The sequence below is a fragment of the Planktotalea sp. genome, assembly GCF_050633725.1.
Classification (GTDB): Bacteria; Pseudomonadota; Alphaproteobacteria; order Rhodobacterales; family Rhodobacteraceae; genus Planktotalea.
Genome location: NZ_JBOEHB010000007.1, coordinates 56,511 through 138,251, shown reverse-complemented (window position 1 = coordinate 138,251; position 81,741 = coordinate 56,511). Strand labels below are relative to the sequence as shown.

Below are 81,741 nucleotides of genomic sequence, written 5' to 3'. Positions count from 1 at the left end.
GCGCGCGCGATGCACAGACGTTGTTGCTGACCACCCGACAAGCCCGTTCCAGGGGCCTGCAAACGGTCCTTAACCTCGTCCCAAATCGCCGCGCTGCGCAGGGATTTTTCAACGATCTCGTCCAGATCAGCTTTGGAGCGTGCAAGCCCGTGAATACGCGGGCCATAAGCAACATTATCAAAGATCGACTTTGGGAACGGGTTGGGCTTTTGAAACACCATGCCCACCTTGGCGCGAAGCTGCACAGGATCAACGCGGCGATCATAGATGTCTTCGCCGTCAATCAGGATGTCCCCTTCGACGCGGCAAATATCAATCGTATCGTTCATTCGGTTCAGGCAACGCAGGAACGTTGATTTACCGCAGCCCGAGGGGCCGATAAACGCCGTTACGGTCTTGTCTTCAATCGCAACGTCTACGTCTTTGATCGCGTGATTGTCGCCGTAGTAAACCTGCACGCCTTTGGCCGAGATTTTTGTGTTATCCATCGTCGTATCTTTCATAATGTCAGCCCCTACCAGCGGCGCTCAAAGCGGCGGCGCAGGATGACCGCAATCGTGTTCATGCTGATCAGGAAGACCAGCAGGATAATAATGCCGCCCCAAGCGCGTTCATAAAACGCAGGGTCAGCGCGTTTGGCCCATTCATAGATTTGCGCAGGCATCGCCGAGTTGGGATCAAGCAAGCCGCTGGCCACGCTGTCAGGCGCGTTGCTGGCGATAAAGCCGATCATACCAATCAACAGCAATGGCGCGGTTTCACCCAAAGCCTGCGCAAGTCCAATAATTGTGCCAGTCAAAATGCCGGGCGCAGCAAGCGGCAGCACATGGTGGAACACCGATTGCATCTTGGACGCGCCAACCCCCAGCGCCGCATCTCGGATGCTGGGCGGGACAGATTTCAGCGAGGCACGGGTTGAGATGATGATCGTCGGTAGCGTCATCAGCGTTAAGACCAAGCCACCAACCAGCGGCGCGGATTGTGGCAGGTGCATATAATTGATGAACACCGCCAGCCCCAGAATACCGAANNGGCAGGTGCATATAGTTGATGAAGACCGCAAGGCCGAGGATACCAAACACGATAGAAGGAACTGCAGCGAGATTGGAAATGTTCACCTCGATAATATCGGTGATCCAGTTCTTTGGCGCAAATTCCTCAAGATAGATCGACGCGGCCACACCAATGGGCAAAGCAAGCGCAAGAACCACCAACATCATAAACAGGCTGCCCATCATCGACACGCCGATACCCGCCGCTTCAGGGCGCGCATCAGAAGCGTCCGCACCGATGATAAAGCCAAGGTTAAAGCGTTTCTCGATCACACCAGCACTGACCAACGCGTCCACCAGATCAAGCTGAGCGGCGTTGATGGATTTGTCATCGGCGATGCTTTCGCGGCTAACGCGCCCTTTGAGATAGCCATCAACGCGGGAATTGGCGAGGAAGGTAAACTCAACCGTTTTGCCGATCTGCGACATATCATTGATCACAAGATCGCGCACAGTCGCGGCTGCGCTTTTGGACAAGAGCGCAGCTTGTTTTTTGCCTTTCAGGTCCGTTTCGATCCCGTTGGACGTAACGGCGTCTTCCATTGCCTGCTTGAGCAGCGGCGCATAGCCGAAGGTGGACACTTTCTTGATCTTTTCCAGATCGCGGGTACCCTTTTTATCGAGCTTGGCTTCAAGCAAAGGCACGTTCAGCGTCACAAAGGTTTGCTGGAACGCTCCAACTCCGTTGCCGATGATTGTCACCAGCAAAAGCACAAGCACCGCCAAACCAGCGCCAATTGCAGCGATTCCGTAAAAGCGAAAGCGGGTCTCGGCTGCGTTGCGCTTTTTGGTGCGCGCATCGAGCGTGAGCAGGGAAGTTTTAGCGTTATCTGTCATTCGTATTGCTCACGATATTTGCGCACGATGTAGAGTGCAAAGATGTTAAGGCCCAGCGTCAGGATGAACAGCGACAGGCCAAGGGCAAAGGCCACCAGCGTCTCTGGGCTGGCGAAATCACCATCCCCTGTAAGTTGGCTGACGATACGTGTGGTGATCGTCGTCATCGCCTCGAGCGGGTTCAGCGAAAACTTGGCAATCGCCCCTGCCCCAAGCACCACGATCATCGTCTCGCCAATGGCGCGGGACGCGGCAAGCAAGATTGCACCGACAATGCCGGGCAGCGCGGCTGGGATCACCACTTGGCGAATGGTTTCCGATTGCGTCGCGCCGAGGCCCAGAGAGCCATCGCGCATGCTTTGTGGCACAGCGTTGATAATATCATCCGAGAGCGATGAAACAAACGGGATCAACATGATCCCCATCACAACACCTGCGGTCAAAACCGCTGTTGCACCGCTCATCCATTCAACGCCGAGATATCCGTTACTGCCAAAGGTGCGCAGCAACATAGGGCCGACGGTGAGCAAGGCAAAGAGACCGTAAACAATCGTCGGAATACCTGCGAGAATTTCCAGCAACGGCTTGGCAAAGCCGCGCGTTTTTGGCCCGGCATATTCGCTGAGGTAAATCGCAGCGAAAAGACCAATGGGCACAGCCACCAGCAGCGCGATGATAGAGATATAGATCGTGCCCCAAAGCAGCGGCAGGATCGAAAGCTCACTGTCTCCACGGAAATTCGGCGCCCATGTGGTGCCAAAGAAGAAGTCGGTCCAGCTATGCAGCCCAAAGAAATTGCGCGTCTCGAACAGCATCGACAAAACGATACCAACAGTCGTGAGAATTGCGAGCGATGCGGCCGTCATCAACAGCGCGAGAACAACCCGCTCCACCGCGTTGCGGGCGCGAAAGTCTGGCGAGATTTTCGACAGACCGAAGAGGAAGCCAAACGCTGAAATCGCAAGAACAACAATCATGCGCCAGAAATAGCCCGTTGTATCAGCGGCGCGGTAGGTCTGCGCAGCCTTCAACACCTCTGGTGCAACATCATTGCCCAAAGCAACGCCAACGCCGCCCAAGGTTTCGCGCACATTTGGCAAGGCTGATGTTGCCTCTGCCTCGCTAAGAACGCCCTGCTCTACCGCAACGGACAAACCGTCCGAGATACGGCGCACATCGCTCATCACCAACGTGACAGAGCCTTCGTCGGGCATCAGTTCAGCCGGGATCAATTTAACCGCGCTTCCTTCAATGAATGAAGGCTGCGCAAGCATCCAGATCACCAGAATCAACAAGGCGGGAACCAGCGTCAACAGAGCCACAAAGCTTCCGTAGTACTTTGGAAGCGAGTGCAACTTGCGAGCATCCCCGCCAGCGCTTTGCAAGGCGCGTATGCGTCCAACCGCAACACCAATAACCGCTAATACCAGCACGATTGCTGTAAGCCAAAAAGCGGACATAAGAACTCCGATCGAAACGTAAGTTTGGGGTCGTCAAAAATCTGGCGCGGTGATCCTCACAAGACCACCGCGCCAAACAAGCTTTACATGTTTGCGCCGAGAACCGCTTCGTCCGCAACCGCTTCTTGTGTTTTTTCCAATTCAGGATCAGCAACAAGACCGTACTCGGCCAAAGGACCGTCTGGGCCTGCGATTTCTTCTGCTACGAAGAACTCAGCAAAGTCTTTGAGACCCGGAACAACGCCAATGTGTGCCTTCTTCACGTAGAAGTAGAGCGGGCGCGACACAGGGTATTCACCTGTTGAAATGCTCTCTGTGGAAGGAACAACGCCGGACATTGTCGCAACTTGCAGCTTGTCAGTGTTGTTCTCATAGAAGGCGAGACCAAAGACGCCGATACCGTCTTTGTTGCTCTCGATGCGCGCGAGCGTTTCTGTGTAATCGCCGTCGATGTCGACAGACACACCATCTGTGCGCAAGGAAATGCAGGCTTTCTCAGCCGCTTTATGCTTGGCTTTGTCGGTGTCGCCCGTTGCCATGCCAAGGAACGCATCAAATGCGCCTGTAGCTTCACAGCCAGCGAGGATCACTTTGTCTTCGAACACTTCGCGTGTGCCGTGCTTTGTGCCTGGGATGAAGGCTTGCAAGGGCTGCGCGGGAAGCTCTGCGTTGACATCGTTCCATGTCTTGTTGGGGTTTGCCACCAACGCGCCGTCAACAAGGACTTTGTCGCTAAGGGCCAAGAACCAATCAGAGGGTGTGTAGGCGAAGTCGTTGCCACCTTTTTCGGATGCAAAAACGATGCCGTCATAGCCGATGCGAACCTCAATGATGTCTGTCACGCCTGCGTCTGCGCAAGCTTTGACTTCTTTGTCCTTAATCTTGCGCGATGCGTTTGCGATGTCGATCGTGTTCTCGCCCACGCCTTCACAGAACCGCTTGAGACCTGCGGAAGAGCCGCCAGATTCAACAACAGGTGTTGGGAAATCGAAGTTTTCACCGAAAGCTTCTGCCACGATTGATGCGTATGGCAGAACTGTGGAAGAGCCAGCAACCTGAACCTGATCACGCGCAACGGCAGCTGTTGCAAGGGCGCTCATCGCGAGCGTGGATACTGTAAGTTTTACGAAGGACATATCTGTCTCCTAGTTTCATCTCGTAGGCGTTGACTACGGCGCTTGAGACAAGCTTTTGTGACAGAATTGTAAAAGTTATATGACAGCGCATTTTTAAGCGCGATTACTTGGCGGAAACACGCGCTTCAATTGGCAAAATTACTGTAAATTCAGAGCCTTGACCCTGTTCGCTTTTGATTTCCAAACGACCACGATGACGGTTGATTATGTGCTTCACAATCGCGAGGCCAAGGCCCGTGCCGCCCATTTCACGACTTCTGTGACTATCGATTCTATAGAACCGCTCGGTCAGGCGCGGAATATGTACAGGATCAAAACCCGCGCCATTGTCACGGATGATCACCCGAATGCCATCGCTGCGCAGGCGCGGCTCAAAGGCAGGCGCTTGCAGGATCACCACGACGCTGACACCCTCGCCGCCATATTTCAGGGCGTTTTCTATCAGATTGGTAAAGACCTGACGCAGCTGATCGCCGTCTGCGCGCAATTTGCTTTGCGTGTCATCAAGGCTGAACTTTAGATCGGCTTTGCTGTTCGCCGCCAAACTGCCCATCGCGTCCTCGACTGACGAGAGCAACGCATCAAGGCGTACCAATTCTGTCGGGCGAGACCGTCTTTGACCTTCGAGCCGGGAAAGTGACAACAGATCATCGACCAAACGGTTCATCCGCTCTGTTTCAGCAGCCATGATGCCAAGAAACCGCTCGCTCGCGGCGCGATCATCCTTGGCCGGGCCTTGCAAGGTTTCGATAAATCCAAGCACTGCCGTCAAGGGCGTGCGCAACTCATGGCTCACGTTGGCAACAAAATCGCTGCGCAGCTCCTCGGTCTTCTCGATGTCCGTGATATCAATCAAAGTCACCAGAACCCCTTGGAAGTCCTCATGAACAAAGGCGGCGTGGACGCGAAAAGTCGTATCGCTTGTGCCATCATTGCCCAAATAACGCGCTGTTTGATCGGTATGCAGCGCCGCGCAATTTTCAATGGCTTCAATGACCGCAGGTTGGCGTAGCGCATTGATATAGTGTCGCCCCGCGAGCCCATCGCCCAAAACCTTTTTAACCAAGGCGTTGGATGCCAAAATGCGTTCTTTTTGATCCACGAAGAGCGCAGGCATCGGTAGGGCTTCGACGAAGGATTCTATTTGCAAACGGGGCATCGGATCAAACCGCGGTTGCGGCCTGTACCGCTTGCGTAAAGACCTGGTTCAGCGCCGCGCTATCCTCTAGGCCAACGGAAACCCGAAAGAACCCTTCGCTCATGCCAAGCGCTTCGCGTGCGTCTGGTGTTAAGGCTCTATGCGAAGAACTGGCCGCATGAGACAGCGTTGTTCCAACATCGCCCAGAGTTGGCGCAAAGGCGATACCTTCGGCAGCGCGCGCCAAAGCGTTGGCAGCGGCGCGGCCACCTTCTACTTCAAAGCTGACCATATTGCAGCCCTGCCCGCCAAGCAGCGTTGCTGCGCGCTGATGATCAGGGTGATCCGCGCGATTTGGATAGAGCACGCGTTTCACACCGTCCAACCCGGCCAGATGGTCCGCAAGCGCGAGCGCATTGCTTTGCGCACGCTCGAAGCGTAGATCAAACGTTGCAAGCCCACGCTCAGCCAACCAGCAGTCAAACGGGCTGGCGGTCATGCCTGTTGTGACAGAAAAATCATAGATTTTCTTTTGCACGGCAGGGTCTTTGGCGGCGACATAACCCAATGTGACGTCAGAATGGCCAGCAAGTAGCTTGGTCACAGAGTGAATAACAATGTCAGCGCCCTGCGCAAAAGGCTTATAAGCGCGCGGCGTCGTGAAGGTATTATCCACGATCAACAAGATGCCCCGATCTGCGCAAAGGCGCGCGATGCCGTCCATATCCGCAACGCGCAAAGTAGGGTTTGAGACGACCTCGACAAGAACCGCTTTTGTGTTCGCTTTGATCGCTTTTTCAAAAGCGGCCGCATCGGTTGGATCGGCAAGTGAGGTTTCAATGCCAAAACGCGGCAAGTCCTCTTTCATCAAACGCAAGGAGCGCCCGTAAAGCTGATCGCCGCCGATGATATGATCACCCGCGCTGAGCGTGCCCATCAACGCCGCTGTCACTGCGCCCATGCCAGAGCCCGTCACGATGCCCCCTGTGATCCCTTCAAGCGCATCTATGCGCTGCGCCAGAACCGTCGCATTCGGATGCCCTTCACGCGCATAAGTATACCCCTGCGCGCGCCCTTCATATTGCGCGTCCAGCTCGTCAGGTGTGCTGGATGCAAAGGCAACCGCAGTGCTGAGCGGGGTCACAATGGGTCTGCTCAGGCTGTCGGGCATGCCCACAGGGCGGATCAATGTTTCTTTGGAATTACGCATCGCGCATTTCTCCGATTGGGCCAGTCACGTAGTGTGTGCTGGAAAATGTCAGGCTCAGTGAAAAGAAAACGTCATCTGGCATCAAAGGCACAAGAGAGCGTTTAAGGTCGTTAAGTAACGCTTTCATGAACGTCTCATCGCGATGCGCTTTGGGAAGCAATCCGATCTCGATCAGCACATGATTATGATGCGTCACCTCGCAAGGATAGGCACGTCCTTTGCATTCTCCAGACCCCGCATCGTGACTTTGGATGATCTGCTCGATACGGGCCAAGATGCGCGCGGCGTCCAAATTCAAAGTGCTGGAATACTTCAATTCCGCATGTGGCATTCAGAGAGCTTTCAGATCCGCGCGAAACCGGCGCATGTTGTCTTGGTAATGCAGCGCAGAGGCTTTGAGGCCTGCAATGCCTTGATCATCCATTTGACGCACGACTTTCCCCGGTGCGCCCATCACGAGCGATCCATCGGGAATGACTTTGCCCTCAGTGATCAATGCGCCTGCGCCGATCAAGCAGTTCTTGCCGATCTTGGCCCCGTTCAGAACCGTCGCACCCATGCCGATCAGAGAATTTTCGCCAATTGTGCAGCCATGCAGCATGACCTTGTGACCAATCGTGCAACCCGCAGCAATCGTCAGCGGATAGCCAATATCGGTGTGCATCACAGTGTTTTCCTGCACATTGGTGCCAGCCCCGATATGAATCACTTCGTTGTCACCGCGTAGCGTAGAGCCGAACCAGATCGATGCGCCCGCCTCCATCACAACATTGCCAATGACATTCGCATCCGGCGCAATCCATGTGTTTTCGTCAATCTGCGGTGTCAGATCACCTAGGGTGTAAAGCGTCATGATATGTCCTCGAATTGGCTCTGAAGTTCGCGCACATGCTCGTTCAAATCCGGTTGTTGCGAGCGGCGCAGGCGCGTTGCTGTTATGATTGTTTTTAGCTGCTCTTCTGTGGCATCCAGATCATCATTGACCAGCACAAAGTCATAGCCATCCCAATGAGAAATCTCATCCCAGCTTTTGGACATACGGCGCGCGATGACTTCTTCGCTATCTTGCGCACGGCTGACGAGGCGGCGATGCAGCTCGGTGATGGACGGCGGCAGCAGGAAGATCGACAAAGTGTGCTGCCCTAGCACCGAATTGCGGATTTGCTGAGCGCCCTGCCAGTCAATGTCAAACAGAACGTCCTGCCCTGCGTTTATGGCGTCTTCAACCGGCCCCTTGGGCGAGCCGTAGAAGTTGCCGAAGACATGGGCATGTTCGAGCATTTCGCTCTCGCTAACGGCGCTTTTGAAATCGGCTTCTTGGATGAAATTGTAGTCTTGCCCGTCCACTTCGCCAGCGCGCGGTGCGCGCGTGGTTGATGACACAGAAAACCGGATGGAGTCGTCCCATTTGCGCAAACGCCCTGCAAGCGTGGATTTACCAGCGCCCGAGGGCGAGGAAAGGATGATCAAAAGGCCCCGACGATCTACACTCATTTGTCGTTACTCCACATTCTGCACTTGTTCACGCATTTGATCGATCAGCACTTTCAGCGCGAGACCAATTTCCGTCAGCTTCGCGTTCTGCGCCTTTGAGCAAAGCGTATTGGCTTCGCGATTGAATTCCTGGCACAGAAAGTCGAGCTTGCGCCCAACAGGCGCGCCGCTCGTCAGTAGATCACGCGCCGCGCTTATATGAGCATGAAGGCGGTCGATTTCTTCGGTAACGTCGGATTTCACCGCAAGGACCGCAATTTCTTGCGCAAGGCGCGCTTCGTCCATCTCTGCGCGACTGTCCATGACCCGCGCGATCGCCGCTTGAAAGTTGCTGCGCATCTCTGCGGCGCGATCCCCAAGCAAACCCTGCGCGGAAGTGGTCAGCGTTTCAATCTCGTCAAGCTGGCGGCTCAGCACGGCATGTAGCGAAGCGCCTTCTGCCGCGCGCATTTCGTTGAAACTTGCCAGCAACGGCGCGATGTCTGCGCGCAGCGCATTGAGCAAGTCTTCACTGGCTTCGCGGTTTTGAGGCGCGTCCATGACGCCGCGAAAGTTCATCACATCACTGGCGCTTGCGGGTGTCAGATTAACCCCCGTCGCCCCTGCCCGCTCCTCAATCTGGCTGATCGCCTCAAGAATGCGCGAGAGCGCTACTTCATTGATCTCGATGCCAGTGTCCCCCGCCTCGCGTGCGATACGAAGGTTCAGAGAAATAGAGCCACGCGCAGCGCTGGCACCGACTTGTTTGCGCAATTCAGCTTCCATCGCGCCCAGCCATTCGGGCATGCGAATACGCAGATCAAAGCCTTTGCCATTGACCGAGCGCAACTCCCAGCTCCAGGAAAACCCATCTGCACCGCCTGTGCGCGCGGCAAAGCCTGTCATGGATGTGAGCATGCGTCTCTCTCTTTTGTTGTTTGATGGGTGCACCTAAGCCAAATGCGCGCGGGCGTGCAAGTTTAAGAGCGCTCAAACTCAGCCCTCTTTACACGAGCGGTTAACCAATCCTGCACAATTGTCTCAATTTTTCACTTAACTTACGCTATTAATCCCTCAGTAACCTTCGTTCATTTATGTTTAACCAAGATGCAAGTCTTCAGCCCCCAAAGGCAGAGCCGCATCTTAACGCAGTAAAAGGTAGTTGATCGCGTGAAAACAGATAGCCCCCGTCCGGTCCGCAATGGCGACAGCAGTGACAACAGCAATGTGATTTCTTTGGATCGGCGCCTGCATGACACTGCGCCCAACAGTTTCAAAGCCTGCCGCGATCTAAACACCTACTGGGACGCCTTGCGCGGCGTGCGCATGATGCCCGCTCGGAGCGAATTTGACCCGCGCGGGATCGAGCAAACGCTGGCCTGCACTTTTATCGCAGAAAAAGTTGCGCCAAGCGTTGCGCGCGTTCGCGTTGCGGGTTCTGTCATGAATGACGCGCTCGGCATGGACGTACGTGGAATGCCAATCACAGCGTTCTTTGATCCGATGTCACGCGATAGCCTGTCCGAAGCGACACGTGATCTATTTACAAGCCCTGCGATGGTGACCATCGAACTCAGCGCGCGGCGCGGTTTTGGACGCAAGCCCCTGCGCGCGCGAATGGTCCTGCTGCCCTTGAGCGACGAGCAGGGCCACGTCACGAGATTGGTCGGATGTCTGGATGTGCTTGGCGGGCTCGACAAAGCACCGCGCAGGTTCAAAATCACGTCCATTCATCGCACGGAAATCAGCGGTGAAGAGCCAATTCCAACAGGTCCGCACGTACCGTTTTCCCCGAAAGTCATCGAAAAGCCTGCACGTGAATTTGCGTTTTGCGAGGCACCGGTTTCGTTTCGCTCAAAGCGGCGCGCCCCCTCGCAAGAGGCAAAGACGACAGAGCAAGCCGCGCGCTCTGGCCTTAGACTTGTGGTAAGTAACGCGTAAGCAAAGCGCCACGCTCGGCGCAATCAATGTGGTTTGCGCTATCCAAGCGCAATCACGACCCACCAAATAAAAACGCCCCGCGTAAGCGAGGCGTTTTTTCGTTTGTCATTTAAGCCCGGTTAGCCAGCTTTTGCCTGCGCCGAGGTGCGCCGCGCTGACAATTCTTCTGCAACCAAGAAGGCCAACTCAAGCGATTGGCTGGCGTTCAAGCGCGGATCACATGCGGTGTGATAGCGATCAGACAAATCCTCATCACTCACCGCGCGCACGCCGCCTGTGCATTCTGTCACATCCTGACCCGTCATTTCAAAATGCACACCGCCCGGGATCGTGCCTTCGGCGCTATGAACACCAAAGAAGTCGCGCACTTCGCGCAACACGCTTTCGAATGGACGGGTTTTGTAGCCAGAGGCAGACTTGATCGTGTTGCCGTGCATCGGATCACAGGTCCACAGAACTTCTGCACCTTCTTCCTGAACCGCTTTGATCAACCGTGGCAGATGTTCACCCACATTGCCTGCACCAAAACGTGCGATCAGGGTCAAACGGCCCTGCTCGTTCTCTGGGTTCAGTTTGTTCATCAAAACCTTAAGATCATCAGCGGTGGTTGTAGGACCACATTTCAAACCGATCGGGTTTTGGACACCGCGTGCAAACTCGACATGCGCGCCATCCGGCTGACGTGTCCGATCGCCAATCCAGATCATATGACCAGACCCAGCGAGCCACTTGCCAGAAGTGCTATCAAGACGCGTCAACGCCTCTTCATATTCCAGCAAAAGCGATTCATGAGAGGTGAAGAAATCCACTGTCTTTAGCGACGGCTCTTGATCGCTATCAAGGCCTGCGGCTTTCATGAAATCAAGTGCATCGCCGATGCGGTTGGCAAGTTCACGATATTCTGCCGCCTGCTCACCAGCTGTAAAGCCAAGCGTCCAAGCATGGACTTGATGCACGTCGGCATAGCCGCCTGTCGAAAACGCGCGCAAAAGGTTCAGTGTTGCAGCCGCTTGCGTGTAGGCTTGCAGCATCTTTTTGGGATCTGGAATGCGGGCCTCTGGCGTGAAGGCCAGCTCATTGATGATGTCGCCGCGGTAGCTGGGCAGCTCCACGCCATCAACTGTCTCTGTATTTGCAGAGCGCGGTTTAGCGAATTGACCTGCCATGCGGCCAACTTTGACGACGGGCACTTTCGCGCCATAGGTCAGAACCATCGCCATTTGCAGCATCACTTTGAATGTGTCGCGAATCCCGTCAGCACTGAACTGCTCAAAGCTTTCGGCGCAATCGCCGCCCTGAAGCAAAAACGCATCGCCGCGCGCGGCTGCGCCAAGCTGCGCCTTCAACGTGCGCACTTCGCCTGCAAACACTAAAGGTGGATAAGCAGAGAGCTGCGCTTCAGCAGCGGCCAGAGCCGCCGCATCCGTATAATCCGGCATTTGGACCCGTGGCTTGTTGCGCCAGTCCGATTTCTGCCAATCGCTCATCTGTCTTCTCCTGAGAAACTATAGTATGAATTTGTTATATACGTCGCTGTTAGCGCTATGACCAGCGGCTTATCGAAGACGCCGTATTGACGTTTTCAACGCGATGCGCTCAAGGTGAATTGAGTGATCCATTCTTGTTGAATCACACGTTGCCACAAAACCAAACTGGTACCGCGCAAATCGCGCATTTCAGGATCTCGTCAATGATTTCAGATGATGTCAAAATAAGCGTCGAAACCGACAGCACCAAACCACGCAAGTTCGTGTTTGTGTTGCTAAACGACTTTACGCTTTTGTGCTTTTCTGCGGCGCTTGAAGGCCTGCGCATCGCGAACCGTTTGGCAGGTAAACCCCTTTATTGCTGGAGCGTTATTGGTGAGGGCGGCGACTCTGTAGTTTGCTCTGCGGGAACCGAATTCAAACTCGACAGCGATCTTGTGGAGTTACAACGCGACGACACGGTGCTTTTGTGCGGCGGCGTCGATATTCAACACGCGACCACCAAGAAACTGCTCAACTGGATGCGCCGTGAATCAAGACGCGGCCTGATCATGGGCGGTCTGTGCACGGCATCTTACTGCATGGCAAAGGCTGGCATGTTGGACGGTAAACGCGCGACCATTCATTGGGAAAATCAGGATAGCTTTCTCGAAGAATTCGATGAAGTCGAGCTAACCAAATCGGTTTTTGTGGTTGACGGCAACCGCTTGACCACGGCGGGTGGCACGTCTTCGATTGACCTTATGCTCAAACTTATCGCGGATGATCACGGCGAAGAACTGGCGAACGCAGTTGCTGATCAGTTGATCTATTCTTCGATCCGCACAGATCAGGACACCCAACGCCTTTCAGTGCCGACACGCATCGGTGTGCGCCATCCGAAACTGTCTACTGTGATCCAGATGATGGAGAACAACATCGAAGAGCCGATCAGCCCGTCGATTCTTGCCAAAGATGTTGGTATGTCCACGCGCCAGCTAGAGCGCTTGTTCCGTCGTTATCTGAACCGCTCGCCCAAGCGCTATTATATGGAGCTGCGGCTGCAAAAGGCGCGCAATCTGCTGATGCAGACAGATATGAGTGTGATCAATGTGGCATTGGCGTGCGGTTTCGCGTCACCGTCGCATTTTTCCAAATGCTACCGCGCACATTATGACACGACACCATACCGCGAACGCGGATCGCAAGCAGCGCGGTTGTCGATTTGAGTTTGCTTTTTATTCTCGTTCAGGTTCGAAGAGCCTCTGAATTACGAGCTCCACGAATTCGGGATCTCTTGCGAAAGCCAACGAAAAGCCGCCAATCACAATCAGTATAAATCCCAGAAATGACCCAAGGAAAATCCAGAGTACAAAACGCACAAGCGCAGGGTCACGTATTGCTACTATTCCGAACAAGAACTTTAATAAAACAGCGTGCTTTTTGAATGGTGACAGGTCGACGGGGGCTTTTGCGGGCAATTTCTTTTGTGGTTCATCTTCTTGAGGAGGCATTGGCAGCACCTATTGGTCTATTTGCCTTCATTGGGCAAAGAAGCACCTCCAAGAGTCGAGCTTTGTTTCAGTTTCATCGTAAATCGTGATGAAGGCTGGGCGATACGCAAAAAGTTCCCCTCTTGTGCTGCTTTTGTCCAGCATTATCAAAAAAAGCTGAACACTGTAACATTTTAGCTTTCAGCCCATTAAGCAGACTTATCCACAAGCCTTCACAGAAATTACAGCTTTAGTTTGCAATTGTTCGAATACTGATAGTTTTGAAAATTCTCATTCCATAAATGCTAATTCTTGCTGATTCTGTTAAGCGCGCCATTGCCAACGGACAGAAACCAAATTGAACCATCTGGCGCTTCGCGGATGTCGCGGACGCGTTCGGTTGTTTTGGATTTGATCTGCTCGGCCTCGCGCAAAGGGGAGCCTGTCAGGCGCGCGATGTAGTCGAATTTCAGACTGCCGACAAAATGGTGTCCGCGCCATTCGCGAAACAGCTTGCCTGAATAAATCAAATATCCCGAAGGCGCGATGGACGGGTCCCAATAGTGCTCGGGTTGTTTCAGGCCGGCTTTCGCCGTTCCCACTCCGATCTTGCGCCCGGAGTAATGTGTGCCATAGGAAATGGTCGGCCAGCCGTAATTCGCGCCCTTTTGAATGCGGTTTATTTCATCGCCCCCGCGCGCGCCGTGTTCATTTGCCCAAAGTTGGCCCTGTAGATCAAGCGTTAGCCCTTGGGGGTTTCGATGGCCATAAGACCAAATTTCCGGGCGGTGATTGTCCTTGCCAACAAACGGATTGTCACGCGGAACGGCACCGTTTTTGGCGATGCGAATGATGGTTCCATTGTGTGTATTGGTGTTCTGGGCTTGCTCTCGCTCGCCGCGATCCCCGATGCTGGCAAACAGCGTACCATCGCGGGCTTCAACAAGGCGCGAGCCGAAATGATGAGGGCCGCTTGATCCTGTTTGCATTTCAAAAATTGGTGTGACTTCGCTCAGCGCCGCGCGCGCTGGATCAAAGCGTGCGCGTAGGATTGCCGTGCCTGAACCCCGCCCTTGAGGTTTGGCATAGGTCAGGAATATCAACCCAGATGCCTTGAAATCGCGCGGCACGAGAATGTCGAGCAAACCGCCCTGCCCGTCCTCAGCGATTTCGGGCAAGCCTTTCACCTTTTTGCGCGATGCGCCCGAAAGCCAGATGAGAGCGCCGCCGCGCTCGCTCACCAACACACCATTGCCTGCAAATCCAATGGCCCAAGGCGCATCGAACCCGCTGGCCAGCGTTTCGAATTTGTATCTTGGCGCTGCGCTCAGCGAAGGCGCGCAAAGCGAGCCTGCAAGCGATGAAAGAACCAAAGCACGCCGTGTCATCTGCATCTCGTCGCCTCCTTTGTCGTCGATCTTATCCGAGATATGGCGCGTGGAGGCGAAAAAAAGGCCAGACAAAGGAAGCTGTGCAAAACAGCGATTTCTTTCGGCGCCGTAATGTCAGGGCTTTTCAAACGATCAATGCCCGAATAGGGTCCAATGTTAATTCGCCGCACAGCACCCCACTTTTCGTGGCACGCTAGGAGAGCGAAATCAGACAAGCGCGCTAAGACGCTTTAAAAGAAACGGGGGACTTCATGTGATCAGGGTTGAAAACCTGCACAAGCACTTTGGCGGCTTTCATGCTGTTGACGGTGCGACGCTAGAAATTGCCGAAGGATCAATCACCGGGCTAGTTGGCCCCAATGGCGCAGGTAAAACCACGCTGTTTAATGTGATTGCGGGCGTGTTGAAGCCGACCTCAGGGCGCGTATTTATGGCCGGTGAAGACATCACCGGACTGCCACCGCACGAGCTGTTTCACAAAGGCTTGCTGCGTACGTTCCAAATCGCGCATGAATTTTCCTCAATGAGCTGCCGCGAGAACCTGATGATGGTGCCAGGTGGCCAATCGGGTGAAACCCTTTGGAATACATGGTTCGGGCGCAAGCGCATCGCAAATGAAGAACGCGCACTTGCTGCAAAGGCTGATGAAGTTCTGGACTTCCTCACCATTTCGCATCTGACCGAAGAAAAAGCAGGCAATCTCTCTGGCGGTCAAAAGAAGCTCTTGGAGCTTGGGCGCACAATGATGGTTGATGCACGGATCGTCTTTCTTGATGAGGTTGGTGCGGGTGTGAACCGCACGCTTTTGAATACGATCGGTGATGCGATTGTGCGCTTGAACCAAGAGCGGGGCTATACGTTCTGCATGATCGAGCACGATATGGATTTCATTGGCCGTCTTTGCGATCCGGTCATTGTTATGGCCGAAGGCAAAGAGCTCGCGACAGGCACGATTGATGAAATCAAGGCCAATGAGCAAGTGATTGAGGCCTATCTCGGAACGGGCCTAAAGAATAAGGAAACTGCCTAATGACTGAGCCGTTTCTCATTGGCGATAACATGACCGGCGGCTATGGCAGCGGCGCTGATATTTTGCATAGTTGCACCTTGGCGGTTGAAAAAGGTGAAATTGCTGTAATTGTCGGGCCAAATGGCGCAGGTAAGTCAACAGCGATGAAAGCTGTCTTTGGCATGTTGAACCTGAACAAAGGCGGTGTGCGTCTGGACGGCGAAGACATCACCAAACTGACGCCGCAAGCGCGGGTTAGCAAAGGTATGGGATTTGTGCCCCAAACGTCGAACATTTTCACCTCGCTCACAGTTGAAGAAAATCTCGAAATGGGTGCCTTTATCCGCAAGGACGATTTCAGCGATACCATGGCGCAGGTCTATGACCTATTCCCGATCCTGAAGGAAAAGCGCAATCAAGCGGCTGGCGAGCTATCAGGCGGTCAACGTCAACAAGTCGCTGTCGGGCGCGCTTTGATGACCCAGCCGCGGGTCTTGATGCTAGACGAGCCGACAGCTGGTGTTTCCCCGATTGTTATGGACGAGCTCTTTGATCGCATAATCGAAGTCGCACGCACGGGTATTTCCATTTTGATGGTTGAGCAAAACGCCCGTCAAGCGCTTGAAATTGCAGACAAAGGATATGTTTTGGTGCAGGGGCGCAATGCCTTTACAGATACTGGAAAAGCACTTTTGGACAATCCCGAAGTGCGCAGAAGTTTCTTGGGGGGATGAGGATGCGTATCTTCTACTCCGCGCTGCTTGCGCTGGCTCTTGTCCCTCTTGGCCTTGCGGCGCAACAAGAGACCTTCGTTCAGCCTGAAAAGCTAACGATTGAAACCGCGCCCGTATCTCAAAGTTTCACCTTCGAGTGTCGTTTTACGACAGAGTGTTATGAAGCAGAGCCCTGTGCAGACACAGAGTTCACACCCAGCCTTGAAGCACGCGCGGGTGGGCTAACAGAGGACGACACAGTTGTTGAGGCGAAACTCGTCTCGGATGCGGGGGATGCGGTCCTGCTTGGCGTGCGCTCTGGCGGAACACTGTCGCTGTCAGGTGGCACGTTTGAAGCACGCCAACTGCTTACCATCGCGAAAGACGGCGCCGCGCGCTATTCGCTTCACTATGCCGACGGCCCTATGGCCATTAGTTATTTGGGGGTCTGCAAATGATCGACTTTCTAAACGCTCTTGTTGCGCTTTCAAATTTTGTGATCGTGCCGGCAATTGCCTATGGTAGCCAACTTGCGCTGGGCGCGCTGGGCGTCACGCTGATCTACAGCATCTTGCGGTTTTCCAACTTTGCCCATGGTGACACCATGGCAACGGGCGCGATGTTCACGATCTTTATCACTTGGTGGATGCAATCGGCTGGTATCAATCTTGGACCACTGCCGACGGCGCTTCTTGCGCTGCCGTTTGGTATTTTGGGATGTATGGCGCTGCTATTGCTCACGGACCGACTGGTCTATCGCTTTTACCGTGAACAAAAAGCCAAGCCCGTGATCCTGGTTATTGCCTCTATGGGGGTGATGTTCATTATGAACGGGCTTGTGCGCTTTGCGATCGGGCCTGGCGAGCAACGCTTTGCAGATGGGGAACGCTTCATCATAAAAGCACGCGCGTTTAAAGAAATGACCGGCCTGCGCGAAGGGCTGTCCATCAAAACCTCGCAAGGCATCACAGTCATCACTGCGGTTATCGTTGTGGCTCTGCTCTTTTGGTTTCTTAACCGCACGCGCACGGGTAAATCCATGCGCGCTTATTCGGATAACGAAGATCTCGCCCTTCTGTCAGGCATCAACCCAGAGCGCGTTGTGATGTATACTTGGCTGATTGTTGCCGCGCTCGCTACGATCGCGGGTGTGCTCTATGGCTTAGACAAAAGCTTTAAGCCCTTCACCTATTTCCAATTGCTCCTGCCGATCTTTGCCTCGGCCATCGTTGGTGGTCTTGGCAGCCCGATTGGCGCAATCGCAGGCGGTTTTGTGATCGCGTTCTCCGAGATCACTATCACTTACGCATGGAAAAAAATGTTGGTCTATTTGTTGCCAGAAAGCCTTGAGCCCTCAAGCCTCGTGCAGCTCTTAAGCACTGATTACAAATTCGCCGTGTCCTTCGCGATTTTGTTGGTTGTTTTGCTCTTCAAGCCTACGGGCCTCTTTGCGGGGAAATCAGTATGACGTTGCCTTTGAAAAACGTTGCGCTATTCGCGATTATGATCGGTTTGCTGGTCTTCACTGGCTTGAATGAAAGCTGGAACTCGGCGCTTGGACTGATCAATTATTGCCTCATTTCGGCGATCATCGCGCTGGGCGTTAATTTACAATGGGGCTACGCAGGCCTCTTCAATGTGGGTGTGATGGGCTTTGTCGCGCTTGGTGGTTTGTCTGCAGTTCTGATCTCGCATGCACCTGTGGACGAAGCTTGGAAAGCTGGCGGATTTGGCGTCATCATTGCGCTTTTGACAGGAGCGGCGACGATTGTCTTGGCGGTATTGATTGTGAAACGAAAGCCCCATAGTCGGCTGCGCACTTTCGCGATTTTGGCTGTGCTTATCGGTGGCTTTATGCTGTTTCGTGCGCTGTTTGATCCCTCAACGCTTGCCATTGAAAAGGTCGATCCAGCGGCGACGGGTTTTCTTGGCGGGTTGGGCCTGCCGATCATCCTCTCATGGCCTGTGGGCGCTCTTTTAGCGGCAGGTGCGGCATGGATAATCGGAAAAACCGCTCTTGGACTGCGCTCGGATTATTTGGCAATCGCCACGCTTGGCATTGCGGAAATCGTGATCGCAATCATTAAGAACGAAGATTGGCTCACGCGCGGTGTGAAGAACGTGCAATCTGGCATGGGCCGTATCGTGCCACGCGAAGTGGACTTGCAAAATGATAGCGGGTTTGTCGAACGCGCCAACGGCTTGGGATTTGATGCAATCGACGCCTCCACCATATTTGTGAAGTTGAATTATACTCTGATCTTCACAGTGGTTCTGGTGCTCTTGCTCATCATGCTACAACTGGCCCTCAAAAGCCCGTGGGGCCGCATGTTGCGCGCCATTCGCGATAATGAGGTCGCGGCAGAAGCGATGGGCAAAGATGTGACTGCCCGCCACTTGCAAGTCTTTATCTTCGGTAGCGCCATCTGCGGCCTTGCTGGCGCAATGATGATCACGCTCGAAGGTCAATTGATCCCTGGCACCTACAATCCATTGCGCTTTACCTTCCTTGTTTGGGTGATGGTGATCGTAGGAGGATCGGGCAACAACATTGGTGCCGTCCTTGGTGGTTTCTTTATTTGGTTCCTGTGGATTCAGGTCGAGCCGCTAGGGCACTGGCTCATGGGCATTGTGACGGCAGGCATGGCGGATAGCAGTGCGCTAAAACACCACTTGCTGGAAAGCGCGGCACATATGCGATTGCTGACAATGGGACTGGTTTTGCTCTTGGTGCTACGGTTTAGCCCGCGCGGCCTTATTCCGGAAAAGTAGGCCAAGCCACAGCTTTGCCAGAAAGAAAAAACGCCGCTCCCCAAGAGCGGCGTTTGCTATTCTAGGTACCCGAAATTCTTCGCAGACGAATTTCCTTATAGCGCGGTCCAGCCACCATCGACAGAGATCGTTGTGCCCGTGATCTGCGCAGCCGCATCAGAGGCAAGGAAAACGGCCGTGCCACCGAGCTGCTCAACCGTGGCAAACTCTTTCGAGGGCTGGCGTGTCAGCAGGACATTCTTCACCACATCTTCACGCGACATATTGTATTCGCGCATGGTGTCAGGAATTTGCGCTTCCACAAGCGGCGTTAGAACATAGCCCGGGCAAATTGCATTGGCTGTAATCGGCTCTTGCGCGGTTTCCAGCGCGACAGTCTTGGTCATGCCCACAACACCGTGTTTCGCCGCCACATACGCCGCTTTAAACGGCGAAGCGGTCAAACCGTGCGCGGAGGCGATGTTGATCACCCTGCCCCAACCGGCAGCGCGCATGAGCGGCAAAGCTGCGGCTGTCGTGTGAAATGCAGAGGACATATTGATCGCAATGATCGCATCCCACTTCTCCATCGGAAACTCATCAATGGGTGCCACATGCTGAATGCCGGCATTGTTGATGAGAATATCGCAGGTGCCTGCCTTTTCGATCAGCGCGCGGCATTGATCGCCCTTTGACATATCCGCCTGAATATAGCGCGCCTCTACACCATGCTCGGCGGCAAGGCTTGCCGCCAATGCGTGATCCTCATCGCTGTCAGTAAAAGAATTCAGAACAACGTTGGCCCCTGCTTTCGCCATTTCATGAGCGATTCCCAAACCGATTCCCGAATTGGATCCCGTGATGACGGCAGTTTTTCCAGTAAGCGACATAAAGCAGATCTTCCTTTGATGAATGCGTAGGTCTTCTGACCCCCTCCATATCATGCTGCGCCTGCAAAATAAGGGGCAAAAGCCAGATTTCGCACCATTGATGCGGGCTGGGAAATCAGTAGATACTGCTGTGTGAAGGCCAAAAAAAACCCCAGCACGAAGCTGGGGTTAAGTTATTGAGGCAGGTTTCATACAGGCAAGAAACCTATCGAGCAGTGAGTTATGTATAAGCCTTAACGCGCTGCTATCCAAGCAAAAAGTTTGATACTTGATTAAAGCCCCATTACGGTTTTTATCCACAGGCTAGGCATTTGAGGGATTGTTTACGAAATGAGATCACTGTTTTTCGCGCAAAGGTTGCGCTCTATCGCCTGTTTATTAACGGTTTTGTCGACACCCGCTCAGCTTGTATCAGAGCCAGCGCATGGCATAGCTATGTATGGTGAACCGGCCCTTCCACCTGATTTTGTGTCGCTCCCTTATGCAAACCCGGATGCCCCCAAGGGCGGACGAATCGTATTTGGCGAAACTGGCAGCTTTGATTCGCTCAATCCGCATATTCGCAAAGGCTCCGTTCCTTGGCAGCTACGCTCCCTCGCATATGAAAGTTTAATGGGCCGCTCTTACGGTGAACCGTTCACTTTGTACGGGCTTTTGGCCGAATCGGTCGATACAGGACCGAATCGCGAGTGGGTCGAATTTACCCTGCGCACGGAGGCAAAATTCTCCGATGGCAGCCCCGTTACCACCGAGGACGTGATTTGGTCTTACGAAACGCTCGGAACGCTCGGCCATCCCCGCTATCGCAGCCTGTGGTCCAAGATAGAAAAGATCGAGGCAACAGGTCCACGCTCTGTTCGCCTTACCTTTAACGAAGACAACCGTGAACTCGCGCTCATTGCGGGGCTTCGCCCAATCCTGAAAAAAGCACAATGGGACGGCAAGGATTTCACAAAGTCCACATTGAACGACATCCCTATCTCTTCCTCACCCTATGTCATTTCAGAATTTGATGCGGGCCGATCAGTTTCCCTGCGCCGCAACCCCGATTATTGGGGCAAAGATGTGCCGTTTCGCCGTGGCACGATGAACCTTGATGAAATCAAGATGGAATACTTCGGCGATGGCTCGGTTATGTTTGAAGCCTTCAAGTCGGGTGAGCTGAATATGATCCGTGAAAACAACGCGGAGAAATGGGAAACCCAATATGGATTTCCGGCGGTGCAAAACGGCGACGTCATCAAGTCTGCGATCCCGCATCAACGGCCAACGGGCATGACCGGCTTTGTGATGAACACCCGCCGCGCTCCGTTCGATGACTGGCGCGTGCGCGATGCACTTATTCATGCGTTTAACTTTGAATTTGTGAACGACACGCTTACGGGCGGACGTCAGCCGCGCATCAGTTCGTATTTTTCCAATTCCGTGCTTGGGATGGAAACAGGTGCCGCCACGGGCAAAGTCGCAGACCTGCTTGCGCCTTACAAAGAGGATCTGCTGCCCGGCGCGATTGAAGGCTATACGTTGCCTGTTTCTGACGGCTCAGCGCGCAATCGCAAAAACATCCGCAAAGCGATGGCCTTGTTGAAAGACGCTGGGTTTAGCGTGCAAGATGGCAAGATGATTGGCCCTGACGGCAAGCCATTGACGTTTGAAGTATTGCTGCGCCAAGGCAATCAAGAAAACCAGTCAATCATGGATATCTATACGCAAGCGCTTGATCGATTGGGCATCAAAGTCAAAATCACCGCCACAGATGACGCGCAATATACTGAGCGCACAGCCAGCTATGATTTTGATATGACCTATTACCGCATTGGTCTCTCGCTTAGCCCCGGAAACGAGCAATTCCTGTATTGGGGCAGCGAAGGCGTCGAAGGTCCAGGACGGCGCAATTGGATGGGTATGAATGTTCCAGCCGCTGAAGCGATGGTTGATGCAATTCTTGCGGCCCGATCCCAAGAAGACTTTATCGCCGCCACTCGGGCGCTGGACCGTATCCTGATCTCTGGGCGGTACTTCATCCCTCTTTATCAATGGCCCTATAGCAATGTAGCGCACGCCAAAGAGCTGACCTTTTCCGAGACCTTGCCGATCTATGGCGACTGGTCGGGGTTCCTGCCTGAAGTCTGGTGGTGGGAAGAAAAATAGCGCTTGAGCACTCAAAGTAACGTTAAAGTAAGGTTCCCGCGACATGCTAAGTGGCATAGCAGCAGCGGGAGCCATTATGAATTGGTCAGATTTATCAGTAGATTGGACGACATTTTTAACAGCCGTGGCTAGGCGGTTTCCGTATTTGGATGCCTCTCTATTTCGCAGGTCCAATACTGATCTTAGCACTTTGGTGCAGGCCGTGGCACAAAGTCATGATTTAACCGAGCATGAAGCGCGAGAAGAACTAGAGGACTTTCTTCTCATCCAAAGCCTTTCGCGGGATATGGCGGAACTGCCCACGCTTGGAACAGCGGCCTAACCGCCGAGGGACGTCACCCAAAGCACGCTGGCATCGTCTTCGCTTAGCGTAATCAAGTTATGTCCCATCGACGCATCGTAATAGGCGCTGTCCCCGCGCCGCATTTCGACAGGTTCATAAAATTCGGTGATGAGGCTGACAACACCTGTCAAAACATACAGGAATTCTTCACCGTCATGGCGCACCCAGCCATCAAATTCGTCAAAACTGCGCGCGCGAATGCGGGCGCGATATGGCAGCATCTTTTTGTTCGTAAGGGTTTCAGCCAACAGCTCGTGTTCATAGGTCACAGTGGCATGGGCCGCGCCCTCGCCAAGCTTTGTAACGGCCATGCGCCCATTAATCTGCTCGCGCTCTGGCGGTGTGAAAAGCTGCGGAACTGAAATTTCCAGCCCCTCAGCGAGCTTTTTAAGCGCGTCATACGTCGGGGACATCTGCCCATTTTCAATCTTTGACAGCGTAGACCGTGCAAGGCCCGCTTGATTTGCGGCGCGCTCTAACGTCCAGCCTTGTGCTTTTCGCAGTTCCCGCACACGGCTCGCAAGATCAACATGCTCGGCAAGTTCGGTGCTTCCGTTTTCGCGCGCAATTCGGATCAGTGATTTTGGGTTATCGCTCATGCAGCGGTGTATAGACAGCGCGCCCCGCGCTTGCAATCTACTCGGCGCATGCGCTACCCAAGCCAGACATGAACACTCACTCCCCAGAGCTTTGCCCCGCCCCGTTTAACCTTGCCGCCTATGTTTTGGCCGCAGGCCAAGACACGCCAAATAAAATAGCGCTAGAGGTCCTAGGCAAAGCAGCACAAAGCTACAGTTACGAGCGCCTGACCCATGCAGTGCGCGGCGTTGCAAGCGGGCTGCGCGAGGCGGGCCTAAAGGCGGGCGACGTCGTTTTACTGCGCCTTGGCAACACGGCGGATTTTCCAATCGCCTATCTTGGAATTATCGCGGCAGGGATGATTGCCGTGCCCACCTCTTCGGCCTTGACCCGCGCAGAGATCACAAAAATGAGCGCCGCAATTTCGCCTGCCGCAATTTTGCAAGACGAGGCCCTTGCAGCGCCAGAAGCTCCTGATTCAAAACAAATTTCACTAGATCAACTGCGTGAATTTTATGCCCTGCCTGCCACACCCTGGCATATGGGCGATCCCGAGCGCCCAGCCTATCTGGTTTTCACCTCTGGCACCTCAGGCACTGCGCGCGCGGTTCTTCATGCGCACCGCGCAATCTGGGCACGCAGAATGATGCATCAGGGATGGTATGGGCTAACCGCGTCCGATCGCTTGCTGCATGCTGGCGCGTTTAACTGGACCTTTACACTTGGCACAGGCCTCATGGATCCATGGACTATGGGCGCAACCGCTTTAATCCCCGAAGATGGCTGCCCTGCCGATCAGTTGCCGAACTTGCTGAAAGAAAACAACGCCACTTTGTTCGCAGCGGCGCCGGGCGTCTATCGCAAGCTATTGCAAAAGCCTATGCCCGCATTGCCAGCATTGCGGCACGGGCTAAGTGCCGGCGAAAAAATGTCCCCTGCGCTACATCAAAGCTGGTTTGAGGCGACAAGAACCCGGGTCTATGAAGCCTTTGGCATGTCCGAATGCTCTACTTTCATATCGTCCTCGCCAGAAAACCCGGTCTCGCCAGAAGCGCTCGGGCGCGCTCAGCAAGGCCGTAAAATCGCGCTTGTTACAGAACAGGGAATCCCCGCCAAGCAAGGAGAAACAGGCATCATCGCGGTTCATCGTTCGGATCAAGGTTTGATGCTTGGCTATTTGAATGAACCTGACTCTACGGCGGAGCGATTTCAGGGGGACTGGTTTCTTACAGGTGATCTAGGTCGCACAGATGAAAGCGGCGCTGTTCATTATGAAGGGCGCAGTGATGATATGATGAATGCGGGTGGATTTCGTGTCTCCCCGCTCGAAATCGAGGCGGTGTTTCAAAAATTACCTGAGGTATCCCAATGCGCTGCGATTGAAGTCACGCTCAAACCGGGCGTTCAGGTCATCGCGCTGTGTTATACCAGCGTTGCTCCAGTGCAAGAAAGCGCATTGAACGCACTGGCAACCCAACAATTGGCGCGATACAAGCAACCCAGAATTTACCACCCTTGCGACACGCTTCCCAGCAGCGCCAACGGCAAACTGCTCCGCCGTGTGCTGCGGTCCCAAATCGAGGCTCACTATGGTCAAGCTTGACATTATTTCTGATCCGATCTGCCCATGGTGCTACATTGGCAAGACTTTACTTGATCGCGCGCTCGAAGCGGAGCCAGAGCATCCCTTCGAAATTGAATGGCATCCGTTCCAGCTCAACCCCGAAATGCCAAGCGAAGGCATGGACCGGCGCGCTTATCTGGAAGGCAAATTCGGCGGCAAGGAACAGGCGGTCAAAGTCTACGGGCAGATCGATCAACATGCGCGCGACGTTGGCCTAGAGCTTGATCTTGGTGCGATACAGCGCACGCCCAATACGATCAATGCGCATCGTTTGATCCATTGGGCGGGCATAGAGCAACGTCAGTCTATGGTGGTCTCCGCTTTGTTTCGCGCGTATTTCAAAGAAGGGCGCGACATCGGTAACAGCGAAGTGTTGGCGGACATTGCGGACAGTTGCGACATGGATGCGGCTTTGGTGCTGCGTCTTTTGGCAACGAACGAAGATTTAGACGGCATTCGCGAAAAAGACGCATCTTTCCGTAAGATGGGCGTAAATTCTGTGCCCACCTTTATCGTTGCAGGAAAACACGCTGTCCCCGGTGCGCAACCTGTTGAGGTTTGGCGTAATGTGATTGGCGATATCCGATCCCAACTCGACGCTGCGGAATGAGCCACTCACGCCTCACCATGGCAATCCTTTCCCTGTTAGCGACATTGATCGCTGCTGGAACCGTGTTTTTCCACTTTGTCGAAGGATGGAGCTATCTTGATAGCTATTTCTTTACCGTCGTAACGCTATCGACAGTGGGATACGGAAACCTTGTACCGGCAACCGCACTTGGAAAGATCGGCACAACCGTGATGATCTTTTCTGGCATTGGTGTCTTTGCGCTGGCAATCCAACATGTGGGTGATAGTGCCCTGCGCCGACGCGTAAGGCGCGTCAAAAAACGCGAAGACAAGCAAGAAAGTAACGACACATGAACCAAAGCATTGCAATGCGCATGGGCAGAGTAGAATTCATAGCCTTTTGCGCGATGCTTTCTGCAACGGTTGCGTTTTCGATTGATTCCATGCTGCCGGGCCTGCCCGAAATCGCAAAAGAGCTTACCCCACAGGACACCAACAAAGCGCAACTGGTCTTAACCAGTTTCGTTCTTGGCATGGGGCTTGGGACATTTATTGTCGGCCCTCTTTCGGATCGATTTGGCCGCAAATTGATCATGCTCATCGGCTCTATTCTTTATTGCATTGCTGCGTTTGTAGCATGGCGCGCGCAATCGCTCGAAATCTTGCTGGGCGCGCGCGTGGTTCAAGGTGTTGGAGCCGCTGGCCCCAGAATTGTGTCCATGGCTGTCGTGCGCGATCTGTTTTCTGGGCGCGAGATGGCAAAAATCATGTCGCTGATCATGATGGTATTTACGCTTGTACCTGCTGTCGGCCCCCTTTTGGGCGCAGGCATTATCGCGATCTCTGACTGGCGCGGAATTTTCGTCGCCTTCATGTGCTTCTCTATCGTGAGTATGCTCTGGATGGGCTTGCGCCTGCCCGAAACTCTGGTGGCCGAAAAACGACGCCCGTTCCAAATAAAAACGCTGGCGGCAACGACGGTAGAGTTCCTCAGCTACAAGCGCTCTCGTGTGTCGATCATTTGCCAAACCTTAATGCTAGGATTGTTGTTTGGACTGCTCTCGACGGTGCATCCGATTTACGATGTTACCTTTGATCGCGCAGAAAGCTTCCCAAGATGGTTCGGCGTTATCTCGTTGCTCGCTGGCACCGCCTCTATGCTGAATGCCGCGTTGGTCGTTCGCGTTGGAATGCGCACGATGATCTTGGTTGCCTTTGCTGTGCAGGTTATTCTTTCGCTGATAATGCTGCTCGTGAGCCTCTGGCATCCTGATGACAGCATCTATTTTCCAATTTTCGTGATTTGGCAAACTTCGGTGTTTTTCCTCGCAGGCTTGACGCTTGGCAATCTCACCGCTCTTGCGATGGAGCCTGTTGGCCACATCGCTGGTCTCGTTGCCTCGATTATGGGGGGGCTTTCAACTGTAATGGCCGCCGCCATTGCCGCGCCGATTGGCCTTATGTTTGTTGGCACGCCCGCCCCGCTTGCAGCTGCTTCAGTTATTATGTGTGCGATCGCGACAGCCGCGATGCTGTGGCTGCGTGCCTATGAGGCGAAAAATAGCCAAACAGAGTGAACCTCATTCCCCTGTAAAATAAACTCGGTTAAGCAGATATCGACCCCATCGCCGCGAAAGGCCCAGTTATGAGCAAGATCAAAGTTGCAAACCCAATCGTAGAAATGGACGGCGATGAAATGACCCGTATCATCTGGGATTTCATCAAGAAAAAACTGATCGAGCCCTATCTCGACATTGATCTGCTTTATTATGATCTGGGCATCGAAGAACGCGATCGCACCAACGATCAGATCACTATTAATGCGGCGGAAAAGACCAAGGAAGTGGGCGTTGCCGTCAAATGCGCGACCATTACACCCGACGAAGCCCGCGTAGAAGAATTCGGCCTCAAAGAAATGTGGAAAAGCCCGAACGGCACGATCCGCAACATTCTCGGCGGCGTAATTTTCCGCCAGCCAATCATTTGCAAAAACGTCCCCCGCCTCGTTCCCGGATGGACCCAGCCTATCGTCGTTGGCCGCCATGCCTTTGGCGATCAATATAAAGCCACGGATATGAAATTCCCCGGCGCAGGCACGTTGACGATGAAATTCGTTGGCGAAGACGGCACCGAGATCGAGCATGAGGTCTACAAAGCCGATAGCGCGGGCGTGTTCATGTCGATGTATAATATCGACAAGTCCATCTACGACTTTGCCCGCGCCTCTTTGAATTATGGTCTCAACCTTGGCTGGCCTGTGTATCTGTCCACGAAAAACACAATCCTCAAACAATATGACGGTCGTTTTCTCGAGATTTTCCAAGAAGTCTATGACGCGGAATTTGCTGAGGCCTTCAAAGAAAAGGGAATCTGGTACGAACACCGCCTGATCGACGATATGGTTGCCTGCGCGATCAAATGGAATGGCGGCTTTGTCTGGGCTTGCAAGAACTACGACGGCGATGTGCAATCCGATGTGGTCGCGCAGGGCTTTGGGTCTCTCGGGATGATGGCGTCGCAATTGATGACACCTGACGGGAAGATCGTTGAATCAGAGGCGGCGCATGGCACTGTAACGCGCCACTACCGCCAGCATCAAAAAGGTGAATCAACGTCGACCAATTCAATCGCATCAATCTATGCGTGGACGGGTGGTCTCAAACATCGCGCAAAACTGGATGGCAATGATGAGCTGATGAACTTTGCAAATACGCTTGAAAAAGTGATCGTTGAAACCGTTGAATCGGGCCACATGACCAAAGATCTCGCCCTGCTGGTCGGGCCAGATCAAGGGTGGTTAACGACCATGGGCTTCCTTGAAAAAATCGACGAAAACCTGAGCGCTGCTTTGGCGCGATAGCTTCGGGCATCCAAATGTGACATGGGCGGCGCAAACCAGCGCCGCCTTTTGCATGTTCGCCCCTAATCAAAGTTCGTAAAGCTGGCCCATTGTTTCCAAAAACGCGCGTGTTTTCTTCGAATTGTGCGGCGTTCACGGCCAAATCCCAAAACTTATCACTTTTTCCTAGACCTTAGGATTGCTCACAACGACTTTACCCGTGGGCAATTTTTTCGAAAGGTACTGGGTATGCTTTATTTATTAGCACTTTTAGGTCTCGCGAGCGGCGCTATGTTTATCGGCTCGACTGGCGATGACGAAATTTACGGCACGGATGATGGCGACGACATTCACGGCGACAGTGGCGATGATTATATTGAAGGCTTACTCGGCGCGGATTCATTGTTCGGCGACGAAGGACAAGACACCATAGACGGCGGCGACGGGAATGACCTCGTGAATGGTGGCGAAGGCAATGATTACCTTATTGGCGGCGCAGGCAGCGATCATATCATCGGTGCAAATGGCGATGACCTGCTCGATGGCGGCGACGGGAATGACATTCTCTGGGCCGGTGCAGGAAATGACGGTGGCCATGCAGGAAGCGGCGATGACACAGTACATGGGCACGAGGGCAATGATGTCTTCCAAGGCGGCAGCGGCTCCGATCTTCTTGAGGGCGGTGACGGCGACGACTTCTTGATGGGCTCCGATTGGGGCCTGACCGATCCCAATGCCTCCGACACTCTTGTGGGCGGCGCGGGCGATGATGCCCTTCTTGGCGGCGATGGCGATGATGAGCTTGATGGCGGCAATGACAGCGATGTGCTCAAGGGTGGATCGGGCAACGATATCATCGAATCTGGCCTTGGCACCGACGATGTGAGCGGCGGCGACGGCAATGATCTAATCACCAATCGCGGCGGCTATGATGAAATTTGGGGCGAAGGCGGCGACGACACCATTGATGCAGGTTTTGAAGGCGGCACTATTTTTGGCGGCCTTGGAGATGACAGCATAACGGGCGCGCATTTTGGCGATGCGGGCCTTGGCAATGACACGCTTGAAGGGCGCGATTATCTCGGCGGCTCTGACACGCTGCTTGGCGGCGAAGGCGATGACGTTATCAATGGACGCTCAAACAGCGCCGACTGGATCGAAGGCGGGAATGGAAACGATACAGTCAACGGCTCTTTCGGTGATGACACCGTTCTGGGCGGTGAAGGCAACGACCACCTCACAGGATTTCGCGATAACGATGAGCTTCGCGGAGGCGGCGGCGATGACAGCCTCTTTGGCGAACATGGAAACGACGTTCTCAGCGGCGGCGCAGGCTCAGACTTTGCGTCAGGCGGCGACGGCAATGACCAATTGGATGGCGGCGACGGTCTCGACAGGCTTGCTGGCGACGCTGGTGCAGACACGCTTGATGGCGGCGCTGGCGCTTCCGACCTTCTTTGGGGCGGCACAGGCAGCGATCTGCTCTTGTCAGGCGAAGACGGCGCTCGTCTGCTCAGCGGCGATGAAGGCGATGACACCCTCGTTGCACAAGACGGCGGCACGCCCGATGTCTATGGCGGCGCAGGCGATGATCATCTGATAAACTTCGACACTGCAGGTCTCTATGGCGGCGCAGGTGAAGACATCTTTTATGTCGCCGCAGATCACGAGCCTGGCCTAAGCTTGTTACACGATATCGATCTCGAAACCGAAACGATTGTAGTCATGCACCCAGATGATCAAACGCCGACGCTTGATGCCATCAGCTACAGCCCCGCAGGGCAATACACTGACATGAACTACACCCATCCAGATGGCTCAGTCGAATTACTCGCACGTTTTCAAGGCTCTAGCTTGACAGATCAGGAATCGCTTCTTCCCGATGTTCAGTTTGTAAAGCTAAGCAACTTTCAGCACCTACAGCTCTAAGTCATTCGGTAATTCTGGGCCTTGCGCAGTTTTGTGCAAGGCCTGTCACGCGCCTCGATTATGAGTGCGCGCATAAAGATCCGCGACAATTCCACTGGCGGTTTTCTCGCAAAGCGCTGGCACAATCGCATGAATCAACGCGGCACCAGCCGCGAGCGCCAAAAGCGCGGAAAACTTCATCGCGAAGGCAAGATGCTCGAAATAGCTCTCATCCACACTACGGGGATGATCCATGAAAAGTCTGTCTAGCATTTGATTTCTCCTGTTGGCTTTCCAACAGACTAAAACAACGCGATGAAGACGATATCCCAAAATCCCACATAAATTCGAGTTGATTGGGAAATATTCCCAAGATAACACTAACAGCATGGAACTTGACGCAATTGATCGCCGCATCCTGAGACAACTTCAAGACAACAGTGACCCCTCGCTTGACACATTAGGCGAAGCGATCGGCCTGTCGCGCAATGCCTGCTGGCGGCGGATTAAAATTCTGACCGAAGCAGGTGTCATCAAAGGCAAAGTTGCGCTCCTTGATGCAGATGCAATCGGCCTGCCCCTTGCGGTGATAATTCAGGTGCGAACGGACAATCACACCAAAGAATGGTCCGCAAAATTTGCGCGAGCCGCCAAGGCGCTGCCGCAAATCCAAAGCGTCTATCGCATGTCGGGTGATCTGGACTATCTGATCCGCGCGCGCGTAAAAGATATGAAAGATTACGACAGGCTCTATCAAAAGCTAACCGCATCTGTTCCACTCGCAGATGTCTCTGCCAGCTTTGTAATGGAAGAGATAAAAGATACGACCGCCCTCCCCCTGTAGGAATGCATTATGCCGAGTCACTATATCGTCCTTCTCTTCGCGGTGCTTTGCGAAACCATCGGAACAGCGGCGCTTCAAGCCAGCGCGCAGTTTACCAAGTTCTGGCCATCGGTTCTGGTCATCATTGCATATGCAATCAGCTTTTATTTTCTCGCGCTTGCACTACGCTCGATCCCCCTTGGCATTGCCTATGCGCTCTGGTCCGCGCTTGGCATCGTCTTCATCGCGGGCATCGGGTATCTGGTGTACGGGCAAAAACTTGACGCGCCCGCACTGCTGGGCCTGAGCATGATCCTCGGCGGCATCGTCATCATCCACCTCTTTTCGAACACCTCAACCCATTAAGGTTAACGCCCCGATTCTTTGGTCTTCAAATATCTCGGGGGAGGATTTGCACAGCAAAGCCGGGGGCAGAGCCCCCAGCCTCGCTCATTAGCCCATAGCGCGCAAACGCTTGATCAGGCTCGACGTGTCCCAGCGTCCGCCACCCAGTTTTTGCACATCCTTATAGAATTGATCGACCAGTGCTGTAACCGGCAGGCTTGCCCCCGTATCGTCAGCTGCATCAAGACAGATGCCCAAGTCCTTGCGCATCCAATCCACTGCGAATCCGTGCTCGAATTCATCGTCAATCATTGTCTCATAGCGGTTCGCCATTTGCCAAGAACCAGCCGCACCTTGGGAGATCACCTCGACAACAGCGCGCCCATCCAAACCGGCTTTTTCCGCAAAGTGCAGCGCCTCGGACAAGCCTTGCACTAGCCCCGCGATTGCAATTTGGTTGCACATCTTGGTCATTTGCCCTGCGCCGCTATCACCAATACGGCGGCACATTTTGGAATAGACAGCCATAATCGGCTCTGCACGTTCATATGCGCCAGCGTCTCCGCCGCACATGATCGAAAGCACGCCATTTTCCGCACCGGCTTGTCCGCCAGAAATCGGCGCATCCACGAAACTGATCTGCGCGCTATCCGCAGCCTGATAAAGCTCACCCGTAACAAGCGCAGAAACCGTCGTGTGGTCCACAAAGACGCTCCCGTCGCTCATACCTGCAAATGCGCCATCCTCACCAAGGCAAACCGAACGCAAATCATCATCGTTGCCCACGCAAGCCATGACAAAATCAGCGCCCAACACCGCCTCGCGCGGTGTCGCAGCACTGGCACCGCCATTGGCCTTGACCCAGTCACTGGCTTTGCTCGCCGTGCGGTTGTAAACTGTGACTTCATGACCCGCTTTTTGGAGATGGCCTGCCATTGGATATCCCATGACTCCAAGTCCCAAGAATGCACATTTCGCCATCGGCTTTTCCCTTCGCTTCAATTACCTTAAACCCTGTGTCGAACCTGTTCAGCAATGACAAGTGGTTTGCAATCTATAAGGCGCCCACGCGCAAGGAGAAGCAAGAGATGGTGTTGATTTTTCGCTGGGCACTGCGCCTAACGGGCGGCGCAATCCTTTTGGCCGTGCTTGCCGTTTTGCTCGCTTATTTTCTCGCCTCACGTTCATTGCCGGATTATACCAAGACGCTCAAAGTTGACGGTGTTTCCGCGCCCGTCGAAATCGTGCGCGATAATGCCAATGTACCTCATATTTTTGGAGCAAGCGACGCTGATGTGTTTTATGGCCTTGGCTATGCACACGCGCAGGATCGTCTGTGGCAAATGACCATGATGCGGCGCACCGCGCAGGGCCGCTTGTCCGAAGTCTTTGGCGCGAGCACCCTTAGTATCGACACTTTGCTGCGCCGTCTTGACCTCTACCGTTTGGCCAGTCTTTCGGTCGCAAGTCAGGACGCGCGCACCACAAGGGCGCTGAATGCCTATGCCGCAGGCGTGAACATGCGTATCTCTGAAATCAACGAAAGTGCACTGGGTCGCGGCGCTCCTGAAATGTTCCTTTTCGGCGCTCCCATTGCCCCTTGGCGCGCAGCGGATTCGCTGGCGGTTACCAAATTGATGTCATTGCAGCTATCAGGGCACCTTAAGGAAGAAGTGTTGCGCGCGCGCACGTCGCTTGTCCTACCAGACGAAAACCGCCTCTCCGACATCTTGCCGAATATTCCGGGAACTGGCGTCGCCGCCTTACCAAAATATTCCAACCTCATCGATGTGCCCCTGCCGCGCTACGCCGCGACACATAGCGCGCCGCGTCATCCGCTTCACCCTGCGCCCGAGCGCGGCCTTGCAGGCGCGTCTAACGCTTGGGCTGCTGCGCCTGCCCGCTCTGCCTCTGGCGGCACTTTGCTGGCAAACGATCCACATCTTGGCTTTTCTGCGCCCGCGATCTGGTATCTCGCACGGTTAGAGCTGGCTGCAGGCGGCGTTATTGGTGGAACAATTCCCGGCATGCCTGTCGTTCTTGCAGGCCGCAGCGCGACAATCGGATGGGGGATCACCTCGTCCTATCTTGATGATCAAGACCTGCTGATAGAGCAACTCAATCCCGATAATCCAGAAGAATACCGAACACCCGACGGTTTCAAACCCTTTGAAACGCGCAAATCCATTATCAACATCAAAGACGCAGAGCCCGTCACCCTGACCCTGCGTTGGAGCGACAATGGCCCTATTCTGACGGGGTCGGATTTCGATCTAAAAGCCATTACGCCAGACGATCACGTTATCGCATTGGCCTGGACGGCACTCAGCGCGCGGGACACGTCGATGAGCGCAGCAATGGGCATAATGCAGGCCGTAGATATCGATAGCGCATTGGTCAGCGCACAGAGCTATATTGCGCCATCGCAAAACCTGACGCTGGTCGATAAGGATAAGATCGCTCTCAAACTCATCGGCGCGATGCCGCAACGTGATGTAAAACACCAAAGCAAGGGGCGTCTTCCAAGTTTCGGTTATATCGCTGAAAATCGCTGGCAAGGCATGTTGCCGAACGAAACCAACCCAGTTTTCATGGACCCAGAGGGAGGCATTCTGGGAAACACCAATAACAAACTGGTCAACCGTCCCTTTCCCGTTCATGTCAGTTATGAATGGGGAGACAGCCAACGCATTCAACGCTGGCAACGTCTGATGCAAAGCCGCCAAGTCCATACGCGCGACAGCTTTATCGAGGCCCAACTCGACACCGTCAGCTTCACAGCTCGCGCCCTGCTTCCACTGATCGGCGCAGATCTATGGTTTACGGGAGAAGCCGCGCAAAGCGGCACCCCAGAGCGCAAACGCCAAATTGCACTGGAATTGCTGGCAAATTGGAACGGCGAAATGAACGAGCATTTGCCGGAACCGCTGATCTATTCTGCTTGGCTACGCGCGTTGCAAGAACGCTTGATCCAGGACGAACTTGGCCCCTTGGCCGTGGAATTCAAACATGTCGAACCTTTGTTTATCGAACGGGTCTATCGCAACGTCGGCGGAGCCTCGGAATGGTGCGACATCCTTCAGTCCTCGCCGAAAGAAACCTGCACAGAGATTGCGCGCCAGTCCTTGGACACTGCGATCCTGTGGCTTGAAGAGAACTATAGCAGCGATCTGGCCTCACTGCGCTGGGGCGATGCGCATCAGGCAACCCATGATCACGCAGTGCTCGGAAGCGTCCCTGTCTTGCGTTATTTTGTCAACATCCGCCAATCCACGTCTGGGGGCGACAACACCCTTATGCGCGGGCGCACGCAAGGGGGCATTGGCAAAGAAGCCTTCCTAAATGTGCACGGCGCAGGCTATCGCGGCGTTTATGACTTTGCCGACCCAGACAGCTCGCTTTTCGTGATTTCAACCGGTCAATCGGGGCACTTGCTCTCGCGTCATTACGATGATCTTGGCGCGCTTTGGCGCCGCGGAGAATACATTCCAATGTCCTTAGACGAAGGGCTTGCTCGCGCGGCCGCGGTCGGCATCACAACGCTCACGCCAAAAGAAAACTAAAGCGCCCAAGCAAAACCACGGCACCAATATCCATTGAGTAAACTCTGAGCCCGCAGCTTAGATGTTTCCTCTCTCCTAAAATATCCCCGCCGGAGGCAAATTCCTTATGAAGGATTTCACAAAAATTCTTGGGAAAGAGTTTTTCCACTCAAAGTGTCTGAAACTGTGCGCGCTGTTTGGCTTTCCAGCGCAGGTCCAGCTCAAACCCGTGCTCGCCTTGACGCTCGGCTTCAACGACAGATCGCTCAAACAACCAAGCGCGCTTTCTGCCGTCCGAATAAGGAAGCACCAGCGTTTCGGTGATCAATTCGCCTTCCAGCGCGTCTTCCACGGCTTGGATAAAATCCTGCACGCCTTCGCCGGTAACAGACGACGTTGCAATGACGTCGTCGTGACGCGCCGCGCGTGCAAGAACTGCGTCTTGATCATCCGCGTCGAGCAGATCAATTTTGTTCCAGACTTCAATCTGTTTTGTATCATCGTCAACGCCAAGCGATGTTAGGATCGCGCGAACGTCAGCGGCCTGCTCTTCTGAGCCTTCATGCGAAATATCGCGCACATGTACGATCAGATCAGCGGCTAAAACCTCTTCCAGTGTCGCGCGGAACGAAGCCACCAATTCAGTCGGAAGATCCGAGATAAAGCCCACCGTATCAGAAAGAATCACATGCGGACCATCAGGCAGTTCCACCGCGCGCATGGTTGGATCCAGCGTGGCAAACAGCATATCTTTGGCAAAGACATCAGCGCCCGTCAGCCGGTTGAAAAGCGTCGACTTGCCCGCATTGGTGTAGCCGACCAATGCAACAATAGGGTACGGAACCTTCGCGCGCGCCTCTCGGTGCAGCGCACGGGTTTTCACCACTTTTGCAAGTTTGCGGCGCAAACGCACCAGTTGATCATCAATCGCGCGTCGATCAGATTCGATCTGCGTCTCACCTGGTCCGCCAACAAAGCCCAGCCCGCCGCGCTGACGCTCAAGGTGGGTCCAAGCGCGCACCAATCGTGTGCGTTGATAGCTCAGCGCAGCCATTTCGACCTGTAGCACACCTTCGCTGGTGCGGGCGCGATCCGAAAAAATCTCAAGGATCAATCCCGTTCGATCCAGCAGCTTAACGCCCCAGGCTTTTTCCAGATTGCGTTGCTGAACTGGCGTCACTGGACCATCGATCAGAACAAGTTCGATCTCATGGGCGCTAAAAAACTGATGTAGCTCTTCAATCTTGCCCTTACCAAACAACATGCCCGAATGCGCTTTTGGCAGGCGCACAACAGTTCCGCCCTGAACCTCAAGTCCCGGCAACGCTTCGGCAAGCGCGATAGCTTCAGCGAGCGCAGGCTCTGGCAAGCGGCGCTCGTTATTGCTTTTGATGTCAGGATGCAGAACCCATGTGCGGGTTACCGACGGCGCATGATCCATCAGTTTGCGTCTTCACCCTCATAAAGAGAGATCGGCTGGCTTGGCATTATGGTTGAAATCGCATGCTTATAGACCAACTGAGACTGCCCGTCGCGGCGCAAGAGAACGCAAAAATTGTCAAACCAAGTGATCACACCTTGCAGCTTCACACCATTGATCAAGAAAACCGTGACCGGAACTTTGGTTTTGCGAACGTGATTTAGGAACGCGTCTTGCAGATTTTGTCTGTCGTTGGCCATTTGGGCATGCCTTTATTCTTGCGAGTTATTTTATCGGGCGCAGCAAAAAAGCCCTGCATTCAGGGCAATCGTTAATCTCAAAAGTATGTCGGCTTGCGTCCAGAGTTGCCAGCGCTTTTTTCGAACGCAGCAAAACTATCTGAATTTGGATTATTTGCGCCACAATCCCGGCGTTAACAGCGCAATGATTGCCAGCGTTTCCAATCGCCCCAATACCGTTGCTGCGGCAAAGCACAGCTTTGCAGCGATTGGTAGATCAGCCAGCAAAATTGGCTCTGTCCCTGCAACGTTCAAGAGCGGCCCAGTGGTTGAGAGCGCGGCGACCGACATGACCAAAGCTTCACTAAAGCTTGCGCCAAGCGCTGTGAGTGCGAGGGTCACAAAGGCCATCGAGAGCGCAAAGAGCATAAAGAACACCCATGCGGTATAGGCCCCTTGCTTGCGAATACGCCGATCGCGAATGCCTTGGCCGCTGACTGATGAGGGGTGAATGAGCTTTTGCATCTCACGCAACCCATTGAGGTAGAGGGTAAAAACCCGAAGCAACTTCACGCCGCCCGCAGTCGTCGCAACGCCCCCGCCCATCAGGGCCAAACCCATCAGGATCATCCCTGGCGTTGCAAGCCCTGACCAACCTTGCGCCGCATCCCACTCCGAGCTGACAAAACCGGTTGTCGTCAAGAAAGACAAAACCGTGAACATACTCCCCCAAAGCGCCTTGATGCCTTGCAGGATATCTTCTTCTTCGTTGACCTCAAACGCGGCGAGCCAATGACGCAGGAACAGAAAGACAGGAATACCAATGATCAACAAAAGTCCGATGCGGAACTCTGCATCTTCATGCAGCGCGCGCGTGCGCCCGGTGATGGTATCGGTTGAAAAGGTCAGTCGCGAAAGTGCGAAAAATAAAAAGAGAAACACAAGGAATTCGGCAGAGATTCCAATTTCGCTTTCCTGCATCCCGCCAATTGCTGAAATCCCGCTTGTCGCCAGCGTCGACATCGCATGCATCAACCCATCAAGCGGCGTGTTACCTGTGATAATCAGGCACAGCCAAAGCGTGGCCGTCAGACCCGTGTAAATCGGGAAAAGCCGCTTGCTTACGCGTAGCAAACGTTGCCCCGGCGAGGCCGCGCGCATGTCCAGATTACGCGCACCGCCCTGCCCCGGCTCTGCGCTCGTGGTGACTTCAAATCCGCCAAGATTGAGCGGTGCAAGGATGGCCGCAGCGGCGATCCACATCAACAGTCCTCCCGCCCATGCAACAATGCCCCGCCACAAATGCAAACTGCTAGGCAGGCGCGAAGGATCATCAAAGAGCGTCGCGCCCGTCGTCGTTATGGATGACACCATTTCAACGTATGCATTGACAAAACTGGTTGTGCGCAGGGCCTCATGAAACGGAATGGCGAGGATAACTGGCAAAATCAAGAACACGCCAAGCAAGGCAAACAGATGATCAAGCGCCGAGTAATGCATCGTGCGGCCCGACATCGCAATTCCGATCAAAGCGCAAACAATAAGCCCCAGCAGCCCCGAGTAGAAGAAACTTCGTGCGACATGAAACGCCTCCTGCGTGAGCGCATGAATTGCGGGAATGAACATCGCAAGACAGGCAAGGATCACGAAGATCAGGAAAACCGGCAGATGAAGAATGCGTTCAAGCATTATTTCGGCTCAGAAGAAATCGATGGAGACTTGAAGCAAGCGCTCCACCTCGGGCACATCAGCACTCATCGCAAAGAGCGCAACAACGTCCCCTTCTTCAATGCGCAACTTACCCGTGGGTTTGTGCAATTTGCCCTCTTTGTTGACAGCGCCAACCAACACGCCTTCTGGAAAATCAATGTCGCGAATGAGTTGACCTGCAAGCGGTGACGTGGACAGAACCTCCGCTTCGATCATCTCTGCTTCGGCGTCACCAATGGAATACACCGCGCGAACACGTCCGTGGCGGATGTGTCTCAGGATCGAGCTAACGGTTGTGGCGCGCGGGTTGATATAGGCGTCAATGCCAAGTGGTCCCATGAGAGGCACCAGCGTTGGATCATTGATCAAAGCAACCGCCATCGGGCAGCCTTCCGCCTTGGCGCGCACAGCTGCAAGCATGTTGGTTTTGTCATCATCCGTCACCGCAAGCACAGCATCTGCGCGGCTGATGTTCGCTTCGGCCAAAAGCGCGCGATCAAGGCCATCGCCATGCAGCACGATTGTGCGCTCCAGAACATCGGCCGCGTGTTCAGCGATCTTGCGGTTCTTTTCAATAACCTTTGCGCGAACACGGTGCGCACGTTTTTCCAACGCTTCGGCCACGGCAAGGCCAACGTTACCGCCGCCAACAAGAACGACGCGGTCCTGCGTTTTATGGCTTTTGCCGAAAATTTCCATCGTACGGCTGACGTCTTCTACATGACAAAACACATAGCATTCATCACCGACAAACAACTGATCCCCCGCCTCTGGCGCAAACAAGGACCCATCACGGCGCACGCCAACAACAATAGAGCGCAGCGTCGAAAATAGATCGGTGAGCTGGCGCAGCGGCGTGTTCACAACCGGGCACGCCTCTTCAATGCTTATCCCTAGAAGTTGCGCTTTCCCGTCCAGAAATGTTTCAGTGTCAAACGCTGACGGCGCAGAAAGGCGCTGCAAAGCGGCATCGGCGACTTCTTTTTCAGGCGAGATCACAACATCAATCGGCATGTGATCACGTCGGTACAAATCAGAGTAAATCGCATCCAGATAAGACTGCGAGCGCAACCGCGCGATTTTGCGCGGGATCGCAAAGACCGAGTGAGCAACTTGGCATGTCACCATGTTCACTTCGTCAGAATGCGTCGCCGCGATAATCATATCCGCGTCGCGCGCGCCTGCACGGTCCAGAATATCTGGATAGCTGGCAAACCCAGCAATGCCCTGCACGTCCAAAGAATCCGTCGCGCGGCGCACAAGATCGGGGTTGCTATCAACCACCGTTACATCGTTGCGCTCACCTGAAAGATGTCGTGCAATTTGCCAGCCCACTTGGCCAGCGCCGCAAATTATGACCTTCATGTTCGGCCTCTGCTGAAATCACGTCCAAAGTGCATGACAGAGTGTTCCCAACGCGTCAATGCCAAGCGATGTCCTCTCCTGCCTTTGCCAAGCGGCCCGACATAGGCCGCTCGCGCACAGGACAGATTGCTCAAACTCTAAGCGACACCTTCATCTTCAACGCGCGCAATGCGCGCTCCGGCTTTGTTGGTGGTCACGACGCCCAAAGACTTGAGCTTGCGGTGCAGCGCTGAACGCTCCATGCCAACGAAGTTTGCAGTGCGTGAAATATTGCCGCCAAAACGGTTGATTTGAGTTAGCAAGTACTCGCGCTCGAACGCCTCACGTGCTTCACGCAAAGGCAAAGTCGCAAGCGAGCTGGACAAAACAACGCGGCCCTCATCATCGCTTGCGTGTTGCTCATTGGGCAATTCGCGCGCTTCGATGACACCGTTGCCATCCCCGAGTATCAAAACGCGCTCAATCAGGTTTTTCAACTGACGCACATTGCCAGGCCAAACCATTGTTTGCATCAAGGCCGCGGCTTCATCTGAAAACTCTCGAACAGTCAAACCTTGAGATTTGTTGCATTCCTCAACAAAATGCGCACTTAAAAGCGGGATATCCTCGCGGCGCTCTTCCAAGGACGGAACCGGGATCGGCACCACGTTCAAACGATGGTACAATTCTTCGCGGAACCTCTCGGCAGCGATTTCAGCCTCCAGATCGCGGCTGGTCGACGAAATGACGCGCAGATCAACGCGCACCTTCTCAGAGCCACCAACCCGCGTGAATTGCTGATCCACCAGCACGCGCAAAATCTTGCTTTGCGTGCCAAGCGGCATATCCGCGACTTCATCAAAATAGATTACACCGCCGCTGGCTTGCTCAAGAAGACCGGGCTGAACGCCTTGATCCTTGCCTTCTTGGCCGAACAACACCTCTTCCATACGATCTGGCTCAACCCCTGCACAATTCACCGTCACAAACGGCGCATCAGAGCGATTGGAATTGGCATGAATATAGCGCGCTGCAACTTCTTTGCCTGATCCTGCGGGACCGCGCAAAAGGACACGGCCATTAGACTTGGTGACTTTATCAAGCTGGCTGATCAACGTGCGGAACGATGCGCTTTCCCCGATCATTTCGGTGCTCGGAGCGTCGCGGCGTTTCAGCGTGATGTTTTCGCGGCGCAAACGCGAGGTCTCCATCGCGCGGCGGATGACCACCATCAACTGATCAATGTTAAATGGCTTTTCGATGAAATCATACGCGCCTTGCTTGATCGCAGCGACGGCAATCTCGACGTTGCCATGTCCTGAAATGATCACGACCGGCACATCGGGATAGTCTTTTTTGACCACCTTCAAAATATCAATCCCGTCCATCGAGCTGTCTTTCAGCCAGATGTCGAGGATCATCAAGGACGGCTGTTCAGACGTCACTTGCGCCATACATTCGTCCGACGTTCCCGCCAGCCGCGTGCTAAAGCCTTCATCTTCCAGAATATCCGAAATCAACTCTCGGATATCGCGCTCATCATCTACAATTAGAATGTCGCCCATCATTCTCTCCACCATTTAAGTCTCTGTGTTTTCAAAGCCGCGCGTTCCCGCGTCATGCAGTGGCAGTCGCACCACAGCCATGCCTCCGGGGCGGCCTTGCCCATTTTTCAGCGGCGCATCGGTCAGAACCAATGTGCCACCATGCTCTTCGATAATCTTTTTCACGATTGGCAAACCAAGCCCGGTGCCCTTGTCGCGTGTCGTTACATAGGGTTCGAACAAGCGGCTTCTGTCTTCTGGCAAGCCAATACCGCTATCCGCAATCGTGATCAGCGCTGTTTGCGCATCTTGTGACATGTCAATCTCGATCTCGTGGACCGCGCCTTGTTCGCCATGTTTCTCAATATAGCTTTCAATCGCTTCACCCGCGTTCTTGATCAGGTTGGTCAGCGCTTGCGAAATCATCGTTGCGTCAAAATCCGCGCTCAAAGCATGATCAGGTAGTGAAACCGAAAACGCGACATCAGGCTGGCCGGCCTCTTGCAAAAGCGCGGCATCGCGCACCAGCTCAACCAGATCACCGCTGCGCCGATCTGGCTCTGGCATACGCGCGAATTTGCTGAACTCATCCACGATACGGCGCAGATCACCCGTTTGGCGAATGATCACGCCCGTCATTTGCTCTAGCTTTTCACCCTCATCACCAAGCTGCGGGGTGAACTTGCGTTTGATGCGTTCAGCAGACAGTTGGATTGGCGTTAAAGGATTCTTGATCTCATGCGCGATGCGGCGTGCAACATCGCCCCAAGCCGCCATACGCTGCGCAGTAACAAGGTCCGTCACATCATCAAAGGCCACAACGTAGCCTTCGAGCGAGCCATCGTCACGCAAGCGCCGCGACATGCGCACAAGAAGGTTCTCGAGTTGTCCGTCGCGGCTTACCTTAACTTCGCTTTGCGCTGTCCCGGATTGACCCGAGCGCAATTTATCCAGAAGCGGGCCGAATTCTGGCACTGCAACGGACAGCGGTACATCATGTTGATCCTTTTGCCAGCCAAGCAAACGCTGCGCTGAGCGGTTCACGAAGGCAACGCGCCCTTCTGGGTCCAAACCAACAACCCCCGACGTGACCGAGCTTAGAACGGAATCGAACATGCGGCGTCGGCGATCAATCTGGCGATTGTTCTCCAAAAGCGTATCGCGTTGTCCCTTTAGCTGGCGGGTCATTTGGTTGAAGTAGCGCCCGAGCATCGCGATCTCGTCATCGCCATCTTCTTCAAGAACCTGCACGTCCAAATTGCCTGCGCCAACCCGTTGAGCCGCGCCCGCCAAGCGGCCAACAGGGCGCGAAAGACGCTCAGCAAACCAAAGGCCAAGCCAAACCGCCGCGAGAATGAGGATGACTGCAAAGCCAATATAGACCAAGCCAAATTCAAACAAACGCCGTCCGCGCTCGCTTTCTTGTTGTTGATAAAACAGTGCTGTTTCTTGGGTTTCATCAAGCAATTGCAAGATCGAGCCATCGACCTGTCGGCTTACATAAAGGTATCTGTTCACGAACCCTTTTAGGTGAACAACGGCTCGGAACTCATTGTTTTTCCAGTCTTGTATGACATGAAGCCCGGTCTTTCTGGCGGTTTCGATCTCGATTGGAGCAAGCTCTTCGAAATCAAACAGGTAAGAGCGCTCACCGCGCGCACGAATTTCGCCTGTTCCGTCAATCAAAAAGGCTTCTCTTAAGCCCCGCTGGATTTGCAACTGACCTTCTCGCAGCACTTCACCTTCACTGATCGACCCAGCAAAGCGAATTTCGCGGCTGCGCAGATCAAGATAGTTTGCCAGCGCTTGGGCATCCTGGATTAGATCGCCGCGGTGTTCGTTTTCATAAGCTTGAGCCGCTGCAAGTGAATTGCCGACAACGCGTTGAACCCTCTGGGAGAACCACGCCTCAAGGCCCATGTTGATTGTAAGGCCTGCAAAGATCGCAACGGTCACAGTTGGAATAAGCGCCATAAGCGCAAACACGCCCGTTAGACGCAAATGCAAACGCGAGCCTGCCGATCGTGCGCGCCGCGCCGCAATCATCTGGGCAACCCGCTGCAAGACCAAGGCCGCAACGACCAAAACATAAACCAAATCGAGCAAAAGAACCAAGCTGAACGCTTGCCCACCCAAACGTTGATCTAAGGGACCAAGCACCAGAAACGTCGCCAGCGCCAAGACTGGGCCAAGCGTGACAACCACAAGGGTTATCGCGTTCTGCACCCGCCGTTGCCGGCGCAGTTGAGACAATCGCACCCACATAGACGTAGGATTGCGCCGCGCCTGTTTCACAGGTGCGGGTGGTGTTACAGGCTGGCTCACGCGCTGCCCTCGATCTTTGGGAGCATTCACGCTCCACCGCCAAATTCTGTGGCTCTCGTTCTGGTCAATCGTCAAGCGATGCCAATGGGCCACGTTTATGTTGCGGTTTTACATCAATTTGCGTTGCCGTGTCACGCGAATATCGAGGTCTGTTATCTTCTTACGCAAGGTATTGCGGTTAATACCTAATAAATCAGCACATTTAGCCTGATTTCCCCCCGTCGCTTCGAGCGAAATTTCTATCAAAGGTTGCTCAAATTCACGCAATATTCGCGCATAGATACCTGCGGGCGGCAAAGAACCGCCGTGCAAATCGAAATATCGACGCAAATGACGTTCGACCGAAGCAGATAGTTTTTCGGTCGTCATTTCTCCAGTCAATACAGGTTCAAGGTCAGGTTGGTTGCCCAAAACCGCCTCAACTTCGGCGCGCGTAATCGCATCTGTGCGCGCATTAAGGCCAAGACGGCGCATCGCGTTTTCCAACTGGCGTACGTTTCCGGGCCAGCGATAGTCATGGATCAATTTCGCCGCTTCGGGGGACAACGCGCGTTTGGGTGCACCATCGGCTTCGGCCTTGGCACTGAAATGCTCGGCAAGCAATTCGATGTCCTCAACACGCTCGCGCAGAGGCGGTACGGACAGCGTTGCTCCGCCAAGTCGGTAATAAAGGTCTTGTCGCAGCTCGCCACTTTCCAGCTTGCTGCTCAAATCCACCAAAGACGTCGTTAAAAAACGCGGGACATGCGTGCCAGGCGCGTCCATCATTCGCACCAAACGCGCTTGGGCCTCTAGATCAATATCGCCGATTTCTTCGATCAGCAGCGTACCGCCTTTGACCCGCGCCAGAATGCGCGCTGGACCTTCGATGTCTTGCAGCTCGGCCGTTGTCACAATCACGAAAGGCAAGGTTCTGCGATCCGAAAAGTCATGGATCGCACGGGCGATTGCCGTTTTCCCTGTACCGGATTCCCCAGTGATCAAAACGGGAATATCCGTATTCATAACACGCGCCATCAACGTATAAAGCGATTGCATTGCAGGGGTTTGACCGACCAAAGGAAGGTCTTCTGTTGTGTTCGCATCCGCAGTCGTCGCCGTCGCTTTCACGCTGCGCGTTTCCAGCGCGCGCGCTGTGCGTTTCATCAAATCGGGCAAATCAAATGGTTTAGGCAGGTAATCATAGGCATCGGCCTCATTGGCCTTGATTGCCGTCATGATCGTATTTTGCGCCGAGATCACAATCACAGGCAGCCCCGGGCGATCCTCATGGATTTTCGGGAGCATTTCCAAGCCATTGCCATCTGGCATCATCACATCGGAAATAACCACATCGCCGCGCCCTTCACCGACCCAACGCATCAATGTCGTGAGTGAAGATGTTGCATGCACTTTACAGCCGGCGCGCGTTAGCGCTTGGGTCAGAACAGTTCGAATTGTGCGATCATCATCCGCGACGAGAATAGTTCCATCCATCAAACATCATCCTTGTTTTCATGGGCATTTGCTGGGGCGACTGGCAAAGAAATCCGAAAAACCGTGCGCCCGGGCGCGGAATCGACTGCAATCCAACCGTCATGATCGGAAATAATTTTCGACACGAGAGCAAGGCCAAGGCCCGTGCCATTCTCGCGACCAGAAACAAACGGATCAAAAACCTCGTCTGCCAATTCAGGTGGCAACCCAGGGCCATCATCGCGAACTTCGATCTGAAGCGGCAACGCTCGCCCGTCGCCACCTGCTCTGCGCAGGCTAAACGAGTGTTCAAAGTAGGTGCGCAGCCAAATCGTGCCGCCTTCCTTGCCCGCAGCTTCCGATGCGTTCTTGAGAAGGTTTAAAACCACCTGCAAAAGCTGATCGCCGTCTGCATGCGCCAGAGGAAGCGAGGGATCGTATTGCTCGATAATCCGCATTTGCGCGCCCACACCAAGCAACGTCGAGCGGCGCGCGCGATCTAGCACATCATGTAAGTTCACAGCGCTCAAGTGCGGCGGACGCAGGTTTCCAAACTGCTCGACCTGCTCAAGCAAAGTCACAATCCGGCGCGATTCCTCGACGATGAGATCGGTAAGTTCCAGATCTTCTGAAGACAGGTTCATCGACAAAAGCTGCGCAGCGCCCGTGATCCCAGCGAGAGGGTTCTTAATTTCGTGCGCGAGCATTTCAGCCATGCCAATCGCCGATTTCGCAGAGGATTTCACTCCGTGGCTTTGCGAGATACGTCCCGCAAGTTCACGCGGTGAAATCATCAAGACCATCATGCCCTCATGCCCGGCCAAGGGCGCAATTTGTAAATTGCACAGCATTGGAGGACGCTCGCCCGTGCCCACATCGACATCGTTCACAAACAACGGAGATGAGTTTTTCCGAGCGCGCTCAAGAGCTTGGTCAATCGCAGCGTCGACAACAAGCTTGTCCCAAATGGGTTTGCCGATCAACGCTTTTGACGAGCTATTAAAGAACCCCTCGCCTGCAGGATTGAGGTTCCAAATATTGTCGTCACTGTCGATCAAAACGCAAGCAACAGGAAGCGACATCCAAATTGTGGATTCTTCAATCATACGGCCAACTCGTTGCTTTCTTGGCTCCCTAGCGCGCGCGGCAATAGGGACATCACGATCTTTGGATCGCGCGTTGTTAAAATCGCTTTGCGCAAAGGAATGGGCGTTTGGGCGTCATCCATATACCACCCCAAATGTTTGCGCGCGACGCGGCCACCGAGCAAATCGCCATAAAAGGACAGCATCGCCGCGTAATGAGATTGCACCATTTCAACCAACTCCAAGCCGGTTGGAACCTTTGGCTCTGGCGTGCCGTGTAGCGCCGCTGCAATCTGCGCCAACACCCAAGGCCGCCCCTGCGCGCCGCGCCCGATCATAACACCGTCTGCCCCACTGTGCGTCAGCGCGGTTTTTGCACTTTGCGCATCTACAATATCGCCATTTGCGACAACCGGGATTTGCACCGCCTCTTTGACCGCCCGAATAGCGCGCCAATCTGCGTGCCCTTTGTAGAACTGGCACCGCGTACGCCCGTGAATCGTAATCATTTTGATGCCTGCGTTTTCCGCGCGCCGCGCAAGCTCGGGGGCATTGAGCAACGCATCATCCCAACCGAGGCGCGTTTTAAGCGTGACAGGCACATCTACAGCCTCGACGACCGCTTCGATCAAGCTTAGCGCATGATCAAGATCTTTCATCAGAGCAGAGCCAGAGTACCCGCTTGTGACTTTCTTGGCAGGGCATCCCATATTAATATCAATAAGTTGCGCGCCGTTTCCAACCGCAAGGCGCGCCGCTTCGCCCATCCAATAGGCTTCGCGCCCGGCAATTTGAACAGAGGTATTCGCCACGCCAAAGCCAAGCTCTGCCTTTTCGCGCACACCAGGCTTTGCCTGCACCATTTCTTGGCTCGCCACCATTTCGCTCACCACAAGACCTGCACCAAAGCTGCCGACCAGATTGCGGAAGGGCAAATCGGTAATGCCCGCCAAAGGTGCCAACAGCACCGGCGGAGCCAACTCAAGTGAACCTATGTGAAGTCTCGACATCATTCCCCTTCTTACTCAGCCTCATTCGCAAGTTTCAATGAAGCGAAGTGTATTTTGCAGGCAAAAGGATCGCATGTGCTTAATTTTTGTGCAAACACTCCTGCGATTGCACCGCACCCACGGCACGGCTAAGGATGCACTATGAAGAAAACCAACCTCTCAGAGATGCGCGTTGGCGCGGTTATCGTCGCCGCAGGGCGCGGGAAACGCGCGGGCGGGGATGTGCCAAAGCAATGGCAATTCCTAGCCGGCAAGCGAGTCGCGAATTGGACTTGCGCGCGCTTCACAGAGCGGCACGACATTGCCGAGATTGTTCTCGTGATCCATCCTGACGATCGCGCATTTGCCTCTGAGATCAAAGATGTGCGCATCGTTCATGGCGGGGAAACCCGCGATCAATCCGTGTTAAAAGGGCTTGAAGCGCTAAACGGCGAAAACACCCATGTGTTAATCCACGACGTTGCGCGGTGCAGCGTGCCAAGCCATGTGATCGACAGTGTCCTATCTGCGCTACGCCATGCAAAAGGGGCAGCGCCTGCCCTGCCCGTTACCGATGCGCTTTGGACGGGCCAAGCAGGGCTCGTTAGCGGCACGCAAGATCGCAGCGCCCTGTTTCGCGCGCAGACCCCGCAAGGATTTGCCCTGAGCGAGATCATCGCAGCCCACCGCGCCCATACAGGCGGCGCAGCGGATGACGTGGAAGTTGCGCGCGCTGCGGGCCTTGACGTGGTGATCACTGAGGGCGATGAGGCTAATCTAAAGATCACCACCCCTTCGGATTTCGCACGCGCCGAAGCGCTATTGGAGCAAAGCATGGATATTCGAGTTGGCAACGGGTTTGACGTTCACGCGTTCGAAGAGGGCGATCATGTGATCCTCTGCGGCGTGCGCGTGGCACATGACAAATCGCTCAAAGGTCACTCTGACGCGGATGTAGGTATGCATGCCGTCACAGACGCCATTTACGGCGCCTTGGCAGACGGCGATATCGGGCAGCATTTCCCACCCTCCGATCCGCAATGGAAAGGCGCGGCAAGTGAAATTTTCTTACGCCATGCCGTGAACCTTGCCCAAGAGCGGGGTTTCTCGATCTCTAACGTCGATTGCACCTTGATCTGCGAGCAGCCCAAGATTGGCCCGCATGCCGCTTCGATGAAAAATGAAATGTCTCGATTGATGAACCTCGATGCATCGCGCGTCTCGATCAAAGCCACGACAAGCGAACGTCTTGGATTTACAGGTCGTGAAGAAGGCATCGCCGCCCTCGCAACAGCTACATTGGTGAAATTATGACTGCGCTTGCCCGCCTGATTGGAACGGTTTTCTACGTTGGCCACCTAAAGCCTGCTCCTGGCACATGGGGCTCGCTCGCGGCCTTGCCCCTTGGCTTTCTAATCTATCAGATCGGCGGATTTTGGCTCTTTGCCCTGTCAATCGTTGTGGGGTTTTTCAAAGGCTGGTGGGCCACTCAGGAAATGACCAAGGGGCGTGACAACCATGATCCGTCAGAGATTGTCATTGATGAAGTCATTGGCCAGTGGATTGCTCTTATTCCTGTCTTTTACGGTGCTTCACTGATGGGCGTGAGCGTCACCTTACTTTGGCCCGGCTGGATCGCCGCATTTTTGCTGTTTCGCGCGTTCGATATTCTCAAGCCTTGGCTCGTTGGTTGGGCCGATCGACGCGACGACGCGCTTGGCGTGATGCTTGACGATGTTATCGCAGGCATCTTTGCCGCGATCTGCGTTGTTGGCCTCGCGGCGCTGTTCCATTTGGTACTGATGTGAACCTCGCCGCGCAAATTCTCGAACGCGCAAAGCGACATCAGGTCATGATAGCCAGCGCGGAAAGCTGCACAGGCGGCATGATCGCAGCCGCTATGACCGATATCGCAGGTAGCTCGGCCGTGTTCGAGCGCGGCTTTGTCACCTACACCAACGCAGCCAAACGCGACATGCTGGACGTCAAAGAAAGCACATTAAACGCACATGGCGCAGTCAGCGAAGAGGTTGCGCGCGAAATGGTCCAAGGTGCTTTGGCCCATTCAAATGCGCAGATTGCGGTCTCTGTGACCGGGATCGCTGGTCCCGGTGGCTCGGACTTCAAACCAGAGGGCCGCGTTTGCTTTGGCCTTCAACATGCAGACCACATCATGAGCGAAACGATAGAATTTGGAGCATTGGGGCGCGAAAACGTGCGAAAAGCGGCCCGCGATCACGCTCTTTCGCTGATTCTTGATCGACTTTCACACTTTGCCTAATTTTTAGCCAATAGCGGCAAATTTATGCGTAAACAACGTGCAGTTTGCAAATTGCACGTATTTGGAGCGCATCAAAACAACATCGCCTCTTTTTCAAGCACGCTGCGCCCGTCACAGAAAGCGGCACAGCTCACTTGATGAAAAGGAGGCCCGCAATGAACGGTGCCGATACAGCATGGATCATCGTCGCAACGGCGCTTGTCCTATTTATGACACTTCCGGGCCTCGCACTCTTTTACGGCGGCCTCGTGCGTGCACGAAATGTGCTCAGCGTCTTTATGCACTGCTATGCAATTGCCTGCTTAATGAGCGTTCTGTGGCTTGCATTCGGCTACTCCATTGCATTTGGCGATGGAAATGCAATCTGGGGCGGCTTGGGTAAATCATTCCTCAATGGCGTTACCGCCGAGAGCCTCGCTGGCACATTGCCTGAAATCCTATTCTTTGCCTTCCAAATGACCTTTGCCATCATCACGCCCGCTCTGATCGTTGGCGCATATGTTGAACGCGTCGGGTTTGGCTTCGTTCTCCTGTTCTCTGCTCTGTGGATGCTTCTGTGCTACGCGCCAGTGGTACATTGGATCTGGGGCGGCGGGTTCCTCTCTGATGGCGGCATCTTTGGCGAAGTTGGCGTGAAAGACTTTGCAGGCGGCATCGTTGTGCACGAAACAGCCGGCCTTGCAGCATTGCTCATCGCTGTCTTTCTTGGCCCACGCAAAAACCAAACCACACCGCCGCATAATCCCGGCTTTGTGATGATCGGCGCAGCGATGCTTTGGGTCGGTTGGTTCGGCTTTAACGGCGGCTCGCAGCTTGCTGCGGACGGCGGCGCGGCGATGGCGCTGACGGTCACTCACATTTCGGCGGCAACAGCATCGCTGACATGGGCGCTTTGGGAAAAGATCAAATTTGGCAAAGCTTCCCTCGTGGGTATCGTGACAGGCACCATTGCGGGTCTCGCCTCTATCACCCCCGCATCCGGTTTTGTTGGTCCAATCGAAGCACTCATCATCGGCGCCATTGCAGGTGTTCTGTGCCAAGAAGCGGTTGTTCTTATCCGCAACCGTCTCAAGATCGACGATACGCTTGATGTCTTTGCGGTGCACGGTGTCGGCGGTATCTTCGGCACAATCATGATTGCTGTCTTCGGCGCTGGCACTTGGACGGCCCAGCTGGGCGGCTTGGCTGTTGTCGGTGTATTCACCTTGGTTGTGACCGTCGCGCTGATCTACATCGTGAAAGCGATCACACCACTGCGCGTTGATCTTGAAACCGAAACAAACGGTCTGGATCTATCGGTCCACGGCGAGCGCGCATACGATATGTCCTCGTAAAAACCTGACAATTTGCAACCTAAAGGCGGGTCGGTACAGACCCGCCTTTTTTATGCGCTAGGCTCTGTCTTCCCACACGGCAACACGCGGGTCCATAATGCGCCGCCAAAGCGGCGGCATCAGCGCAATAACCGCCATCATTGGCAAGCTATAGGGAAGCATTGGCATCTCTTCCTCAATCAGTTGTAGCGAAGGATAAGGACGACTTGGATGGGTATGATGATCCGAGTGCCGCGGTGCGTTCAACATCATCGCCCCGGAAAACCGATGCGGCGTATTCCAGCTGTGGCGCTGCGCGACAGGTTCAGGCTTTCCATTTTCCAACATTTTGCGTCGAAGTCCGTAGTGCTGCACATAATCGCTCAGAAAAATCTGAAGCTGCGCATAAAGCCCGAGTAACGCACAAATCAAAGCCCCCGCCGCGCCGCCAATCGCAAATGCTGCGAGCAATGTCGCGCCACCGCCGAGATAGTAAGAAACGTAGGGATGCAGCCCGCGTGCGCCGCGGCGCGCAGCTTCAGCGCGATACCCTTCGCGATGCGAGCCAATCCACGCGCGCAAAAAGAACCTCCAAAACCCGCGTCCCTTTGGGGCTGAAACCGGGTCTTTGCTCGTGCCCACATGAACATGATGCACCAATGGATGCGCTGACGCGTGATGGCCCATCAAAATTGACATATAAACGGCCTTGCCCAAACGCCGCAAACTGCGCTGCGGGCGATGGATTAACTCATGCGCGTTGGGGTGCCCCACCTGCCCCGCAAACAAAGCAACGGCCAAGAACAGCGCCAGCTTTTCTGCAAGGCCCCTATCGGACCCCACCAGCGCAGCAATCGCCAATCCCAACACAACGAAATGCGCAAAGGCCAAAACTACAGACAAAGGCGTCGCCGCAGGAAACTCTGCATCAACGGGGGCGTTTTGCAAGAACAGCGGGCTCAGACGATCCACACCATAAGCGAAGATCGAAATATAGACCAAGGCAAACCAGCTCCAAACCCCACCGAGCAAACAGCCCATGAGCAAAAGAGCGACCAAAACAAGCGTAACAAAAGAGAATCTCATCATAGGCAACACTTACCTCAGAAAACCCTCAAAGCGATGAAAGAAGCTTCATTTCCCCCGGAAACTCCGGGGAGTCTGCGCATCGCGCAGACGGGGCAGCGCCCCAAACCGCCGCGTTAGCGGCTCATCATGTGTGCGCAGCACGCAATTGGATTACGTTCCAGCCCCATAAAGCGCCTCTGCGCGCGCTTCAAACGCGCGCACAATGCGCTGCATCGCTTCATTAAAGACAACACCGATAATTCCTTGCAAAATCGCGTTTTTAAACTCGAAATCAACAAAGAACTGAACGTCGCACCCGCCCCCTTCAGCATCTGCAAATGCCCAATTTGACTTCATGAACTTGAACGGGCCGTCCAAATATTCGGTATCGATCTTCTTCTCATCCGCGAACAAAACCACGCGGCTGCCAAATTTTTCGCGGAACACTTTGAAAGAGATCATCAAGTCGGCCAACATCACTTCGGATGCACCCTCTGGCGTGCGCGAGCGAATGCGCGCTGCAGAGCACCAAGGCAGGAATTCAGGGTAAAGCGCAACGTCGGCAACAAGATCATACATCTGCTGAGCAGAATACGGCATATGCCGAATTTCAGAATGGGTTGGCATAGCCTTCGATTTCCCGTTATCTCACTTGTGCTGCATGTCCTATGCGAGCGCAAAGAATTCAAGGGGAAGCCATGCCACAGCGTCCATATGTCATTGATCAAATGATCTCGGCCAAATCCATTGCCGCGCGCATTGAAGAGTTGAGCAACGAGATCGAGAAAGAATTTGACGGCACTGACAAGCTCGTCGTTGTTGGGCTGTTGCGTGGTTCTTTTGTTTTTATTGCTGACATTGTGCGCGAATTGGACCTACCTGTCGAAGTCGATTTTCTCGAAGCCTCCTCCTACGGTGACGGCATGGAGAGCAGTCGAGAAGTGCGCATTCTCAAAGACTTACGCGGCGCAATTGAAGGGCGAGATGTCCTTGTTGTAGAAGATATCGTTGACACGGGTCACACACTCAACCACGTCACCAATCTGCTCATGTCGCGCAAACCTGCCAAGTTGAAATCCATTGCCTTGCTCGACAAACCCACTCGGCGCGAAGTGGATTTCAAATCGGACTGGATCGGGTTCCAAATACCCGACGAATTTGTCGTCGGGTATGGCATCGACTTTGCGCAGCGCAATCGCAACCTGCCCTTCATTGGTAAGGTGCGCTTTACCGAAGATGGTTAACCCACGCCACTTCCTGCGCATGGCCACATGGGTGCGCAGACCGCCCTCCGCGAAACGCGTTAAACTGATCCTTGTCGTTGCTTTGATTTGCGCCGCAATCGTTTTGATCGAACGCTATTTCGGCTGGCCCGATGCGCTTACGCCGAATACGATGCGACTAAGCCGCTAACTAAAGCGCGGCGTTTGCTGTTTCGCGAATGCGTACGATCATCGCTGCCAGACCGTTAGAGCGCTGCGCGGACAGATGATCATTCAGCCCAAGGCGGCCAAGCTCGCTCTTGGCATCAATCTGCATCACATCTTTAACCGCCGTGTCGTTATAAAGCATGCGCAGGAGCGCGATGAGGCCGTTGACGATCATTGCATCGCTTTCCCCATCGAACCGAAAAACACCGTTTTCGATGGTAGGATGCAGCCAAACTTGGCTTGCGCAGCCATCCACCTTGGTCGCAGGCACTTTTAGCGCCTCATCAAGTGGCTCCATCGCCTTGCCCTGTTCGATCACATGGCGATAACGATCTTCCCAATCTTCGAGAAATTCGAAATCTTCAACAAGCTCTTCAAAAGCTGCATTCGCCATTTTGTTAACTCCACAGATGCTGTGCGCTTGAGGTAGTCAGCAAATCGCCAAAGGTCCAGTCTACTCTTGGCGCTTTTCAATGGCGACGGGATGGGATAAATCAAACCAGAGCAGAGACGAGGCATCATCATGGCATTTCAACGTACCCTTTTGCTATGCAGCGCATTGGCCCTAGCCGGTTGCGGTGGAGGATTGGCAAATTCTTGGGTAAATCCGGGCAACTGGTTTGGAAATTCAAGATCTGGCCCTGTAGAGGTCCAGCGCACAAACAATCCGCTCATTCCAGCGCGTAGCTTCGCGCGTCGCCCAAAGCCTGTGTACCAAGGTCGACCTGTTGATCAAATCAGCGCGCTGCGCATTGAGCGTCGCCCCGGCGGCGCAATTATCCATGCCGTGGGCGTCACAGATGTGATCGGCTATTACGATTCGCGCCTAGAAGCAGATAATGAGGACGGCCCAGTCAAAGGCGTTCTTAGCTATACGTTGACGGCAGTGCGGCCAGAATCCACCGTCGGCGTTGGTGGTGAAGCAGCCCGCCAAATCAATGTTGCGCGTTTTGTCAGTGACCAGGACCTGCTTGGCGTCAAAACCATCGTTGTTAAAGGCGCACGCAACCAGCGCAGCACGCGGCGTCGTTAATCCACAGCTCATTTATGTGCTTGCTTGGTCTCGGTCGCTTAGACCGGCACCGAAACCACATTGCTGCCCTTAGCAGCAAGGGCAATTTCGCCATTGCACAGCTTGAGCGCATCTTCTCCGAAGACTTCAAAGCGCCAGCCTTTTAGCGCATTTACATCGCGCTCACCCGCAGCAATAGCATCAAGTTCAGACGCCGGAGCAACCAGTTTGGACGCAACGCCAACTGTGCCTGTTTTCGCTTTGAGTAAAACGCGCAACAAGTCAGCCAAAGCTGGATTGACCTGAAGCTTTTGACCAGAACGCTCAGTGCGTGGAAGATCGGCCTCTTTGCAATTCAGGCCCGCTTTCACTGACTTCAGAATGCCTTCGGCAATGTCGCCCTTTCGCGCCTCACGCAGTAACAAACGCGAACGCCCTAGATCTGAATGATCCTTTGGCTTGGTTGCCGCGATCTCGGCCAAAGCGTCATCTTTGAAAACACGCGAACGCGGGATATTTCGCGTCTGCGCATAGTCTTCCCGAAACTCCGCCAACTCGCGCACAATCGCAAGAAAACGCGGATTGTTGTTGCGCGTCTTCACTCGCTTCCAAGCATCCGCCGGCTTAACCGTGTATGTTTCAGGACTGTTGAGGATCTTCATCTCCTCTGCGACCCAATGCGCGCGATTGGCATCTTTGAGCTTTTTCGCCAAGAATTCATAGACTTGGCGCAAGTGGGTTACATCCGCGAGCGCATAGCTTTTCTGCGCATCGCTTAGGGGCCGTCGCGACCAATCGGTAAAGCGTGAAGACTTATCTATCTCTTCTTTGGTGATCTTACGCACCAAAGTGTCATATCCAACCTGTTCACCAAAGCCGCAAACCATTGATGCGACTTGCGTATCAAACAAGGGCGTTGGGATCACACCCGCATCCACTTGGAAAATCTCGATGTCCTGACGGGCCGCATGGAACACTTTGACCACGTTCTCATCGCGAAACAGATCATACAGCGGTTCAAGTGAAAGCCCCTCAACGAGCGGGTCAACAAGACAGCCATTGCTGTCGTCCTTTCCCGGCATCGCAAGCTGAACAAGACAGAGCTTGGAATAATAGGTGCGCTCTCTCAAAAACTCCGTATCAACAGTGACATAAGGATGCTTTCGCGCTTCATTGCAAAAGTCGGCGAGGGCGTCGGTCGTTGTGATCGTGAGCATGTGTATCAGGTGCTTTCGAGAGATGTATAAACCTGCAATACGCGATAAAACCCCCGAAATAAAGCGCCACGATGTTAGCGCCCAAATCTACTTTATAAGTTCTGCGTAAAGCTTTGTAATGCTTCGGGATAAATCCGATGCTCCTCAACCAAAACGCGCGCAGCCAAGGTTTCTGGCGTATCGTCTTTCAGGATCGGCACACGGGCCTGCGCGATGATCGGACCATCATCGAGCTTTGCAGTTGCGACGTGAACGGTGCAGCCCGCTTCTGCATCCCCTGCTTCGATGGCGCGTGCGTGGGTGTTCAGACCTTTGTATTTGGGCAAAAGCGAAGGATGCACGTTCAACATCCGCCCTTCAAAGCGGTCAATAAAATGCGGCGTGAGAACCCGCATGAAACCCGCGAGGCACACAACATCGGCGTTTGCGGCCTCCAGTTTTGCCAACATCGCATCTTCAAAGCCAGCGCGGTCTTGCCCAAAGGGGCGGTGATCGACAACAGCCGTTGGCACACCCAACGCTTGTGCCTTGGCCAATCCGCCTGCATCCGCTTTATTGGACATCACCATGCACGGCGCTGCGGGATGATCCGCGCCCATGCTTTTCAAAAGCGTCACCATGTTTGAGCCGCCACCAGAAATCAGGATAGCGACCTTCAATTTCTGGCCTGTGCTCAAAGGAGAGATCCTGTGTAACGCACCTCGCCGGTGTCGGTGACGCTTCCAAGGCGGGTTACTGTTTCGCCTTCGGAAGCAAGAAGCTCTGCAAGCGCATCGGCGCGATCTGCAGCAACGCTGAGAACCATGCCCTGACCACAGTTAAAGGTCTTGAGCATTTCTGCTTCAGCCATGTTGCCCGTTTCCGCCATCCATTTGAAAACAGGCGGTAAATCCCATGCGTTGAGATCAATTTCGATACCGCAGCCGTCTGGCAAAACGCGCGGGATATTTTCTGTGATGCCACCGCCTGTGATATGGGCCAGCGCGTGAACGCCCCCTGCCCGAACCGCCGCAAGCGCTTGGGTCACATAAAGCCGCGTTGGCGTCAGCAGCGCCGCGCCGAGCGTTCCGTCGCCAAATGGGCAATCGTCATCCCAGCCAAGACCAGACATATCCACCAGCTTGCGCACCAGCGAATACCCGTTCGAATGCACACCATCAGAGGCGAGACCGAGCAAGACATCGCCAACCTGAACATCCGCAGGAAGCTCACTGCCCCGCTCCATCGCGCCAACAGAGAATCCCGCAAGATCAAAGTCACCTGCAGGATACATGCCCGGCATTTCGGCGGTTTCGCCGCCAATCAATGCACAGTTTGAACGCACACAGCCCTCAGCAATGCCTTCAATGATACGCGCGGCGACCTCTGTTTCCAGATGGCCCGTCGCGAAATAATCCAGGAAAAACAAAGGTTCTGCGCCTTGGCAGACCAGATCGTTGACACACATGGCGACCAGATCAATGCCGACCCCATCAACAAGGCCAGTATCAATCGCGATGCGCAGTTTGGTGCCAACACCGTCGGTTGCGCCAACCAAGATCGGATCGCTATATCCTGCGCCCTTCAGATCAAACAGCGCGCCAAAGCCACCAAGACCCGACATTACGCCAGAGCGATTGGTGCGTTTGGCAGCCGGTTTGATCCGCTCAACAAGCGCATTGCCTGCATCGATGTCCACACCTGCATCCGCATAGGTGATGCCGTTTTTGCTGCTTTGCTCGCTCATGGAAATCTCCACCCCGTGGACTACTGTGTTGGCGTTGCGCTGCGATTACCTGAATGGAGCAAAGAGTGCAATCTGCACGCTTGACGCGGATGCGGCATATGCTAATCACGGATGCAAGGTAGGGCCTGTAGCTCAATTGGTTAGAGCAGCGTGCTCATAACGCGTTGGTTGCAGGTTCAAGTCCTGCCGGGCCTACCAAATTGCATATTCTGGCGCAGTGATCTTGTAAAAGCGCGCTCGATATCGCCCTAAGTTTTCCAAAAAGCGCTTTTGTAACAAAACCTTCATAAAGCTGTCGCTTAAGCGTCACGTTTGCCCTTCATACGAGCGATACAAAAGCCGACGCCCCAATTTGGACAGATTGTTCGCCAAAGCTGGCGTTGCGTCGCGGATAGAAACGACACGCTAAACTGATACGAGGTTTTGAAATGACCAACGTTGATACACTGCCAAACACGCCTTTGTTGCCGATCGCTCCAAGGCATCTAAATGATGATAAAGATCAGTCGTATTGCGAAAACGATCACGCATTGGTCGTGATGTTTGGAATTTGCCTGCTGATCTCAATCGGGTTCTGGGTCGCGCTTTTCACGTGGCTGTTTTAAACGATACAGCTAGGCAGAAGCACATTCCTTCTAATCATCACGCGTTTCTCTGCGCCCCTTAAACCCAGTCGCAACAACGAATTTTTCTGAACTGTCAGAACGCGAGCTTGGTGGTTTCATATGGGCAACCTTGGTAAAGTTCTGTTTCAGAACTTTTTGCAAGTCCCCCTCAGCGCCACCTGCCAGAACCTTGGCGACGAATGTGCCCCCCTCAGCCAGAACATCAAAAGCGAAATACGCAGCAGTTTCGCATAGATGCATGATGCGTAAGTGGTCGGTTTGTTTGTGGCCCGAAGACGAAGCTGCCATATCAGACATGACCACGTCTGCTTGCCCGCCAAGCCAACCTTTCACTAACTCATCCGCGCCTTCATCGAGAAAATCCAACACATGGAATTCAGCGCCCGCCATGGTTTCGACCTCTTGCAGGTCAATTCCAAGGAGCGTGCCGACTGCTTTGCCCCGCTTGTCGCCGAGCGCATTGATGCGCGGCACCGCGACCTGGCACCAGCCCCCTGGAGCGCAGCCAAGATCAACAACCCGCGCGCCCGGGACTAAAAAACGATATTTGTCGTCGACTTCCATGATCTTAAACGCCGCGCGGCCACGATACCCTTCTGCCTTGGCGCGTTTGACATATGGATCGTTGAGTTGGCGCTGTAGCCAGAGCGTAGACGACATGCGCCGACCACGTGCGCTTTTGACCTTCACCGTCAAATCCCGCTGTCCACGACCCGAATTATTTTTACCTGTGGGAGTCTTTGCCATCTCACGTCAATCTCTGTCTAGTCGCCACGATTTTCTGCGAAAATCCCGGCCTAAGCACATTTTTCGCAGAAAAATGTGGAACCCAAAATCTTCGCAGAAGATTTTGCAACCTTAATACACACCATCTTCCAAAACACCATCCGCGCTCATCTGCGCATACAGCAAACCTTCGCGCAGCCCCCTGTCAGCAACAGAAAGCTGATCCGTTGGCCAACATCGCAATAAAGCCTGCAAAATCGCAGCACCTGACATGATCAAAGCTTGGCGATCTTGCCCGATGCGTGGATCTTTGCGCCGGCCTGCGGGCCCAAGCTTAAGATACATATGGATAACTTTGTCGATCTGATCCGAACTCATACGCAAGCCGTCTACCTTGTTACGATCATAGCGTTTGAGGCCAAGATGCGAGGCCGCGACTGTTGTGACAGTTCCTGATGTCCCAACAATCTGAAAGCCCTGACGCGTTTGTTCATCTTTATAAGGCGCGAATTCTGACAGATGCTCTTCAAAATACCAACTCATCAAAGCAAATCGCGCCGAATCGTCTTCGACGTCGTTAAATTGATCGCGCAGCGTCGCCACGCCCAAGGGCACCGAAATCCAATCCACCACTTTTGCCGCAGGAAACGGGCTATCTTGGGTATGAAACCCTGCATGCAACCGCATGATTGCCTTGGGTCTTTCGCGCTTGGGCACCGCCGTAAGATCAATCCAAACCAATTCAGTCGATCCGCCCCCGATATCCACAACCAACAACTGCTCTGTCTTGGTCGAAACCAACGGCGCGCATGAAATTACCGCAAGGCGGGCTTCTTCTTCGGGTTTGATTATATCCAATCGCAACCCTGTTTCGCGCGTAATCTGGCGCATAAACCCAGCGCCATTGCCTGCACGGCGACAGGCTTCGGTCGCAACGAGGCGCATGCGCCCGACTTTATGGCGCTTCAGTTTTTGCTGACAGATTCGCAAAGCTTGGATCGTCCGCGCCATTGAGGCACGACTGAGCTTTCCTGTACTCTCAAGCCCTGCCCCCAACTGGACGGACTTTGAAAAGCTATCGACCACATGAAACTGGCTGCCCTTCGGTTGGGCAATCAGCATGCGGCAACTATTCGTTCCCAAATCCAACGCAGCATATAGCGCGGAGGAATCAGGCGGTATCGGCGCGGGGGTCTCGACCGGCGTTAGGCCAACATTAGAGCCAAGTCTCGGGAGCGCGCCCGCACCTTTGGGACGCTTGGGCGCCATACATACGCCCTTTCGATTATCGTGTTGAATTCAGCCTACGCGCGCAGGTTCGTCCTCGCAAGGGGCATGTGCACCGCGCCCTTTCATAAACTCCATGAAAATTATGAGCCTGCGACGCTCTAGCCGTTATTGCTGCAACGCAGCTAAGATGGCGCCATGCAATCGCGTCGCTCTGGCGTATCGTTTTGTCGAAAACAGGCCGCGTTCTCCCGCGCGGGTGCATTACGAAATTGAAGAAGAACAGGTTAGGAATCAGCAATGCCGGACGTAACGATTGTCTATTGGCGCGACATCCCCGCTCAGGTGATCGTCGGAAAAGGGCGCAGAGGCTCCAAACGTCAATTGGAAGAGCGCTTCGAGCAAGCCATCGATCGCGCAGCTATGAAGGTCAATGCCAAAGACGCAGACGCGTACCTTGCTGAATGGCGCAAAGCAGACCCCTACCCGTTGGACGGAAGCCCAGATAACATCGTCGAGGCAGAAGCCCTTCGTTTGGAAGCAGAATACGACAATGAGCGCCTGAAAGCCCTTATTGCAAAGGATGGGTGGGCTTAACCGCCTGCAAACGCACTTGATGGGATTGGGAGATACGATCATGGCACTATTAAACTTCAAAAGAAAAACTGCGCCTGCCGATCAAGGAAGCAACGCCGAGATCGAAGCCTTTCTAAGCGGTTACTCGATCGAAGTCATGCCCCGCACAGCGAGCAAAATTGATGATTTTCGCGCGTACCTGCCCAAAGGAACGCGCGTTTACATCGCCCATATCGAAGGCACGCCGATCGAAGACATGGTCGCGAATGCCGCGCGCATTACCCAGCAGGGCTACGATGTGATGCCGCATTTTCCCGCCCGCATTATCAAAGACGCCGCAACGCTAGGCGATTGGATTGCGCGCTACCAAGGCGAAGCAGGGATTGAACAAGCGCTTTTGCTTGCGGGCGGCGTGGCAACGCCGCACGGCGATTTTGACAGCTCTATGCAGCTTATGGAAACTGGCCTATTCGACAAAGCTGGTTTCAAACGCCTTCACGTTGCGGGTCATCCTGAGGGCAACAAGGACATTGATCCCAATGGCGGCGAACAAAATGTCATGGATGCGCTGCGCTGGAAGCAATCCTTTAGCGAGCGCACAGATGCTCAGATGGCACTTGCCACCCAGTTTGCCTTTGAAGCGAAACCGATCATTGCTTGGGCGGATGCTATCAAAGACGCTGGAATCGATATTCCGATACATATCGGAATCGCAGGCCCTGCCAAGCTTCAAACCCTTATTAAGTTCGCGATTGCTTGCGGCGTTGGCCCATCATTGAAAGTGCTGCAAAAACGCGCGATGGATGTGACCAAGCTGCTGCTGCCATACGAGCCGACAGAGGTTCTCAGCGAACTTGCTGCGCACAAAGCGGCCAACCCCGATTTTAACATCACCAACGTTCACTTCTTCCCCCTTGGCGGCATCAAAACAAACGCCAACTGGGCAATTGAAAATGGCGGCGCCTCTGGGCGTCCTGCCAACGCATCCTAAGGAAAACACAGGCATGACGCGCACCGTTATTGAAAGCAAAACCAAAACCGCCATTATCGGGTTCGATCAGCCATTCTGCGTGATTGGCGAACGGATCAACCCCACGGGCCGCAAAAAACTGGCGGCCGAGCTGGAGATGGACGATTTCTCGACCGTCGAGGCCGACGCGATTGCGCAGGTCATGGCGGGGGCGACGGTGCTGGACATCAATTCGGGCGCGGTGTTTTCCAACAAGATGGCCGAAGACCCGCGCNNGACAACAACTTTGTTGAGCCGACATTGATGCGTCAACTGATTGATGTGGTTCAAGCCGTCACCGATTGTCCTTTGTGCATCGACAGCTCAGTGCCGGGTGCTTTGGAGCAAGGTCTGGCCGCAGCTGAAGGTCGCCCATTGCTCAACTCTGTTACTGGCGAAGAAGAACGGCTGGAGTTGGTTTTGCCGTTGGTTAAGAAGTACAACGTCCCTGTTGTTGCGATTTCTAACGATGACACTGGCATCTCTGAAGACCCTGATGTGCGCTTTGCAGTAGCAAAGAAAATCGTCGAACGCGCTGCGGATTTCGGCATTCCGGCACATGACATTGTTGTGGACCCGCTGGTCATGCCGATTGGCGCGATGGGAACTGCGGGTCTGCAGGTTTTCACTTTGGTACGCCGCTTGCGCGAAGAACTGGGCGTCAACACAACGTGTGGCGCGTCAAACATTTCGTTCGGGCTTCCCAACCGTCACGGCATAAACAACGCATTTCTTCCGATGGCGATGGGTGCTGGCATGACCTCGGCGATTATGAACCCTGTCGCTTTGGCAACCGGGCCGAAGAAAATTGCAGAAAAACGCGCTGAAGTCGAAGCCGCAGGCATCGTGCTGCCCGAAGGTATAGATGACGAGGCCTTTTGCGAGATGTTCGGGATCGGCTCAACCAAACCACGTGCAGGCAAGGAAATGGAAGCGATCCGCGCGGCAAATTTCTTAACGGATAACGACGAAGGTGGCGCAGAATGGATAAGAACGAATAAAGTTGCGCCGAAAGCTGGTCAGGAAAGCCGTGGGCGCGCAGGCCGATCAGGCGGACGACGTCGCCGCGCTTAAAGGGATATTAACCAACCCATGAAAAACCCGTGTTCATGACACGGGTTTTTCGTATAAGTAGCGCTGCGCCATGGCAGGATCAGATATTCGGCGCAAAATCCACTATTGTTCGGCGTTCTGTCAAAAGCATCGAGCAAGAAATCGGACGCGATGCGCTAGAGCTTGAGGTGCGAAAGCGGGGATTTCACATGATAGAAGCTGCAGGCCAGATAATCATTATTTGCACACCCGAGCCTTTGCGGATCATCTGCTAAGAAATCTTTCTGCGAAAGATTTCGCCCGTCTTTTTCTTCTGCGAAGAAAACTTTTCGCAGAACAGTTTACGCCCAAATCCTTCGCAGAAGTATTTGCACACTGCAGCTTAACTTATAAAGACAGCCATGGAGTGTCATGACTCGGCGCAACACCCCTTTTGGTTTACTTGGAAACGGCTTATGCTTGAGCCAAGGCAAACTGGGGGCCCGGCAGATGGCAGATTCGATTGACTACGGACATCTCATGCACAGCGCGATGCGCTCGCTGATAAAAACTGTGCTAATCGACGTCAAAGAACACGGGTTACCGGGCGAGCATCATTTTTTCATCACGTTTGATACCACCCACCCAAACGTAGAAATTGCAGATTGGCTGCGCGAGCGCTACCCGGCTGAAATGACTGTTGTTGTTCAACATTGGTTCGACAATCTAGATATACGCGACGATGGTTTCTCTATCACATTGAACTTCGGTGATGCCCCAGAGCCTCTGAATATCCCTTTTGATTCTTTGAGAACCTTTGTCGATCCGTCAGTCGAATTCGGCCTTCGCTTTGAATCTAACGAAGATGAAGACGAAGACATCGGTCTGCATTCTGTGGATGAGGACGTCGCAGAGCTTGAAATTGAGAGCGAAGACAAGCCCGAGCCAGAAGAGCCACCGCAAAAAGAGGCCGAAGTTGTCTCTTTGGACGCGTTTCGCAAATAAGCGATTTACTGGATTTGCCTGCGCGCTTCTTTCCAATTGATCTGCATGGGTGGTTCGTCCTAAACCGCATGCAATTGTATACCAGCCTGAACATCACAGGAGCATCTTATGTCCACGACACGCACAGAAACTGACAGCTTTGGCCCTCTGGAAGTCCCATCCGAAAAATACTGGGGCGCACAAACGCAGCGTTCATTGATGAACTTCCCAATTGGTTGGGAAAAGCAACCCGTCGCCATTGTGCGCGCGCTTGGCGTCATTAAAAAGGCCTGCGCGATGGCCAACAAAGCCTCTGGCGATCTGGACCCTAAGCTCGCGGACGCCATCATCGAAGCGGCTGGCGAAGTCATTGAGGGCAAGTTCGACGACAACTTCCCGCTGGTTGTTTGGCAGACAGGTTCTGGCACGCAGTCCAACATGAATTCTAACGAGGTCATCGCCAACCGCGCGATTGAAATCCTCGGCGGCGTGATCGGCTCAAAAGACCCGGTCCATCCCAATGATCACTGCAACATGGGTCAGTCCTCCAACGATACTTTCCCAACTGCGATGCACATCGGCGCGGCGATGATGGTGCGCGACACGCTGATGCCAGGTCTCAAGCAGCTTTTGGCGGGGCTTGAAGCCAAGTCCGAAGAGTTCAAAGACATCATCAAGATCGGCCGCACCCATACTCAGGATGCAACGCCGCTCACGCTGGGTCAGGAATTCTCGGGCTACGCACACCAAATTCGCCAAGGCATCGCGCGTATCGAAGCAACCCTGCCTGGTATTTACGAACTCGCACAAGGCGGCACAGCGGTTGGCACGGGTCTCAACACCAAGCACGGCTGGGGCGAAACAGTTGCTGCGAATATGGCAGAAATAACCGAGCTGCCCTTCGTGACAGCGCCGAACAAATTCGAAGCGCTCGCCGCGCATGACGCCATGGTCTTCATGTCGGGCGCTTTGGCGACGGTCGCTGGCTCTTGCTACAAAATCGCGTCCGATATGCGCCTCTTGGGCTCTGGCCCGCGCTCTGGCCTTGGCGAGTTGATCCTGCCTGAGAACGAGCCAGGCTCTTCCATCATGCCGGGCAAAGTTAACCCGACGCAGGCTGAGGCGCTCACACAGGTTGCTGCCCACGTCATGGGCAACGACGCTGCAATCAAATTCGCAGGCTCGCAAGGTCACTTTGAACTCAACGTTTATAACCCAATGATGTCTTATAACCTGTTGCAATCTATGCAGCTTTTGGGCGATGCGGCCTCTTCCTTTACCGAGCGCATGCTGAACGGCACACAAGCCAACGAGCCACGCATCGAAAAACTGATGAAAGAAAGCCTGATGTTGGTTACAGCGCTCGCGCCGACCATTGGCTATGACAACGCGACTAAGGTTGCAAAAACTGCGCACAAAAACGGTACTACTCTCAAAGAAGAAGCAATTGCGCTTGGCTTTGTTGACGAGGAAACCTTCGACGCGGTTGTGCGCCCAGAAGACATGATCGGCCCCAAATAAATGGGCAAGCCGGTCAATCTTAACCGGTTCAGAAAACAAAAAGCGCGGGCGACTGAAAAAGCCCGCGCAGATCAAAATGCTGTGCTGCATGGCCTCCCCAAAGCAGAACGCGACCTCGCAAAATCTCGCGAAGCGCTTGAAACGTCCAAACTCGACAAACTCAAACGCAGCGAAACTCCGTCAGACTAACATCAAATTCTCGCCTCATTTGGCTGACATAAAGGCTCGAACTAATAGTTTCAGAGTATGTCGCATGCCCCAAGTTGAGCAAAAGTTTGAAATCCCACGCGCGCAAATGATTGCGATCCGACAAGCGCGTCGATACCTTAAGAATAACAATGGCTCTCTCGCCCGTGTCTTGAATGCGTATAAAACTGCTGCATCCCAAGGCAATCAGCGTGGATACTTGCCTGAAAAATGATGCAACGCCCGCAAAAACGCAGCCTAACGTTAAAAGGCCATCGCACGTCGGTCTCTCTTGAAGATGCCTTCTGGGATGCCTTTCGCGATATCGCATCCGAAAAAGGGCGTGCAATCAATGATTTAGCGGCGGAAATTGATGCGATTCGCGGCTCGGATTGTGGCCTTGCATCCGCTATAAGGCTCTTTGTGCTGGAGCAGTATCGCCCGCAAACCTAGCGCCCTTCGTGCGTGTTCACTGGCAAAAGAGACAACCGGCGAGCGCTCTTTCAGCACACGAAAATCGCCATCACGCCCTTGGATCAAGCCTCAAAAAGATTCCGTCTTTTGCCCGCACAGTCAGATGTGCAACAGGTTCGGGTGCAGCTCGATCAGTCAAACTTACCCGGTATTTGCGCAAAATCATCGACAGAATCAGGACGCCTTCAATCATCGCAAAGCCAGCACCGGTACATACTCTGCTGCCGCTCGAAAACGGCATATACGCATCCCGCATACAGCTTTTCCCGTTCTCGGTTCCCCACCGCGCAGGATCAAATCCATCAGGATTGTCCCAGAGTCTCTCGTGCCGATGCAAATGCCACGGGCTAAGAACAATTTGACTGCCCGTTTTGATTTCGCGATCCCGAAATCGTTCAGGGCAGGTATTTTGGCGAACCATCATTGGAACCGGTGGATACAGGCGCAACGTTTCGCGAAACACGTCACGAGAGATTTTCAACTTCGACATCGCCGAAAAATCGTTGGCCAATCCCGCCTCAGCCTCAGCAGCAACCTTGTCCTGCCAGTCAGGGAATTGCGCCATTAAATACAGCGCCCAAGCAAGCGCGGATGCGCTGGTTTCATGCCCGGCGAGAAAGAAAATAGCGACCTGATCAACCATTTCCTCGGTTGAGAACCGCTCTCCCGTAACTGGGTCAGCGGTTGTCATGATCTTGGTGGCCAGATCGTTTGGCGCAGTGGCCGCCTCAATCTGCGCCATGCGTTCGGCGGTCAGTTGGGTGATCAATCCACGTATTTTCGCTGCTGCGGCCCTCGTATCAGCGCGAAAGAACCGTGGCATCCATCGCGGCAAGGGAACAAAGGCTGCGATATTCAAGATCGGTTGTGACCGCTGATAGGCCCGAAACTCATGAAAGACTTCCGAGGCAATCTCATGCTCGATCGGAATCGAAAACAGCGTACGGAAAATCACATCAGCAGCAGCGTGGCTGGTGTGTTCTTCGATCTCCACCTCGCTACCTGCAAACCCGTCAAGCCGTGCGAGCGCCGCTTCTGACGCCGCCCAGATCGCAGGAAAGGTCTCGCGAAGCCGTCCTCCTTCAAAGGCGGGATCAATGATACGCCTTTGCCGCTTCCACGTGTCTCCATTGGTTAGAAAGACGCTATTGCCCAGCAAGGGGCGCAAGCCCTCGCTGATCCGTCCACTCTTGGGAAAGTCATCGGGTCGCTCTTTCAGAACCGTTTTTACCAATTCGGGCTGGTTCATCAGGTAAGAGCGGAAAAACGGCGTGCGAAACTCTGCCATCCACGCGCGATACAGCCGAGCAGGCTGAGCCGACAGAATATCTTTGCGAAACAAACGCACATATTGGCGCAATGATACTTTCTCGCCGCGCGATACGGGCTTGGGCGGCAGGTTAGAAACAGTCATGGCGCTGTGCTCACAAAACGATTCACGGGCTTTTCGATCCTGCTCTTTGAAGCCGCGCGCCCTTTGTACCGCCGCGCCAACGTCATTGGGCCTGCGGTGATCTGGAAATAGTCATAATCTTTTGGCGCATCAAACGCGCAAAGATATTGGAAATGCAGGCGAAAGAATCGCCAACGCAATTCCGCCCATCGCTCCTGTGAAAGCGATTGCGTAAACGCGGCAGAGAACACCAGAGGATGCAACTTTGCTTCTGTCGCCACCCCGCTCACGCTGACGGGGTCACATAGGGCAAAGGCGCAGCCATCACCAGGCGCGGTGACATCCACCCAAAACACCTGCTCTTGCTGGGCCATATAGGCCAGATCTGCGCGCAAGCGCCAAGCCTCGGGCAGGAACGAAACCATGGGAACCACCTGCCCCAACGTCAGAAAACTCAGCTCTGGCCCCGCCTCTTGCTCTGCCCTTTGGCGCAGCAGGTCAGCCAAGACAGAGACACCAATATGCGCGCCCGAGGAATGGCCAATCACCAGAACCTCATCCACATCTGAGCGAAGCGCCTCGGCAATTCGTTGCACAAATTCTTGCATGCGCGCCTCAAGCTCTGGCGGATTAGCGCCGCGCGTGCGCGCTGAGTAAGCGTAGTCATGCATTAGATAATAGGCAAAGAACTTGTTGTCCTTGCGCCGAAAGAAATCAAGGATCCCATAGGCCGCAACGCCGCCCAACAGCCAGCCTAGCAAGACGCCGACCCAACCTGACAGAAACGCCTGAACACCCTGCGCAATCACATAGGCCGCGAGCCAGGCAAGCAAGGCCTGCACCAGCAAAAACCCAACAGGATAGAGCGCCGCGATGACCGGCCCCTTACGCAGCTTCATCAGCCGCCACAAAGCCCCAGAGCCTATGTAAATCCAAGCAGTTTGCGCCAAAACCTTATACGTCGAGGCAATGCCCATATTCATGCTCGATTTCACCATATCGGCCCAATAGAGCACCTCGATCTCGCTCTCGACATGCGCGCCATCAATGTCGGCTGATACGTGCCAACCATACGGGCCTTTGCCTTGCTTGGGCTTTAGCCCGATCTCATATCCGGAAATCTGCGCCTGCGCGGCGCTCTCTTTTCGATAAAGCTCTCGATAGCGGCGCGGATGAAACGGATCGTAACCGGGAATATAAAACACCCGTCGCCGCACAACACCTTGCTCTCGCTCACTCATCCCAACAACCTTTTTGCACAACATCCGCATAGTAGACAGATTTGGCAAGACTATGGCACGCGTTTCACTTCTTTGGTCGACAAATATCTCGGGGGTCTGGGGGCTGGCCCCCAGTCGGTCGGATCGCGCAAGCGATCCGAAACACCGCCTTTAGCCAAGCGCACCAAGGGCTGGAAAGGTTTCAAGCAACCAAAAGGCAAACAGCGAAAATGCCCCCGTTAGCATTGCAACGCCCACCGCAATCAACAGCACACCAGAGATCTTTTCAATCAATCCCATATGACGCTTTAGCGTGCTCATCACCCCCATTGCGCGATCAATAAAGAACGCAGCCAACAGAAACGGAATGCCAAGCCCCAGTGCATAAACACCCAAAAGCGTGGTTCCACGCGCCACATCAGCCTCAGAGGCCGCAAGGGACAGGATCGCGCCCAATTGCGGACCAATGCAAGGCGTCCAGCCAAAGGCAAAAGCAAGGCCCAACACATAGGCTCCAAACGCACTGCCTCCGCGATCTCCCGCATCTAAGCGTGCTTCGCGATCAAGAAATCCGATGCGGAATACACCAAGAAAATGCAGGCCAAACACGATGATCACGCCACCTGCGATTTGACCGAACAGCACTTGGTTTTGCAAAAAGAACGCGCCGAACACAGAGGCCGTAAACCCGAGCAGCAAAAAGATCGTCGACAATCCCATTACAAAGAAGATCGCCGCGATCCCAGTTTGCCGCCGCGCTGCGCGCGTGCCTTGCATTTCCGGCACCGAAACCCCGCTCATGAATGCAAGGTAAGGTGGCACAATCGGTAGCACGCAAGGGCTAAGAAATGAGATGATCCCGGCAAGCAAAGCCACGATCATTGCCGGCGCAAGGCCTGCGGATATGATGTCGATTCCAAACATGCGCCCACTTAGCCCGATGCAGCCCCTCATGCAAAGTCACAAGGGCGTGGACTAAGTGACACATCACGGATAACTGAACACTATGCGACATACTCTAGATGCGATCGGCCTTCTGTGCCCCCTTCCCGTTCTCAAAGCGCGCAAGCGTTTGATGCCACTCGACATAGGCGATGAATTGGAAATGCGCGCCGACGACCCGGCAGCAATCATCGACGTTCCTCATTTTTGCGCCGAAGCGGGCCACGTCTTGATTGAAAGCCGCGAAGAGGACGGCGCGCAGATTTATGTAATCCGCAAAGGCAAATAAGAGGGGCGTTTCCTGTGACTTCGGTAACGCGCGGCTCAGTTCACTGAGCCAATCACACCGTTATCGAGATAAGGGACATCAGGCTAATGTTAACATTTGCACGACACACAGTCCTTGTTGTTTTCCTCACTCTGCTCACACAGCTCGGCGGCATCGCTTGGTTGATTGCACTGTGTTTCAAACGCAGACTATTGGTCTTTGTCCTGAGCTACATCTTGCTAAGTGTCAGCGCTCTTTTTCTCGCGCCCCAGTTTGGTCGCGAGCCGATTTCCTGCTTTTCTTCTGGCACCTATCGTATGAAATCCGCATTCTTTTGCGCCGCAAATCGCCAATATGTGACACCAGAACTAAAAGCGGTGTTAAGCGATGTTTCATCATCAATGAGTGCAAAATTCCCTGACACAACGCTACTCATACTTGATGCAAATTTCCCCTTCATTTCGGGGTTTCCATTGCTTCCGCATCTGTCTCACAGCGATGGCCGTAAAGTCGACATCGCCTTCTTTTACCAAGAAAATAATCGGTTTTTGCCCAACGTCACCAAGTCACCGATAGGATATTTCGCGTTTGAAAAAGGGCCGACAGACTGCCAGGACAGGGCTTTGACGTTGCGCTGGGATCTGGCGTGGCTTCAACGTTTTTGGCCAGAGTATCATCTTGAACCAAAGCGCATGTCCACTGCGCTAAAGTTGCTGAGCAACAACGCAAGGGTCGGAAAAGTATTTCTTGAGCCGCATCTAAAGTCTCGGTTTAACCTGCACGGCTCAAAAATTAGGTTTCAAGGCTGCCGCGCCGCGCGCCATGACGATCACATTCATATCCAATTGTGACGCCCCCAAACCAGTAACGCCTGATCAGACAAAATTGCTCTAGAAGGCTGTAAAATTAGCTTCATCAAGAAAAGTCACAGCTCCAAAAACAAAAAACGCCGCGCTCTTGGCGCGGCGTTTTCTAGTTTGTCATCAAGCAATTAGGCTATTTACCCAAAGACCACCATCCGCGGCGCTTGGGCTTCGTTGGTTCAAACGATCCAAGCGATGTTGGCTCGGGTTTTGCCTCCGCAGTCGCATCTTCAACCACAGGCTCCTCAGCTACGGGTTCTGCTGCGGCGACCTCCACAGGCGTCTCAACTGGCGCAGAGATTTCATTCGCAACCTCTGGCACAACCTCTGGCGCTGTTTCAACGGCAGTTTCCTGAACAGGTGCCTCGGCAACGGGTGCTTCAACAGGTTTCTCGGCTTCTGCTTCAACAGCAGGTGCCTCTGCTACAGCAGCTTTCGGCGCTGCGGGTTTGCGCGTGCGTGGTTTACGCTTGGGCTTTTCAGCGACGGGCTCAGCTTCTGCTTTATCCTCAGATTTTGCCTCTGCCGCGCTCTCGCTCTTTGTGTCTTCAGCAGGCGCTTCATCCGTCTTCGGCTTTGCTCTGCTCCGTGAGCGCGTTACGCGTTTGGGCTTTTCCTCAACAGGCTTGTCCTCAGAGGCCTCGACTGGCGCATCAGCTTTTGCATCATTAGCAGGCGTTTCCGCTGGCGCTTCGGCCGTTGCGTCACCTTTTTCAGCCTCGCTGCCAGTCTGAGCCTCAGCAGCTACGCTGCCCTCTTCTGTTTGGCTTGCATCAGCCGGCGTGGTCTTCTTACCACCACGGCGACGGCGACGACGACGCTTCTTGGGCTTTTCATCGCCTTCACCTTCAGGTGCCGCATTTGCGCTCGCATCGGACGTTGCCTCTGCATCTTCTTCCTCTGGCACATCTTCATCGACTTGATCCATGATAGATGTATCAACAGACACAACATGCGTGGCCGGTTCCGGCACATTCCGCGTGGCGGTTTTCAGCTTCTCCATAACGAAATCCGGGCTGACCATGTGGGGGTCACCCTCGATGCGCACGGAAAGACCATAGCGCATTTCTATCTGCGCAATATGCTCACGCTTTTGGTTCATCAGGTAGTTACAGATCGCAACGGGGCAACGCACCAGAACTTCGCGTGAACGGCGACGCACGCCTTCTTCTTCGATCTGTCGCAGGATGTTAAGCGCCATGTTATCGTCCGAGCGGATCAGACCCGTGCCGTGGCAAGACGGGCAAGGCGCGGTTGTCGCTTCGATCATACCAGGGCGCAAACGTTGGCGCGACATTTCCATCAGGCCAAAGCCGGAAATGCGACCCACTTGGATGCGGGCGCGATCTGATTTGAGCTTGTCCTTCATCCGCTTTTCAACGGCGGAATTGTTCTTTCGCTCGTCCATGTCGATAAAGTCGATGACGATCAGACCAGCAAGGTCGCGCAGACGCACCTGTCGCGCAACTTCTTCAGCGGCCTCAAGGTTGGTCTTCGTCGCCGTCTCTTCAATCGAGCCTTCTTTGGTCGCGCGACCAGAGTTCACATCAACCGCAACCAAAGCCTCGGTCGTATCAATTACGATGTAACCGCCAGATTTCAGCTGAACCGTCGGATTGAACATGCCAGAGAGATAGCTTTCCACCTGATAACGGGCAAAAAGCGGCATGGATTCAGTGTATTGCTTCACGTTCTTCGCGTGCGACGGCATGATCATCTTCATGAAGTCTTTCGCGATGCGATAGCCGCGCTCGCCCTCGACAAACACTTCGTCGATATCACGGTTATAAAGATCGCGGATCGAGCGTTTTATCAGATCGCCTTCTTCATAAATCTTCGCTGGCGCGATGGATTTAAGCGTCAGCTCGCGGATTTGCTCCCACAGGCGTTGCAGATATTCATAGTCGCGCTTGATCTCGGTCTTTGTGCGCTTGGCACCAGCCGTTCGTACAATCAAACCTGCGCCCTGCGGCACATCAATTTCGGTCGCTATCTCTTTGAGTTTTTTACGATCTACCGCATTGGTGATCTTGCGAGAAATGCCGCCACCACGTGCGGTGTTTGGCATCAAGACGCAGTAACGGCCTGCCAGAGATAGATAGGTCGTGAGCGCCGCGCCTTTGTTGCCGCGCTCTTCTTTAACAACTTGCACCAATAGGATTTGGCGGACTTTGACAACTTCTTGGATCTTATAGCGACGTGGACGCGGCTTGCGCGCAGGACGAATGTCCTCGGCATCATCTTCCTCGGCAACCGATTCAATGCTGCTATCGCGATCAGTCGCGTCTTTCGCCTTTACGTCGCCATCCTCAGACGCGCTGTCATCCTTTGGTGCGTCATCCTTCGGCGCAGCTTCCGCTTCCGCATCTGTCGTTGCCTCTGCAACAACACCGGAATCTTCACCTTCAGTGGCTTCACCACCGTCCTCGGCTTTTGCGTCCTCAGGCGCTGCTTCTTCTGCAGCAGTCTCCTCGACAGCTTCATCCGCGCTTGGGGTCTCGACGGGCGTCTCGGCCACTGTTTCCATCGGGGAAGACCCCTCAGGCGTGTCCGCAGGGCTTGTGTCATCTCCAAGATCAATGGTTTCCATCCCAGCGATCTCGCTGGTGGCTTCTGCGTCTGGCGTTTCTACTTCTTTGCTGACAACAGCGTCGCCAGTGTTCGCATCCGCGGCCTTTGTCGAAGAGGACGAACGACGGCGCGTGCGGCGCGGCTTTGGCTTGTCCTGTTCTTCATCGCGCTGACGCTGGCTTTCAGCATAGGCGCGCTCTTCCTCCATCAGGGCCTCACGGTCCGCGACAGGGATCTGATAATAATCAGGATGAATCTCGGAAAACGCGAGAAATCCGTGACGGTTTCCACCGTAATCCACAAAAGCCGCCTGCAAGGACGGCTCAACGCGCGTTACTTTTGCGAGATAGATGTTGCCAGCAAGCTGGCGTTTGTTTTCGGATTCAAAGTCAAATTCCTCAACCTTGTTTCCGTCGACCACAACAACGCGGGTTTCTTCCGCGTGGGTGGCATCGATAAGCATTTTCTTAGCCATGGTATCCGTTTGCGCCGGGCACGCAGCACGATGGGCCGATCGCATCTGCGATCAGGCGGTCCATTCGTGGTCTGTGCGGGGCGTCTGATTTGGGCGGTGGTGCGCACAAGCCGGCAGAGCCCTGTTGGGGCTCCTGCTCTGATACTCAATGCCTGCGCGCGCTTCATCGCGTTTCTTCTCCGACACGTCGCATCGTTTAGGATGTCGCGTGCCCGTTAAATTGCCGCTCTTCATTCAAAAGAAACGGCGCGTCGTAAGGTCTGCTCGGCATCTATTTGAACAAGATCACCAAGAAGACCGTATCGGTCTGCCTCCAAAACGCCTTTGCTCTGATGCAAAGCGGGGTGCAGCGAAACTCTCCCGGTTCATGTATACCTACGTATCCACGAGCCGTATTTCATACATAGGGTCTAAACGGGGGTTACTGCAATGGGTAAATGCATATGATTTAAGAGGTCTGTTTTGAACGCGCTGGCATTGCGATACCTCTAAATCGCCCAATTTCCGGCAAATCAACGCCTTGGCGCTTGGTCACGCTTCGTATGAGCCGCGCAATAATCTCCGCGCGCGGACTTCATACGACCCGAAAGGAAAACCAATGGCTTCGTCAAAACCACCCGAGCCTGCGCCAACACCGACAAAATCCGCTGCGAGCGCGCCCTTACCTAAATCTGAGCGCCCCTCCCAACCCAAAGTCATAATTACGGATTATGCGAGTATCTGAGCGCCGCGCGCTGTGTTACTGAACCGTGATGAGTGATCCTGTTTCATCTATCCGCAATCTAGGCGCGGCCAGCGACGCCAGTTTTGCCAGAGCGGGCATTACAAGCGCAGAGCAGGTGCGCGATCTTGGCGCACATGCTTGTTATGCCATGTTGATCAAAGCAGGCACGCGCCCCCACTTCATTGGTTTTTATTCGCTTGTGATGGGCCTGCAAGGCCGCCCTTGGAATGATTGCAGCGGCGAAGAAAAAGCCGCTTTGCGCAAAACCTTCGACCACATCAAAGCCACCGCCCTCGGCTCAAAAGAAAAGGGCCGCTCCGAATTCGAAGCAGCCCTTGATGCACTTGGCGTTATCGAAAAACCAAAAAACCGCTAAAGCCTTCTTTGGTCTTTAAATATCTCGGGGGTTTGGGGGCTGGCCCCCAATTAGACATGGGTTTGGGGGCTGGCCCCCATCCCGCATTTAGCCAACCAGTTCTAGACCAGAGAAGAAATACGCGATTTCAACTGCAGCTGTTTCAGGCGCGTCGGAGCCGTGAACAGAGTTTTCGCCAACTGATTCTGCGAATTCAGCGCGGATCGTGCCTGGCGCTGCGTCTGCTGGGTTTGTTGCGCCCATGACTTCGCGGTTTTTCGCGATTGCGTTTTCGCCTTCAAGAACCTGAACAACAACTGGCTCGGAGATCATGAATTCGCACAGCTCGCCAAAGAATGGGCGCTCAGCGTGAACGCCGTAGAACTCTTGCGCTTGCGCAAGTGTCATTTGGATACGCTTGGATGCGACAACGCGCAGGCCAGCTTCTTCGAATTTCGCAACGATTTTACCTGTGAGGTTACGGCGTGTTGCGTCAGGCTTGATGATTGAGAATGTGCGTTCCAGAGCCATGATAGACTTCCTTTATATAAGAGGTGCGCCGCCCCATGCGGCAAGCACCCGTAAATTCTGAGGCGCGCTTAACATGGGTTTTGAGTCTTGGGAAGCTGCGAAGTGGCGCAATCTCACTCGCGGGCACGATCACCGCTAGCGCATGTCCAGTTGCTCTGCTATCTGCGCGCCATGTTAAAAATTTCAGATATCACATATTCCGTTGCAGGCCGCACCCTGGTCGAGAACGCTTCTGTCACCATTCCAGCGGGTCACAAGGTGGGCCTCGTGGGGCGCAATGGCTCTGGCAAAACCACGCTATTCAAGATCATCCGCAAGGAAATGGTGCTTGATACGGGCTCTGTACATATGCCGCAGGGTTGGAAAATCGGCGGTGTGTCTCAGGAAGTGCCGGGCAATGAGGTTTCCCTGATCGACACGGTTCTGCGCGCTGATACCGAACGCGAGGCGCTTTTGGCCGAGGCGGAAACCGCCACCGATCCGGGCCGTATTTCTGAAATTCAAACCCGCCTCACCGACATTGATGCTTGGAGCGCCGAAGCGCGCGCCGCAACTATTCTGCGCGGTCTGGGCTTTACCCATGAAGAGCAACAGCAGCCCTGCTCTGCCTTTTCTGGCGGCTGGCGTATGCGCGTGGCTTTGGCGGCGGTTCTGTTCTCTGAACCTGAATTGCTGCTGCTCGACGAGCCGACAAACTATCTCGACCTTGAAGGCGCGCTTTGGCTTGAGGCTTATCTGGTCAAATACCCTTACACGGTTTTGATCGTGTCGCACGACCGCGAGTTGCTGAACCGCTCCGTCGGCGGCATTCTGCATCTCGAGGACAAGGGCCTGATCTACTACACAGGCACCTATGACATGTTCGCCAAACAGCGCGCGCAAAAGCGTGCCTTGATGGCGTCGGCGGCGAAGAAACAGGAAGCCAAGCGCGAGCATTTGCAGGCCTTCGTGGATCGTTTCAAAGCGAAAGCCTCCAAAGCCAAGCAAGCGCAATCGCGCATCAAAGCCTTAGAGAAAATGGAAACAATTCGCGCGCCCGAAGATGTAGCGCGCACTGTGTTCACCTTTCCTAAGCCAGAGGAACTTTCCCCGCCGATCATCGCCACCGAAAAAGCCTCTGTTGGCTATGGCGATACAATCATTCTGCGTGATCTCAACCTGCGCATTGATCAGGACGACAGGATCGCCCTGCTCGGGCGCAACGGCGAGGGCAAATCGACGCTTTCCAAAATGCTCTCGGATCGTTTGAAAATTGCCAGCGGTAGCATGGTCAGTTCCAGCAAGCTGCGTATTGGCTTTTTTGCCCAGCATCAGGTCGACGAACTCTACGTCGATGAAACTCCGTTAGAACACTTGCTGCGCGAACGTGCGAGCGAGGGCCAAGCCAAACTGCGCGCGCGCCTTGCCAGCTTTGGCCTTGGCGCGGATCAGGCGGATACCGAGGTGGGCCGTCTTTCTGGTGGGCAAAAGGCGCGTCTGTCGCTGCTGCTGGCCACCCTGCCCGCGCCGCATTTGCTGATCCTCGATGAGCCGACCAACCACCTCGATATCGAATCTCGCGAGGCGCTTGTGGATGCGCTGACCGCCTATAGCGGCGCTGTGATCCTTGTGAGCCACGATATGCATTTGCTGTCGATGGTCGCGGATCGCTTGTGGCTCGTGAAAGACGGTCACGTCACCACCTATGAAGAAGACTTGCAAGCCTATCGCAAGATGCTTTTGACGCCGGACAAACCTGCCAAACAGGGCAAGAGCAAGGGCAGCAAACAGGCAGAAAAACCCAAGCCCAAACGCCCGTCACAAGATCAAATCAAAGCGCTGCGCTCTGAAGTGCGCAAATGCGAAGAGCGCATGGGCAAGATCGACGACATGCGCGACAAACTGGCGAAAAAGCTTGCTGATCCCGTGCTTTACGAGGACGCGCGCAAGGGCGAGCTGGAAACCTGGAACAAGAAATACGCGGAAGTCATGGAAGCCCATGGACGCGCAGAAAACTTGTGGATGGCAGCGCTTGAAAAACTCGAAGCGGCGCAAGCGGCATGATCGACGCGGCGTTCTTTGTGACGTCATTTGTGACGCTGTTCGTGATCATTGACCCGATTGGTCTGACGCCGCTGTTCGTGGCCTTGACCCAAGGAATGAGCGTCAAGCAACGCCGCGCAATTGCGGTGCGCGCCACATTGGTTTCCGCCGGCATCCTTGCGCTGTTTGCAATCTTTGGCGAAGCCTTGCTGGGGTTTATCGGCATCTCTATGGCCGCTTTCAAAATAGCTGGCGGTATTTTGTTGCTGCTCACTGCGCTTGATATGCTGTTCGAGCGGCGCACAAAACGTCGTGAAGATCAGGCTGAGGATGAAGAACACGAAGACGACCCTTCAGTCTTTCCCTTGGCAATTCCTTTGATCGCTGGTCCCGGTTCAATCGCGACAGTCATTTTGCTTGCTGGAACCCATCCGGGATTTACTGGCTTGGGCCTCTCTCTGGCTGTGATGGTTTTGGTGCTTGTTGTCACTTACGTCTTCTTTGAAGCCGCAACGCCGCTTGAGCGCCTGCTTGGCAAAACAGGGATCAACGTCGTTTCGCGCCTGCTCGGCATGTTATTGGCCGCCTTGGCAGTGCAATTCATGCTAAATGGTTTGCAAGACTTTGGCATTTTGGGATGACACCCTACATAAAGACCAAAGGAGCGCAGGATGAACCAGCTTTCAGGCGATGATTTTGGAAATTTGATCTACTTGGTCCTGCTTGGCGGCGTGATTGCCTTTTGGTTTTTCACCTCAGGGCGCAATTCCATGAACAAGATACTTCAACAAATGGCCGTTTGGGCGCTGATTTTCATTGGTGTTATCGCGGCTTATGGCATGTGGAGTGACATCCGCCAAACCGTCATGCCCCAGCAAAGCGTCATCAGCGGCGGTGAACGCATCGAGCTTCCGCGCGCAGCTGACGGGCATTATTACGCCACCGCGATGGTCAACGCTGCGCCGATCCGATTTGTCGTCGATACAGGCGCAACTGGCGTTGTTTTGCGAAAGGCAGATGCGGAGAAAGCGGGCATAGATGTGAGCAAGCTGGCTTTTCTGGGCGAAGCGATGACAGCCAATGGACCTGTGCAATTGGCCACGGTGCGCGCAGACAGCTTTGGTTTTTCTGGCGCTGAGCTGGCGCGGTTTCGGATTGATGTGAATGAAGGCCAAATGTCTCAATCGCTTATGGGAATGAGCTATTTGCAGACGTTTTCACGCATTGAGATCGCCAATGGCAAACTTGTTTTGGTGAAGTAGGGTTATTTGGCAGAGCGACCCTTCGGGGAGCCTCCGGCGGGGATATTTTTAGAGAGAGGAAGGATTAGTCTTTCTTCGCTTTCATCTGCCAGTTTCCGCTTTCTTCGGACCAGTATTGTGCAGCGCAACCCGCATCCGTCAGGCTTTTCCATTGGGTGCGCGCGTGTTGCGTTGCTTGTGCGTCATTGCCGTCAAACAAAATACAGGTGCGCTCATAGGTCTTGACCTGATCAGGCGAGACGTCAGCGCCATCAATGCACATGGCGCATTTAGCGGCGTTGGCAGCAGTGTGCCCAGCGGCAAGCAAGACCGGTTGTTCTTTGTCATGCGGTCCGCCTTCCAGACCATGCGCCAGAAAGTCATCGGCCTTGCCTTGCCAAAGCTGGCTATCCAGCCTGTCAAGGCGGGCCTGATCTGGCCCCACCACCAGACACCGCCACCCCGCCCCTAACGCTTTGCCCAAGAGCAAAGGTAAGGTGGTTTCCAATGGTATTTGCGTCAGGTGGTAGAAGTAGACCGCGCCCATATCAGTTCTCAAACATATCCTGAACAAGGCGGTTGAGCGCCATAACGCCCCAACCTGTCGCCCCAACCGGTGCAAGCGTTGTTTCAGACTTGACCGAGGCAACCCCTGCAATGTCGAGGTGAATCCAAGGCGTTTCATCCTTTACAAAGCGCTGCAAAAATTGCGCTGCGGTGATCGAGCCCGCTGGACGACCGCCGATATTCTTCATATCCGCAATGCGCGATTTGAGCATGCTATCATAGGCTTTGCCGAGCGGCATGCGCCAAGCGCCCTCACCCTCTTGTTCTGCTGCATTGAGGAAGGCCCTGCAGAGCGCATCATCGTTGGAGAAAACACCCGCGTTTTCATGTCCCAGCCCGATAATTATCGCGCCTGTCAGGGTCGCAAGGTCAATCATACCAGCTGGCTCGAAACGCTCCTGTGCGTACCACATCACGTCGCATAGCACGAGACGCCCTTCAGCATCGGTATTGATCACTTCGACCGTGTCACCCTTCATTGATGTTACAACATCACCGGGGCGCGTTGCATTGCTTGAGGGCATATTTTCGACAAGGCCGACCAAGCCGACAACATTGGCTTTTGCGCCGCGTAGCGCCAAGGAGCGCATCACGCCAGAAACAACGCCAGCGCCGCCCATGTCCATTGTCATGTCTTCCATGCCCCCGGCCGGTTTGAGCGAAATACCGCCAGTATCAAACACAACACCTTTGCCAATCAGGGCGAGCGGTTTTGCATCTGGCTCGCCACCTTTCCACTGCATGACGACGACTTTTGACGGGCTATCCGAGCCTTGGCCGACGCAGAGCAATGTCCCCATGCCCAATTTCTCAAGTTCGTCTTCTTCAAGGACTTCAACCTCAAGACCGAGGCTTTCCATCGCTTTTAAGCGATCCGCAAATTCGGTCGTGGTTAGAACATTCGCAGGCTCATTGGTCAGATCGCGCGTCATATGAGCGCCCTCTGCAATCGCAAGCAGCGTGTCGGCTTCAGCCTCGATCTCTTCGGGCTTGGCGCACATAACTTTTAAAGCGCGAGATTTGGCATTCGCATCGCTTTTATGCGGCGTAAACTCATAAGCACGCATCGCCGCGCCAAACACGATTTGGGCTGTTTTGCTGTTGCTTCCAGCTGCCAAAAGCGCATTGCCGTCTTTCAGAACCTTGCCAAGCGCAGCGCCGGCTTTGCGCGCATCCAGCAGTGTCGGGCGACGTTCAAGGCACAAAATATCAACCGCTTCAGCAGCCATTCCCGCAGGATACCCAAGCGTGATCACCGTTCCTGCCCGCGCCTCTTCCAGCTTGCCTGCATCAACAACCCGTGCCACAGCGCCTTTGGTCAATCGGTTCACCCGCCGCGCGCTTGCGTCAAGTTTGCCATCAGGCGCGATCAATATCGCTACGCGCCCCTCGAATCCGGCTAGGGCATCAAGGTCAACTTCGGCATAGGTGGCGGTCATCACGTTCGGCATATGGTGCAGTCCTTGTAAAAATCTGCACAAGAGATAGCGGGGAAGCCCGCCCATTGCCAGATATCAGTTTTCCACAGGCAGCAAATAGGATAGAAGCACCAAAAAAGGGCGGATAATGGGGGCACTCGTGACAAGATTCGACAGGTATATGCTGTCGCAACTCTTCGTGCTGTTCGGCTTTTTCTCGCTGGTGCTGGTTTCAGTCTACTGGATCAACCGCGCAGTTGTGCTGTTTGATCGCCTGATTGCAGACGGACAGCCTGCGTCGGTTTTTCTGGAATTCACCGCGCTAAGCCTGCCAAACGTCATTCGTTTGATCCTGCCAATGTCGACCTTTGCCGCCGCTGTTTATGTAACCAACCGAATGGCGTCTGAAAGCGAGTTGGTCGTCATGCAAGCGACGGGCTACTCCCCTTGGCGCTTGGCCCGACCTGTTTTCATTTTCGGAACTTTGGTTGGTGTCTTTATGATGGCGCTGACGCAGTATCTTGTACCCGCGTCACTGGAGCAATTTCGCTTTCGCGAAAACCAAGTGAGTGGATCACTCTCAGCTAAGTTGTTGCGCGAGGGCGAATTTATGACCCCTTCAAAAGGCATCACATTCTATATTCGCGAGATAACGCCCGAAGGTGTATTAAAGGATGTCTTCCTGAGCGATCGACGCGAGAGCGATCGCACAACCACTTACAGTTCAGTCGATGGCTTTCTGGTGAGCGAAGAAAGTGGACCCAAACTTGTGATGGTGAACGGCATCGCACAAACCTATAAGCCTGAAGAACGCACGCTCACTAAGACCAAGTTCACCGATTTTTCGTATAACATTTCTTCGCTTGTTGACGGGCCAACAGCACTCTTCAAACCCTTGGATCAACGTTCAACTGTAGAGCTGTTAATGGCCACAGAACTCATCTCCCAAGCTACTCGGAAATCCGAAGGACGCGTTCTTGAAGAAGCGCATGGCCGATTCAATCAACCGCTTCTTTGCCTCGTTGCAGCGTTGATTGGGTTTTCAACGCTTTTGGTTGGTGGGTTCTCGCGATTTGGCGTTGGACGTCAGATCATTGCCGCGATTTTATTGCTGGTTTCGGTAAAGCTAGTCGAGAGCATCGTTACGGATCCCGTGCGCAGCAACCCGCAGCTTTGGCCACTGGTTTATGCGCAGAGCATCTATGGGTTAATGCTCGCTTTTGCGATGTTGCGACTTGCGGCGCGCCCGAGACGACGTAAACGCGACGCATCTTTGCAGGAGAGCGCCGCATGATCCTGCATCTCTACTTTGCGCGCCGTTTCTTTCGGGTCTTTCTGACGACCCTTCTGATCTTCTTGGCCTTCTTGACGCTGATTGATCTTGTTGAACAGATGCGCCGCTTTAACAGCGATGATGTTAGTTTTTATGATGTCTTCGTGCTTACAATGTTGAACGCGCCTTCGGGAATCTATCAAATCTTGCCGCTGGTTATGATTTTGTCTTCTGTGTCTTTGTTCCTTACCCTAGCGCGCACATCAGAATTGGTGGTGACACGCGCCGCGGGTCGCTCGGCGCTGGTCACACTTGCCTCTCCGATGCTGGTCTCAGCGATCATTGGCGTGAGCGCAGTGACCCTGTTCAATCCAATCGTTGCCTCTACTATCAAGCGGTATGCAGTCTTGGAAAACCAATACAGTGAAGGCGACAACAGCACCGTTTCAATTGGGCGCGAAGGTCTGTGGCTTCGCCAAGGCGATGATGACGGGCAAACCGTTATTCACGCGCTCATTGCAGATGAACGTATGACGACGCTCAGCGAGGTAAGCTTCCTTCGCTATGGTGCTAACGGACATCCTAAGACACGCATTATTGCGGACAGCGCAACCCTGACCAACAAAGGCTGGGTCTTGGCCAATGCAAAGGTTTGGCCGGTCAATATCGCAGGCA

Annotated in this window: 83 protein-coding genes, 1 tRNA gene and 2 pseudogenes (1 of these 86 cut by a window edge); 44 read left to right on the top strand and 42 right to left on the bottom strand. The window is 54.1% G+C overall.

Annotated features, from left to right (window positions below; genetic code table 11):
* From ACRBCU_RS07995 to ACRBCU_RS07945, 11 genes and pseudogenes are all read right to left on the bottom strand, one after another.
* A partial coding sequence (locus ACRBCU_RS07995; RefSeq protein ID WP_431364847.1) for a phosphate ABC transporter ATP-binding protein occupies positions 1 to 488 on the bottom strand: 488 nt, incomplete at its 3' end.
* A gap of 26 nt (positions 489 to 514) precedes the next feature.
* Positions 515 to 1,030 (bottom strand): annotated as a pseudogene (locus ACRBCU_RS07990) (PstA family ABC transporter permease); the annotation flags it as partial.
* A 2-nt stretch (positions 1,031 to 1,032) separates the two neighbouring features.
* Positions 1,033 to 1,889: DUF3333 domain-containing protein (locus ACRBCU_RS07985; protein WP_431364846.1), on the bottom strand; the 857-nt coding region annotated here is incomplete at its 3' end.
* Entirely contained in the window at positions 1,886 to 3,349 is a 1,464-nt protein-coding gene (pstC, locus tag ACRBCU_RS07980) for a phosphate ABC transporter permease subunit PstC (protein WP_431364845.1), read from the bottom strand. The genes ACRBCU_RS07985 and pstC, both read right to left, overlap by 4 nt.
* An 83-nt stretch (positions 3,350 to 3,432) precedes the next feature.
* On the bottom strand, positions 3,433 to 4,485 hold the full coding sequence (locus tag ACRBCU_RS07975) for a substrate-binding domain-containing protein (protein WP_431364844.1): 1,053 nt from the start codon (positions 4,483 to 4,485) through the stop codon (positions 3,433 to 3,435).
* A gap of 103 nt (positions 4,486 to 4,588) precedes the next feature.
* Positions 4,589 to 5,644, bottom strand: coding sequence for an ATP-binding protein (locus tag ACRBCU_RS07970; protein ID WP_431364843.1), 1,056 nt, complete (start codon positions 5,642 to 5,644; stop codon positions 4,589 to 4,591).
* Between the two features lie 4 nt (positions 5,645 to 5,648).
* Complete coding sequence (locus tag ACRBCU_RS07965) at positions 5,649 to 6,833, bottom strand: trans-sulfuration enzyme family protein (RefSeq protein WP_431364842.1); 1,185 nt, start codon at positions 6,831 to 6,833, stop codon at positions 5,649 to 5,651.
* Positions 6,826 to 7,164: a hypothetical protein gene (locus ACRBCU_RS07960; RefSeq protein WP_431364841.1), complete on the bottom strand. Its 339-nt coding sequence runs from the start codon at positions 7,162 to 7,164 to the stop codon at positions 6,826 to 6,828. The genes ACRBCU_RS07965 and ACRBCU_RS07960 overlap by 8 nt, the downstream gene beginning before the upstream one ends.
* Positions 7,165 to 7,686: a gamma carbonic anhydrase family protein gene (locus ACRBCU_RS07955; RefSeq protein WP_431364840.1), complete on the bottom strand. Its 522-nt coding sequence runs from the start codon at positions 7,684 to 7,686 to the stop codon at positions 7,165 to 7,167.
* Positions 7,683 to 8,327: a guanylate kinase gene (gene gmk / locus ACRBCU_RS07950; protein WP_431364839.1), complete on the bottom strand. Its 645-nt coding sequence runs from the start codon at positions 8,325 to 8,327 to the stop codon at positions 7,683 to 7,685. Before gmk ends, ACRBCU_RS07955 begins: the two co-directional genes overlap by 4 nt.
* Positions 8,328 to 8,333: 6 nt before the next feature.
* Positions 8,334 to 9,224 (bottom strand): YicC/YloC family endoribonuclease, encoded by an 891-nt coding sequence (locus ACRBCU_RS07945; protein WP_431364838.1) that lies wholly within the window; start codon positions 9,222 to 9,224, stop codon positions 8,334 to 8,336.
* Between the two features lie 252 nt (positions 9,225 to 9,476).
* Between ACRBCU_RS07945 and ACRBCU_RS07940 the strand changes: the two genes are divergently transcribed.
* On the top strand, positions 9,477 to 10,247 hold the full coding sequence (locus ACRBCU_RS07940) for a PAS domain-containing protein (protein WP_431364837.1): 771 nt from the start codon (positions 9,477 to 9,479) through the stop codon (positions 10,245 to 10,247).
* A gap of 119 nt (positions 10,248 to 10,366) precedes the next feature.
* Here ACRBCU_RS07940 and ACRBCU_RS07935 read toward each other — a convergent pair whose 3' ends face one another.
* Positions 10,367 to 11,734: a class II 3-deoxy-7-phosphoheptulonate synthase gene (locus ACRBCU_RS07935; RefSeq protein WP_431364836.1), complete on the bottom strand. Its 1,368-nt coding sequence runs from the start codon at positions 11,732 to 11,734 to the stop codon at positions 10,367 to 10,369.
* A gap of 203 nt (positions 11,735 to 11,937) precedes the next feature.
* On the opposite strand from ACRBCU_RS07935, the gene ACRBCU_RS07930 reads away from it, so the two are divergent.
* Complete coding sequence (locus ACRBCU_RS07930) at positions 11,938 to 12,942, top strand: GlxA family transcriptional regulator (protein WP_431364835.1); 1,005 nt, start codon at positions 11,938 to 11,940, stop codon at positions 12,940 to 12,942.
* Between the two features lie 569 nt (positions 12,943 to 13,511).
* On the opposite strand, the gene ACRBCU_RS07925 is transcribed toward ACRBCU_RS07930, so the two are convergent.
* Positions 13,512 to 14,600, bottom strand: a complete 1,089-nt coding sequence (locus ACRBCU_RS07925; protein ID WP_431364834.1) for a PQQ-dependent sugar dehydrogenase — start codon at positions 14,598 to 14,600, stop codon at positions 13,512 to 13,514.
* Between the two features lie 250 nt (positions 14,601 to 14,850).
* On the opposite strand from ACRBCU_RS07925, the gene ACRBCU_RS07920 reads away from it, so the two are divergent.
* Genes ACRBCU_RS07920 through ACRBCU_RS07900 form a run of 5 tightly spaced genes read left to right on the top strand, consistent with a single transcriptional unit; the run spans position 14,851 to position 19,091 of the window.
* A complete protein-coding gene (locus tag ACRBCU_RS07920; RefSeq protein ID WP_431364833.1) occupies positions 14,851 to 15,627 on the top strand; it encodes an ABC transporter ATP-binding protein in 777 nt (258 codons plus the stop codon).
* Complete coding sequence (locus ACRBCU_RS07915; RefSeq protein WP_431364832.1) at positions 15,627 to 16,340, top strand: ABC transporter ATP-binding protein; 714 nt, start codon at positions 15,627 to 15,629, stop codon at positions 16,338 to 16,340. The genes ACRBCU_RS07920 and ACRBCU_RS07915 overlap by 1 nt, the downstream gene beginning before the upstream one ends.
* Before the next feature lie 2 nt (positions 16,341 to 16,342).
* Entirely contained in the window at positions 16,343 to 16,777 is a 435-nt protein-coding gene (locus tag ACRBCU_RS07910; RefSeq protein WP_431364831.1) for a hypothetical protein, read from the top strand.
* Positions 16,777 to 17,787, top strand: coding sequence for a branched-chain amino acid ABC transporter permease (locus ACRBCU_RS07905; protein WP_431364944.1), 1,011 nt, complete (start codon positions 16,777 to 16,779; stop codon positions 17,785 to 17,787). The genes ACRBCU_RS07910 and ACRBCU_RS07905 overlap by 1 nt, the downstream gene beginning before the upstream one ends.
* A complete protein-coding gene (locus ACRBCU_RS07900; protein WP_431364830.1) occupies positions 17,784 to 19,091 on the top strand; it encodes a branched-chain amino acid ABC transporter permease in 1,308 nt (435 codons plus the stop codon). Before ACRBCU_RS07905 ends, ACRBCU_RS07900 begins: the two co-directional genes overlap by 4 nt.
* A 95-nt stretch (positions 19,092 to 19,186) precedes the next feature.
* Here ACRBCU_RS07900 and ACRBCU_RS07895 read toward each other — a convergent pair whose 3' ends face one another.
* A complete protein-coding gene (locus ACRBCU_RS07895; RefSeq protein ID WP_431364829.1) occupies positions 19,187 to 19,960 on the bottom strand; it encodes a 3-hydroxybutyrate dehydrogenase in 774 nt (257 codons plus the stop codon).
* A gap of 330 nt (positions 19,961 to 20,290) precedes the next feature.
* Here ACRBCU_RS07895 and ACRBCU_RS07890 point away from each other — a divergent pair, with 330 nt between their 5' ends.
* Both ACRBCU_RS07890 and ACRBCU_RS07885 read left to right on the top strand, forming a co-directional pair.
* Positions 20,291 to 22,111, top strand: a complete 1,821-nt coding sequence (locus ACRBCU_RS07890) for an extracellular solute-binding protein (protein ID WP_431364828.1) — start codon at positions 20,291 to 20,293, stop codon at positions 22,109 to 22,111.
* A 76-nt stretch (positions 22,112 to 22,187) separates the two neighbouring features.
* A complete protein-coding gene (locus ACRBCU_RS07885) occupies positions 22,188 to 22,433 on the top strand; it encodes a hypothetical protein (protein ID WP_431364827.1) in 246 nt (81 codons plus the stop codon).
* On the opposite strand, the gene ACRBCU_RS07880 is transcribed toward ACRBCU_RS07885, so the two are convergent.
* Positions 22,430 to 23,053, bottom strand: coding sequence for a helix-turn-helix domain-containing protein (locus ACRBCU_RS07880; RefSeq protein ID WP_431364826.1), 624 nt, complete (start codon positions 23,051 to 23,053; stop codon positions 22,430 to 22,432). The genes ACRBCU_RS07885 and ACRBCU_RS07880 overlap by 4 nt on opposite strands.
* 68 nt (positions 23,054 to 23,121) lie before the next feature.
* Between ACRBCU_RS07880 and ACRBCU_RS07875 the strand changes: the two genes are divergently transcribed.
* The 6 genes from ACRBCU_RS07875 (at position 23,122) to ACRBCU_RS07850 (ending at position 29,995) form a co-directional block, all read left to right on the top strand.
* The gene (locus tag ACRBCU_RS07875; RefSeq protein ID WP_431364825.1) at positions 23,122 to 24,636 is read left to right on the top strand and encodes a class I adenylate-forming enzyme family protein; all 1,515 of its coding nucleotides are present in this window, start codon (positions 23,122 to 23,124) and stop codon (positions 24,634 to 24,636) included.
* Positions 24,623 to 25,267 carry a DsbA family oxidoreductase gene (locus ACRBCU_RS07870; RefSeq protein WP_431364824.1) on the top strand — a complete coding sequence of 215 codons (645 nt, stop codon included), beginning with the start codon at positions 24,623 to 24,625 and terminating at the stop codon, positions 25,265 to 25,267. The genes ACRBCU_RS07875 and ACRBCU_RS07870 overlap by 14 nt, the downstream gene beginning before the upstream one ends.
* Positions 25,264 to 25,581, top strand: coding sequence for a potassium channel family protein (locus tag ACRBCU_RS07865; RefSeq protein ID WP_431364823.1), 318 nt, complete (start codon positions 25,264 to 25,266; stop codon positions 25,579 to 25,581). The genes ACRBCU_RS07870 and ACRBCU_RS07865 overlap by 4 nt, the downstream gene beginning before the upstream one ends.
* On the top strand, positions 25,578 to 26,804 hold the full coding sequence (locus tag ACRBCU_RS07860; protein WP_431364822.1) for a multidrug effflux MFS transporter: 1,227 nt from the start codon (positions 25,578 to 25,580) through the stop codon (positions 26,802 to 26,804). Before ACRBCU_RS07865 ends, ACRBCU_RS07860 begins: the two co-directional genes overlap by 4 nt.
* A gap of 68 nt (positions 26,805 to 26,872) precedes the next feature.
* Positions 26,873 to 28,087: an NADP-dependent isocitrate dehydrogenase gene (locus ACRBCU_RS07855; protein ID WP_431364821.1), complete on the top strand. Its 1,215-nt coding sequence runs from the start codon at positions 26,873 to 26,875 to the stop codon at positions 28,085 to 28,087.
* A gap of 228 nt (positions 28,088 to 28,315) precedes the next feature.
* Positions 28,316 to 29,995, top strand: a complete 1,680-nt coding sequence (locus ACRBCU_RS07850; RefSeq protein WP_431364820.1) for a calcium-binding protein — start codon at positions 28,316 to 28,318, stop codon at positions 29,993 to 29,995.
* Positions 29,996 to 30,040: 45 nt separating this feature from the next.
* On the opposite strand, the gene ACRBCU_RS07845 is transcribed toward ACRBCU_RS07850, so the two are convergent.
* On the bottom strand, positions 30,041 to 30,247 hold the full coding sequence (locus ACRBCU_RS07845; RefSeq protein WP_431364819.1) for a DUF6356 family protein: 207 nt from the start codon (positions 30,245 to 30,247) through the stop codon (positions 30,041 to 30,043).
* A 115-nt stretch (positions 30,248 to 30,362) separates the two neighbouring features.
* Here ACRBCU_RS07845 and ACRBCU_RS07840 point away from each other — a divergent pair, with 115 nt between their 5' ends.
* Together ACRBCU_RS07840 and ACRBCU_RS07835 are read left to right on the top strand one after the other, a co-directional pair.
* Positions 30,363 to 30,818, top strand: coding sequence for an Lrp/AsnC family transcriptional regulator (locus tag ACRBCU_RS07840; RefSeq protein ID WP_431364818.1), 456 nt, complete (start codon positions 30,363 to 30,365; stop codon positions 30,816 to 30,818).
* Positions 30,819 to 30,827: 9 nt separating this feature from the next.
* The gene (locus ACRBCU_RS07835; RefSeq protein ID WP_431364817.1) at positions 30,828 to 31,163 is read left to right on the top strand and encodes a DMT family transporter; all 336 of its coding nucleotides are present in this window, start codon (positions 30,828 to 30,830) and stop codon (positions 31,161 to 31,163) included.
* An 87-nt stretch (positions 31,164 to 31,250) separates the two neighbouring features.
* Here ACRBCU_RS07835 and ACRBCU_RS07830 read toward each other — a convergent pair whose 3' ends face one another.
* Positions 31,251 to 32,123 (bottom strand): NAD(P)-dependent oxidoreductase, encoded by an 873-nt coding sequence (locus ACRBCU_RS07830; protein ID WP_431364816.1) that lies wholly within the window; start codon positions 32,121 to 32,123, stop codon positions 31,251 to 31,253.
* A gap of 107 nt (positions 32,124 to 32,230) precedes the next feature.
* On the opposite strand from ACRBCU_RS07830, the gene ACRBCU_RS07825 reads away from it, so the two are divergent.
* On the top strand, positions 32,231 to 34,705 hold the full coding sequence (locus ACRBCU_RS07825; protein WP_431364815.1) for a penicillin acylase family protein: 2,475 nt from the start codon (positions 32,231 to 32,233) through the stop codon (positions 34,703 to 34,705).
* A gap of 148 nt (positions 34,706 to 34,853) precedes the next feature.
* Here the strand turns inward: ACRBCU_RS07825 and hflX are convergent, their stop codons facing one another.
* The 9 genes from hflX to dusB all read right to left on the bottom strand — a co-directional run bounded on the left by hflX (position 34,854) and on the right by dusB (position 46,819).
* Positions 34,854 to 36,125: a GTPase HflX gene (gene hflX, locus ACRBCU_RS07820; protein WP_431364814.1), complete on the bottom strand. Its 1,272-nt coding sequence runs from the start codon at positions 36,123 to 36,125 to the stop codon at positions 34,854 to 34,856.
* Positions 36,125 to 36,364, bottom strand: coding sequence for an RNA chaperone Hfq (hfq, locus tag ACRBCU_RS07815; RefSeq protein ID WP_009828195.1), 240 nt, complete (start codon positions 36,362 to 36,364; stop codon positions 36,125 to 36,127). Before hfq ends, hflX begins: the two co-directional genes overlap by 1 nt.
* A 150-nt stretch (positions 36,365 to 36,514) precedes the next feature.
* Positions 36,515 to 38,032: a TrkH family potassium uptake protein gene (locus tag ACRBCU_RS07810; RefSeq protein ID WP_431364813.1), complete on the bottom strand. Its 1,518-nt coding sequence runs from the start codon at positions 38,030 to 38,032 to the stop codon at positions 36,515 to 36,517.
* Between the two features lie 9 nt (positions 38,033 to 38,041).
* Complete coding sequence (gene trkA / locus ACRBCU_RS07805; RefSeq protein WP_431364812.1) at positions 38,042 to 39,418, bottom strand: Trk system potassium transporter TrkA; 1,377 nt, start codon at positions 39,416 to 39,418, stop codon at positions 38,042 to 38,044.
* A 137-nt stretch (positions 39,419 to 39,555) separates the two neighbouring features.
* Positions 39,556 to 40,962: a sigma-54-dependent transcriptional regulator gene (locus ACRBCU_RS07800; RefSeq protein WP_431364943.1), complete on the bottom strand. Its 1,407-nt coding sequence runs from the start codon at positions 40,960 to 40,962 to the stop codon at positions 39,556 to 39,558.
* A gap of 15 nt (positions 40,963 to 40,977) precedes the next feature.
* The gene (locus ACRBCU_RS07795; RefSeq protein WP_431364942.1) at positions 40,978 to 43,206 is read right to left on the bottom strand and encodes an ATP-binding protein; all 2,229 of its coding nucleotides are present in this window, start codon (positions 43,204 to 43,206) and stop codon (positions 40,978 to 40,980) included.
* A gap of 168 nt (positions 43,207 to 43,374) precedes the next feature.
* Complete coding sequence (locus tag ACRBCU_RS07790) at positions 43,375 to 44,742, bottom strand: response regulator (protein ID WP_431364811.1); 1,368 nt, start codon at positions 44,740 to 44,742, stop codon at positions 43,375 to 43,377.
* Positions 44,742 to 45,827, bottom strand: coding sequence for a two-component system sensor histidine kinase NtrB (locus ACRBCU_RS07785; RefSeq protein ID WP_431364810.1), 1,086 nt, complete (start codon positions 45,825 to 45,827; stop codon positions 44,742 to 44,744). The genes ACRBCU_RS07790 and ACRBCU_RS07785 overlap by 1 nt, the downstream gene beginning before the upstream one ends.
* Complete coding sequence (dusB, locus tag ACRBCU_RS07780; RefSeq protein ID WP_431364809.1) at positions 45,824 to 46,819, bottom strand: tRNA dihydrouridine synthase DusB; 996 nt, start codon at positions 46,817 to 46,819, stop codon at positions 45,824 to 45,826. Before dusB ends, ACRBCU_RS07785 begins: the two co-directional genes overlap by 4 nt.
* A 162-nt stretch (positions 46,820 to 46,981) precedes the next feature.
* Here dusB and ACRBCU_RS07775 point away from each other — a divergent pair, with 162 nt between their 5' ends.
* The 4 genes from ACRBCU_RS07775 (at position 46,982) to ACRBCU_RS07760 (ending at position 50,410) form a co-directional block, all read left to right on the top strand.
* Positions 46,982 to 48,109, top strand: coding sequence for a bifunctional 2-C-methyl-D-erythritol 4-phosphate cytidylyltransferase/2-C-methyl-D-erythritol 2,4-cyclodiphosphate synthase (locus ACRBCU_RS07775; RefSeq protein ID WP_431364941.1), 1,128 nt, complete (start codon positions 46,982 to 46,984; stop codon positions 48,107 to 48,109).
* Entirely contained in the window at positions 48,106 to 48,603 is a 498-nt protein-coding gene (locus ACRBCU_RS07770; protein ID WP_431364808.1) for a phosphatidylglycerophosphatase A family protein, read from the top strand. The genes ACRBCU_RS07775 and ACRBCU_RS07770 overlap by 4 nt, the downstream gene beginning before the upstream one ends.
* A complete protein-coding gene (locus tag ACRBCU_RS07765) occupies positions 48,600 to 49,076 on the top strand; it encodes a CinA family protein (RefSeq protein ID WP_431364807.1) in 477 nt (158 codons plus the stop codon). The genes ACRBCU_RS07770 and ACRBCU_RS07765 overlap by 4 nt, the downstream gene beginning before the upstream one ends.
* A 155-nt stretch (positions 49,077 to 49,231) precedes the next feature.
* On the top strand, positions 49,232 to 50,410 hold the full coding sequence (locus tag ACRBCU_RS07760) for an ammonium transporter (RefSeq protein WP_431364806.1): 1,179 nt from the start codon (positions 49,232 to 49,234) through the stop codon (positions 50,408 to 50,410).
* Positions 50,411 to 50,467: 57 nt separating this feature from the next.
* Here ACRBCU_RS07760 and ACRBCU_RS07755 read toward each other — a convergent pair whose 3' ends face one another.
* Both ACRBCU_RS07755 and ACRBCU_RS07750 read right to left on the bottom strand, forming a co-directional pair.
* Positions 50,468 to 51,478: an alkane 1-monooxygenase gene (locus ACRBCU_RS07755; protein WP_431364805.1), complete on the bottom strand. Its 1,011-nt coding sequence runs from the start codon at positions 51,476 to 51,478 to the stop codon at positions 50,468 to 50,470.
* 150 nt (positions 51,479 to 51,628) lie between these two features.
* The gene (locus ACRBCU_RS07750) at positions 51,629 to 52,084 is read right to left on the bottom strand and encodes a type II toxin-antitoxin system RatA family toxin (protein ID WP_431364804.1); all 456 of its coding nucleotides are present in this window, start codon (positions 52,082 to 52,084) and stop codon (positions 51,629 to 51,631) included.
* A 71-nt stretch (positions 52,085 to 52,155) separates the two neighbouring features.
* Between ACRBCU_RS07750 and hpt the strand changes: the two genes are divergently transcribed.
* Together hpt and ACRBCU_RS07740 are read left to right on the top strand one after the other, a co-directional pair.
* A complete protein-coding gene (gene hpt / locus ACRBCU_RS07745) occupies positions 52,156 to 52,701 on the top strand; it encodes a hypoxanthine phosphoribosyltransferase (protein ID WP_431364803.1) in 546 nt (181 codons plus the stop codon).
* Positions 52,694 to 52,870, top strand: a complete 177-nt coding sequence (locus ACRBCU_RS07740; protein ID WP_431364802.1) for a hypothetical protein — start codon at positions 52,694 to 52,696, stop codon at positions 52,868 to 52,870. The genes hpt and ACRBCU_RS07740 overlap by 8 nt, the downstream gene beginning before the upstream one ends.
* Here the strand turns inward: ACRBCU_RS07740 and ACRBCU_RS07735 are convergent, their stop codons facing one another.
* Positions 52,871 to 53,281, bottom strand: coding sequence for a SufE family protein (locus tag ACRBCU_RS07735; protein ID WP_431364801.1), 411 nt, complete (start codon positions 53,279 to 53,281; stop codon positions 52,871 to 52,873).
* Between the two features lie 129 nt (positions 53,282 to 53,410).
* Between ACRBCU_RS07735 and ACRBCU_RS07730 the strand changes: the two genes are divergently transcribed.
* A complete protein-coding gene (locus ACRBCU_RS07730) occupies positions 53,411 to 53,920 on the top strand; it encodes a hypothetical protein (RefSeq protein ID WP_431364800.1) in 510 nt (169 codons plus the stop codon).
* Between the two features lie 38 nt (positions 53,921 to 53,958).
* Here ACRBCU_RS07730 and rnd read toward each other — a convergent pair whose 3' ends face one another.
* From rnd to purM, 3 genes are all read right to left on the bottom strand, one after another.
* Complete coding sequence (gene rnd / locus ACRBCU_RS07725; RefSeq protein ID WP_431364799.1) at positions 53,959 to 55,116, bottom strand: ribonuclease D; 1,158 nt, start codon at positions 55,114 to 55,116, stop codon at positions 53,959 to 53,961.
* Between the two features lie 92 nt (positions 55,117 to 55,208).
* Entirely contained in the window at positions 55,209 to 55,793 is a 585-nt protein-coding gene (gene purN / locus ACRBCU_RS07720; RefSeq protein WP_431364798.1) for a phosphoribosylglycinamide formyltransferase, read from the bottom strand.
* Positions 55,790 to 56,842: a phosphoribosylformylglycinamidine cyclo-ligase gene (purM, locus tag ACRBCU_RS07715; protein WP_431364797.1), complete on the bottom strand. Its 1,053-nt coding sequence runs from the start codon at positions 56,840 to 56,842 to the stop codon at positions 55,790 to 55,792. The genes purN and purM overlap by 4 nt, the downstream gene beginning before the upstream one ends.
* Before the next feature lie 121 nt (positions 56,843 to 56,963).
* Between purM and ACRBCU_RS07710 the strand changes: the two genes are divergently transcribed.
* Positions 56,964 to 57,040 (top strand) — tRNA-Ile (locus ACRBCU_RS07710).
* A 230-nt stretch (positions 57,041 to 57,270) separates the two neighbouring features.
* A complete protein-coding gene (locus ACRBCU_RS07705) occupies positions 57,271 to 57,447 on the top strand; it encodes a hypothetical protein (RefSeq protein WP_431364796.1) in 177 nt (58 codons plus the stop codon).
* Positions 57,448 to 57,477: 30 nt separating this feature from the next.
* On the opposite strand, the gene ACRBCU_RS07700 is transcribed toward ACRBCU_RS07705, so the two are convergent.
* Positions 57,478 to 58,215, bottom strand: coding sequence for an RlmE family RNA methyltransferase (locus ACRBCU_RS07700; protein ID WP_431364795.1), 738 nt, complete (start codon positions 58,213 to 58,215; stop codon positions 57,478 to 57,480).
* Between the two features lie 111 nt (positions 58,216 to 58,326).
* Positions 58,327 to 59,463: a Ppx/GppA phosphatase family protein gene (locus tag ACRBCU_RS07695; RefSeq protein WP_431364794.1), complete on the bottom strand. Its 1,137-nt coding sequence runs from the start codon at positions 59,461 to 59,463 to the stop codon at positions 58,327 to 58,329.
* 258 nt (positions 59,464 to 59,721) lie between these two features.
* On the opposite strand from ACRBCU_RS07695, the gene ACRBCU_RS07690 reads away from it, so the two are divergent.
* The 9 genes and pseudogenes from ACRBCU_RS07690 to ACRBCU_RS07650 all read left to right on the top strand — a co-directional run bounded on the left by ACRBCU_RS07690 (position 59,722) and on the right by ACRBCU_RS07650 (position 65,182).
* Complete coding sequence (locus ACRBCU_RS07690; protein ID WP_431364793.1) at positions 59,722 to 60,018, top strand: virulence factor; 297 nt, start codon at positions 59,722 to 59,724, stop codon at positions 60,016 to 60,018.
* A gap of 40 nt (positions 60,019 to 60,058) precedes the next feature.
* Positions 60,059 to 60,988, top strand: coding sequence for a methylenetetrahydrofolate reductase (locus ACRBCU_RS07685; RefSeq protein WP_431364792.1), 930 nt, complete (start codon positions 60,059 to 60,061; stop codon positions 60,986 to 60,988).
* 13 nt (positions 60,989 to 61,001) lie between these two features.
* Positions 61,002 to 61,241, top strand: a pseudogene (locus ACRBCU_RS07680) (methyltetrahydrofolate cobalamin methyltransferase); the annotation flags it as partial.
* Between the two features lie 2 nt (positions 61,242 to 61,243).
* The coding region (locus ACRBCU_RS07675) for a dihydropteroate synthase (RefSeq protein ID WP_431364791.1) at positions 61,244 to 62,080 on the top strand (837 nt) is incomplete at its 5' end.
* A 35-nt stretch (positions 62,081 to 62,115) separates the two neighbouring features.
* Entirely contained in the window at positions 62,116 to 62,334 is a 219-nt protein-coding gene (locus ACRBCU_RS07670; protein WP_431364790.1) for an N-(5'-phosphoribosyl)anthranilate isomerase, read from the top strand.
* Positions 62,335 to 62,548: 214 nt separating this feature from the next.
* Complete coding sequence (locus ACRBCU_RS07665) at positions 62,549 to 63,043, top strand: SspB family protein (RefSeq protein ID WP_431364789.1); 495 nt, start codon at positions 62,549 to 62,551, stop codon at positions 63,041 to 63,043.
* Positions 63,044 to 63,151: 108 nt separating this feature from the next.
* Positions 63,152 to 64,543 (top strand): class II fumarate hydratase, encoded by a 1,392-nt coding sequence (gene fumC / locus ACRBCU_RS07660; RefSeq protein ID WP_431364788.1) that lies wholly within the window; start codon positions 63,152 to 63,154, stop codon positions 64,541 to 64,543.
* A complete protein-coding gene (locus ACRBCU_RS07655; protein WP_431364787.1) occupies positions 64,544 to 64,732 on the top strand; it encodes a DUF4169 family protein in 189 nt (62 codons plus the stop codon).
* 228 nt (positions 64,733 to 64,960) lie between these two features.
* Positions 64,961 to 65,182 carry a ribbon-helix-helix domain-containing protein gene (locus ACRBCU_RS07650; RefSeq protein ID WP_431364786.1) on the top strand — a complete coding sequence of 74 codons (222 nt, stop codon included), beginning with the start codon at positions 64,961 to 64,963 and terminating at the stop codon, positions 65,180 to 65,182.
* Positions 65,183 to 65,252: 70 nt separating this feature from the next.
* Here the strand turns inward: ACRBCU_RS07650 and ACRBCU_RS07645 are convergent, their stop codons facing one another.
* From ACRBCU_RS07645 to ACRBCU_RS07635, 3 genes are all read right to left on the bottom strand, one after another.
* Positions 65,253 to 66,617 carry a cytochrome P450 gene (locus ACRBCU_RS07645; protein ID WP_431364785.1) on the bottom strand — a complete coding sequence of 455 codons (1,365 nt, stop codon included), beginning with the start codon at positions 66,615 to 66,617 and terminating at the stop codon, positions 65,253 to 65,255.
* Positions 66,614 to 67,837: a hypothetical protein gene (locus ACRBCU_RS07640; RefSeq protein WP_431364784.1), complete on the bottom strand. Its 1,224-nt coding sequence runs from the start codon at positions 67,835 to 67,837 to the stop codon at positions 66,614 to 66,616. Before ACRBCU_RS07640 ends, ACRBCU_RS07645 begins: the two co-directional genes overlap by 4 nt.
* A 150-nt stretch (positions 67,838 to 67,987) precedes the next feature.
* A complete protein-coding gene (locus ACRBCU_RS07635) occupies positions 67,988 to 68,740 on the bottom strand; it encodes a cytochrome c biogenesis CcdA family protein (protein ID WP_431364783.1) in 753 nt (250 codons plus the stop codon).
* An 82-nt stretch (positions 68,741 to 68,822) separates the two neighbouring features.
* Here ACRBCU_RS07635 and ACRBCU_RS07630 point away from each other — a divergent pair, with 82 nt between their 5' ends.
* Positions 68,823 to 69,047 carry a sulfurtransferase TusA family protein gene (locus ACRBCU_RS07630; RefSeq protein ID WP_431364782.1) on the top strand — a complete coding sequence of 75 codons (225 nt, stop codon included), beginning with the start codon at positions 68,823 to 68,825 and terminating at the stop codon, positions 69,045 to 69,047.
* Between the two features lie 86 nt (positions 69,048 to 69,133).
* Positions 69,134 to 69,877, top strand: coding sequence for a hypothetical protein (locus ACRBCU_RS07625; RefSeq protein WP_431364781.1), 744 nt, complete (start codon positions 69,134 to 69,136; stop codon positions 69,875 to 69,877).
* Positions 69,878 to 70,022: 145 nt separating this feature from the next.
* Here the strand turns inward: ACRBCU_RS07625 and ACRBCU_RS07620 are convergent, their stop codons facing one another.
* Positions 70,023 to 72,935 (bottom strand): Rne/Rng family ribonuclease, encoded by a 2,913-nt coding sequence (locus tag ACRBCU_RS07620; RefSeq protein WP_431364780.1) that lies wholly within the window; start codon positions 72,933 to 72,935, stop codon positions 70,023 to 70,025.
* A gap of 531 nt (positions 72,936 to 73,466) precedes the next feature.
* Entirely contained in the window at positions 73,467 to 73,634 is a 168-nt protein-coding gene (locus tag ACRBCU_RS07615) for a hypothetical protein (protein WP_431364779.1), read from the bottom strand.
* Between the two features lie 53 nt (positions 73,635 to 73,687).
* Between ACRBCU_RS07615 and ACRBCU_RS07610 the strand changes: the two genes are divergently transcribed.
* Positions 73,688 to 74,035: a TfoX/Sxy family DNA transformation protein gene (locus tag ACRBCU_RS07610; protein WP_431364778.1), complete on the top strand. Its 348-nt coding sequence runs from the start codon at positions 73,688 to 73,690 to the stop codon at positions 74,033 to 74,035.
* 87 nt (positions 74,036 to 74,122) lie between these two features.
* Here the strand turns inward: ACRBCU_RS07610 and ndk are convergent, their stop codons facing one another.
* Positions 74,123 to 74,545, bottom strand: coding sequence for a nucleoside-diphosphate kinase (gene ndk, locus ACRBCU_RS07605; RefSeq protein ID WP_431364777.1), 423 nt, complete (start codon positions 74,543 to 74,545; stop codon positions 74,123 to 74,125).
* A 171-nt stretch (positions 74,546 to 74,716) separates the two neighbouring features.
* Between ndk and ACRBCU_RS07600 the strand changes: the two genes are divergently transcribed.
* From ACRBCU_RS07600 to ACRBCU_RS07590, 3 genes are read left to right on the top strand one after another with little or no spacing between them, the layout of a single operon-like run.
* Positions 74,717 to 76,588, top strand: coding sequence for an ABC-F family ATP-binding cassette domain-containing protein (locus ACRBCU_RS07600; protein WP_431364776.1), 1,872 nt, complete (start codon positions 74,717 to 74,719; stop codon positions 76,586 to 76,588).
* Complete coding sequence (locus ACRBCU_RS07595) at positions 76,585 to 77,208, top strand: MarC family protein (protein WP_431364775.1); 624 nt, start codon at positions 76,585 to 76,587, stop codon at positions 77,206 to 77,208. The genes ACRBCU_RS07600 and ACRBCU_RS07595 overlap by 4 nt, the downstream gene beginning before the upstream one ends.
* Before the next feature lie 30 nt (positions 77,209 to 77,238).
* Positions 77,239 to 77,829, top strand: a complete 591-nt coding sequence (locus tag ACRBCU_RS07590; RefSeq protein WP_431364774.1) for a retropepsin-like aspartic protease family protein — start codon at positions 77,239 to 77,241, stop codon at positions 77,827 to 77,829.
* A 64-nt stretch (positions 77,830 to 77,893) separates the two neighbouring features.
* Here the strand turns inward: ACRBCU_RS07590 and ACRBCU_RS07585 are convergent, their stop codons facing one another.
* Positions 77,894 to 78,355, bottom strand: coding sequence for a DNA polymerase III subunit chi (locus tag ACRBCU_RS07585; protein ID WP_431364773.1), 462 nt, complete (start codon positions 78,353 to 78,355; stop codon positions 77,894 to 77,896).
* Position 78,356: 1 nt separating this feature from the next.
* Positions 78,357 to 79,826 (bottom strand): leucyl aminopeptidase, encoded by a 1,470-nt coding sequence (locus ACRBCU_RS07580; protein ID WP_431364772.1) that lies wholly within the window; start codon positions 79,824 to 79,826, stop codon positions 78,357 to 78,359.
* A gap of 127 nt (positions 79,827 to 79,953) precedes the next feature.
* Between ACRBCU_RS07580 and lptF the strand changes: the two genes are divergently transcribed.
* Both lptF and lptG read left to right on the top strand, forming a co-directional pair.
* Positions 79,954 to 81,087, top strand: coding sequence for an LPS export ABC transporter permease LptF (gene lptF, locus ACRBCU_RS07575; RefSeq protein WP_431364771.1), 1,134 nt, complete (start codon positions 79,954 to 79,956; stop codon positions 81,085 to 81,087).
* Positions 81,084 to 81,741 carry the 5' portion of an LPS export ABC transporter permease LptG gene (gene lptG / locus ACRBCU_RS07570; protein ID WP_431364770.1) on the top strand. The gene runs 440 nt beyond the window's last position, so only the first 658 of its 1,098 coding nucleotides appear in the window; it begins with the start codon at positions 81,084 to 81,086; the stop codon falls past the right edge of the window. The genes lptF and lptG overlap by 4 nt, the downstream gene beginning before the upstream one ends.

Excerpts from the sequence above, each read along its gene's own strand:
- pstC (WP_431364845.1), bottom strand. The coding sequence starts at position 3,349 with ATGTCCGCTTTTTGGCTTACAGCAATCGTGCTGGTATTAGCGGTTATT.
- ACRBCU_RS07975 (WP_431364844.1), bottom strand. The coding sequence starts at position 4,485 with ATGTCCTTCGTAAAACTTACAGTATCCACGCTCGCGATGAGCGCCCTT.
- ACRBCU_RS07970 (WP_431364843.1), bottom strand. The coding sequence starts at position 5,644 with ATGCCCCGTTTGCAAATAGAATCCTTCGTCGAAGCCCTACCGATGCCT.
- ACRBCU_RS07965 (WP_431364842.1), bottom strand. The coding sequence starts at position 6,833 with ATGCGTAATTCCAAAGAAACATTGATCCGCCCTGTGGGCATGCCCGAC.
- ACRBCU_RS07960 (WP_431364841.1), bottom strand. The coding sequence starts at position 7,164 with ATGCCACATGCGGAATTGAAGTATTCCAGCACTTTGAATTTGGACGCC.
- ACRBCU_RS07955 (WP_431364840.1), bottom strand. The coding sequence starts at position 7,686 with ATGACGCTTTACACCCTAGGTGATCTGACACCGCAGATTGACGAAAAC.
- gmk (WP_431364839.1), bottom strand. The coding sequence starts at position 8,327 with ATGAGTGTAGATCGTCGGGGCCTTTTGATCATCCTTTCCTCGCCCTCG.
- ACRBCU_RS07945 (WP_431364838.1), bottom strand. The coding sequence starts at position 9,224 with ATGCTCACATCCATGACAGGCTTTGCCGCGCGCACAGGCGGTGCAGAT.
- ACRBCU_RS07935 (WP_431364836.1), bottom strand. The coding sequence starts at position 11,734 with ATGAGCGATTGGCAGAAATCGGACTGGCGCAACAAGCCACGGGTCCAA.
- ACRBCU_RS07930 (WP_431364835.1), top strand. The coding sequence starts at position 11,938 with ATGATTTCAGATGATGTCAAAATAAGCGTCGAAACCGACAGCACCAAA.
- ACRBCU_RS07925 (WP_431364834.1), bottom strand. The coding sequence starts at position 14,600 with ATGCAGATGACACGGCGTGCTTTGGTTCTTTCATCGCTTGCAGGCTCG.
- ACRBCU_RS07915 (WP_431364832.1), top strand. The coding sequence starts at position 15,627 with ATGACTGAGCCGTTTCTCATTGGCGATAACATGACCGGCGGCTATGGC.
- ACRBCU_RS07910 (WP_431364831.1), top strand. The coding sequence starts at position 16,343 with ATGCGTATCTTCTACTCCGCGCTGCTTGCGCTGGCTCTTGTCCCTCTT.
- ACRBCU_RS07900 (WP_431364830.1), top strand. The coding sequence starts at position 17,784 with ATGACGTTGCCTTTGAAAAACGTTGCGCTATTCGCGATTATGATCGGT.
- ACRBCU_RS07895 (WP_431364829.1), bottom strand. The coding sequence starts at position 19,960 with ATGTCGCTTACTGGAAAAACTGCCGTCATCACGGGATCCAATTCGGGA.
- ACRBCU_RS07890 (WP_431364828.1), top strand. The coding sequence starts at position 20,291 with ATGAGATCACTGTTTTTCGCGCAAAGGTTGCGCTCTATCGCCTGTTTA.
- ACRBCU_RS07885 (WP_431364827.1), top strand. The coding sequence starts at position 22,188 with ATGAATTGGTCAGATTTATCAGTAGATTGGACGACATTTTTAACAGCC.
- ACRBCU_RS07880 (WP_431364826.1), bottom strand. The coding sequence starts at position 23,053 with ATGAGCGATAACCCAAAATCACTGATCCGAATTGCGCGCGAAAACGGA.
- ACRBCU_RS07875 (WP_431364825.1), top strand. The coding sequence starts at position 23,122 with ATGAACACTCACTCCCCAGAGCTTTGCCCCGCCCCGTTTAACCTTGCC.
- ACRBCU_RS07870 (WP_431364824.1), top strand. The coding sequence starts at position 24,623 with ATGGTCAAGCTTGACATTATTTCTGATCCGATCTGCCCATGGTGCTAC.
- ACRBCU_RS07865 (WP_431364823.1), top strand. The coding sequence starts at position 25,264 with ATGAGCCACTCACGCCTCACCATGGCAATCCTTTCCCTGTTAGCGACA.
- ACRBCU_RS07860 (WP_431364822.1), top strand. The coding sequence starts at position 25,578 with ATGAACCAAAGCATTGCAATGCGCATGGGCAGAGTAGAATTCATAGCC.
- ACRBCU_RS07855 (WP_431364821.1), top strand. The coding sequence starts at position 26,873 with ATGAGCAAGATCAAAGTTGCAAACCCAATCGTAGAAATGGACGGCGAT.
- ACRBCU_RS07850 (WP_431364820.1), top strand. The coding sequence starts at position 28,316 with ATGCTTTATTTATTAGCACTTTTAGGTCTCGCGAGCGGCGCTATGTTT.
- ACRBCU_RS07845 (WP_431364819.1), bottom strand. The coding sequence starts at position 30,247 with ATGCTAGACAGACTTTTCATGGATCATCCCCGTAGTGTGGATGAGAGC.
- ACRBCU_RS07840 (WP_431364818.1), top strand. The coding sequence starts at position 30,363 with ATGGAACTTGACGCAATTGATCGCCGCATCCTGAGACAACTTCAAGAC.
- ACRBCU_RS07835 (WP_431364817.1), top strand. The coding sequence starts at position 30,828 with ATGCCGAGTCACTATATCGTCCTTCTCTTCGCGGTGCTTTGCGAAACC.
- ACRBCU_RS07830 (WP_431364816.1), bottom strand. The coding sequence starts at position 32,123 with ATGGCGAAATGTGCATTCTTGGGACTTGGAGTCATGGGATATCCAATG.
- ACRBCU_RS07825 (WP_431364815.1), top strand. The coding sequence starts at position 32,231 with ATGGTGTTGATTTTTCGCTGGGCACTGCGCCTAACGGGCGGCGCAATC.
- hflX (WP_431364814.1), bottom strand. The coding sequence starts at position 36,125 with ATGGATCATGCGCCGTCGGTAACCCGCACATGGGTTCTGCATCCTGAC.
- hfq (WP_009828195.1), bottom strand. The coding sequence starts at position 36,364 with ATGGCCAACGACAGACAAAATCTGCAAGACGCGTTCCTAAATCACGTT.
- ACRBCU_RS07810 (WP_431364813.1), bottom strand. The coding sequence starts at position 38,032 with ATGCTTGAACGCATTCTTCATCTGCCGGTTTTCCTGATCTTCGTGATC.
- trkA (WP_431364812.1), bottom strand. The coding sequence starts at position 39,418 with ATGAAGGTCATAATTTGCGGCGCTGGCCAAGTGGGCTGGCAAATTGCA.
- ACRBCU_RS07800 (WP_431364943.1), bottom strand. The coding sequence starts at position 40,962 with ATGGGCGACATTCTAATTGTAGATGATGAGCGCGATATCCGAGAGTTG.
- ACRBCU_RS07795 (WP_431364942.1), bottom strand. The coding sequence starts at position 43,206 with ATGTGGGTGCGATTGTCTCAACTGCGCCGGCAACGGCGGGTGCAGAAC.
- ACRBCU_RS07790 (WP_431364811.1), bottom strand. The coding sequence starts at position 44,742 with ATGGATGGAACTATTCTCGTCGCGGATGATGATCGCACAATTCGAACT.
- ACRBCU_RS07785 (WP_431364810.1), bottom strand. The coding sequence starts at position 45,827 with ATGATTGAAGAATCCACAATTTGGATGTCGCTTCCTGTTGCTTGCGTT.
- dusB (WP_431364809.1), bottom strand. The coding sequence starts at position 46,819 with ATGATGTCGAGACTTCACATAGGTTCACTTGAGTTGGCTCCGCCGGTG.
- ACRBCU_RS07775 (WP_431364941.1), top strand. The coding sequence starts at position 46,982 with ATGCGCGTTGGCGCGGTTATCGTCGCCGCAGGGCGCGGGAAACGCGCG.
- ACRBCU_RS07770 (WP_431364808.1), top strand. The coding sequence starts at position 48,106 with ATGACTGCGCTTGCCCGCCTGATTGGAACGGTTTTCTACGTTGGCCAC.
- ACRBCU_RS07760 (WP_431364806.1), top strand. The coding sequence starts at position 49,232 with ATGAACGGTGCCGATACAGCATGGATCATCGTCGCAACGGCGCTTGTC.
- ACRBCU_RS07755 (WP_431364805.1), bottom strand. The coding sequence starts at position 51,478 with ATGATGAGATTCTCTTTTGTTACGCTTGTTTTGGTCGCTCTTTTGCTC.
- ACRBCU_RS07750 (WP_431364804.1), bottom strand. The coding sequence starts at position 52,084 with ATGCCAACCCATTCTGAAATTCGGCATATGCCGTATTCTGCTCAGCAG.
- hpt (WP_431364803.1), top strand. The coding sequence starts at position 52,156 with ATGCCACAGCGTCCATATGTCATTGATCAAATGATCTCGGCCAAATCC.
- ACRBCU_RS07740 (WP_431364802.1), top strand. The coding sequence starts at position 52,694 with ATGGTTAACCCACGCCACTTCCTGCGCATGGCCACATGGGTGCGCAGA.
- ACRBCU_RS07735 (WP_431364801.1), bottom strand. The coding sequence starts at position 53,281 with ATGGCGAATGCAGCTTTTGAAGAGCTTGTTGAAGATTTCGAATTTCTC.
- ACRBCU_RS07730 (WP_431364800.1), top strand. The coding sequence starts at position 53,411 with ATGGCATTTCAACGTACCCTTTTGCTATGCAGCGCATTGGCCCTAGCC.
- rnd (WP_431364799.1), bottom strand. The coding sequence starts at position 55,116 with ATGCTCACGATCACAACGACCGACGCCCTCGCCGACTTTTGCAATGAA.
- purM (WP_431364797.1), bottom strand. The coding sequence starts at position 56,842 with ATGAGCGAGCAAAGCAGCAAAAACGGCATCACCTATGCGGATGCAGGT.
- ACRBCU_RS07705 (WP_431364796.1), top strand. The coding sequence starts at position 57,271 with ATGACCAACGTTGATACACTGCCAAACACGCCTTTGTTGCCGATCGCT.
- ACRBCU_RS07700 (WP_431364795.1), bottom strand. The coding sequence starts at position 58,215 with ATGGCAAAGACTCCCACAGGTAAAAATAATTCGGGTCGTGGACAGCGG.
- ACRBCU_RS07695 (WP_431364794.1), bottom strand. The coding sequence starts at position 59,463 with ATGGCGCCCAAGCGTCCCAAAGGTGCGGGCGCGCTCCCGAGACTTGGC.
- ACRBCU_RS07690 (WP_431364793.1), top strand. The coding sequence starts at position 59,722 with ATGCCGGACGTAACGATTGTCTATTGGCGCGACATCCCCGCTCAGGTG.
- ACRBCU_RS07685 (WP_431364792.1), top strand. The coding sequence starts at position 60,059 with ATGGCACTATTAAACTTCAAAAGAAAAACTGCGCCTGCCGATCAAGGA.
- ACRBCU_RS07670 (WP_431364790.1), top strand. The coding sequence starts at position 62,116 with ATGACACGGGTTTTTCGTATAAGTAGCGCTGCGCCATGGCAGGATCAG.
- ACRBCU_RS07665 (WP_431364789.1), top strand. The coding sequence starts at position 62,549 with ATGGCAGATTCGATTGACTACGGACATCTCATGCACAGCGCGATGCGC.
- fumC (WP_431364788.1), top strand. The coding sequence starts at position 63,152 with ATGTCCACGACACGCACAGAAACTGACAGCTTTGGCCCTCTGGAAGTC.
- ACRBCU_RS07655 (WP_431364787.1), top strand. The coding sequence starts at position 64,544 with ATGGGCAAGCCGGTCAATCTTAACCGGTTCAGAAAACAAAAAGCGCGG.
- ACRBCU_RS07650 (WP_431364786.1), top strand. The coding sequence starts at position 64,961 with ATGATGCAACGCCCGCAAAAACGCAGCCTAACGTTAAAAGGCCATCGC.
- ACRBCU_RS07645 (WP_431364785.1), bottom strand. The coding sequence starts at position 66,617 with ATGACTGTTTCTAACCTGCCGCCCAAGCCCGTATCGCGCGGCGAGAAA.
- ACRBCU_RS07640 (WP_431364784.1), bottom strand. The coding sequence starts at position 67,837 with ATGAGTGAGCGAGAGCAAGGTGTTGTGCGGCGACGGGTGTTTTATATT.
- ACRBCU_RS07635 (WP_431364783.1), bottom strand. The coding sequence starts at position 68,740 with ATGTTTGGAATCGACATCATATCCGCAGGCCTTGCGCCGGCAATGATC.
- ACRBCU_RS07630 (WP_431364782.1), top strand. The coding sequence starts at position 68,823 with ATGCGACATACTCTAGATGCGATCGGCCTTCTGTGCCCCCTTCCCGTT.
- ACRBCU_RS07625 (WP_431364781.1), top strand. The coding sequence starts at position 69,134 with ATGTTAACATTTGCACGACACACAGTCCTTGTTGTTTTCCTCACTCTG.
- ACRBCU_RS07620 (WP_431364780.1), bottom strand. The coding sequence starts at position 72,935 with ATGGCTAAGAAAATGCTTATCGATGCCACCCACGCGGAAGAAACCCGC.
- ACRBCU_RS07615 (WP_431364779.1), bottom strand. The coding sequence starts at position 73,634 with ATGACTTTGGGTTGGGAGGGGCGCTCAGATTTAGGTAAGGGCGCGCTC.
- ACRBCU_RS07610 (WP_431364778.1), top strand. The coding sequence starts at position 73,688 with ATGAGTGATCCTGTTTCATCTATCCGCAATCTAGGCGCGGCCAGCGAC.
- ndk (WP_431364777.1), bottom strand. The coding sequence starts at position 74,545 with ATGGCTCTGGAACGCACATTCTCAATCATCAAGCCTGACGCAACACGC.
- ACRBCU_RS07600 (WP_431364776.1), top strand. The coding sequence starts at position 74,717 with ATGTTAAAAATTTCAGATATCACATATTCCGTTGCAGGCCGCACCCTG.
- ACRBCU_RS07595 (WP_431364775.1), top strand. The coding sequence starts at position 76,585 with ATGATCGACGCGGCGTTCTTTGTGACGTCATTTGTGACGCTGTTCGTG.
- ACRBCU_RS07590 (WP_431364774.1), top strand. The coding sequence starts at position 77,239 with ATGAACCAGCTTTCAGGCGATGATTTTGGAAATTTGATCTACTTGGTC.
- ACRBCU_RS07585 (WP_431364773.1), bottom strand. The coding sequence starts at position 78,355 with ATGGGCGCGGTCTACTTCTACCACCTGACGCAAATACCATTGGAAACC.
- ACRBCU_RS07580 (WP_431364772.1), bottom strand. The coding sequence starts at position 79,826 with ATGCCGAACGTGATGACCGCCACCTATGCCGAAGTTGACCTTGATGCC.